We start from the raw sequence: 100,620 nt of genomic DNA, 5'->3' as shown, positions 1-100,620 counted from the left end.
CCGGCGGCGGAGGCGATCGCGATCGATGACAAACTCGACCAGATCGCCCGGACCCAGCGTGGCCCCGACGAGTCCCGCAGCCACGCCCAACGCCGGTGTGATGCCGCGATCGCGCTCCTCCTCGACCCCGACGGCGACCTGGCTGCTGCGGGGCGGGGTATTCGCCCGCAGGTGATCCTCACCGTCCCGGCCCTCTCGCTCCTGGGCCACACTGAGCAGCCGGCTGAGTTGCATGGGTATGGTCCGATCGATCCGGTGACGGCTCGCCGACTGACGGCGCAAGCACCAAGCGTGACCCGTTGGTTGACCGACCCCGTCACCGGCCACACCCTCTCAGTCGGGCGGGAAAGCTACCGCATCCCCGCCGATCTGCGGTTGGCGTTGACGATTGAGGATGAGACGTGTCGGTTCCCGGGATGCCGGAGGCGGGCGCAACGTTGCGAACTCGACCACGTCCACGCCTGGGCCCACGGCGGGCGCACCGATCACGGCAACCTCGCGAGCCTGTGCCCGAAGCATCATCACTTCAAACACGAATCCGACTGGAACGTCGAAACCTTACCGGGCCGGGATTTGCGGTGGACGTCCCCGATCGGCCGGGTGCACATCACCGAGCCCGCGAACCCAGCACACCCACCCTGGCCCGTACACCAACCCTCGCCTGACGAATCGCTCCGGCCCGAACACTCACCCTGGCCCGAACACCAACCCCCGCCTGACGAATCGCTCTGGCCCGAACACCCACCCCGGCCAGAACAACAACCGGAGCCCGATAACCCGTCGCCACCGCGACGACCTAGCTTCCAGCCCGTGAGTGACACGCAGCCCTCCTTCGAAGAAGTGCTGTCGTGACCAACCGAACCATGCGTGTCCGCCGGGCACCCGGATACGCTCGGGGGATGGGCGAATCCGAGGTTTCCGAGATCGAACGGCTGCTGGTGGCGGCCGCGAACGACCCCGCGGCAGCGCCGGAGTTCGTCCGGGCGCTGCTCGAGAGCACCGTGATCGTGCCGGGCACGGCATCCGGGGACCGCACTGCGAACCTCGCCGACCTGCTCGGGCCGGGCGGCGCCTCGGTGCAGCCGTTCTACACGTCCGAGGAGCGTCTTCGCGAGACCCTCGAGGTGATCCCGGGCTTCGAGCGCAGCTTTCTCGCCCTGCCCTGCCGCGTGCTCTGGCAGATGACCCGCGGCGCGACACTCGTGCTGAACCCGCACTCCGCCCACGGCAAGGAGTTCCTCCCGGGAGAGATCGCGCAGCTACTAGACGGCGCCGCCACCCTCACCCCACGGGTCGTAGAGACCGAGACCCGCGTGCTCGTGGGGGAGCCGGCCCGCGTTCCGCCCGGCATGACCGACGCTCTTGCCACCCTGTTCGCCCGGCATCCGGAGGTCGACGAAGCCGTGCTCGGCTGGAAGGTCACACCCCAGGAGGACTCGATGGACGAGAGCTACCTGCTCGTCATCGTGGGCGACCCGACGATCCGCGACAGCCTCGCACCAGAACTCGGGCAGGCCCTCGTGACCTACTCGGTCAGCAGCCCCATCGACGTGATGTACGCCGAACCGGGCGCCGGCCATCTGCTCCGCGACGTTCGACCGTTCTACCGGCGCAAGCGTGGACTCTTCCGCCGACGATGAGCGGGCGCGGCCTAGGCCGCCGGCGACGGCGACGGCGACGGGACGAGCTTGCCGCTGCGCGAGAGCTCCGGATCGGTGCACGAGGAGAGATCGAAGCAGCACGGCCGACGAGATCCCCGATCCAGCTTCGAGATCCCGACCTCGACCCGGCGCGAGCGCGTGGCGGGGCTCCGGGTCGACGTGATCCACCGCACCCACTCCCACCGGGCCATCGGCGTGATGTCGGCCCAGGTCTCCGCCGAGGCCGGCGCGTCATCGAGGGCTGCCCGCAGATCATCCGGAACCTCGGGCTCCGGCCACGACTCCGACGGTGCGAGCTCGATCGTCACGACGCCGCCGGCATCCGCATCCGGCACGGTTTCCGCATCCGGCCCTGCCTCCGCATCCGGCCCGGCCTTCCCGGCCGGAACCCGGCCGAGCAGCCGGTCTACGTCGACCCAGTGGCCCCGCAGGCCGTCGGGCTCGACCACATCGGCGAACCGATGCCCGTCGATGAAGCCCTCGACCGCCACCTGACCGCGCGAGGGCAACGCCGTGCTCGCCTCCACCGGCAGCCGCACGATGGTGCGACCGCCCAGGGAGACCGGCTCGGCCTCGAAGCGGATGACGGACGAACGGCCCTCTGCTGCGGATGCCATGACCGGAACTCTACTCCGCCGTACCGGCCGCTCTCGTGGGCACCGCCGACTCCGCCGCCCAGGCCACCCCGAGCGCGAACAGCGTCGACACGCCGTAGTGCTCCATCGCGGCCGCGATCCGGCGCCGCCCCGTCCGCGGGTTGATGCCGACCGTGCGCGAGGCCGAGTCCAGCGTGATGCCCTGGCGCATGAGCACCAACAGGGAGGTCCACGGATAGCCCGCGTCCTCGACGGGCGTTGCCAGCTGCCAGAGCTTCTCGAAGTAGTCCAGGGCCATGCCCGCCAACGAGGCGTGGCGAACACCGAGCACGCTGGTCGGGCGCCCCTCACCCCACTCGAACGGCACGCAGAGCTGGTCCCCGTCGACCCAGAACCAGCTCGGCGGACTGTCGAGGAGGCGGTACTGCACGCCCGCCGCCCGGTAGTGCGCCATCCGCTGGATGGCGATCGTGTCGCCGACCGCCCAGGTGGGCATGATCACACGCACCTTCTCCTTGCCGGCGAGGGCGCGGCCGAAGCGCACGGCGCGATCCGGCTCGTCCGTGAGAAAGCGGTCGACCTCGGGGAGCACGGCGTGCAGCGTGCCGGAGTCGTGGCTCGCGCTGTCGTACCAGAGGTCTTCCGAGGCATGGAGCCCGTGTCGGGTGACCACGGGCACCAGCTCCGGCGAGGCCTCTCCGACCGACCAGTGCCGCAGCAGACCGGGCAGCTCGGAGACCATCCGCGCCAGGTCGGTGAGCGCGTCGTCGGCGTTCCGGCGCAGCGCGGCCGAGCGCTCGGCGACCGTGTCGGCGACCCAGGATGCGGGGTGCGCATAGCTGAGCGCCTCGCCCTCACCGCCGATCAGGCCACGCCGACGCAGTCGCTGCACCGCGGCATCCGCCTCGCCGGCACCGAGGTGCGTCAGGGCCGCCATCTCGCCGATCGTGGTGGGACGGCCGCGATAGATCGCCGCGAGCAGTGCTTCGTCATTCACGGCGGCTCCCGGATGCGCGCCCACGTCGGTCGGAGCGATCTGCTCATCGTGCCCTGAAGAGGACAAGCCCGCAAGCCGGGATCAGTGTCCCCGGGCGATCCACTCCTGCAGATGCGGGGCCTCGGCACCGATCGTGGTGGAGTCGCCGTGGCCGGTGCGCACCACCGTGTCGGCGGGAAGGGTGAGCAGCTTCGCGGTGATCGACTCGATGATCGTGGGGAAGTCGCTGAACGACCGGCCGGTCGCACCCGGGCCGCCGTTGAACAGGGTGTCACCGGTGAACACGGTTCCCAGGGCGGGGGCGCTGAAGGAGACCGCACCGGGGGAGTGCCCGGGCGTGTGCAGCACCTCGAGCTCGACGCCGGCGATCGGGATCACCTGGCCGTCGACCAGGGCGGCACTCGGCGCGATGCCCGGGTAGACGGCGTCCCAGAGCATCCGGTCGCCGTCGTGCAGGTGCACGGGAGCGCCCGTCGCCTCCTGTACCGCCGCGGCGGCGTCGATGTGGTCGTCGTGCGCGTGGGTGAGCAGGACGGCGCGCAGAGCGCGGCCACCGACCGCCGCGAGGATGGCGGAGGCGTCGTGGGCGGCGTCGATGACGACGCACTCGTGGTCGTCGCCGACGATCCAGACGTTGTTGTCGACGTCCCAGGTTCCGCCGTCGAGGCTGAACGTGCCGCTGGTGACGAGGTTCTCGATCCGGGCCGCCATCAGAGCACCACCACCGAGCGCAGCACGTCGCCGCTCGCCATGCTGTCGAAGGCCCGCTCGATGTCCCGGATGCCGATCCGTTCGCTCACGAACTCGTCGAGGGGGAGGCGGCCCTGCAGGAACAGGTCGGTGAGCATCGGGAAGTCGCGTTCGGGCAGGCAGTCGCCGTACCAGCTCGACTTGAGCGAGCCGCCGCGGCCGAAGACGTCGAGCAGCGGCATCGAGAGCGTCATGTCGGGCGTGGGCACGCCGACCAGCACCACGGTGCCGGCGAGGTCGCGGGCGTAGAAGGCCTGGCGCCAGGTCTCGGGGCGGCCGACCGCGTCGATCACGACGTCGGCGCCGAAGGTGTTCGTGAGCGCCTGCACGGCGGCGACGACACCGGCCTCGTCGAGCCCGCTGGAGTCGATCGTGTGGGTGGCGCCGAGCTTCTGGGCGGCGACCAGCTTCTTGGGGTCGCGGTCGATGGCGATGATGGTGCCGGCTCCGGCGAGCTTCGCTCCCACCACGGCGGCCGTACCGACACCGCCGCAGCCGATGACGGCGACCGAGTCGCCCCGACCGACGTTGCCCGTGTTCATCGCGGCGCCCAGACCGGCCATGATCCCGCAGCCGAGCAGGCCGACGGCGGCCGGGTCGGCATCCGGGTTCACCTTGGTGCACTGCTTGGCGTGCACGAGCGTCTTCTCGGCGAACGCGCCGATGCCGAGGGCCGGGCTGAGCTCGGTGCCGTCCTCCAGCGTCATCTTCTGCGTCGCGTTGAAGGTGTTGAAGCAGTACCAGGGCTCGGCGCGCACGCAGGCGCGGCACTCGCCGCAGACCGCGCGCCAGTTCAGCACCACGAAGTCGCCCACGGCGACGTTCGTGACGCCCTCGCCGATGGCGCTCACCCGGCCTGCCGCCTCGTGCCCGAGCAGGAACGGGAAGTCGTCGCTGATGCCGCCTTCGCGGTAGTGGTAGTCGGTGTGGCAGACCCCGCAGGTCTCGATGTCGACCACGGCCTCGCCCGGTCCGGGATCGGGGATGACGATCGAGGTGAGCTCCACGGGCGCACCCTTGGAGCGGGCGATGACGCCGGTCACGGTCGTGGACAAGGAGGACTCCTTCGGTGAGGCGGGCACAGCTGGACCGGTTTCACCCTACCCGCGGACGGTGTCGCCGGCCTCGCTCGTGCGCGCTTCGGTGAGCGCGGCGGCGTACCCGCGGACCGAGCGGTGATAGCGGGGGAGGGACGGCTCGATCGCTTCGATCGCCACCCGGAGCGCCTCGTCGGTGCGGCCCGCACTGTGCAGCGCCAGTGCCAGGAAGACCGCCGGCGCCCGGCCGACGGCCGGATGCGCGGTTGCCGTGCGCAGCATCCCGATCGCCTCCTCGATGCGGCCGAGATTGCGCAGGGTGGAGGCGTGCTGAATGGTGAGCTGGGCGGCCCGCGCCGGGTCGACCGAGGCGAGGCCCGCCGCCGTCGCGGCCGCGTACTGCACGTCGGCTTCCGCCTCGTGCCCCGAGGAATCGAGCGCCCCGCCCAGCTCGAACGCGGCCAGCGCCGGGTGCGGTGCCTGGTTCGCGAGGTCGCGCATCCGTTCGAGGCGGTCGTCGTCGCTCAGCTCGGGGTTCGCCCAGAGGGAGGCGACGAGGTTCTCCCATCCGTCCGCGTCCGGTCGCGGGGTGGTCGTGTCGGCGGTGCTCATGGTTTCAGCGTACGGGGGTCGGGACCACCCGCCCTGTCGGGTCAGCCGGCCTCGTCGCGTTCGTCGAGCTCGGCCAGGGCCGCGCGGGCCCGTTCGATCCGCTCGCCTTCGGGCGCATCCCACCACGCGACGCCCCGTTCACCGAGCCCGTGCTTCGCCAGCCCCACCCGGGCGCGTGCCTCCGCCATCTCGTCGGCGTCGCCCGTGCGTTTGGCCGCGCGCACGGCATTGCGACCTCTCCCGAGGTGTGACTTCAGCGCCTCCACCATCGCAGCAGGCAGCACCGGATCCGTGCGCCGCCACCGCCGCCCGTCGACCACGAGCCACCGCTCGCCGTCCACGTCGTTCTCGCCACTCGAGACCATTCCCCGCCTCACCTTCTCGCTCTTCGCCCGTCAGTGCCGACCGTACGCCGAGTCGGGAGTGGGAGGCGCATCGAGCGTCACGAGCGGGATCGCCATGAATGACGTATGCTCATACGTATCGTTTGCGATACGATCTGAGGGAGGTGACACATGACCACGGTGGATTCGCTGATGCGTGCACGGCGACGGAAGCGGCTCAGCATCGCGGAGGTCGCACGACGGAGTGGGCTCCAGGCGAGCAATCTGTCGGCGATCGAGAATGGCAGCCGCGAGCCGACCGTCCGGAATCTCGAGCGTGCCGCCCGGGGAACGGGTGTCCACCTGGTGGTGGCAGATCTCGGCGGCCGGCATCCGGTGACCGAGGCCGCCGATTCGGTGGCCGCCCTCGACACGGCAGGCGATGAGTGGGGGCAGGCGCGCGTTGTGGTTCAACTCTCCAACGACCTCGTAGCCGCTGATCCCTTCACCAAGCTCCTGCTCGTAGCCGAACCGCCACGCTGCCTCGGGTCCCAGTGGGATGCGGCGCTGGCCGGTCTCGTCGAGTGGCGCCTGCGCGAAGCCGGACTCCCCGTCCCGGATTGGGTCGGCTCGGTCGAGGGCGATCCCGATGGCATTTGGTCGATCTGGCCGGGCGCCGTACACGCCGATGCCGCCGACGTGCCCGAGCCGCTGCTGCGGCGCGGCGTCTGGGTCGGCGCGGATGAGCTGGCATCGGTATGACCGGCGAGGCGCCCCCGCCCGGTTCCGAGCCGTCGAACGCCGTCTCATCGACGGCGCTCACGCGCGACGACGTGGCGGCGGGGTTGAGAGAGCTGGTTGCGGCTCTGAACGAGTCGCCGGAACCCATCACGATGAGGCTGGTCGGAGGGGCCGCGATCAGTCTCGCGTACGATGCCGACCGGCAGACGACGGTCGACATCGACGCGTCGCTGTCGCCGCGCGGTGCCGTCCTCGATGTCGCACGGGCGATTGGTGCGCGACGAGGATGGGCGGACGGGTGGATCAATGACTCCGCCGCGCAGTTCCTGCCTGCCGGGTACGGGGGCCGCGAGCCAGAGTGGGTCACCGTCCATGATGACGGTCGCGTGAAGATCGAGGTCGGATCGGCGCCCATGCTGCTCGCCATGAAGCTCCTGGCAGCACAGCGGCGCGGGATGAGAGAGTTCCGCGACATCGCGGTTCTCACCGCCGCCGCCGGGGTCACCTCCGTCGCCGAAGCAGAGCGCGTCTTCGAAGGCTTCTACCCCGGCGACGCACTGACCGAGCGGGCCGTGAGGATCGCGGACGAAGCGCTGCAGTCGGGGCGAGTCGGTCGCGTCGTCGAGTTTCCCGCGCTCAGGTGACTCCTGCCGATCGGGGCGGGGCGGGGCAGGATGAGGAGATGACCTCCTCGGATCAGACCCCCCTTCGCTCGACCGACCCCCAGGTACTCGTCGTGGGGGCCGGGATTGCGGGGCTCGCGTGTGCGGCCGCACTCCGCGCGGAGGGCGTACCGGTGCGGGTCGTCGAGCGGGGGCGGCGAGCCGGCGGGCGGATGTCGGGACGCACGCTGCACGGGCGACCCGTCGATCTCGGCGCCTCCTACTTCACGGTGCCCGACGGCTCGGCGTTCGGAGCGGTGGTGGCGAGCTGGGAGGAGGACGGCCTCGCGCATCCGTGGACCGACACGTTCACGGTGCTGGACGGCTCGCCGGCGGATGCACGCTCTGCCGCGGATGGAAACTCCGCGGCGGATGAGCCCAGAACCACGACGGGACCCGTGCGATACGCCGCCGATCACGGCCTGCGGTCGCTCCTCGTCGACGCGGCCGAGGCCCTCGACGCCGATCCGGGCGCGGACGTGCTGTTCGAGCACGACGTGACGCAGGTGCACGCCGATGGCACGGTCGATGGCATCCGGTACGACACCGTGGTGCTCGCGATGCCCGAGCCGCAGGCGGTGCGGCTGCTCGATCCGATGTCGCCGCTGGCCGCCCGGCTGCGTCCGGATGCGTGGGAGCCGGTGCTCGCCATCGTTCTCGGCTACGGCGAGCGCGCCTGGCCGGTCGACCTGCACGGGGCGTTCGTCGACGGATCCGCCCTCGTCTCCTTCATCGCCGACGACGGCGACCGTCGCGGTGACGGCGCCCCGGTGCTCGTGGCGCACACGACCTCGGCCTTTGCGCGCGAGCACCTCGAGCATCCGGAGGGCGCTGTCGACGCCGTCACCGCCGAGGTGACCTCGTTGCTCGGCCTCGGCGATCAGCCGCGCCCCGACTGGAGTCACGCGCACCGCTGGACGTACGCCCGCACCACCGCCTCGCATCCGGAGCCTTACGCCCTGTACGACCGCCTCGCGATCTGCGGCGACGCCTGGGGCGGCCGCTCCTCGGTCTCCACCGCCTGGGCCTCGGGCGACGCGCTCGGCCGGGCCCTGGCCGCCCGCGGCTGATCCGCCCTTCCGCAACTCAGCGATCGGCCTTCGACTCAGCGGTCGATCGACGCCATGTTCGCGTCGTCGTGCCGCGCTCCGGCCGCCGGCTCGAGGCGGTCGAGGCGATCCAGCTGCTCCGGGGTGAGTACGACGAAGTCGGCGGCCGTGTTCTCCTCGACCCGCGCGACACGACGGGTGCCGGGGATCGGCGCGATGTCGTCCCCTCGCGTCAGCAGCCAGGCCAGTGCCGTCTGTGCCGCCGTGGCACCGGCCTCGGCGCCGATGGCACGCACCTCGTCGGCCAGCCGGAGGTTGCGGTCGAAGTTCTCGCCGGTGAAGCGCGGGTTGGTCTTGCGCCAGTCGTCGTCGGAGAAGTCCGCGACCGTGCGGATGCGACCGGCCAGTAGTCCGTGCCCCAGCGGCGAGTAGGGCACCAGGCCGATGCCCAGTTCGCGCAGCAGCGGCAGGATGTCGGCTTCGACGTCGCGGGTCCAGAGCGAGTACTCGGTCTGCAGCGCGGCGACGGGGTGCACGGCGTGCGCCCGGCGGATGGTCGCCGGTGCGGCCTCCGAGAGTCCGAAATGCCGCACTTTGCCCTCGGCGACCAGCTCGGCGACGGCGCCGGCGGTCTCTTCGATGGGCGTCACCGGATCCACGCGATGCTGGTAGTAGAGGTCGATGTAGTCGGTGCCGAGCCGACGGAGGGAGCCCTCGACCGCGGCGCGCACGTTCTCCGGGCTGCTGTCGACGGCCGGACCGCCCTCGCCGCGGTGCCCGATCAGCCCGAACTTCGTGGCGATCACGACCTGCTCGCGCCGGCCCCTGACGGCACGGCCCACCACCTCCTCGCTGTGGAAGGGCCCGTAGACCTCGGCGGTGTCGAGGTGGGTGACGCCGAGGTCGAGCGCTCGGTGGATGGCGCGGACCGACTCGTCGTCATCGAGAGCACCCCCGGTCGTGTAGGTGCCGGCCATCGTCATCGCACCCAGGCCCAGGCGCGAGACGTCGAGCGATCCGAGGTGGGCGTTCTTCATGGGGGAAGCCTTTCGAGAGAGGCCGCTGTGGGCGGCGGCCGGATGCTCCGAGTCAAGCGGGCGGGAACCGATCCCGCGTGGCTCGGCTTACGGGTGCACCGGCAGGGACCCCCTCCCGTGCCCGCACCGGCGTATTTTCGAGGGATGGACATCCACGACGAACTCAGCGCGTTCCTCACCTCGCGCCGGGCCAAGCTCAGCCTGGCGCAGGCCGGGCTGCCCGACTACGGAGGCCGCCGCCGGGTCCCGGGGCTCCGCCGTGAGGAGGTCGCCTTGCTCGCGGGGATGAGCGCCGAGTACTACAAGCGGCTCGAGCGCGGAACGGCCACGGGTGTCTCCGAGGCGGTCATCGACGGTGTCAGCCGTGCCCTGCAGCTGGACGAGGCGGAGCACGCCCACCTCTACGACCTCGTGCGGCACGCGAACGAGGGTGCGCATCCGCAGCGCCGCCGGGCGCGGAGCGGAACGCAGCTCACCGCGGGGATGCAGCAGACCATCGACGCCATGTCGACCGTGCCGGTGTTCGTGCAGAACGGCCGGCTCGACGCCATCGCCACCAACGCCCTGGGGCTCGCCCTCTTCGCGCCGATGTTCGACGGAGTGCAGGCCCCGGTGAATGCCGCGCGCTTCGTCTTCCTCGACGCGAGAGCACAGTCGTTCTACCGGGACTGGGAGGGTAACGCCCGCCAGATCGTCGCCCTCCTGCGCGCCGAGGCGGGCCGGTCGCCGCACGATCGGGCACTGGGTGATCTCGTCGGCGAGCTCTCGATGCAGAGCGGTCTCTTCCGAACCCTCTGGGGGTCGCACGACGTGCGTGAGCACCGCACGGGCCTGAAGAGCCTCCATCATCCCGTCGTCGGCGCCCTCGACCTCACTTACCAGAGCATGGATCTCGCGTCCGATCGCGGCCTGCAGATGCTGGTGTTCTCGGCCGAGCCGGCGTCGGTCTCGGCCGAACGCCTGCAGCTCCTGGCCAACTGGGACGGCGCGCCGGTGCCGGCGGACGCCCTGTAGCGGACGTGTCCGCCGACGGCGCTCGTCGTCCGGCCCCACGCGTCACCAGCGGTCGCGGTGGCGCTCCTGGTCGACGACGGCGGCCCGGTCGCTGAGGCCGCGAAGCCCCGCCAGCGGCTGCGCCATCCGGTGATTGCCCCGGATGCGCGGCTCGACCCGGTCGAGGAAGGCCCAGTACCCGGCCGTGAACGGGCACGCGTTCTCGCCCAGACGCACCTTCGGGTCGAAGACGCAGCCCGAGCAGTAGTCCGACATCCGTTTGATGTAGGCCCCGCCCGAGGCATACGGCTTGGTGGCCACCAGGCCGCCGTCGGCGTGCTGCGACATACCGATCACGTTCGCCGGCATCACCCAGGGCGTGCCGTCGACGAACATGTCGACGAACCAGTCGTTCAGCGCGACCGGGTCGTAGCCGTGCTGCAGCGCCCAGTTGCCGAGCACCATCAGGCGCTGGATGTGGTGCGCCCAGCCGTGCCGGCGCATCCCGTCGATCGTCTCGTGCAGGCAGTTCGACTCGATGGCCGCGGCATCCAGGGTGCGGAAGGCCGGCGGCAGCGGTTCGTGGGCGCCGAGTGCGTTGTGGTCGCTCGGGTAGGACTCGCCGAGGTGCCAGTACAGGTGCCACACGTAGTCGCGCCAGCCCATGATCTGGCGCACGAAGCCCTCGACCCCGGGCAGCGGGGCCCGGCCGGCGTGGTACTCGGCCACGACCGCGTCGATGACCTCCAGCGGATCGAGCAGACCGAGGTTCAGGGGAGCGCTCAACAACGAGTGCGCCATGGTCCAATCGCCGCCGAGCATGGCGTCCTCGAAGGGGCCGAAGTCGTTCAGCCGCGACTCGATGAAGTCGGCCAAGGCGCCGACGGCCTCCTTCCGGGTGGCGGCGAACCGGCGCGGTCCGTCGTCGCCGACCAGGTCGACCGCGCCCTCGCGCTGCCAGCGGTCGAGGTCGGCGCGCACCTCCTCGTCGATCTCGTCCTCCCCGGGCCACTCGGGATCGGGGAGTCCGAGCCGGGCCGCGTTCTTCGGAGGCGGCTGGCGGTTGTCGTGGTCGTAGTTCCAGCGGCCGCCCTCGGGCTGATCGCCCCGCATCAGGATGCCCGTGTGCTCGCGCACCGTGCGGTAGAAGTCCTCCATCAGCAGTCGGGCGCCTCCGCGACCCGCGGCCCAGGCGGCGAAGTCGGCCTCCGAGGTGACGAAGCCGCGACTGGGCAGCACCGCGACGCCGTGCCGGCGCACGAAACGGCGGGCCGACCAGGAGGTGGGATCGATCACCTCGAGGTCGTCACGCCCGCGGATGGCCTCGGAGTAATGCTCGACCTGGCGGAACTCGGCCCGGTCGCCGAGCTCGGCGGCCCGGTGCCGGAGCGCCGAGAGCAGGAGGTGTGCCTTGGCCCGGTGCATGGGGCGGCGGCCGAACACCGAGCGCGCCTCGACGAGGAGCATCGGGCCGCCGTCGTCGAACGACGGGCCGAGCTGGCCGGCGAAGATCCAGCGGGTGCGGATGCGCCCGGCCCCGGGCCCGGCGCCGGAGTCGGCGGCGTCGGCGTCGGCGTCGGCGTCGGCGTCGGCGGGACCATGGCCTACCGGCTCGGAGTGCGGCATCTGCTCAGCGTGGCACGCTCGGGCGCCCGCCGCCCGCCCGGGCGATGCCGAACAGCACGAGCGCCGCCGAGAGGGCGGTGAGCGCGAGGCCGGCCACCGTCACCGCCGTGTCGAACTGCGCGAGCTGCGAGGGGGTCCAGGATGCCCCGGTGAGCGATCCGGCGAACAGTGCGGCCAGGATGGTGCCCGTCGCCGCGATCCCGACCGCGGTGGCGAGCTCGCTCGAAGTGTCGACCAGGGCCGCGCCGATCGACGTGCGGGTCGGCGGCAGGCCGTTCAGCACGTTCGTGCCGGCGACGACGCCGACCACGCGCATCCCGGCCGCGACGAGCACCAGGGCGACCAGCACACCGGCGTACCCGAAGCGGCCGGTGAGCGCGAAGACGGCCAGCCCGAGCACGACCGCCGCTGCGCTCGCCCAGGCCGCCCGCCCGAGGCCGATCCGGCGCACGAGCGGTGCCACGAAGCGGCCGCTCGCGAGCAGCACCGCGACCTGAGGGAGCATCCCGATCGCCGCCAGCACCGGTGGCCACCCCCAGGCGACCTGTAGTTGGAGCGTCACCAGGAAGCCGAGCCCCGAGACCGCCAGTCCCGCCGCCGCTTTGAAGGCGAGCCCGCTCGACACCAGCGGCACGGCCAGCAGCCGCAGCTCGAGCAGCGGGAACCGCGCCGACCGCTCCCGCAGCACGAAGGCGGCCGCCGCAGCGACGGCTCCCACCAGGGCGCACCAGGGCCACCACGATCCGGGCCCTGCGTTCACGAACAGTGTCGGCGTCACCAGCGCCAGCACGATCGTCGCGGTGCCGAGCACCGCGCCCGCCGCATCGACCGGATCGTGATGCAGCCCGCTCTTCTCGTCGGCCGCGATCCCCAGACGGATGCCGGCGAAGGCCAGGACGGCGATCGGTGCGTTCGCGATCAGCAGCACCTGCCACGGTGCCACCGCGAGCACGAGACCGCCGAGGGTCGGGCCCATCGCGAGCCCCACCAGGCCGGCGGTCGAGATCACGGTGAGGGCGCGCACCCGCAGGTCCTCGGTGTCGAACAGGCGGAAGGCCAGGGCCATCGAGCCCGGTGTGGTCATCGCGGCAGCCACCCCCATCGCGGCACGCACGGCGATCAGCTCCTCCGTGGTCGACACAAGGACCGTGGCGAGGCTGGCGACGCCCAGCAGCACCAGGCCGACGAGCATGACCCGCCGGCGCCCGACCCGGTCGGCCACAGCGCCGAACAGCAGCATCAAGCCGCCGAAGGTCACCGAGTAGGCACCGGTCACCCACTGCAGCCCGGCGGTGGACGCGTTCAGATCGCGCCCGATCGTCGGCAGGGCGACGTTGAGGAGGGAGTTGTCGAGCATCTCGAACAGGAAGACCGCCGACAGTCCGGCCAGCGCGATCCAGGCCTGGCCGAGCGACCGGGGAGGGGACGCCGTCGCGGCGGGGGAGCCGAGGGCTCGCGAGCGATCGTGGTTCATCAGGGCACACTCCTTCGAGAGAAGAAGTGGCGGACCGTCCGGAACCGCGTGTACTCGTCCACCTCCGCCGATTCGGCCGGGTGGGCGTTTTTACCTCAGATGCTCCGAGGATACACCGGCCGTGAGCAGCAACGGGCCGCCGTCTTCGGCCGCGGCCGGCCCGGCGCTGACGAGCGGTCGAACGCCGCCCTCGTCGGCGGCCTGCTCAGCGTAGCGCTCCGCCGGTCAGTCCTGCACGAAGAGCAGCGGCTTGCCGTCGTAGTAGTCGTACGGGTTCACGTCGGAGTAGCCGCCGTCGTAGTACACGCCCGCAGGGGCCGCTCCACCGGCCGGGGCCGCGGCGATGTAGCACTGCGTGATCGGCTCACCGGCGTCGAACTCGGGGGTGAACGACTCGGTGGTGCACTCGTCCCAGCCGATGAGGGTGACGTCTTGCACCCGCTGGCCCTCGGCATCCGAGGGCTTGAACGAGGTGTAGTCGGATTGGAACTCGATCGTGTCGCCCGAGACCTTGCTCATCTCCACGTGGATGAACGAGATCTCGAAGCCCTTGAGCTCGTCCTTGTCGAACTGCTGGTTCAAGAAGGCGACCTGCTCCGCCGTGGCCGGCGTCACGTCGACGAGCTTGGCGGCGATGAGCGCCTTCTGGTCGTCGGTGCCGGTGAACTCGTAGACGAGCTCCTCGCCCACGCCGGCCTTGGTGCCGGGCTCGGCGACGTCTCCGGATGCGGCGGCGCCGCCGGAGGAGTCCGTGTCCGTGGGCGAGGCGCTGGCCGTGGGCTCGGCGGCTCCGCTCGGGGCTTCCGACGCGGGGGCCGGCGCGGGCGACGGGCTTCCGAAGCAGCCCGTCAGCGCGAACACGGCGGCGATCGGGACGATGGTCAGCGGAAGGGTGCGGCGGAGTTTCACGGTGTGCCTTTCGGAGTGGTTCGTGGGACGGCCCCATGCTCTCCGACATCTGTAGAGCGCGCGATGGGGAGAGCTCCCCATCGCGCGCGCCCTGAACTGCTGCATTCGCGACGCGTTCGGTCGCAGAAATACGTCTTCTCGACGGATCATGGACGCATTTCTGCGACCAATCGGGATCGACGGCGTAGAACTGAGGGATGAGCGATGCGATTTCCCCGAGGGCGTTCCGCGCCGCGGGCGGTACCGAGGACTGGCGGGTGGTGGGCGATGGGGCCCGCGCGTATTTCGTGACGGGGTCGTTCGCGGCCGGTGCCGCCTTCGTGACGGCGATCCAAAAGCTGGCGGATGCTGCGGGGCACCATCCCGAGGTCGACCTGCGGTACGCGGGGGTCGGCATCCGGCTGCTCAGCCACGACATCGGCGACCTCAGCGAGCGGGACGTCGCACTGGCGCGGGGCATCTCGCAGAAGGCGCGCGAGCTCGGCCTCCGTCCGGAACCCGCCGCGGTGCAGAGCCTCCAGATCGCGATCGACGCTGTGGACCGGCCGGCCGTGTTGCGGTTCTGGCAAGCCGTCCTGGCCTACGAGCCGTGGGGAGACGGCGAGGAAGACCTCAGCGACCCGCACCGGCTGGGGCCGAACATCTGGATCCAGCAGATCGACGCGCACCGGGCGGAGCGCAACACCATCCACGTCGATCTCTACGTTCCCCGCGATCAGGTCGAGAGCCGACTCGCCGCTGCCCTCGCCGCGGGCGGCCGCATCGCGAGCGACGCCGGCGCCCCCGACTGGTGGACGCTGGCCGACCCCGAGGGCAACGAGGTCGACCTCGCACCCTGGCGCGACGACAGCGACTGGCCGGCCTGAGGCGGCGCCGCGCCCGGGACGACGGCGGCCGCCGTGCAGCGCGGAATCGCCGTCGAGGTCTCGGGCGAGGCGGCGTTAGCCGAGGGCTCGTCCGCCCTGCTGCAGCAGCTCGCCACCAACCTGGTCCACGACGCGATCGTGCACAACGTGGACGGGTGAGAGGTGCAGCTGGTCACAGCGATAGACCGCGACGGCGCGGTGCTGCGAGTGGAGAACACGGGTGCGATCGTCCCGTCCGCCCTGGCGGCCACGCTCACCGAGCCGTTCCAGCGCGGTGCCGGGCGCATCCGGAGCCGCGAATCCGGTGCGGGGGTGGGCCTCGGGCTCGCGATCGCCGCCAGCATCGTGCGCGCTCACGACGGCACGCTCACCCTCACCCCGCGACCCGAGGGCGGTCTGGTGGTGGTCGTGACGCTGCCGCTCACGGGGGCGGGCGCATAGAAGCTCGGGACGGGGACATAGAAGGGCACCTGGACGGGGACATAATGGAGGCTGTCTTGAGGGGGTCGTAGGTGAACGCGGAGCCGGGTTGGTACGACGCGGGCACGCCGGGCAGGCTGCGCTGGTGGGACGGAGCGCAGTGGACCGCGCACGAGGCGCCGGTTCCCGCGCCGCCCGTGGTGACGGCGTCGCCTGCCGTGACCGCGCCGCCTGCCGCGACCGCGCCTGCATTGGGATCGCCCGCCATGACCGCCCCCGCGCTGTCCGATCCTGCGTCCGCGGCCCGCGCATTCGCCCCCGCCGCCTCGCCTTTTCCCGGCCCCGGGTGGTACCCCACGCCCGCCGGGCCGCTGCGCTGGTGGGAGGGCCGCAAGTGGACGGGCTTCCGCATCAAGCAGGGCCGGCCGGGCACCGACTGGGCCTCCGCAGAGCAGCCCGTTCTCGCCTGGGTGTTCGGCGGCCTCTTCGCCGCACTGGCTGCGCTGCAGTTCGCACTCGGGGCGCTCACCGGTTCGGTCTCCATCGCCGGGATCGCCATGCTGGTGCTCTCAGCGCTGTGGTTCGGTATCGCGGTGCAGTCCCAGGCCGTGCAGCGCATCCCGGTGCCGACGGGCGCGGCGGTCGCTCCCGAGGTGATCCGTCCCCTGCCCGGCGAGCAGGAGGGCGCCGACGCGGGGTGGTACCCCGTCGCGCGGAAGACGACGCGCTGGTGGACCGGCGCCCGCTGGTCGCAGTACGTGGGCACCGCCTACGGCATCCGCCCCACCTTCCACGGCGCCCGCGCGCTGCGCATCCTCCTCGCGATGGCGTGGACGGTGCTCGGAGTCGGCTTACTGAGCACTCTCGCCGGCGTCGTCTTCGTCGCCGCTGACAGCGCCACGGACGGCCACGGGACGGTTCTCCTCATCGGCATCCTGTTCATCGTCGGCGGTGTGCTCGTGGCCGTGCTCGGCCTCGTGCTGCTCCTGCTCTCGCGCCTCCAGCGCCGCATCCTGCTCCCCCCGGCCGACCCGCCGAGAACCTGAGTCGCGACACGCCGACGGGGGCGCGCGGCGGGCGTTTAGACTTGGATCCCACGACGACACAGCCGGAGAATCAGTGCCCTCGAACGACTCCTTCGTGCACCTGCACGTTCACAGCGAATACTCGATGCTGGACGGCGCCGCGAGAGTCAAACCGCTGATCGAAGCGGCCAAGGAGCAGGGGATGCCGGCGGTCGCGGTCACCGACCACGGCAACGTCTTCGGCGCCTACGACTTCTGGAAGACCGCCACCGAAGCCGGCATCAAGCCGATCATCGGCACCGAGGCCTACCTCACGCCGGGTACCCACCGCACCGACAAGACGCGCATCCGCTGGGGCAACGGCGGCGGCGACGACGTCTCCGGCGCGGGTGCGTACACGCACATGACGTTGCTCTCGGAAACCACCGAGGGCATGCACAACCTCTTCCGGCTGAGCAGCAAGGCGAGCATCGAGGGCTACTACTTCAAGCCCCGGATGGACCGCGAGCTGCTGAACGAATACGGCAAGGGCCTGATCGCGACGACCGGATGCCCGTCGGGCGAGATCCAGACCCGGCTGCGTCTGGGGCAGTACGACGAGGCCGTCAAGGCGGCCTCCGATTTCCGCGACATCTTCGGCAAAGAGAACTTCTTCTGCGAGATCATGGACCACGGTCTCGAGATCGAGCGCCGCATCATGGGCGACCTGATCAAGCTCTCCAAGCAGCTCGATCTCAAGCTCGTCGCCACGAACGACCTGCACTACACGCACGCCCACGACGCCACCAGCCACGCCGCCCTCCTGTGCGTGCAGTCGGGCTCAACGCTGAGCGACCCGAACCGCTTCAAGTTCGACGCCGACGAGTTCTACCTCAAGAGCGCGCAAGAGATGCGGCAGCTGTTCCGCGACTACCCCGACGCCTGCGACAACACGCTGCTGATCGCTGAGCGCTGCGAGGTGGCCTTCGACACGAACGCCAACTACATGCCGCGCTATCCGGTTCCGGAGGGCGAGACCGAGGCCACCTGGTTCGAGAAGGAGGTCGAGGCGGGGCTCAAGGAGCGCTACCCCGGCGGCATCTCGCAGGAGGTGCGCGAGCGCGCCGACTACGAGGTCGGCGTCATCAAGAGCATGGGGTTCCCGGGCTACTTCCTGGTCGTGGCCGACTTCATCAACTGGTCCAAGCGCAACGGCATCCGGGTGGGCCCCGGCCGTGGCTCGGGCGCCGGATCGATGGCCGCCTACGCCATGAAGATCACCGACCTCGACCCGCTCGTGCACGGCCTCATCTTCGAGCGGTTCCTCAACCCCGACCGCGTCTCGATGCCCGACTTCGACGTCGACTTCGACGACCGTCGCCGCGGCGAGGTCATCAAGTACGTCACCGAGAAGTACGGCGACGAGCGCGTGGCGCAGATCGTCACCTACGGCACCATCAAGGCCAAGCAGGCGCTGAAGGACTCCGGGCGCGTGCTCGGCTTCCCGTTCAGCATGGGCGACAAGCTCACAAAGGCGATGCCGCCGCCCATCATGGGCAAGGACATCCCGCTCAGCGGCATCTTCGACAAGGCGCACCCGCGCTACAAAGAGGCCGTCGACATCCGCACCGTCATCGAGATGGACCCCGAGGCGCGCACCGTCTTCGACACCGCCCTCGGCATCGAGAACCTCAAGCGCCAGTGGGGCGTGCACGCCGCCGGCGTGATCATGTCCAGCGACCCCCTGATCGACATCATCCCGATCATGAAGCGCGAGCAGGACGGCCAGATCGTCACGCAGTTCGACTACCCCGCGGCCGAGTCGCTGGGCCTGATCAAGATGGACTTCCTGGGGCTCCGCAACCTCACGATCATCGACGACGCGCTCGACAACATCAAGGCCAACCGCGGCGAAGACCTGGTGCTCGAAGACCTCGATCTCGACGACAAGGCCTCCTACGACCTGCTCGCCCGGGGCGACACCCTCGGGGTGTTCCAGCTCGACGGCGGCCCCATGCGCGGGCTGCTGCGGCTGATGAAGCCGGACAACTTCGAAGACATCTCGGCGGTGCTTGCGCTCTACCGGCCGGGCCCGATGGGAGCGGATTCGCACACCAACTACGCGCTTCGCAAGAACGGCATCCAGCCGATCACCCCGATCCACCCCGAGCTGGCCGAGCCGCTGCTCGAGGTGCTCGGCGGCACCTACGGCCTGATCGTGTACCAAGAGCAGGTCATGTCGATCGCGCAGAAGCTCGCCGGCTTCACGCTGGCCCAGGCCGACCTGCTCCGCCGCGCGATGGGCAAGAAGAAGAAGAGCGAGCTCGACAAGCAGTACGAGGGCTTCTCGAAGGGCATGCATGACAACGGCTACTCCGAGGCCGCGGTCAAGACGCTCTGGGACATCCTGCTGCCCTTCTCCGACTACGCCTTCAACAAGGCGCACTCGGCGGCCTACGGCGTCATCTCGTACTGGACCGCCTACCTCAAGGCGCACTACCCGGCCGAGTACATGGCGGCCCTGCTCACGAGCGTCGGCGACTCCAAGGACAAGATGGCGCTCTACCTCAGCGAGTGCCGCCGCATGGGTATCAAGGTGCTGCCGCCGGATGTCAACGAGTCGATCGGCTTCTTCACCGCCGTCGGCACCGACATCCGCTTCGGCATGGGTGCGGTGCGCAACGTCGGCATGAACGTGGTCGAGCTGATCAAGGGCGCCCGCGAGGAGAAGGGCCGGTTCACCTCCTTCGGCGACTTCCTGAAGAAGATCCCGCTCGGTGCCACGAACAAGCGCACCGTCGAGTCGCTGATCAAGGCCGGCGCATTCGACTCCCTCGGGAGCACCCGGCGCGCCCTCATCGAGGTGCACGAGGCGATGATCGACAACGCGGTGTCGCAGAAGCGCAACGAGGCCAACGGCCAGGTCGGCTTCGACTTCGACGCGCTGTGGGACGCACCCGAAGAGGTGCACGACATCCCGGTTCGGCCCGAGTGGGCCAAGCGCGACAAGCTCGCGTTCGAACGCGACATGCTCGGCCTCTACGTGTCGGATCACCCGCTGGCCGGTCTCGAGATCCCGCTGGCCAAGGTGGCGTCGACGAGCATCCTGGACCTGCTGGAGAGCGAGCACACGCAAGACGGCGACCAGGTCACCGTGGCGGGCCTGATCACGAGCGTGCAGCACCGCGTGGCCAAGAACTCGGGCAACCAGTACGGCATGATCACGGTCGAGGACTTCAACGGCGAGATCACCGCGATGTTCATGGGCAAGACCTACCAGGAGTTCGGGCCCGCCCTCACGAACGACGCGATCGTCGTGGTGCGCGGCCGGGTGTCGCTGCGCGACGACGGCATGAACCTGCACGCGTTCAGCCTGTTCCAGCCCGACCTGGGGCAGGCGGCCGGCGAATCCGGGCCCCTGCAGATCTCGCTCGCCGAGTTCAAGGCGACGACCGACACGGTGCAGGCGCTGAACGACGTGCTGATCCGGCACTCGGGCGACACCGAAGTGCGGCTGAAGCTGGTGAAGACCGACAACGTGCGCATCTTCGAGGTGCCGTTCGGGGTGAACGTGACGGCCGATCTGTTCGGCGAGCTCAAGTCGCTGCTCGGGCCGAACTGCCTGGCGTAACCGACGGGGCCATGGGGAGTTCTCCCCACAGACATTCCATTCGGAGCATGCGAGGCTTCGGATAGGCTCGATGGACGAACCATTCGAGGGGAAGGGTTTGCGCGCATGGCTGCTGGCTACTGGGGTGCGGATGTCGGAGAACTGCGGGCACTGGCGAAGGACTTCGACCAGAAGGCCGCCCAGCTCACGACGATCGCCGGAACGCTGAACGGCTCGATCAATGCGACCACGGCCTGGAAGGGCCCGGATGCGGTCGAGTTCCGTTCCGAGTGGAACGGCACCTACCGGCAGTCACTCACGAACGCGACGAACATCCTCCGCGCCGCATCGACCGCGCTGGTGAAGAACGCCGACGAGCAGGAGACCGCGAGCACCGACGGCGGTGCCTTCGGGGGCGGCGGGCCGGGCGGCCCCGGCGGGAACGGCCCGGGTGGGAACGGCGGCGACGGATCGGGTGGCGACGGATCCGGCGGTGACGGCGGCACGCCCACCGTGCCGGGCCTCACCGACGACGAGAACAACCTGCTGCAAGACCTCCTCGAGGGCGGATACGACCTTGCCACGAATCTCTACGACAGTGCCGCGGTGGTCGACCTGCTCAACCGCCTGCAGCAGTTGCGTCTGCTCGGCTCGTTCAGCTCGCTCGATGCCGCTCTGGACTTCCGCGCGTTCGCCAACGGCTTCAACTCGTTCAACGACTTCCTCGGCGGCCAGAACTGGGGCTCTCTCACCCAGGGCCTCAGCAATCTCCTGGGCGACGGCGCGATGGCCTCCCGGGTCGGATCGGCCGCCGAGTTCCTCGGCGCCGCCGGCAAGTGGGTCGGCCCGGTCGGCGCCGTGCTCGGTGTGGTGACCGTGGGCGTCGACGTCGCCGAGGGCAACTACGGGCGTGCCGGCTACGACGCCGTCTCCACCGGGCTCGGCATCGCGGCCATGGTAACGCCTCCGCCCGCCAACCTCGCGCTCGGCATCGCGGCGGGCGGCATGGCCCTCGGCGGTCTGCTCTACGACAACGTGCCCGCCTTCCACAACGCCGTCGACGCCACGGGCGAGGCCATCGGCGATGCCGCCGAGGCCACGGGCGAGTTCCTCGGCGACGCCGGAGAGGCGATCGCCGACGGCGCCTCCGACTTCGCCGAGGGCGTCGCCGACGTGGCCGAAGACCTGTGGCCGTTCTGATGGGCGCCCGCATCCTTACCACCGTCCGCGTCTGTACCACCGCCCGTATCCATGACCGTGCTCTGACCGACCGACCCACCAGGGAGCAGTAATGACCGACATCAGCGGCTGGAACACCGTCCCCGCGGCGCCGACGGCTCCGCCCGCCGGCTCCGCCCCCCTCGACGGCTCGGGGCGCGAGCGTTCGACGACACCCCCGCCCACCGACACGCCCACCTTCGGCGCGGGCGAGGTGGCCTACGCCCTCTCGCTCACCGACGGGGTGGCGCGGATGCAGGCCGAGAAGTTCCTGCAGGTGGCGCCCGATTTCGTCACCGATCAGATCTCGGCGCTCGGCGCCTCGAGCCTGGTCGCGCGGGGCGAACTGCTGATCGAGGGCGATGTGCTGCAGCCCCGCGGCGCCCTCCGTCTGTTCATCGGGGTGCTGCAGAACGCGGTGCGCTGGACCGAGATCGGGCTCGTGAACGACGACGGCGTCGAGGCGGCCCTCTACCTGCAGTCGCCCGAGCTGTCGATCTTCCTGCAGCCGGCGGCGATGAGCACCTGGGTGATGGTGGTCAAGGCTCCCGAGGTCGCCGACGCCGCGATGCTCGAGCAGATCGTCACGAGCAACGTCGCCCGTCATCCGGGCGGCACCGCCTACTTCGGCACGGAGGTCGCCGGGTCGGAGAAGACGCACTTCTTCGTGCGCCCCTCCGAGTCGGGTGACGGCAGCTGGGACCTCGCCGACGTCGAGGCTCCGGGCGACGGTCTGGCCGAGGGCGTCGACACGGCCGCGCTGCGTGCCCGCCTCCACACCCTCGTCGAACTGCCCGCTGCATGAGCGTCCCTCCGCAGCCGCAGCCCGCACCGCGCCGAGAACTCGTCGAGCCGTTCCCGTGGATGAGCACCAACCGCATGGAGGGCCGGTACAAGTTCACGCTCAGATCGCCCACCAGCGAAGCCGTGTTCGGCGCCTTCCTGCTGATCGCCGGGATCGTCTTCGCCATCGTGCTGTTCGGTCGTGGCGAGGGTGGAGCGGTCGTGCTCGGCGTCTTCCTGCTGATCCTCTTCGCCGGCCTCGGAGTGTTCCTGCTGGTCATGGCCGTGGCCCGGGGGCGCTGGGTGCGGGCGTACCAGGCGGTACACGGCCGCAAGCCCTACTGATCCGACCTCGCACCGCGCCCCCGATATGGCAGGATGTCAGCATCATCGTGCATCAAGGGGGATAGCCATGCCGCAAGGGGAATACACCGCAGATCCGTCGCCATCCGGTCTCAGCCGTCGGACGGTCCTCGCCGGAGCGGCGTGGAGCGTGCCGGTGGTCGCTCTCGCTGCGGCCGCACCCGGGGCGGCTGCGAGCGGGGGCGGCGGCCTCACGGTCGCGTTCGACGCCACACTGATCCAGCTCGACTACCAGCAGACGTTCCTGGCGCTCGTGGTGATCCAGAACACCTCCGGTGCCGACATCGTCGACGAGCAGGCCGAGTTCGTCTTCACGGGGCTCGACACCGAGAGCCCGTACGACTTCGTCACCAGCTATCCCACCGAGATCGACTCCTCACTGGAGGGCTGGAACGACGCCCTTCAGCCGCAGAACGACCTGTTCCGTTCGGCCGGCTCCGCCAACGGCTCGTTCACCGTCGTCTCCAACGGCGGCATCAGCATCCCCGCCGGCGGCACGCTCGTGTTCGGGCTGTACTTCTCCCGCCCGGTCGAGTCGTCCGAGTTCCGCTTCTGGACGGTGGCAGGGATCTTCCACATCGGCCCGTTCGACGGCGTGGTGGGGCAGACCCAGGTGGAGCTCACCCCGCCCGTCTAGCAGCCGTTCAATCCTGCGGCGAGACGCGGATGAGGTTGCCGTCGGGGTCGGCGATCACGAACGTGCGCCCGAACACGTCGTCGTGCGGCTCCTCCCGCACAGTCACGCCTTTGACGTTCCAGCGCTCGAACACCCCGTCGACCCCGCCCTCGTCATCCGACACCATCAGGCCAACCTCCGACGTGCGCGGCGTGCCGGGATGGGCGTGCTCGCTGCGCCCGGTCCAGATCGCGAACAACACGCCGGGGGCCACCGGGAACGCGATGTAGCGCGGGCTCGTGAAGACGGGCTCGATCTCGAACAGATCGCTGTAGAACGCCGTCGAGGCGGCGGCGTCGCTGACGTAGAGGAGGAACAGGTTGGGGGCGGACATCGTGTGGCCTTTCCGGTCGGGGAGCGACGGATGCCGCTGACTCATGCGTCCAGTCAATGCCGGTAACACGACAGAACCTGTCATGTTTCTGGAGCAGGATGGGACGATGAAATCCGCCCGCCTGCTGTCGCTGCTGCTCCTGCTGCAGACCCGTCAGCGCTGGACGACGCCCGAGCTCGCCGAGCGGCTCGAGGTGTCGCGCCGGACGGTGCTGCGTGATGTCGAGGCGCTGTCGCTGGCCGGAGTCCCGGTCTACGCCGAGCGCGGGCGTCACGGCGGCATCCTGCTGCTGCCCGGCGCGCGGCTGAACGCCTCTCAGCTGGACCCCTCCGAACTGGAGGCGCTGTCGCTGGCGGGCCTCGACGGCGCTCAGCAGGAGCAGCTCGGGCTCGCGGCCGCCCATGCGATGGCCGAGCGCAAGATCGCGGCCCGGCGAGCGGCGGTATCCGGGCCGGAGTCGCCGGCCAGGCCCTGGTCCGCCGCGCCCGGCCTCGCCGATCTCGTCCTGGTCGACAACACCGGCTGGCTGGCCGCCGAGTCGAGCACCCCCGACGTCGGCGCTCTGGCCCTGGAGCTTCGGGCCCGAACACGGCTGAGCATCCGGTACCGGGCGAGCGGTGCCGCGCGCGCGAGCCGTCGAAGCGTCGACCCGTACGGTCTCGTCTCGAAAGCGGGCCGCTGGTACCTCGTCGCCGATTCCCGCGGGGAGGCCCGGCTGTTCGCCCTCGATCGCCTCGTCGCTTTCGAGGCCCTGCCGGAGCCGGTGCAGACCCGTGCCGGCGAGACCCTCCGCTCGGTCTGGGTCGCGCTCCGCGACCGCACCGAGACGCCGGGGGAGTTCCTGGTGACCGCGTGGTTGCGCGAGGATCGCATCGACCTGGCCCGCCGCATCCTGGGAGCCCGGCTGGAGGTCGCGCACGCGGACGCGCAGGCACCGCACGGTTGGCGGAGCGTGACCATCCGGTATCCCGAGCTCGAAGCCGTGCGTCAACTGTTGCAGTTCGGCGACCACCTCGAGGTGCGATCACCACCTCAGGCCCGCAGGCGCGTCGCCGAACTGGCGGCCGACCTCCTGCATCGGCACAGCGCATCCTGAGCAGCGCCTGGATGTCGCAGATGGTTAGGCCGCTGTAAAGCTAGACAACCTATAGTTATCTCGGGAACACGACCGGGAGGCGATCGATGGGCATTCAGACTTCGTTGGACGGAGTGCGCGAGTCCGCGAGGATCGTCGAAGCCATGCGGGCGGCGGACGACGTGGCCTTCGAGGCAAGCCGCGAGCCGGGTCTGCGCACGCTGCGCATCCTCACCCGGGCCCTCGAGGGCGACGACGACGTCGTGGCCATCGCGGCCACCCATGCCTTCGGCCAGATCGTCGACGACGACGCCGACCGCGTGCTCACCGGCCTGCTCTCGGACGACCGTGGCTTTCTTCGCGAGCACGCCGCCTGGGTGCTGGGCGCCCGCATCCCGCACTTCGACGCGGTCGGCCGGCTCATCGGCATGGTCGTCGACGGAGGCTTCGGCGGCATGATCGCGCAGCGCTCGCTCGAGCAGTGGGCGCAGACGGCCCCCGAGCACGTCGCGGTCGGACTCGAAGGAGCGCTGCTGGGCATCCACGAGCCCGGGGCGCGCTACCGGCTGATCGAGACGCTGGGGCTCATCCGCGGCGACGAACCGGCGCGCCGCCTCGTGCAGTCGGCGCGCGATACCGGTGAAGACGCACTGGTGCGCGCGGCATCGGTGGCCGGCCTGGGGCAGCGACCGGGTGCGCCGCGCATCGCCGAGGTGCTCGACGACCTCGCGCGCGGCAGCGACGAGCCGCTCGCCCTGCAGGCCCGGCTGGCGCTCATCGACCTCGCCGGCGGATCCATCTGCACCCGGGCGGGCGACGGCCCGCTCACAGTGGCCCAGCTCTTTCTGCACGCCGATATCGACGCGGGCCTCAGCGCGGCCGGCAGCGGCGACAACGGGGGAGTGGCGACCCTGCTGGTGCGGCTCGGCGACGCGCTCGTGCGCGGCGCGGATGCGGATGCTCGGCACGACCTCGGTCTCGACTCCCTGGCGAGCGGCACCGGCGCCGTCACCGCTGCATCCCGCTCCGACGACGTCGCCCGGGTCATCACGATGTCGCGGGGCTCGGTTCCGGATGCCATCGCGAGCGTCGCCGACATCGCCTCGCACTCCGAGGGCCATCACTTCGGGCGCATCCCGGTGCTCACGCCGACGGTGAGCTCGGCGGCGGCCTGGCCGCAGCGGATCGCCGCCCGGCGCGGCATCCGGCGCATCCTGCGGGCCGCCGGCCGGGTCGACGTGCTGCACCTGCGGATGGCGGAGGTGGGCAGCCTGGCCGCCTCCGACGTCGCCCGCGACCTCGACATCCCGGTGGTGTTCACGGTCGCGCCCGATCCGCACGCCGTGATCCAGTCGATGGACTCGGCCGGATCGCTCACCCGCACCACCTTCGGCGCCGCCGACGAGCGCGAGCACTTCTGGTTCCGCGCTCGGCTCGTGCAACGGCTCGCCTCGAACGCCAACCACACGGTGCTCTTCCCTCGTCCCGAGCTGCGCCGCGACATGCGCACCCTCGTCGGCATCGACATCGACTCGCACCCCGAGCGGCACACCATCGTGCCCGAGGGCATCGACCTCGGGGTGGTCGACCGGGCCGTGGGCGAGGCCGAGGCGCATGTGGCCGGGGCCGATCCGACTCCCGGTCTCGCCTCGCTCCGGGCCCTGGTCGCGACGCTGCCGGAACACCGCCGAGCCCTGCCGTTGATCGTGAGCGTCGGCCGGTTCCACCGGGTGAAGGGCATGGCGCAGATCGTCGCGTCCTGGCAGAACAGCTCGGCGGCGCAGACGGCGAACCTGCTGCTGATCGGCGGCGACCTGGCGAACCCCTCGGCCGACGAACGCGAGCAGCTCGACGCGATCGACGCGGTCGTGCCGTCGGCGCAGCACGCCGAACGAGGACTGCTGCTGCCCGGGCACCGCCCCAACGACACCGTGGCCCGCTGGGTCGCCGCCGCACGCACCGGCCTGCCCGGGCTCAACGCCGGGGGCGGGGTCTACGTCTGCGGCAGCCTGAAGGAGGAGTTCGGCATCGCCCTGCTCGAGGCGATGGCCACGGGCCTGCTCGTGGTCGCGCCCGACGGCGGTGGACCGGCGACCTACGTCGACGACGGTGTCACCGGTTTCCTCACCCGCACCTGGGACAGGGAGGCGCTCTCCGCCTCGATCGAGCGGGCGCTGGATGCGGCCGCTGCCGAGACGACTCCGGATCGGCGGGCGCGCTCGCGTGCCGTGGTCGAGAACGACTTCACCATCCAGGCGATGGCGACCTCGCTCACCGGCGTCTACCGCCAGGTCGTGCGCGAGAGCGCGGATCTCCCCTGGGCGGAGGTGAGCGCGTGACGCTCTTGGTGATCAGCCCCGACTACGCCTCGCACCTGCTACCTCTCGCGACGATCGCCGGCGCCTGGCACGAACGGGGCGAGCGGGTCGTCGTGGCGACCGGAGAGGCGACCGACGGAATCGTGCGGCAGTTCGGCTACGAACGCGTGCCGCTGCAGCTCGGCCGCGGGTCCAACCCCGGTGTCATCCGGGCCGGCGAGCAACCGCGCGAGGAGGGTGACTCGCTCCGCGGCTTCTTCGAGGCCACCCGGCGCGGGATGCTGCCGACCCTGCGTTATCAGGCCGAGGAGCGCCTCACCGATCTCATGTGGCAGCCCGTGCAGAAGGCACGCGAGACGATCGCCGTGGTCGAGGCGGTTCAGCCCGACGCCATCCTGGTCGACCATCTGGCCTTCAGTGCGCGCCTGGGCCTGGCCGCCGCGGGTGTGACCTATGCCGACGTCGTCCTGGGGCACCCCTCGGCCCTGCCTGTCGGGGACGAGCTCTACGGTTTCCCGGCCGCCTGGCCGGCCGCGTTCGCCCCCGACCGCGCCGAGCTGGCCGAACTGCGGGCGATCTGTGCGCGCGTGAGCAATTCCTTCACCGCGGAGTGGAACACCGCCCTGGCCGAGCTGAACCCCTCGGCATCGCCGACCGGTTCGGCCTTCGCCGAGACCGGCGACCTGCTGCTGTTCAACTACCCGGCCGAGCTGGCCGACCCCGAGCGCGCCGGGCTGCTCCCGGAGCACACCTACCTCGGTTCGATGCCGCGCGACGACTCCGGCGACGCCGAGGTCGACGCCTGGCTGGCCGGGTCGCGCGATCCGTACGTCTACGTCAGCTTCGGCAGCTTCCTCTCGGTGCGCGACGACGTGCTCGCGGTCGTGGCGGCCGCCCTGCGCACCCTGGGCGTTCGGGCGGCGATCGCGACCGGATCGGGCGACCCCGCGCGCCTCGGCACCATCCCGCCGGACTGGCTCGTGCGCGAGTACCTGCCGCAGGTCTCGCTGCTGCGCGGAGCCGCCGCGTCGATCACGCACGGCGGGAACAACAGCGTCACCGAGGCCGCCGGTTTCGGCGTCCCGATGCTCGTGCTGCCGTTCTCGACCGACCAGTTCGCCGGGGCCGCCGCTCTCGAGCGGGCCGGGGCCGGGCTGGCGCTGGATCCGAACACGGTGACCCCGGGGGAGATCCGGGATGCCGTCGGTGCCCTCCTCGACGACGGCTTCCCGGGCCGCGCCGAGTTGAACCGGATCGCGGCCGGGCTCGCCCGCACGCCCGGTCCCGAGCGCGCTTTCGACGCGATCGGCGCCCGACTGCCCGCCCGGGCCTGAGGTGCGGCATCCGGTGCGCGTCCGCCTGCGCCGACGCGCCGGTAGGCTTGAACAGCCATGATCCAGACGATTGACCTCCGCGGCCAGACGCCCACCCGAGCCGAACTGATCGCGCTCGTGCCCCGTGCCGACACCGACGTGTCGGTGGCCACCGAGGCCGCCGCCGCGCTGATCGAGGCGGTGCGCGACGACGGTCTCGTCGCCCTGCGCGATCAAGCCGAGCGCTTCGACAAGGTGGTGCCCGAGCACGTGCGCGTGCCGCGGTCGCAGATCGACGAGGCCGTCGCGGGCCTGGATCCCGCGGTGCGCGAGGCCCTCGACGAGGCGATCGTCCGCGTGCGCCAGGCCACGGCCGCCCAGATCCCGGATGCCCGGCTCACCACCCTCGACGACGGCGCCGTGGTCGAACAGCGCTGGCACCCGGTCGAGCGCGTCGGGCTGTACGTTCCCGGCGGCAAGGCCGTCTATCCCTCGAGCGTGGTGATGAACGTCGTGCCCGCGCAGCTCGCGGGCGTCGGCTCCATCGCCATCACCTCGCCTCCGCAGAAGGAGTTCGGCGGCCGTGTGCACCCCACCATCCTGGGAGCGGCGGGCCTGCTCGGTGTCGACGAGGTCTACGCCATCGGGGGAGCGGGTGCGATCGGCGCCCTCGCCTACGGCGTCGAGGAGATCGGCCTCGAGGGCGTGCAGGTCATCACCGGCCCGGGCAACGTGTTCGTCGCCGCCGCCAAGCGCCTAGTGCGCGGGGTCGTCGGCATCGACTCCGAGGCCGGGCCCACCGAGATCCTGATCATCGCCGACGAGTCGGCCGATCCGGAGTTCGTCGCCGCCGACCTGGTGAGCCAGGCCGAGCACGACGAGCTCGCCGCGGCGGTGTTGGTCACCGACTCCGAGGCGCTGGCCTCGAACGTTCAGGCCGCCCTCGAGCGCGTCGCTGGCGAGACCAAGCACGCCGAGCGTGTGGCCGTGGCCCTCGACGGCCCCCAGTCGGCGATCGTGCTGGTCGACTCGATCGAGATCGCCGCCGCCCTGAGCAACGTCTACGGGCCGGAGCACCTCGAGCTGCAGACGGCCGATCCGGATGCCACGCTCGCGCTCATCCACAACGCCGGCGCGATCTTCGTCGGGGCGTATTCGCCGGTGAGCCTCGGCGACTACCTGGCCGGCTCGAACCACGTTCTGCCGACCGGGGGCCAGTCCCGCTTCTCCTCGGGCCTCGGCGCGTACACCTTCCTCCGCCCGCAGCAACTCGTGCGCTACGACCGCCCGGCACTCGAGGCGGTCTCGGCGCGGATCGTCGCCCTCTCCACCGCCGAGAACCTCCCCGCGCACGGCGAGGCCGTCACGGCGCGCTTCGCCGGCTGACCGTGGGCTCCGCATCCGTCGCCGCTTCCGCTCCCGGGGTGGTGACGGCCCTGGCCGTCTATCCCGTCAAGGGGCTGAGCGCCCAGCGGCTGGACTCGGTGCGGCTGAACCGGGGCGAAGGTGTTCCCGGCGACCGGGCCTGGGCGCTCGCCCGAGCCGACGGCGTCTACCGGCCGGGTACCCGTCAGCCGGTCCCGAAGGCCGAGTTCCACGTGCTCGTGCGCGACGAGCGGCTCGCCGGCCTGCAGACGCAGCTCGATGACGGATCGGTGCTCACCGTGTCGGTCGGCGGGCATCCGGTGCTGCGTGCCGATCTCGACACGGGCCGCGGACGCGTGCAGGCCGAGGAGTTCTTCGCCCGTGTGCTCGACCTGCCGCCCGGCGCCGAACCGGTCGTCGCGCGCGAGTCCGGCCGCCGCTTCACCGACGTCTCGGTGGTCTCCGACGCCATGATGAACGCGGTCTCGTTCGTGAACCTCGCCTCGGTGCGGGCCCTGGAAGAGCGGATCGGCGCTCCCGTCGATCCGTTCCGGTTCCGCGCCAACGTGTACGTCGACGGCCTGCCCGCCTGGAGCGAACGCGCGATCGTGGGCGGCCGCATCCGCGTCGGCGAGGTCGCTCTGCAGGCCACGCTGAGCACCGAGCGGTGTGCCGCCACCGAGGTGAACCCCGACGACGCGCGGCGCGATCTGCCGGTGCCGCGACTGCTGCAGCAGCACTTCGGGCATGTGGAGATGGGCGTCTACGGCGAGGTGCGCGAGCCCGGAATCGTGCGGATCGGCGACGCGGTCGCCTGGGGCACCGATGCCTGAGTCGGTGCGCGCGATGGTGCACCGACGGCGGATGCTCACGCCCCGGGTGTGCCGGCTGGAGTTCGTGCGGGCGGATGCGGCGCCGTTCGCGCCGGTTCCGCCCGGCGCGCATGTCACGGTGCAGACCCCGGGAGGGCACAGTCGGAGCTACTCGGTCACCGACGTCACCCCGGAGGGTGCGCTGGCGATCTCGGTGCTGCGCGAGCCCTCGGGCCGTGGCGGCTCGATCAGCCTCGTCGACGAGCTGGCCGAGGGGGATGACGTGTCGCTGGGCGTGCCGGTCGACGCCTTCCCGCTCGCTCCGGCCGACGACTACCTGCTGATCGCCGGGGGCATCGGCATCACGGCGATCCGCTCGCACTACCGGCACTTGGTGGCCACCGGCCACAGCTCGGTCCGGGTTCTGTATCTCGTGCGCACGCTCCAGGAGGCCGCATACGCCGAGGAGTTCCGCGCCGATCCGCGGGTCACCGTGCACGAGAGCGCCGTCTCCGGCCGCTTCGATCTCTGGCCGCTGTTCGAGACCCCCTCCGACCAGACACACGTGTACTGCTGCGCCGGCGAGGCTCTCACCGAACAGGTGCGCCGACTCACCATGCACTGGCGCCCGTCGAGCATCCACTTCGAGTCGTTCCTCGGCGTCGACGCGGTGGGGGCGCTGGCCGCCCCGTTCGAGGCGGTGTGGCAGCCGACCGGGCGGCGGGTGGCGGTGGATGCCGGCACGAGCCTGCTGCGTGCGCTCCGCGGGGCGGGCATCCCGGTCGCGAGTTCCTGCGAGTCCGGCACCTGCGGAACCTGCGTGCTCGCGCTGGTCGCCGGCGAGGCCGAGCACCGCGATCTCGTGCTCACGCCCGCGGAGCGCTCCTCGCGCATCATCTCCTGCACCTCGCGGGCGGCGGGCGCCGAGCTCGTGGTCGGACCACTCGAACCCTGAGCCTGCTCTCACCCCGAGGTCCGGGCGGGGCCGATACGATGGAGGCGCCATGTACTGCCCCTACTGCCGCTACCCCGACTCCCGCGTCGTCGACTCGCGCACCACCGACGACGGCCTCGCCATCCGCCGCCGCCGCCAATGCCCCGACTGCGGTCGCCGCTTCAGCACCACCGAGACCGCCAGCCTCAGCGTCATCAAGCGCTCGGGCGTGGTGGAGCCCTTCTCGCGCGAGAAGATCGTCAGCGGCGTGCGCAAGGCCTGCCAGGGCCGGCCGGTCACCGACAGCGACCTCGCGGTGCTCGCCCAGCGGGTGGAGGAGACCGTGCGGCTCTCCGGCGCCGCCCAGATCGAGGCGAACGACATCGGGCTCGCCATCCTGCTGCCTCTGCGGGAGCTCGACGAGGTGGCCTACCTGCGCTTCGCCAGCGTCTACCAGGGCTTCGACTCGCTCGACGACTTCGAGGCGGCCATCACGCTGCTGCGGGTCGAGCACGAGCAGGCGGCCGAGGGCGCCGACGCCGCGTCCTCCCCGTCCGGCTCCGCCGAGTAACCGCATGTACGACCTGCTGTTCCGGCACGTGCTGTCGAAGATGGATCCCGAGCGCGCGCACCACCTGGCCTTCCGGGTCATCCAGGCCATCCCGCAGCTGAAGCTCGACGGTCTCGCCGCCCGCTTCACCGCGGCGCCCCGCGACACCGACCTCTCGGTGCACGCGCTCGGCCGTCGGTTTCCGACGCCGTTCGGGCTCGCCGCCGGTTTCGACAAAGACGGCAAGGCCATCCGCGGTTTCGGTGCCCTCGGCTTCGGCCACGTCGAGGTGGGCACCATCACGGCCCGCCCCCAGCCCGGCAATCCCACGCCGCGCCTGTTCCGCCTCATCCCGGATCGCGCCGTCGTCAACCGGATGGGCTTCAACAACGGGGGAGCGGCGGCGGCCTCTCTGCGCCTCGCCCGGGTGCGCTCGCTCAAGCACTCCCGGCCGGTGATCGGCGTCAACATCGGCAAGAGCCGTGCGGTCGAGGTCGACGACGCCGTCGAGGACTACCTGCAGAGCGCCCGCGCGCTCGCCCCGATGGCCGACTACCTCGTCGTGAACGTCAGCTCGCCGAACACGCCCGGTCTCCGCGGCCTGCAAGAGCTCGACAAGCTCGCCCCCCTGCTCAGCGCGGTCAAGGCCGAGGCCGGAGCCACCCCGCTGCTGGTGAAGATCGCCCCCGATCTCACCGACGACGAGGTGCGCAAGATCTCCGAACTCGCGGTCTCCCTGGGCCTGGACGGCATCATCGCCACCAACACCACCATCTCCCGGGAGGGCCTCAAGACGGATGCGACCGTGGTCGAGGCGGCCGGCGCCGGCGGGCTGTCCGGCGCTCCGCTGGCCGAGCGTTCGCTCGCGGTGCTGAAGCTCATCCGCGCGGTCGTGCCCGCCGAACTCTGCGTCATCTCGGTCGGCGGCATCGACACCGCGGCCGACGTGCAACAGCGCCTCGACGCCGGAGCCACCCTCGTGCAGGGCTACACCGCGTTCCTCTACCGAGGCCCCCTCTGGGCCCGCCAGATCAACCGAGGCCTAGCCCGCCTCCGCGCCTGACTCCCTCGCGACGAGTTACTTGGGGAACTCGCCGCGCTTGACCTGCGGCTTCGGCAGGCGCAGGCGGCGGAACTGCAGCGCGCGCATGGTGGCGTACCACCGCACCCGCTCGACCTTGTCGGCGCCGAACTTCTCGCGCATCTTCTTGGTGAGGCGGAAGCCCATGAACAGGCAGTCGGCGATCACGATCAGCACGAAGGCGTAGAGCGCGAGCATCACGTACTGCTGCACCAGGGCGTTGGGCACGAGGGTGACGATGATCACCACGAACATCGCCGGGATCAAGAACTCACCCACGGTGAAGCGGGCGTCGACGTAGTCGCGCACGTAGCGCTTCTGCACGCCGCGGTCGCGGGCCGGGAGGTACTTCTCGTCGCCGTTGGCCATGCCGATCCGCGCCTTGTCGCGCAGCTCCTGCTGGCGGCGGCGGGCGTCCTTCGACGCCTCCTTGCGGTCGCTCGGCACCAGAGGGCGCAGGTTCGCGGCCTCACGCTCCTTGCGCGTCGGGGTCGCGTGACCCTTGCCGGCGGTCGTCTCCACCACGGGGGTTTCGACGGGAGCTTCGGGAGTGCTGGATTTCTTCGCCACGGTGTCCTCGTTCGTTCGTCTCTTAAGATTACCTGCATGACCGACCACGCACGTCCTCCGTTCTCCCAGCATCCGGATGCCGAAGCCCGCGAGAAGGCACTCGCCGAGGCGGTCGAGCTCGCGCTGCCGTCGTCGATCGCCGATCTCACCGACCTCGTGCGCATCCCCTCGGTGTCGTGGGCGGCCTTCGATCCGGCCCACGTCGCTCAGAGCGCAGAGGCCGTCGCCGAGCTGTTCCGCGGCACCGGCGTCTTCGACGAGGTGCAGATCAAGCGCGCATCCCTCGGCTCCGCGTCTTCGACGGAGCCGGGCGAGCTCGGCCAGCCCGCGGTGCTGGCCCGCCGCGCCGCGAAGAACGGCCGCCCCACCGTGCTGCTCTACGCGCACCACGACGTGCAGCCGCCCGGTGCCGAGGCCGACTGGGAGTCGCCCGCCTTCGAGCCCACCGTCCGCGGCGACCGCCTCTACGCCCGCGGTGCCGCCGACGACAAGGCGGGGGTCGTCTCGCACCTCGCCGCGATCCGCGCGCTGCAGGAGATCGCCGGGGCCGACTTCGACCTCGGCGTCGTCGTCTTCATCGAGGGGGAGGAGGAGTTCGGGTCCCGCTCCTTCGCCCATTTCCTCGACGACAACCGCGACGCCTTGGCCGCCGACGTCATCGTGGTCGCCGACTCCGACAACTGGGACACGGTGACGCCGTCGCTCACCATCAGCCTGCGCGGCAACGTCACCTTCCGCCTCACCGTGTCCACGCTGGCGCACGCCTCGCACTCGGGCATGTTCGGCGGAGCGGTTCCGGATGCGATGCTCGCCGCCATCCGCCTGCTGTCCACGCTGCACGACGAGAACGGATCGGTCGCCGTCGAGGGCCTCACCTCGCGCCCCGTCGACACGCCGGAGTACACCGATCAGACCCTCCGCGACGAGGCCGGCCTGCTCGAGGGCGTGCAGCCCATCGGCACCGGCTCGATCCTGTCCCGCCTCTGGGCCGGCCCGTCGATCACCGTCACCGGCATCGACGCGCCCAGCGTGGCGAACGCCTCGAACACCCTCATCCCCAGTGTCTCGGTGCGGGTGAGCGCCCGGATCGCTCCGGGGCAGGATGCCTCGGAGGCCTACGAGGCGCTGGTCGCCCACATCCGCTCGCACACCCCCTTCGGCGCTCAGGTCGAGATCGACGACGTCGACACCGGGAGCCCGTTCCTGGTCGACACCTCGGGCTGGGCCGTCACGGCGGCGAAAGACGCCATGCGCGACGCCTGGGGCGCCGAGCCGGTCGAGGCAGGCATCGGCGGCTCCATCCCCTTCATCGCCGATCTGGTGCGGGTGTTCCCCGAGGCGCAGATCCTGGTCACCGGCGTCGAAGACCCGCACACCCGGGCGCACAGCCCGAACGAGTCGCTGCACCTGGGCGTCTTCAAGCGGGCGATCGCCACCGAGGCGCTGCTCTTGCTGAGAATGAACGACCGCGGCGGGAATGAATAAGCAGAACACCCGGTTGGCGGAGTTAGACTTCCGTCATCCTTCCGACTGAAAAGGAGTGCTCATGAGCGACATCACACTCGAGAAGACCGCTGAGGTTCAGGCCCCCGAGGTCGAGTCTCCCGCCCACAAGGTCGGCATCACCCCCGCCGCGGGCGACAAGGTGCGCAGCCTCCTCGAGCAGGAGGGCCGCGACGACCTGCGTCTGCGCGTCGCCGTCCAGCCCGGCGGATGCTCGGGCCTGATCTACCAGCTCTACTTCGACGAGCGGATGCTCGACGGCGACGGCGTGGTCGACTTCGACGGCGTCGAGGTCATCGTCGACAAGATGAGCACCCCCTACCTCGAGGGCGCCACCATCGACTTCGAAGACACCATCCAGAAGCAGGGCTTCACCATCGACAACCCGAACGCGTCCGGCAGCTGCGCCTGCGGAGATTCGTTCCACTGATCGCGATCCGCGAGATCTCGGGCCGCTCCTTCGGGAGCGGCCCTTTTTTCGTCCCTAACACACCCTCATCCGGTGCGCCTGTGGCAGCGACGAGGAATTCCACACAGTAGGCTAGGAGGAGGTCAAATACACTCAGGTGTAGCTTCCCGAAAGGTCTCTGGTGCGCTCTAACCGACGTCTCCGCTGGGCTGCGATCCCTATCGCGCTCGTCATGTCTGTGGTCCTAGCCGGGTGCACCCAGGCCCAGCTCCAGGGCTGGCTGCCGACGGAGCCCGGAACCACCAATAACGTCGACCGGGTCATCGGCCTGTGGGTCACGTCCTGGATCGTGCTGCTGATCGTGGGTGTCATCACCTGGGGTCTCACCATCTGGGCGATCGTGGTGTACCGCCGCCGCAAGGGCCAGACCGGCCTGCCGGCTCAGCTGCGCTACAACATGCCGATCGAGATCTTCTACACGATCGTGCCGCTCATCCTCGTGCTCGGCTTCTTCGCCTTCACCGCGAAAGACCAGAGCGCCATCGAGGCGGCCTACGACGACCCGGATGTCACCATCCAGGTCTTCGGCAAGCAGTGGGCGTGGGACTTCAACTACGTCGACGACGACGTCTACTACGCCGGCGTGCAGGGTCAAGACGACCCCGACGACGCCAACGGCAACCTGGTCGAGTCCGAGCTGCCGGTGCTCTACCTGCCCGTCGGCAAGACCGTGCACATCCAGCTCGAGTCGCGCGACGTCATCCACTCCTTCTGGGTCATCGACTTCCTCTACAAGAAGGACATGCTGCCCGGCAAGACGAACGACATGTACGTCACGCCCGAGCGTGAAGGCACGTTCAGCGGCAAGTGCGCCGAGCTCTGCGGCGAGTACCACTCGATGATGCTGTTCAACGTGAAGGTCGTCTCGCAGCAGGAGTACGACGACTACATCCAGTCCCTGAAAGACGCCGGTCAGACGGGCCAGCTGGGCCACGAGTACGACCGCAACCAGAACCTCCCCGGCATCGGTGAGCCGGCACACGAGGAAGAGTAGGAACTCGACATGACTGCAACCCTCGACGTGGCGCCCGCCGGCGCACCGGCCCCCCTTCCGACACCGTCGAAGACCGTCGGCCGCAAGGGCAACATCCTGGTCAAGTGGATCACCTCCACCGACCACAAGACCATCGGGTACATGTACCTGATCGCCTCGTTCATCTTCTTCTGCCTCGGCGGTGTGATGGCCCTGGTCATCCGTGCCCAGCTGTTCGAGCCCGGTCTCGAGCTGCTGCAGACGAAAGACCAGTACAATCAGCTCTTCACGATGCACGGCACGATCATGTTGCTGATGTTCGCGACGCCGCTGTTCGCGGGCTTCGCCAACGTCATCATGCCGCTGCAGATCGGTGCTCCGGATGTCGCGTTCCCGCGACTGAACGCGTTCGCCTTCTGGCTCTTCCTGTTCGGCTCGCTGATCGCCGTCTCCGGCTTCCTCACCCCGCAGGGTGCCGCCTCGTTCGGCTGGTTCGCCTACGCCCCGTTGTCGTCGACGACGTTCACACCCGGTGACGGCGGAAACCTCTGGGTGTTCGGCCTCGGCCTATCGGGCTTCGGCACCATCCTCGGTGCGGTGAACTTCATCACGACGATCATCACGCTGCGCGCCCCCGGCATGACGATGTTCCGGATGCCGATCTTCACCTGGAACATCCTGGTCACCTCGATCCTCGTGCTGATGGCCTTCCCGGTGCTGGCCGCCGCGCTGTTCGCCCTCGGTGGCGACCGGGTGTTCGGCATGCACATCTACGACGCGGCCAACGGCGGCGTGCTGCTCTGGCAGCACCTGTTCTGGTTCTTCGGGCATCCGGAGGTCTACATCATCGCGCTGCCGTTCTTCGGCATCGTCTCCGAGGTCTTCCCGGTGTTCAGCCGCAAGCCGATCTTCGGCTACAAGACCCTCATCTACGCGACGATCTCGATCGCGGCGCTCTCGGTCACGGTGTGGGCTCACCACATGTACGTCACCGGATCGGTGCTGCTGCCGTTCTTCGCGCTGATGACGATGTTGATCGCCGTCCCCACGGGTGTGAAGATCTTCAACTGGATCGGCACGATGTGGCGGGGATCCGTCACTTTCGAGACGCCCATGATCTGGGCCATCGGCTTCTTGATCACCTTCACCTTCGGTGGTCTCACCGGTGTCATCCTGGCCTCGCCGCCGCTCGACTTCCACGTCTCCGACACTTACTTCGTGGTGGCGCACTTCCATTACGTGGTGTTCGGTACCGTGGTGTTCGCCATGTTCTCGGGCTTCTACTTCTGGTGGCCCAAGTGGACGGGCAAGATGCTCAACGAGCGCCTCGGCCACTGGCACTTCTGGCTGCTGTTCATCGGCTTTCACACCACGTTCCTCATCCAGCACTGGCTGGGCGTGCTGGGTATGCCGCGTCGGTACGCGACCTACCAGCCCGAAGACGGCTTCGCCTGGATGAACCAGCTCTCCACCATCGGTGCCTTCATCCTCGCCGCGTCGCTCATCCCGTTCTTCCTGAACGTGTACATCACGGCCCGCAAGGCGCCGAAGGTCACTGTGAACGACCCGTGGGGCTACGGCCGCTCGCTCGAGTGGGCCACCTCGTGCCCGCCGCCGCGCCACAACTTCACCTCGATCCCGCGCATCCGTTCGGAGTCTCCGGCCTTCGACCTGAACCACCCCGAGGCCGGCATCCCGGTCGGCGTCGGTCCGGCGAAGGATGCTCCGGATGCTCCCACGTACGACGTCTCGCAAGGCAAGGTCAAGTAACCCATGAGAGTCAACACCAACCTCTTCTGGATCCTCTGCGGCTTCATGCTGCTCGCCGACGCGGCGTACATCATCTGGTCACTGATCTGGTACGAAGGCCAGATCGAGTGGGTGGGTGCACTGGGCATCGGCCTGGCCGCCATCCTCTCGGCGTTCCTCGCCTTCTACCTCGGCCGTGTGCACAAGGCACAGGGTGCGGAGCTGCCCGAAGACCGCCTCGACTCGAACATCGACGACGGTGACCCTGAGATGGGCTTCTACAGCCCCTGGAGCTGGTGGCCCATCATCCTCGCCGGTGGTGGCGCCCTGATGGTCCTCGGCCTCGCCGTCGGCTTCTGGATCTCGTTCATCGCCGTGGCCCTCCTCCTGGTGGCCATCGTCGGCTGGGTCTTCGAGTACTACCGCGGCTACTTCGCCCGCTAGCCGCCCGTCGTCCGGCCGGAAGGGCCCTCATCCACACGGATGGGGGCCCTTCCGCCTGTCAGCCCGCTCGCTCCCTCCGACCATGCAAAGTGTGCACCTCGGCCGCTGTAACGACCGAGTTTGCGCGTCGTCGCAGCCAACGACGGACTAACGGCCCGTATCAAGCCCTAGGCTCCGTCGTTACCGGGCTCCGCCGTCGCAGAGAGGCCCGCCACTCCGAAGAGTGACGGGCCTCTTTGCATGACCTCAGGGCAGCGTCAGCAGACGGGGAGGTTCTCGAGGTTGGCGTCGAGGCTGTTCGGGCCGCCGAGCAGCACGATGTGCTTGGGCTTGAGTGCCCGCACCTGGTCAGCGACCTCCTGAGCAACACAGCTCTTCTGCGTCAGCAGGATCGGTGCACCCTTCACTCCAGCCAGCACGCCGCCGGCCAGCGCGTCGGGGTAGGTGGCGCCCGTGGCGAAGTAGATCGTGTCGGCCGGCGACGTGTAGTTCGCCGCGGTGACGTTAGCCGACACGATGAACCGGTCGTCGCCCTCGATCCGGTTGACTGCACCGGTGACCGTCTTGATGGAAGAAGCCACGCCGGCGGAGAGGGTGTCTTCGCCACCGAACACTGTCGCGGACTTGACCCCGCGCCCGGTGAGCAGCGTCTTCTCCGCCGCGCTCAACTCTGTGGCGCCACCGTTGACGAGCAGTACCGGCGTCTTCGCTTTGGCAGCGGCCGGGCTGGCACTCAACGCATCCGGGAACTTCAGGCCCGTGGCGACGTAGAGTTTCGTGGACGGCATCGCCCCGAACCTCGTGTCGCTGATGAGATTTCGAGACACCTCGAAACGGTCCGCCCCAGCAATGCGGGTGATGCTGGCGCCGGACCGCAGCGCTGTGAGCTCCGCTACAACCGAGGCGTTGATGCTGTTCTCGCCGCCGACAACCACGATCTGCGTCGACTCCAGGATGGTGATCATCCGCGACGTCTGCGCGGGGAGGTGGCCGGCTGACGTGAGCAGGAGGGGAGCGTCATGTTGAGCTGCCACCGCCGATGCACTCAGCGCGTCCGAGAAGTTCTCGCCACTCGCCAAGTAGACGATGCCACCCTTCTCGGTGGGGCCGTACGCAAGCATCTGCAGGGCGAGGTTGGCGGCGACGTCATACCGATCATCACCGTCCATGCGTTGCAGAATGGAGTCCGCTGCGACCACGTCCACCCGGCAGGTCTTCGACTGCACGTCGCCATGATTCGTGTCCACGGTCTGGTAGGTGAACTGGTAGCTTCCCTTCTGCGTCGGAGTGCCCTGGTAGCGTCCGGCCCAACCGGGGTTGTAGATCGAGATGCCGGGCGGGAGTGCTCCCCCGATTATGGACACATCGAACGTGCCCTCGTGGCTGTCGAAGAAGTCCTCGGAATAGGCAGTCCCAATCTTCTGCACTGTCGGTGGGCACAGTTGAAGGCCCGGGCTGAGGGCGGATGCCGCCGTGGGCGCGGCGAGAGCAGTGGCGAGGCCGACTGCTGCGGCTGCGATGACGGCCGCGCGGGAGCGCAGCCTGCTGGTTCTGGAGATGGTGATCATGAGGGTCGCTTTCGATGGTGGGTGGGGATCACGATCGATGCTGCCGCATGCAAACGACTAGCCGTTATGAGCAGTTCCTACTCAATGCCGCCGGGAACGCCGAAGGGCCCGGCACTCCGATGAGTGCCGGGCCCTGAGTGGGGGAGCGGGGTGGGCTAGTGGCCCTTACCGCCCTCGATCTCGCCGGGGGGTGGCGTCGTGGCCGTGGCCGAGCTCGCTCTGCTGAGCGGGCGCGATGCGGTCTTCGAAGAACCAATTCGAAATCCGGGCCCGCAGGCGTGCGCCGCCGGTGACCCCTAGGCGCAGATCGGCAAGTTCTCGAGGTTGGCGTCGAGGCTGTTCGGGCCGCCGAGCAGCACGATGTGCTTGGGCTTGAGTGCCCGTACCTGGTCGGCGACTTCCTGCGCAACACAGCTCTTCTGGGTGAGCAGGATGGGTGCGCCGTTGACCCCGGCGAGGACGCCGCCGGCCAGAGCGTCGGGGAAGTTGGCGCCGGTGGCGAAGTAGATCGTGTCCGTGACTGTCGTGAAGAACGCGGCGGACGTGTTCGCCGATACGGCGTAACGATCGGCGCCGTCCACACGGGTGAGAGTTCCAGTAACGGCCTTGATAGACGTCTCCATGCTGGCCGACACGGAGTCGAGACCGCCGAAGAGGGTCGCACCCGTGACTCCCCGGGCTGTGATCAAAGATGTCTCAACCGAGCTGAGAGCCGGGGCGTTGCCGTTCACCAGTAGAAGCGGCGCAGTCGTCTTCGCTGCAGCAGGGCTGGCGCTCAGTGCATCGGGAAACGTGAGGCCGCTGGCGATGAACAGCTTGCTCGATGGGAGGGCACCGAAGGTTGGATTGCTGATCAGGTTTCGGGAGACTTCGAACCGATCTGCTCCTCCGATCCTCGTGACGGTGGGATGACTGCTCAATTCCTTCAGCTCATCGATCACCGACTGGTGCAAAGTCGACTCCCCACCGACTACGACGACGTTGGAGGGTTCGTAGCTCGCCAGGACGTTGTGGACGTAGGCGGAGAATGAGTGCAGGCCATCTCGGGACGAGAGGATGAGAGGCGCTTTGTGCTCGGCTGCGATGGCTGACGCACTGAGGGCGTCGGCGTAGTTTCCACCACTGGCGACGTACACCAGGGGAGCTTTGCCGCTCGGGAAGGTTCGGTTCGCGACGTTCGCCGACACATCGTACCGGTTGGCACCGTCGACCCGATCGACGATGGAGGTGGTCGGCACGATGTCCATCACACAGCTTTGTGATCCGAAAAGGGCTCCGCCTTCGGAGAAGTTCAGGGTGAACGTGAACGTGCCAGTCTTGGTCGGAGTGCCCTCCACGGTCGTGCCGAGTCCAGCGTGAGGTATCAGTGCGAGTCCGTCGGGCAGCTCTCCGTCGATGACAGAGACGTTGAGTGCGGCGGTGCGACCGGGGTCGGCGATGTCGTAGGCGACGGCCGTGCCGACCTTCGTGATTTGGGTGGGACAGAAGGTGAGGCGGCCTGCGACGCTGGTGGCGGCTGACGCTGACAGCGGAGCCGCGAGCGCGGTACTGAGCGCTACTGCACCGAGCGCGACCGACGCGACAAGTGCTGCGCGCCGGCGTCGTTTCGCCGTGGTCATGGGGAGGGTCATGGGTCTGACTTTCTGTAGGTGGATGGGTCCATACTCATGCTGGGTCCGGATCCACCTCGCGCGTTATGAGCAGTTCTTACTCAATGCCGCCGGGAACGACGAAGGGCCCGGCACTCGCATGAGTGTCGGGCCCTGAGTGGGGGAGCGGGGTGGGCTAGTGGCCCTTGCCGCCCTCGATCTCGCCGGGGGTGGCGTCGTGGCCGTGACCGTGGCCGAGCTCGCTCTGCTGAGCGGGCGCGATGCGGTCTTCGAAGAACCAGTTCGACATGCGGGCCCGCAGGCGCGCACTGGCGGTGATCCTGCCCTGGGCGTTCGGGCGCACCATGATCGGCTCGTAGACCTCGTAGTCCACCAGGCGCCAGCGCTCGTAGTCGTCGACCTGTTCGTGCACCTCGATGTACTCGCCGCCGGGCAGACGCACGATCCGGCCGGACTCGTAGCCGTGCAGCACGATCTCGCGGTCCTTCTTCATCAGGGCGATGCAGACACGCTTCGTGACGAAGTAGGCCAGGAACGGGCCGAGCACGACCCACGCCTGCACGACGTGGATGACACCCTCGATCGACAACTGGAAGTGCGTCGCCACGAGGTCGGACGAAGCCGCCGCCCAGAGGCCCGCGTAGAACGTGACACCGGCGGCACCGATGGCGGTGCGGGTGGGCGTGTTGCGCGGACGGTCGAGGATGTGGTGCTCCCGCTTGTCGCCGGTGACCCAGCCCTCGACGAAGGGATAAATCGCGACCAGCAATAGCAACAGCACCAGAGCCACCACGGGGATGATGATGTTGAACGACCAGGTGTGGTTCAGCCAGACGAACTCCAACCCCGGCGGGATCAGACGCAGAGCGCCGTCGGCGAAGCCGATGTACCAGTCGGGCTGGGTACCCGCCGATACCGGGGAGGGGTCGTACGGACCGTAGTTCCAGATCGGGTTGATCGTGAAGAACGAGGCCATCAGCACGATGACACCGAACACCAGGAAGAAGAAGCCACCGGCCTTCGCGGCGTACACCGGGAGGATCGGGTAGCCGATCACGTTCTTCTCGGTGCGGCCGGCCCCTGCGAACTGGGTGTGCTTATGCACGACCACGAACACGAGGTGCAGCGCCAGCGCCGCCACCAGGATCGCCGGCAGCAACAGGATGTGCAGCGTGTAGAACCGCCCCACGATCTGTGTACCGGGGAACTCGCCGCCGAACAGCAGGAACGACGTCCAGGTGCCGATGACGGGGAGGCCCTTGATCAGACCGTCGATGATCCGCAGACCGTTACCAGAGAGCAGGTCGTCGGGGAGCGAGTAGCCGGTGAAGCCCTCGGCCATCGCCAGCACGAACAGCGTGAAGCCGATCAGCCAGTTGAGCTCGCGGGGCTTGCGGAACGCACCCGTGAAGAACACGCGCAGCATGTGCAGACCGATGGCCGCGATGAACAGCAGCGCCGCCCAGTGGTGGATCTGGCGAACGAGCAGACCGCCGCGCACGTCGAAGGAGATGTGCAGGGCCGACTCCATGGCGGCCGACATCTCGACGCCCTTGAGCGGAACCCAAGACCCGTCGTAGTGCGTCTCGACCATCGAGGCCTGGAAGAAGAAGGTCAGGAACGTACCCGAGAGGATGATGACGACGAAGCTGTACAGCGCCACCTCACCGAGCATGAACGACCAGTGGTCGGGGAAGATCTTGCGACCGAACTCCTTGACGACACCCGAGATGCTGGTGCGCTCGTCGAGGTAATTCGCCGCGGCACCGGTGAAGCCGCCGCCCTTGCGAACCGGGGGAGCCGAGGCACCCGTGGTCTCGCTGTGCTCGATGGTGGTGCTCATGTGCGCTCCCAGAAACTAGGGCCGACGGGCTCGTGGAAGTCGCTCTGCGCGACCAGGTATCCCTCGGAATCGACTTCGATGGGCAGCTGCGGCAGCGGCCGCTTGGCCGGGCCGAAGATGACCTCGCACTCGTTCACCACGTCGAAGGTCGACTGGTGGCAGGGGCAGAGCAGGTGGTGCGTCTGCTGCTCGTAGAGTGCCACCGGGCATCCGACGTGCGTGCAGATCTTCGAGTAAGCGACGATGCCGTCGTACGACCAGCCCTCGCGCCCCTCGCTGATGTTGAGGTCTTTGGGGTTCAGGCGCATCAGCAGCACGGCCGCCTTGGCCTTCTGCTCGAGCTTGTCCTCCCGCTCGTTCAGACCCTCGGGGATGATGTGGAAGACCGAGCCGATCGTGACGTCGGAGGCCTTGACCGGGATGCCGGAGGGGTCGAGCGTCAGACGGTCGCCCTTCTTCCACATGGTGTGGCTGAGCAGCTCCACCGGGTCTTGATCCTGCGGCGCGAGACCACGGAAGAGCACCAGGCCGGGCAGCGGGAACGCGATTATCGCGCCGATCAGGCTGTTCCGGATGAGCGTGCGACGCCCGAAGCCCGACTCGCGGTCGGCCTCGTCGAAGATCTCGACGGCACGGGCCCGCGTCTCCGGCGTTCCCTGGACGGGGTGACGCTCGTCGATGCCTTCCTTGTCGTACATGAGGGCCTTGCCCCAGTGCACGGCGCCGAGACCGATACCGAACAGACCGAGGGCCGACCCGACACCGATGAACAGCGTGTTCAGACGGATGGCGTCGATCGAGCCGTCTTCGATCGGGAAGGCCATGTAGGCGGCCAGAGCGAAGATGCTGCCGGCGATCGACAGGTAGAAGAGGGTGTAGACCGAGCGGGCGGCCTTCTTCTCCTCTTTCGGGTCGGTGTCGGTGACGCGGTGACGGTGGGGCGGCTCGCCCGGGTTCGCGACATCGGAAGCAATGACCGCGGTGCCGGTCGAAGTGCCTCGACTCGTCTCGACGGCCGACGAATCTGAAGCGGCTGTATCGTGGCCGCTCACCTCGTCATGTGCCATTGTGTTCCCTTTCGAGCTTGCAGGTGTGCTGTGTCGGAGACAACGCGGATTAGTTCGACTTGGCCGTCAGCCAGACCATCAGACCGATGATCGCGCCGAGTCCGAAGATCCACACGAAGAGGCCCTCGGCCACCGGACCGAGCGAACCGAGCTCGTTTCCACCCGGCGAGGGGTTGTTCTCGATGTACTTCAGGTAAGTGATGATGTCGCGCTTGTCTTCGGGGGTGAGGTTGTCGTCGTTGAAGACCGGCATGTTCTGCGGGCCGGTCAGCATGGCCTCGTAGATGTGCGTGGCCAGCACGCCGGTGAGCTCGGGGGCGAACTTGCCCTCGGTGAGCGCTCCACCGGCACCGGCGACGTTGTGGCACATGGCGCAGTTGATGCGGAACAGCTCGCCACCGTTCGCGGCATCCCCGTCGGCCTGCAGCAGGCTCTCGTCGGGGATCGCGGGACCGGGGGAGATGGAGGCCACGTAGGCGGCCATCGCAGCGGTCTGCTCGTCGGTGAACTGCGGGGGCTTCTGCAGCGCCTGCGGGCCCTGCATGGCCATGGGCATCCGGCCGGTGCCCACCTGGAAGTTCACGGCCGCCGCGCCCACGCCGATCAGGCTCGGGCCGTCGGGCGTGCCCGCGAGGTCCATCCCGTGACAGGTGGCGCAGTTCGAGGCGAAGAGCTTCTCGCCCTCCTCGATCACGCTCTGGCTGGCGGCGCTGCTGGTGTCGGCGGATGCGGTGGTCGTGCTGCTGAAGGCGGCGTATCCGCCTCCGGTGACGACCAGGCCGATAGCAATCAGCACGACGGTCGCCAGGGGGTGGCGTCTGCCTGCTTTCCTGCTCTTGCGGGCCATTCTCTCTACTCTCTGTTCGAACTGGGCGGAACGACGTCGGCGGATGCCGGGTGGCTGCGTGCTACTTGAGCACGTAGATCACCAGGAACAGGCCGATCCAGACCACGTCGACGAAGTGCCAGTAGTACGACACGACGATGATGGACGTCGCCTCTTTGTGACCGAAGTTCTTGACGGCGAAGACGCGGCCGAGCATCAGCAGCATCGCGATGAGGCCGCCGGTGACGTGCAGGGCGTGGAAGCCGGTGGTGAGGTAGAAGGCCGATCCGTAGGCATTGCCGTCGATGGTGATGCCCTCGGAGACGAGGGTGGCGTACTCGAGCACCTGGCCGGAGACGAAGATCGCGCCGAAGGCGTAGGTGAGGAACATCCACTCGGTCACACCCCACTTGACGGGGCTCCAGCCGGTGCGCTTGGCCTGGCCGCGTTCGGCGGCGAACACCGCGAACTGGCACCAGAACGACGAGATCACCAGGATGATCGTGTTGACCAGCGCGAACGGCACGTTGAGGATGGTGGCCTGCTCGGCCCAGGCACCCGGGTTCGTGGAACGCAGGGTGAAGTAGATGGCGAAGAGGCCCGCGAAGAACATGACCTCGCTGCCGAGCCACACGATGGTTCCCACCGCCACGATGTTGGGGCGCTGAACCATGGTGGCACTCTGAGAATGGGTCATTGAGCTGCTCGTCACTGTTCCATTATGTCTGAATTCACAGGCGATTTTTTGCACATACGCGGCTTCGCCCGGGACTACCGGCGTGTCTCGGGTGGTGGTACGGCCCAGGAGGGGATCGAACCGGCCATAGGATCGCTGCTATGGCTGAAACGCACTCCTGGCCCGACACGATCGCCCGTCTGCTGACCGGGGAGGATCTCTCCATCTCCGAGGCCGCCTGGTCGATGGATCAGGTGATGGAGGGCGCCGTCACCGAGGCTCAGCTGGCCGGGTTCCTGGTCGCACTGCGGGCCAAGGGCGAGACCGTCGACGAGATCGTCGGGTTCCGGGACGCGATCCTGGACCACGCCCTGCCGCTGCACGTCGACCCGATGGCGCTGGACATCGTGGGGACCGGGGGCGACCGCTTCGGCACCGTGAACGTGTCGACGATGGCCTCGATCGTGGCCGCGGCGGCCGGCGTACCGGTGATCAAGCACGGGAACAAGGCGGCCTCGTCGAAGTCGGGGGCGTCGGACGTGATGCGCTCGCTCGGCATCGACGTGGATCTGTCGCCCGAGCGGGTGGCCCAGGTGCTCGCCGAGACGGGGATCACCTTCGCCTTCGCGGCGAAGTTCCACCCCGGCTTCAAGAACGCCGCCGGGGTGCGCGGCGAGCTCGGTGTGCCGACCGTTTTCAACTTCCTCGGCCCGCTGTGCAACCCGGCGCGCACCGAGGCCTCCGCGGTGGGCGTGGCGCATCTCGACCGCGTGCCGCTGATCGTGGGCGTCTTCCAGACCCGCGGCGCGACCGCCTTGGTCTTCCGCGGGGACGACGGGCTCGACGAGCTCACCACCACGGGTCACAGCCACATCTGGGAGGTGTCCCGCGGATCGGTGAAGGAGCACGACCTCAACCCGCGCGACCTGGGCATCCCGCGCGCCTCGATCGACCAGCTGCTGGGCGGCGACGGCGACCACAACGCCGAGGTGGTGCACCGAGTGCTCGCCGGAGACCCCGGCCCCGTGCGCGACATCGTCCTCCTGAACGCCGCCGCCGGCCTGGTCTCCTACGACCTCGCCAACGACCCCTCCCAGGTAGACCGCCCCCTCCTGGAGCGCCTCTCCGAGAAGCAGTCCCTCGCAGCCACAGCAATCGACTCCGGTGCCGCATCAGCCAAGCTCTCCGCCTGGGTAGCCGCCACCCAGTCCTGAGAACAGCGCCAACCGCCACAAGATACCAACATCGCAGTCCCCGATCCCAAGTCTCAGGCCGTACTCGACGACCCAAGGTGAGCGTGTGGCCGAGGGATGCGACCGAAGGCCGCGTCCCTCGACCGCGCGCTCACATCTCGCGCTTTGCCGGGCAGGGACCGGCAAAGCCCCGGTGACGCCGAGCGAAGCCCGGCGCCGCCGGCAGCTAAATCAAGCCCGGCAGCTAGCTACTGCACGTCGTCGTCGACCCAGTCCAGCGTCTTCGTGACGGCCTTCTTCCAGTTGCGGTAGAGGCGGTCGCGCTCAGCGGAGTCGAGCTCGGGCGTCCAGCGCGAGTCCTCCTGCCAGTTGGCGCGCAGCTCGTCGAGGTTGGCCCAGAAGCCCACCGCGAGGCCGGCCGCGTAGGCCGCACCGAGGGCGGTCGTCTCCGCCACGACCGGACGGATGACCGGCACGTCGAGGATGTCGGCCTGGAACTGCATCAGCAGGTTGTTGGCGATCATGCCGCCGTCGACCTTCAGTTCGGTCAGGGGAACGCCGGAGTCGGCGTTGACCGCGTCGAGCACCTCTTTCGTCTGGAACGCCGTGGCCTCCAGGGCCGCCCGGGCGATGTGGCCCTTGTTCACATAGCGGGTGAGGCCTACGAGCGCGCCACGGGCATCCGACCGCCAGTAGGGCGCGAAGAGTCCCGAGAACGCCGGTACGAAGTACGCCCCGCCGTTGTCGTCGACCGTCTTGGCCAGCTCCTCCACCTCGGGGGCCGAGGAGATCAGCCCCAGATTGTCGCGCAACCACTGGATGAGCGAGCCGGTGACGGCGATCGAGCCTTCCAGCGCATAGTGCGGCACGTCGTCGCCGAGCTTGTAGCCGAGGGTCGTCAGCAGCCCGTTCTTCGACTTCACGATCTCGGTGCCGGTGTTGAAGATCAGGAAGTTGCCGGTGCCGTAGGTGTTCTTGGCCTCGCCGGCATCGAACGCGGCCTGGCCGAACGTGGCGGCCTGCTGGTCACCGAGGATGCCCGCGACCGGCACCTCGCGCAGCAGCGAGGAGTCGTGCACGGTGCCGTAGACCTCGGAGGACGACTTGATCTCGGGCAGCATCGATTTCGGAACACCGAAGGCCTCGAGGATGTCGTCACGCCACTCGAGCGTCTCGAGATCCATGAAGAGGGTGCGCGAGGCGTTCGTGACATCCGTGATGTGCACGCCGCCGTCGACGCCTCCGGTGAGGTTCCAGGTGACCCAGCTGTCGGTGGTGCCGAACAGCAGGTCGCCGGCTTCGGCCTTCTCGCGGGCGCCCTCGACGTTCTCCAGGATCCAGACGATCTTCGTGCCGGAGAAGTACGTGGCCAGCGGGAGGCCCACGATGTCTTTGAAGCGCTCGGTGCCCAGGTCGCTGTCGGCCGCCAGGCGGTCGACGATCGACTGCGTGCGGGTGTCCTGCCACACGATGGCGTTGTAGACGGGCTCGCCGGTGGTCTTGTCCCACACGACGGCGGTCTCGCGCTGGTTCGTGATGCCCACGGCCTTCACGTTGTGGCGGGTGATGTTGGCCTTCGAGAGGGCCTGCCCGATGACCTCGCGGGTGTTGTCCCAGATCTCCTTGGGATTGTGCTCCACCCAGCCGGCCTTGGGGAAGATCTGCTCGTGCTCCTTCTGGCCCTGCGAGACGATCGTTCCAGCATGGTCGAACACGATGGCCCGGGTCGAGGTGGTTCCTTGGTCGATGGCGATGATGTAATCCGTCATGGCAACTCCTTTGTGGGTAGACGAACAGAGAGCGGATGAGCGCGGCTGAACCGCGCCGAAAGAGAAGCGGGCCGGTCCACTTCACTGTGGACCGGCCCGCTGGGTGTCAGGTGAGGATGGGCAGGAGCGGGATGGCGAGCAGACCTGCCAGTACGCCGCCGATGACCGGGCCCACGACCGGGACCCAGGAGTACGACCAGTCCGAGGTGCCCTTGCCCTTGATCGGCAGGATGAAGTGCGCAATACGCGGGCCGAGGTCACGAGCCGGGTTGATCGCGTACCCGGTCGGGCCACCGAGCGAGGCACCGATACCGATCACCAGCAGCGCCACGGGGAGCGCTCCGAGCGCGGCGAGACCGCCGTCGCCCTGACGGCCGCCGCCGAAGCCGATCACCACGAACACCAGCACGAAGGTGCCGATGATCTCGGTCACCAGGTTCCAGCCGTAGGAACGGATCGCCGGGCCGGTCGAGAACACGCCCAGCTTGTTCGCCGGCTCCGGCTCCTCGTCGAAGTGCTGCTTGTACGCCAGCCACACGAACACCGCACCGATGATCGCACCGATCAGCTGCGCGCCGATGTAGGCGATCACGGAGAGGAAGTTGACATCGACCGGAGTCGCCGCCGAGCCGAACTCCGTCGCACCGTTGGCCAGGAGGCCGAGCGTGACGGCCGGGTTCAGGTGCGCGCCCGAGGCGTAGGAGACGATCACACCGGCGAAGACCGCGAGGCCCCAGCCGATGTTCACCATCAGGAACCCGCCGTTGAATCCCTTCGTCCGCACCAGCGCCACGTTCGCCACGACACCGCAGCCGAGCAGGACCAGCAACGCCGTCCCCACCAGCTCCGACAAGAAATCGATACCGAGATTGTCCACGATGACCTTCCTTCGCACTGTTCGGCCACCCGCTGTGACCTCCGTGGTGAACGGTTGCCCCCACCATAAACCCAGGATGTTGCCAGGTACACGGCTATTTGCGGCGATCCCGTGCGATCTTCGGCACCGTTCCACCGGCGCTACCGCCGCGATTGCGAATCGGCGTAGATTTGCCGTGGATGGCCAGGCGCTGGCTCCCGTCGCGGGCGACGAACGTCCGATCGAAGGGGAATTTCAATGAAGAAGCTCATCAACGATCCGAAGAACGTGGTCGACGAGGCCGTCGTGGGGTTCGAGGCCGCGCACGGCGACATCGTCACCGTGTCGCACGACCCGATCTACATCGTGCGGAAAGACGCCCCGGTCTCCGGCAAGGTCGGCATCGTCAGCGGCGGCGGCAGCGGGCACGAGCCCCTGCACGGCGGATTCGTCGGGTTCGGGATGCTCGACGCCGCCGTTCCCGGTCCGGTCTTCACCTCGCCCACGCCCGATCCGATCCTGGCGGCCACCAAGGCCGTCGACGGGGGAGCGGGTGTGCTGCACATCGTGAAGAACTACACCGGCGACGTGCTCAACTTCGAGACGGCCGCCGATCTGGCCTCCGCCGAGGACATCGAGGTGCGCTCGGTGATCATCGACGACGACGTCGCCGTGAAGGACTCGCTCTATACGGCCGGCCGTCGTGGCGTGGCCGGAACGGTGCTGGTGGAGAAGATCGCGGGGGCGGCCGCCGAGCGCGGCGACGACCTGGATGCCGTGGTGGCGGTGGCCGAGAAGGCCAACGCCCGGGTGCGCACCATGGGCGTGGCGCTGACGCCCTGCGTGGTGCCGCACGCCGGCGAGCCGAGCTTCGTGCTGGCCGACGACGAGATCGAGATCGGCATCGGCATCCACGGCGAACCGGGCCGCGAGCGGATCACGCTCGAACCGGCCGACGCCATCGTCGACCGCCTGCTCGCGCCCATCCTGGAAGATCTGCCCTTCGCCTCGGGCGACGAGGTGCTGCTGCTGGTCAACGGCATGGGCGGCACCCCGCAGGTGGAGCTGTACATCGTGTTCCGCCGGGCGGCCGAGGTGCTCGCCGAGAGGGGGATCACGGTGACGCGCACTCTGGTGGGCAACTTCGTGACCTCGCTGGAGATGCAGGGCGTGTCGATCAGCGTGCTGAAACTGGACGAGGACCTGACAGAGTTGTGGGATGCGCCCGTGCAGACCGCGGCGCTGCGCTGGGGAAGGTAGACGAATGAGCTTGGGCATCGACTGGACCACGGACTGGATCCGCAGGACGGCACAGGTCGTCTCGGAGCACCGGGTCGAACTGGTCACCCTCGACCGTGAGATCGGCGACGGCGACCACGGCGAGAACCTCGACCGCGGGTACACCGCCGTACGGGCGAAGCTCGACGATCTGCCGGCCGACGCGGTTCCGGGTGATGCCCTGAAGCTCGTCGCCACGACGCTCATCTCGACGGTGGGCGGAGCATCCGGCCCTCTGGTGGGCACGGCGTACCTCAAGGCCGCCGCCGCCGTGGGCAAGGAGCCGGAGCTCGACGGCGCCGCGCTGGTCGCCCTGCTGACCGCCGCCCGCGACGGCATCGTGCTGCGCGGCAAGGCGGAGCCCGGCGACAAGACGATGATCGACGCCTGGACTCCGGCGGTCGACGCCGCTGCGGCCGCCCAGGCGGCCGGCAAGACCGAGGCCGAGATCCTGGATGCCGCGGCCACCGCTGCCGAGAAGGGCGCGAAGGCGACCGAGCCCTTGGTGGCCCGGAAGGGTCGCGCGAGCTATCTGGGGGAGCGGGCCATCGGGCACCGCGATCCGGGAGCGCAGTCGTCGTCGCTGATCCTGCGGGCGGCGGCGGATGCTGCGGCCGACGCCGCCGGGAAAGACGCCTGACATGGCGGGTACCGAGGGCACGGTCGGGATCGTCTTCGTCTCGCACAGTTCCAAGATCGCCGAGGGGCTCGTCGAGCTCGCCGCGCAGATGGCGGGCACCGCGACCCTGGTGGCCGCCGGCGGCACCGACGAGGGCGGCATCGGCACCAGCTTCGACAAGGTGACGGCCGCGGTCGAGGCCGCCGACTCCGGTGCGGGCGTGGCCGTGTTCTGCGACCTCGGATCGGCCATCCTCACCGCCGAGACCGCACTGGACTTCCTCGACGACGAGGTGCGTTCGCGCGTACGGATCGTGTCGGCGCCCCTGGTCGAAGGCGGCGTGGCCGCGTCGGTCGCCGCGGAGTCCGGGGCCGATCTGGCCGCGGTGGTCTCCGCGGGCGAGTCGGCCAACGCCATCGGCGAGACGAAGGCGGCGGATGCGGGAGACGGGCACATCGCGGCCGTTCCGGTGTTCGAGGCCGGGCCCGCCGCATCCGGAACCCCGTCGCGCACCGTGACGGTGGTCAACAAGGACGGCCTGCACGCACGGCCCGCCGCGGAGTTCGTGAAGCTCGCGACGACCTTCTCCGCCAAGGTCACCGTGAACGGCAAAGACGCGAAGAGCCTGCTCGGCATCATGTCGCTCGGGCTCACCAAGGGCTCGAGCGTCGAGCTCGCCAGTTCGGACCCCGACGGCGCCGACGCGGTGAATGCGCTGGCCGACCTGATCGAGACCGGTTTCGGCGAGGCCTGAGCCGCAGCGTCAGGCCCCGCCGGCCGCTACTGCTCGGGGTCGAAACGCGTGAGCACGAAGACGGGGATCGACCGATCCGTCTTCTGCTGGTACTCGGCGTAGGGCGGGTAGGCGGCGACGGCGCGCTCCCACCAGAGCGCCTTCTCGTCGTCGAAGACCTCGCGGGCACGGTAGTCGTGCTTCTCGGTGCGATCCTGCAGCTCGACGTGGTCGTCCGCCAGCACGTTGAAGTACCAGACCGGATGCTTCGGGGCGCCGCCGAGCGAGGCCACGATGGCGTACTCGCCGTCGTGCTCGACGCGCATCAGGGGCGTCTTACGCAGTTTGCCGCTCTTGGCGCCGATGGTGCTGAGGATGATGACGCTCATCCCGTTGAGCTCGGTGCCCTCGGTTCCTCCTGAGGTCTCGTAGAGCTCGAGCTGCTTGCGCGCCCAATCGCTGGTTCCGGGTTCGTATTCCGCTGTCAATGGCATGAATTCCACAACGGCGAGGAAGCGGCAGGTATTCCGTGCGAAAATTGATCTTTCGGGCGGCATCTCCGCCCGGAGCATCGGAAGGGTCGTCATCACCACCATGGCAAGCAGTACAGGAACGAAGTGCCCCGTGTGCGGGAAGTCCGTCGCGGTCGGTCTCGTCTCCGGGTCCATGATCCAGCACGACGACAAGAACGCCCAGCGCTGCCGCGGCACGGGTCAGATGCCCGTCGTGCGCGCGCCCCGCGCCGCATCGACCGGCGGCAGCAGCTCGGCGGGAACCCGTCCGGCCGCGAAGAAGGATGCCAGCCCGGCCACGAAGGGCTCGCTCTCGGTGCGCCGCGTCGAGGTCGACCCCGACGTGCTGCGCGAGCGCCAGGAACGCACCGAGCGCCTGCGCCGGGAGCGCGCCGAGGCGGCTCGCGAGCGCAACGAGGTGCACGTGTCGTACTTCGACGAGCCCGGTCGCTGACCGCGGCATCGATGGGGGAGTGCGTCGGCGAGCGGATGCCGTGAGCCGCACCGCGCGACGGCTCGCTCCGCCGTATCTCGACTCGGTGCGCCGGCGCCGGCAGGCCGAGCGGGTGCTCGAGTACGTACCGGCGGCCGCCGGAGGGTACGTCGAACCGCTCCTGGACGGCGGAGCCGTGGCCGTTGCACTGCTGGCGCGGCATCCGGAGTGGTCGTTCGTGCTCGGCAGCCCGAACCGCGACCTGGTGACCGTGTGGGCGACGGTGCGCGCCGAGGCGCGTGCGGTCGTGGAGCGCGTCGCGTTCCACGCCGCGCGGCACAGCCCGGCGTACTTTCTCGCCGAGCGCGAACTCGCTGTGCCCGCCGTGCCCGCCGTGCCCGCCGTGCCCGCCGTGCCCGCCGGCGATCGTGCGGGCGCGACCCACGCGCCGGAGGGCTTGGACCGATCGGGCGTCCCGGACCGGCCGGTCGGCTCTGACGTCGAGCGGGCGGCGCGCTTCATCTACCTGCGCGGAACGGCGGCGCCCGGCCCGGGAGGTCTGCCCCTCCAGCACTTCGGCGACGCGCTCCCCGGGCGTGACGAACCGGCCTTCGACGCCGCAGGGCTGCTCGAACTCGCCTCCGTGTTGCGCGACCGCGATGTCGAGTTCGTGGTGGGGTCGCCGTTCTCGTTCCTGCCTGCGGTTCGGGAGGACGACGTGGTGTTCCTGGATCCGCCCACCGGGGCATCCGCTGGTTCCCCTCCCTCGGCCGGCGAGGCCAGGGAACTGCGGAGCTTCGCCGGTGCCGTCACGGCGAAGGGCGGTGCGCTCCTGGTGACGGGCGGTTCCGCCGGGTCGCCGGACGCGTTCGCGGCCTGGCGCGAGCTCCGCCCGCTCGATGAGGCGGCCACGCGTTCCGGATCGTCGGAGGTCGGAGTCTGGGCCAACCGGCCCCTCCGCCGGCTGCTGCGGGTCGAGGACGACCGCCCGCGTCGTCGCGACTGAGCGCGGGGAGTTCCGCCGCACGGTCGGCTGTTGTAGTCTCCGCCTACAGGTGGAGGGGGCCTAACAGGTGGAGGGGGCCTACAGGTGGAGGGGACGACGATGATCACTCTTCAGGGCGGAGCCGGTTCCGCCCGGGTCGCGGCATGACCGAGACGGAGCGACACGGCATGCCGGAGCGCTCTGCCGAGAGAGCACGTGCGCGCGACGCCTTGCTCAGCGGCACGGGTGTCGTCATCGTGGGCGAGCGCGGTTCGGGTCGCGCCGACTTCCTGCACACGGTCCAGCAGGAACTCGATACGGCCACACGCGGACGCCTGTGGATCGGGCAGGACCTCGAGGTGCTGGACGACGAGCGGCTCGCGCGCTTCGTACAGGCGGTGGGCTCCGGCACGATCCTCCCGCTCGCCACGATGTCGGTGCGCGAGGCACCGCGGCCCGCGATCGACGCACTCCTGCGCCGCGGTGAGGTGATCCGGATCATGCTCGGCCCGCTGTCGTCGAGGGAACTCGTCGGTGTCGCGGAGCGGCTCCTCGACGGGCCGCTCGAGACGGGTTTCCTCCCGAGCTTCATCCCGGCGCGCGGTGGGGCGGACATCGAGGCGCTCGAGGAGTTCCTGCGGCACGCGGCGGGATCGGGCCAGCTCACGCGCACCGAGGGCGGCTGGCGGATCGGCGCAACCGTTCCACCCAGCGAGCCGCTCCGGCGCCTGATCCACTCACGAGCCGCGCGAGGATCGGACATCGGCGAGCTCACGGCGACGCTGCTGGACGTGGTGGCACTCACCCCCGGTGTGTCGCTGACCTCTGCGGAGCGGATCGTCGAGCGCCTGCAGATCGCCGGTGAGGTCGACGAAGCCCTGGAGCGGCTGGAGGAGGCGGGGATGCTGGAGATCGTCGAGACGGCGGTCGAACCGCGGCTTCGCATCCGGGACGGAGTGGTGGAGGTCTTGCTGCCCCAGAGCATCGGGGTGCTCCGGCGTCGGCGGCTCGCGGCGGCGATCGTCGAGGTGCTGGGCGAGCTCCCGGCGACGGAGTTGAGTGCCGGCGAGCTCGTCGCGTTCGCTCGACTGTCGCTGGCTTCAGGGCGCACCGTTCCGACCCGCACCCTCGTCCAGGCCGCCACGACGTCACTGCGTGCGCCGGACTCGGCCGTCTCGCTCCAGCTGGCCACCGCGGCGGTGGAGTCCGGGGGCGGGTTCGAGGCCGAGATGGCCCTTTCCGCGGCGGATGCGCAGGCCGGGAACTCGGCGGCGGCCCGGGCGCGATTGCACCGGCTGGTGGCGGCGGCCGACGGCGACGCCCAGGTGAGCGGCGTGATCACCGCGCTGACGAATCACATCCTCGTGAGCACGGCCGATCACGACGCGCTCGGCGAGCTCTGGTCGAGCGCCGGACCCATCCTGCACGTGTCGAGCCCGCGCGCGAACGCCTCGAAGGGCTTCGTGCTCTTCGCTCTCGGCGACGTGATCGGTGCGGCCGAACTGGTGCGGCCGGCGCTGACGCAGCTCGCCGGCGAGGAGTACGGCGAGGCCTGCTTCGTGCTGGCCAACTCGGCGCTCCTCCAGGGGCGGCTGACGGAGGCGGAGTCGATGCTGGCCGCGTCGGAGGCCGCCCTCTCCCAGGCGGGCGCGGACAGCTCGAAGGTTCAAGTGGTGCGCGCGAACGTGCAGTTCTTCCAGGGCCGTGGCACGGAATCGCTGGTCGTGATCTCGGCTTTCCGCGACGGGGCCGCCGCGGCGGGGATGGCCGCAGCGCAGGCCCTGTGCGGCTGGGCCGTCGGCATCGTGATGATCTCGCAGGGCCGGATCGCGGAGGCGCACGCCGAGCTGCGCACCTCGCTGGCCATCATGGAGCGCCTGGGCCTCACCGGCACGGCACGCGGCGTGCGCAGCGAGCTGGCCACCGTGCTGGGCATCATGGGTGAGAGGGCCACCGCGATGGAGGTGCTGGCTTCCAACGCCGAGGCACCTCCCGGCAACGGATCCGCCGGCAAGATCCTGCAGGCCCGAGGCTGGATCGACGCCGGATCCGGACGGCCGGACGAGGCGGTGACGAATTTCGTCCGGGCGGCTGATGCCTATGCCGCCCAGGGCCTGTATCTCGCTCAGGTCAGTGCCCTGACCGATGCGGCTCGCGCGGGAGGCGCATCCACGGTCCTGGCCAAGACCCACTCACTGGCCGACCTCGTGGAAGGCCCCTACGCGGCCATCGGCGTGCGTCTGGTCAGGGCCCTCGCCGATCGGCAGTCACCGGAGACCGCTGCCGCCGTGCGGGCGGACGACCTCGCGGCGGAGTTCGACCGCATCGGTGAGGAGGCCGCCGCGATCGACACGCACATGATCGCGGCCGAGGCCTTCTCGCACGCGGCCGAACTGCACCATCTCGCCGGAGCGTCGCGCGATGCGGCGGCCTCCGCCCGCCGGCGCGACGAGCAGGCGAGACTGTGCGGATCGGAACGGCTCCCGTTCGTGCGGCTGCAGCGGCCGGCCGTGCTCTCCGAACGGGAGGAGGAGCTGGCCCGCCTCGCCTCGAGCGGGCTGAGCAACCGGGAGATCGCCGAGCAGCTGACCCTGTCGGTGCGGACGGTGGAGACGCACCTGCAGCGGGTCTATCAGAAGCTGGGCATCCGCGGCCGCGCCGAACTGGCCTCGGCCGTCCAGCGCGACACCGCCGGCTGAGGACCGACCCGAACTCTGGCCTCCGTCGAGTCCATGCGATAGCATGAGCATTACTCAGCATGAGAGGGGCCAGGATGAACGGGCTGCGGATGCGGCGGGGCGGCACGTCGACACTGCTGAACGTGGCCGTCGACCAGGGGGAGGGGCCCGTGGTCGTGCTGGTGCACGGGATCAACTCCTCGTCGAAGAGCTGGGCGCATCTGGTGCCGCTGCTCTCGCCGCTGTACCGCGTGATCGCCATCGACCTGCTGGGCTTCGGCGGGTCGGTCGCTCCCGCCACCGCCACCTTCACCCTCGACGAGCACGTCTCGGCACTGCACGCCACCATCCGGTCGCTGCGCCTGCGCGGCCGGTTCACGCTCGTGGGGCACAGCCTCGGCTCGCTGATCGCATCGCGGTACGCGGCGGTGCACACTCGCGAGGTGAGTCAGGTGGTGCTGGTCTCCCCGCCGGTGTACGCCGAGGAGGCGTACCTCACCGACCGGGCCGACCGGCTGGCCGTGAAGACCTACCTGCGGTTCTACCGCTTCCTCCGCACCGACCGGGATCGCACCACGCGCCGGCTCGCCTTTCTCGACCGCATCCTGCCGGGGCCGGGGATCGTGATCGAGGAGCGGTACTGGAGGGCGTTCGCGCAGTCGATGGAACACTGCATCGAAGGGCAGACGACGCTGACGGATGTCGCGCAGATCCGGGTGGGTGTGGATGTGCTCTACGGGGTGCGCGACCGGATCGTGCTGCCCGACAGCATCGAGCGCCTGGCGCGGCTCCAGAATGTGACCGTGCACCCGGTGGCCAAGGGCGAGCACAGCGTTCTGCGGCCGATGGCGCTGCAGATCGCGCGGGTCATCGACTGATCGAGCCGGACACCGTCGGCCTCGGCCGGTCTGTTTCGGAAGCGCTCCGGGTGGCTTCTGCGCCCGCATCCGGCCGGGTCCGAGGCCCGGTGAAGCGAAAGTAGGCCCAGGTCGCCATGCTGATCGCGGAGAAGGCGGCGAAGCCGATCGCCCACGGCGACAGGAGCGACGGCACCTCGACCCAGCTCGAGGGCAGCGGGATGATGACCGCGGCGAAGGCTGCCAGCGCGACCGCGTAGAGCGCCGCCCAGGCGACACGGGACACGGAGAACACCGAACCGCCGTCGAGGAAGGTGAGAGGCAGCAGCGCGATCGCCAGCCCGGCGAGCGTCTCGACCGTGATCCCGGTGAGCACCTCTCCCGCCAGCTGGTTCGCGACATCCGGATGCGCCTGCCAGGCCGGCGCGAGCATCCCGAAGGCGAACCAGCTCGCCAGTCCCAGGCCGAGCAGGGTGACACTCGTCACGACGGTGATGCGCGCCAGGTGGCGGCGGCGCAGTCGCGTGCCGAACTCGACGCCGAGCACGAGTCCGAACAGCAGGCCGGGCTGGATCTCGGCGACGCGTGAGAGCAGCACCGTGGCCACCACCAGCAGGAGGGTGAAGGGGCGGGGCGCGACCACGGTCGCGGCCCGGTGCACGCGCGCGGCGAGCAGACCGCCGGCCAGGATGCCGAGACCGTTCACCACCAGCATCACCAGGGCGAGGGCGAGCACGAGACGCAGAGAGCGGGCGTCGATTCCGGCCGACGGATCGGCGAACGCCGAGACCGCGGCGGTCACCAGCACGATCACCAGCGGGCCGAGCACACGACGCGACCGGCTGCGCACGGCGGCGGCCTGGGCCGCGCGGGCAGGCAGCAGCCGCCGCAGGCGGTTCAGGACCGGTGCGATCCGGTCGTGGTTCTCTCGGACGGTCGACTGGAGCAGTTCGGCCGGCAGCGCCAGGAGCAGCAGGAAGCCGGCGGCGACGAGGAAGACGGAGAGCGCGTAGGCGGGGGAGCTGAAGGGGATGGCCATCGGCGGCCTGAGCGAGGTTCCGAAACCCGTGGGATCGTTCCAGCCGGTGGCCGCGTGATCGGTCGGAGCCGAGGCGGCTGTCGGGCCGGCATCGTGAGCGCTCGGGGTGCCCTGTCCCGAGGGTCGCGGCGAGCCGTCGGCGGCCGCGTCGGCGCCGAGCGTGCGCGAGTCGGGGCGGCCGGCCGTGCTGTCTTCCGGTGCGTCGCCGGCAGAGCTCTGGGCCGTGCTGGGGCGCCCGTTCTCGGACATCCGCACCGGAGGATCGGAGGATGAGTCGGATGAGTCGGATGACGAGGAGCTCGAAGGGTCCGTTCCGGTATCGCCGGGCCATGGTGAGCCTGCCTCGGATGCGGCCGGCGAAGCGGCGTCTCCGGTCGCGGTGCTGGGGGTGCCGGGAACGGGCGTGACCGGATCCGCCGGAACGCCCGGAACGCCCGGACCGCCCGAACCGGCTGGACCGCCTGGACCTCCAGGATCGCCCGGACCGGCGGGATCGATCGGATCCGTCGGGACGACCGGGATCACGACGACGGGCAGCCGGTAGACGAGCGCAGCCGGCGGCGACGGCGCGGAGGCGGTCGTCGCGTATGGCGGAGTCTGGGTCGCGGTGAGGGACGAGCTGCCGACATCCGCGTCGGTCAGGGCCAGTGCGCAGCTCCAGGCGCCGCCCGCATCGGCGACGGTGTCACACGCCGGCGCGCCGTCGAGGAAGACCTCGACCGAGGCGCCCGGAGCCGCCGTGCCCGAGGTCACGAACCCCGCCGCATCGGTCGAGATCCCTCCGGATTGACTCGCATCCAGTCGCGGTGGGTTCACCGCGCCGATCAGGCGGCCGATCACGGTCACCGAATCGCTGACCGTCACCTCGCCGAAGAAGTCGGCCATCGTGATCCCCGTGCACGCCCAGGTGCCGTCGTCGTGCACGAGGCCCTCGCAGATCGGGTCGGCCGCGGGATCGCTGACCGTCACGAGGTCGCCGAACGCGCCGAGCCCGGTGAAGACGGCGGAGAACACTCCGGCCGAATCCGAGACGAAGACCTCGCCGGCGTTCGGCTGCTCCAGGGTCAGGGGCGTGGTGCTCTCGGCGAAGGCGCTCGGTGGCGAGCTGAGACCCGGGCCGCCGAGGGTGGCGAACGCAGCCGACGCCAGGAGCGCGACGGTCGCGCCGAGCCGTCCGAGCATCCGTCGTTCCATGCAGAAGAATATACTGATGAAAGCTCAGCAATGTAAGAGCGGCGGCCGATCCGGCTGCGGCGTCGACGTCAGAGAAGTCGGGGGAGCAGCTCCGCTCCGCCGCCGGCGACGGCGAGACAGAACGCGAGCGCGCACCCGGCGATGAGCAGAGTCGTGACCGCGGTGAGCGCGATCAGCCGGCCGTCGGGCCGCCGATCCGGCTCACTGTGCTCGATCAGTGCCCGGTGCAGGCGTCGATAGCGCCGGTGGGCGAGGACGAGGAGGGTGATCGCCAGAACGAGTCCGGCGCCCGTCGGCAGGTAGGCCCAGGGGCCGACGACCGCGGGCACGATCCGCACGGCGACCAGAGCGCCGCCCGCGAGCGCGAGCGCACTGCGGCGCCAGGCGAGGGCGGTGCGCTCCGGCTGGAGCCCGGCATCGTAGAGCGGGAGCCTTGAGGCCGGGCCCTTCACGCGAGCAGGATGCCGAGCAGCACGAGCACCCCGGCTGCGACGACGGCCACCCCGAGCGGCAGCGACAGGGCGGGCGAGGGCAGCGGCCGGCCGTGCCGCAGGGCACGCTCGGCGAGCATCCAGCCGAGCCAGGCCTGCACCGGGGTGGCGACGCCGGCGGCGATCAGCACGAGCGACGCGGCGAGCCGGAATCCGCTCTGCAGGCCGAGGCCGAGAGCCTCGAGCGCGACGCCGGCGGCGATCAGGGCGAGGGCGGTGCGGATCCAGGCCAGGAAGGTGCGCTCGTTGGCCAGGGTGAACCGCGGATCGGGCTCCTCACCGCTCGCGAAGACCCGGGCCGGGAAGCGGTGGCCGGGTGCAGCGCGGGAGTCGTCGTCGCTCATCGATCCCCATTATGGCAACCGGGGCGACCATTGTGGCCACAGGCGCCGCGACGACCTGACGGATCCGGCCCCCGGTGCTCCGCACGAACGCGAGCGGATGTCGATCCGGTGGCTAGGGTCGAGGTGTGAACCGCACCGATCGCCTCTACGCCCTGGTCGAGGAGCTGCGGGCGGTCGCACCGCGGCCGCGCAGTGCAGCCTGGCTCGCGGGGCGGTTCGAGGTGAGTGCGCGCACCATCGAGCGCGACCTCTCGGCGCTGCAGCAGGCGGGCGTGCCGATCTGGGCACAGAACGGCCGGCGGGGCGGGTACGCCATCGACGCCACCCACACCCTCGCGCCGCTCGGCCTGACGGTCGACGAGGCCCTGGCGGTCACCGTCGGACTCGGCATGCTCTCCGCCAGCCCGTTCCGCCTCGCGGCCGCATCCGCTCTCCGCAAGATGGTGGCCGTGATGGACGAACGCAGCGTGCAGCAGACCGCGGCTCTCACCGAGCGGGTGTACCTGCTCGACGACGCCTCGGCTCCGGATGCGCCGGGTCACCTCGACGGGGTGCTCGTCGCCGGGCGGGTGCTGAGCATGACCTATCGCGACCGGGCGGGGGAGCAGACCGTGCGGGAGGTCGAGCCGCTGGGGTTCGTGGGCAAGGGTCGCGACTGGTACCTCATCGGCTGGTGCCGGCTCCGCCACGGCGTGCGGGCCTTTCGCGGCGACCGCATCGAGCGGGCCGAGCCGACGGGGGAGCGCGCGCCGGCACGCACGCTGAGCCCGGATGACCTCGAGATCGCGGACGGCCGGCTCCGAGCGGTGGGTGCCGAAGGGGCCGAGAGCGGGCATCCGTCCTGAAACACCGACAGGACGGTGTCGCGAACGGGCCGCAGGCTGGTCGGGACGGGCCGGACGGCTCGCGCTCGATCGATCGGCCGGCCGGTGCCGGCCGGATCCCGAAAGGACCCTCATGGACTTCGCCTCCATCCGCATCATCACCGACGACGTCGACCGGCTCGCCGCGTTCTACGAACTCGTCACCGGGCTGACCGCTGTGCGGCCGGCACCGGTGTTCGCCGAGATCCGCACGGCCACGGGGGTGCTCGCCATCGGCAGCACGACGACGGTGGCGATGCTCGGTGGCCGCGCCCCGCGACCGGGACGCAACGACTCGGTCATCCTCGAGTTCCTCGTCTCCGACGTCGACGCCGAGTTCGACCGACTGCGCAGCGCGGTCACCGAGGTCGTGCTCGAACCCGCCACGATGCCCTGGGGCAATCGCTCCGCCCTCATCCGGGACCCCGACGGGAACCTGGTGAACCTCTTCTCCCGTCCGGCACCGGCGGACGCGATGTGACGCGAGCCGACCTCCGACGCCCGAGCGCGGCGGAGTCAGCCGCAGTCGTCGTCGTCATCGTCCCTGTCGAGGAGCATGCCGACCGATGTGGCGCAGGCGTCGCCCTTCCACGCTTCGATGCCCTCGCGGATCGCGAAGACGACGATCACGAGCGAGGCAATCGGGTCGGCCCACCACCATCCGAAGAGCGTGTTGAGGAGCAGCCCGACGACCACGGCGGCCGACAGGTAGGTGCAGATCAGCGTCTGCTTCGAGTCGGCGACCGCGGTCGCGGAGCCGAGCTCGCGGCCCGTGCGCCGTTCGGTGAGCGAGAGGAACGGCATGACGACGACGCTGAGAGCGGTGAGCACGATCCCGACGGTGCTGTGCTCGACCTCGACCGCGCGTCCGAGGGTCACGACCGCGGTGGTGCCGACATAGAGGGCGAGGGCGAAGAAGGCCAGAGCGATGACGCGCAGGGTGCCCCTCTCCCAGCGCTCGGGCTCTCGACGGGTGAATTGCCAGGCGACCGCCGCGGCGGAGAGTACCTCGATGGTCGAGTCGAGGCCGAAGCCGATCAGCGCCCCCGAGGAGGCGACGGTGCCGGCCGTGATCGCGACGATCGCCTCGATCACGTTGTAGCCGATTGTGATCGCGACGATCAGGCGGATGCGCCTCTGTAGCCGGGCCATCCGTTCCCGGGTCGGGCGTTCGGTCGCGATGGTCACGAGGTGGCCTCGCAGCAGCCAGGGACGGGGCACGCCTCGTCGTTGCATTCCGCGGACGAATCGACGGCGAGTACGACCCCCACCAAGTCGTCGAGCGCCTTCGCGAGATGGGCGTCGGCGATCTCGTAGCGGTGCTGCCGGCCTTCGGGCTCGGCGACGACGATGCCGCAGTCGCGCAGGCAGGTGAGGTGGTTGGAGACGTTCTGGCGCGTGAGTTCGAGCTTCTCGGCGATCTCGGTGGGGTAGGCCGGCCGGTCGAGTAGCAGCATCAGGATGCGTGACCGGCTCGGGTCGGCCATGGCCCGGCCGAGTCTGTTCATGACGTCGAGCCGCGTGCTGAGGGTGATCATGACCCAATTAATACAGCGTCCACTGTACTAATGCGAGCATCCAACCCATGCGATCGGATCACCTTCCGGCCCGGCCGTAGGATGTCGGGAAAGCCGACGTCGACATCAAGCCCCGGGGAGCGACCTGTGGAACGTACCGTGATCTTCACCCCGGATGCGCCGTGGTCCCCTGGGGGTTCCAGCCAGGCGATCGCGCACGACGGTGTCCTGTACGTCTCGGGCCAGCTTCCGATCGACCCGACCAGCGGGCAGATGCCGCCTCGACCGTTCAACCCGTTGTTCGGGGGCGGTGAGCAGGCGGTCGACGCGCAGACGAGGCAGTGCTTGACGAACGTGAACGCCATCTGTCGGGCCGCGGGGGCCGACCTGTCCGATGCGATCAAACTCACCGTCTACACGCCCGTGTTGATCGAATTCGCCTCCGTGATCGATCGGGTGTTCCGTGAGTTCTTCCCCGTGGCCGCTCCCGCGCGCTCGATGATCGGTGTGAACGTGCTGCAGGGCAATGCGCTCGTGCAGGTGGATGCCATCGTGCCGCTCGGCTGACCCTCGGCTGGATCTCCGCTGTATCCACGCTGCGCGGTCGCCCGGTGACGCGACGTCACACGATCGCGAGGTCGCCGATCCGGCGGATGCGCGCCAGCGGCGACAGGGCCACCCAGGCGACCGTGACGAGGCAGAGAGCCGCGCCGAGCCCGAGGGCGTCCCGGGTACCCAGCCATTCCCCGGCGAGCCCGCCGGCCAAGGCGCCGATGGCGATCGTGCCGTAGGTGACCGTGCGCATCGAGGCGTTCACCCGGCCGAGCAGCCACGAGGGGGTGCGGAGCTGACGGACGGTCACGAGCAGCACACTCGAGACCCCGGTGCCCGCGCCGTTCAGCGCCCAGACGGCGGCGAGCACGGCGACGATCGCCGGGGTGCCCCAGCGCTCGTCGACGAGGGGGATGACGGAGAGCGCGGAGCATTCCACCACCGCGCAGCCGATGAGCAGGTGACCCGCCGCGAAACGCCGCGTCAGCCTCGGGGTGAGAGCGGTCGCCGCCAGCGCACCGGCCGCTCCGAGCGAGAACACCAGCCCGATCTGCCCCGCGTCGAGCCCGAGAACACGGATGCCGTGCAGGGTGAAGGGCACGACGATCCACTGGGCGAAGGGGTTGTACAGCGCGGAGAATCCGACGTTCGCGAGCAGGTACCGGTCGTTCCGCACGTAGCGGATGCCCTCGCGCAGGTCGTCGAGAAAGCGCAGGCGACCGCCATCCTCGATGTCCGGCCTGTCCGGTGGGGGCTCGGGGGTGCGGATGCTCGCGGCCGCCATCCCCGAGACGGCGTAGCCGAGGGTGGTCCCGAACAGGGCGACGGGCGCGCCCAGCCACTGGGTCAGGAGTCCGGCGAGGCCCGGCCCGCCCACTTCCGCTCCGGATGCCGTCGCCTGAAGACGCGAGTTCGCCCCTTCCAGCGCCGAAGGTGGCACGAGGGAGGGGACGACCGACTGATAGCAGACCTCATAGAGCACCGCGAAGGTTCCGAGGGCGGCCACGGCGGTCAGGAGGAGGGGGAGGGACAACCCGCCGAGCAGGGCGGCGATGGCCACAGCGAGCATGAGCGCCGCTCTCGACCACTGACTGAGCACGATGAGGCGGCGACGGCGGCGACGGTCGGCGAGCACGCCGAGCGGCAGCGCGAGCACGAGGAACGGGAGCCACTGGGCGAGTCCGATCAGCCCGAGGTCGGCGGCCGTGGCGTCGAGCACGGTGATGGCCACGAGAGGCACCGCGAGTTCCCGCACCTGCTCGCCCGTGAGCGAGGTCGCCTCGGCGAGCCAGAAACGACGGAAGTCTCCGCGCCAGGGCACTGTAATGCGTGATGAGCGTTCCATGAGTTAGAGCCTGTCACGATTCGATAATGCGTGAAAGCGCGGGCACGCATTATGATGACGATATGGATGATTCGTCCCTGCCGACGGTACGGTCGTTCTCGGCGATCGCGGGCCACCTCGCACTCGATCTCGTGAATACCGTGCACTGGCGATTGAGCGGTCCGCGGTGGATCGACACGCTGGAGTCGTACGACGCGGTGGTGGCGTGGGCACGGCAGTTCGACCTCGTCGACGACGAGGCGGCGGGGGAGCTGCGGCGGCTGGCCGGCGAGGATCCCGACCGCGCCGCGCAGGAGCTCGACCGCGTACGAGCACTGCGCGAGGGGCTCTACTCGGCGGTGTATTCCGCGCCTGCCGCCGATCCGTCTCCGCCACGCCGCGCCATGGACGACCGTGATCTCATCGCCGCCGAGTACGCCGACGCGATCACGTCGGGGCGGCTGTCGAGCCCGGGGGAGAAGGCTGCACCCTGGGCCTGGGACGTGCCGGCCGACCTGTCGCTGCCGCGCCACCGCATCGCCTTCGCCGCCGTCGACCTGCTGACCTCGGCCGCGCCCGGCGCTTACGGGCAGTGCGCCGACGACGAGTGCGGCTGGGTCTTCCTCGACTCGTCACCGCGCCACAACCGCCGGTGGTGCGTCTCGGCCGACTGCGGCAACCGCAACCGCGTGCGCCGCTACAACGAGCGCGCCCGCGCGTCGGACCGCTCGGCGCCCTGACCATCCCGCATCCGCTGTCCGCGCGCCAGCCATGATCCACAGATCCATGAACAGCTCCGGGCTGAGGTGGTTCAAACGTCTATACGTTTACATGTTCGAAATCTGGGGCACACAGGTCTGACACATCCTCTTCGTACTGTCGTGAGCAGCTCCTCCGCACCGTCTCATGTCCGTTCGACCAGGAAGCCAGCCCATGCCCTCATTCCTCTCCCGCCGCCGCACCGCGGTAGCCGCCGCCGCGGTGTCCCTGACAGCGTTCGCCCTCGCGGGCTGCTCGTCGCCGAGCGCCGGAAGCTCCTCGGCCGACCAGCTCACCTTCCAGGCCTCCTGGATCAACGACGCCGAGTTCTCCGGCTACTTCACGGCCGTCGACAAGGGCTACTACACCGACGAAGGGCTCGATCTCGAGTACCTCGCCGGCGGCCCGAGCGTCATCCCCGAGAGTTCGCTCATCTCGGGCAAGGCCGACATCGCCCTCACCAGCCCCGACACCACGGTGAGCGCGATCGCCGACCAGGGCGCCGACCTCGTCATCATCGGCACCCAGTACCAGCAGAACCCGCTGGGCATCGTCAGTCTCGAGGAGAACGGCATCGCGAGCCCCGCCGACCTCGTCGGCAAGACCGTGGCCGTGCCCGACGTGAACCGCATCGCCTTCGACGCGATGCTCACGCTGAACGACATCGATCCCGCCTCCGTCACCGTGGTGCCCTACGCCTACGACCCGACCCCGCTGCTCACGGGCGAGGTCGACGCCACGCTCGACTTCGTCACCAATGTTCCGTTCACCATCGAACAGGCCGGCGGGAAACCGACGTCGTTCACGCTCTACGACTACGGCTACAAGATCCCCAACGACACCGTCGTGGTGACCCGCGACACCCTCGAGAACAAGGCCGACCAGATCACCGCCTTTCTCAAGGCGAGCCGGGGAGGCTGGACGGAGAACCTGGCCGACCCCGCCGTGTACCCGCCGACCTTCGAGAAGACCTGGTTCGAGGGCACCGGCCGCACGGTGGAGAACGAGATCTTCTTCAACACCGCGCAGAAGCCGCTGATCGAGTCCGACACCGGCATCCTGTCGATGTCGGAGCAGTCGATCCAGGACACCATCGACACGCTGGCCCTGGTCGGGATCACCGCGACGCCCGACATGTTCGACATGTCGCTGGTGAATGCGATCGGTTGATGGACCGCCGAGCTCCCGCCTACGCCCAAGTGGCCGAGTCGCTGCGCGAGATGGCCCTCGCCACCCGACTGGACATCGACGACCCCTTGCCCCCGGAGCCCCGGCTCACCGAGCTCTTCAACGTGAGCCGGGGAACGCTCCGGCGGGCCACCGAGGAACTCGTGCGCGAGGGTCTGCTGGTCAGTACGCCGGGCCGCGGAACCTTCGTGCGCAAGCACACCCAGATCAGGCTGCTGGTGGCCGACGCCCTGCGCCGGGTGGCCGTGCCCGACAGCCGCTGGAACCTCGACGTGACCTCGTTCGTCCCGGATTTCGCCGGCGCGGCGGAGTGCCACGGGCGGGTGGCGGCGATGAACCACTACGCCACGGCGCAGACCCTCTTCATCACCCCCGACAACAGCCTGCAGGGGCTCATCGTCCGCGCCCTGGCCGACGGCAAGCGCGTGCTCGTGCCCACCTACGCGATGCGGCGGGGGATCGTCCTGCTCGACCCCACCGCCGTCCCCGCGGAGCACCGCGAGTTCGCGGCCACGCTCGACGGGCTGGAGCGCTTCGGCACCACGCTCGACCTCGCGGCCCTGCGCCGGGGCCCGAAGGTCGACCTCCTCGTGACCGGCGCGATGGCCCTCACCCTCAGCGGTGTGCACGTCGGCAGCGGTGACGCCTATCTCGACCTCGAGTGGGGCATCCTGTCGCAGCTCGGGCTGGTCGACGACTCCACTCCCATCGTCGGCGTCGTGCATCCGTGCCAGGTGGTGGAGCAGGAGCTCCCGCCCAAACCCCTCGACATCACCGTCGACGTGATCATCACCACCCTCGCCACGATCACCCCCGAACGCCGGTACGCCCGGCCGCACGGCATCAGCTGGGGTGCGCTGGACACCGAGCGGATGGACTCGATCGCCTACCTGCGGGAGCTGCACCCCGTCTACTCGGAATGGAACGACAACGCATGACCGACACCCGACCGTCCTCCGCCGGAACAGCAGCGGGAACCGGAACCCAGGAACACCGCGACCGCATCTGGGAGGTGCTCTCCCGCGTGGGCAAACCGGACTCCCGCTTCCACTGGGACTTCAGCTCCTTCATCGCCGACTTCGAGGGCAACGACGCCGCAACGGCCCGCGTTCTCGACCTGCCGGTGTGGGCCCGCGCCGATCGTGTCTTCATCACGCCCGACAACTCCACCGAGCGACTGCGTCGCGAGGCCATCCGGGCCGGAAAGGCGCTCCTGGTGACGACCTACGGCATCCGCCGTGGATTCCTGCTCCTGGAGCCCGGGACGGTGCCGGAGGCCGAGATCAGCTACGCCGCCACCCTCGACGGCCTCGACCATTACGCCCGGCCGGTCACCCTCACCGAGTTGCGGGGAGGCGATCCGCTGCCCCTGCTCGTCACCGGCGGCTCGGCCATCAGCACCAACGGCATCCGCTTCGGCAAAGGCCACGGCTACTTCGACCTGGAGTGGGCGATGCTCTCCGAGATCGGGCTGACGGATGCGGCATCGGAGGTCGTGGACATCGTGCACGACGAGCAGGTGGTCGACGAGGTCCTCACCGGCGAACCGCACGACGTGGCCGTGGACTGGATCGCCACTCCCGAACGCCTGCTGCACGTGGCCGAACCGGGCCGAGCACCCGGCCGGGTGTTCTGGGAACTGCTTCCCGGAACCGAGCACGAGACACTTCCGCCCATCCTCGAGCTCGGCCGGGACCGGCGGCCGTGAACGCGGGCGGCACCGACCCGGCGGGCACGGCCTCGGCGGGTACGGCCTCGGCGGGCACGGCCTCGGCGGGCATCGTCCTCGAGGGCGTGACCAAGAGATACGAGACCCGATCCGGTGGCACGCTCGCCGTCGACACCACCGACCTGGTGCTCGAGCCCGGCTCGTTCACCGCGCTGATCGGGGCTTCCGGATGCGGCAAGTCGACCCTGCTGAAGATGCTCGCCGACCTGGAGGAGCCCAGCACGGGGACCATCCGCATCCACGGGGAATCGCCGTCGGCGCTGCGGCGCCAGGGCAAGATCGGGGTCGCGTTCCAAGACCCGTCGCTGCTGCCGTGGCGGAGCGTGCGCAAGAACATCGCGCTCACCGTGCAGGCCTCCGGCCGCCCGGTGGACTGGTCGCGGGTGGACGAACTCATCGAGCTCGTGGGGCTGACGGGCTTCGAGAGCGCCAAGCCGGGCCAGCTCTCGGGCGGGATGCGGCAGCGCGTCTCGATCGCCCGCGCCCTGATGCTCCAGCCCGAGGTGCTGCTGCTCGACGAGCCGTTCGGAGCCCTGGACGAGCTTCTGCGCACCTCGATGAACGTCGAGCTGCAGCGCATCTGGCTGGAACGTCGCAACACCACGGTGATGGTGACGCACTCGATCTCCGAGGCGGTGTTCCTGGCCGACACGATCGTGATCATGGGCGCCCGGCCCGGACGGGTCGCCGACGTGGTCTCGGTCGACGCCGCCCGGCCGCGGGACGCCGCATCGATGCGGTCGCCCGAGTTCCACGCGCTCTGCGATGACATCTCCGAGCGCCTCGCGCAGGCGATCCGCGTGGCGGGGGACAGCCCGGTGCGGGGTGTCGCACCGTGATGACGAGGGTGCGCGGGGTGCTCGCGGTGGTGGTCGTGCTGGCGCTCTGGCAGCTGGTCGGAGCAGCCGGGCTCGTGGCGGGGGGAGCGCTGCCGGCGCCCACCGCGATCGTCACATCGTTCGTGCAGAACGCCGGGGTCTATCCCCAGCACATCTGGGCCACACTGCAGGCCGCCGCCGCGGGATTCGTGATCGGGAACGTGGTGGCCGTTCTGCTCGCCGTGCTCTTCCTGCTCGTTCCGGCGGCGGAGCGGATCAGCCGCATCCTGCTGGTGACGCTGTTCTGTCTGCCGATCGTGGTGATCGCGCCCATCCTCGGCGTCGCGTTCCCGGACGAGTGGCCGAAGATCCTTCTCGCGGCTCTCGCGGTGTTCTTCCCGACGATGATCGCGACCCTCGTCGGGCTGCAGCAGATCCCCTCCGAGGCGGTGGACGTGGTCTGGGTGTCGGGCGGCGGGGCGATCCGAGCGCTGCTCCTGGTGCGGTTGCGCGGCGCGCTGCCGGATCTTCTGGCGGGCCTGCAGGTCGCCGCGCCATCGGCCATCCTCGGCGCGATCCTCGGTGAGTTCCTCGGCGGCACTCGTGGCCTCGGCGTCTACCTGCTCGGCACGATGGGATCGGCGAACGCCGCCGGCCTCTGGGCCATCGGTCTCACCGCGGCCGCGCTCTCCGCGCTCGGCTACCTCGTGTTCGGCGTTCTGCGACGCCTGCTCGGCACGGCGGTCGCCCCCACGGTCACCGACGTCAACGTCGGAGCGGACAGCGCCGTGGCCTCCCGCCGCTTTCGGGGAGCCGCCCGATTCGCACGCGCGCATCCGGTGCTCGCCTCGATCGGCTGGACCGTCGGGGGAGTGGCCTTCGCCTACTTGGCGTGGCGGGCCTTCATCGCCGCCACCGGGCTGCCCACCATCATCATGAACACGCCCGAAGACGTCTGGAACAGCCTCTTCGTGGCGTCGCGGAGCGCCGAGCTGCGCGATCAGCTGCTCGGCGCCCTGGCTCAGAGCCTTCCGCCGATGGCGGTGGGAGCCCTGGCGGGCATCGCGGTGGCCTTCGTGCTGGCACTGGGGTTCAGCCTCTACCCGAGCGTCGCGCGATCGGTGATGCCCTTCGCCTTCCTCAGCCAGACGATGCCGATCGTGGCGCTGACACCGCTGATCGCCCTGATCTTCGGCCGCGGAGACCTCACCATCGTGATCGTGACCGTCTCGGTCACCTTCTTCCCGAGCTTCGTGGCGATCGTGCAGGGCATCTCGCGGGCACCGCAGGGGCCGGTCGATGTGCTCCGTTCCGTCGACGCCGGCCGGTGGCGCATCATGTTCACCGTCATCCTGCCGAACGCCCTGCCCTACCTCTTCGCCTCGGTGCGGTTGGCCGTGCCCCGGGCTCTGACGGGCGTCGTGCTGGCCGAGCAGTTCGTGACGGGAACCGGCCTCGGGGGCCTGCTCGGCGAGGCCCGCGGACACCTGGACTACCGGGCCATGTGGGTGGTGGCGGTCGTGGTGGCGGTCATCTCGGTGGTGCTCTACGCTCTCGCACACCGCGCGGAACGGCTGGCCGAAGCCGTGCTGCGCTGAGCCGAACCCGCGCGATCCGGGCCGGCCCGATCGATCCGGGCCCCTCGGCCCCTCTGAAAGGACACCATGCACGACACCGCCGGCCTCCCGTTGGCCGAACTGCACATCCACATCGAGGGGGCGCTCGAACCCGAGCTCGTATTCGCCCTCGCCGAGCGCAACGGCATCGAGCTGCCCTGGGGGAGTGTGGACCGGTTGCGATCGCTGCACGAGTTCGACGACGTCCCCTCCTTCCTCGACCTCTACTACCGCTGCATGGACGTGCTGCGCACGGCGGACGACTTCCGCGACCTCGCGCTGGCGTATTTCCGGCGCGCGCATCCGGACGGGGTCCGCCACGCCGAGCTCTTCTTCGACCCGCAGGCCCACACCTCGCGCGGTGTCACCATCGACGATGTGCTGGATGGGCTGACCGCCGGGCTCGAGCAGGCGCGCGACGAACTCGGCATCAGCGGTGGACTCATCCTGTGCATCCTGAGGGACCTGCCGGTCGGCGACGCCCTCGAGACGCTCGCCTCGGTCGAGCACCGGATCGGCGACCTCCTCGGTCTGGGGCTCGACTCCGCAGAACTCGGCCACCCACCCGCGCAGTTCGCGCCGGTCTACCAGCGGGCGCGCGAACTGGGGCTCCGGCTCGTCGCGCACGCGGGGGAGGAAGGACCGGCGTCGTATGTGAGCGAGGCGCTCGATGTGCTGGGGGTCGAGCGCATCGATCACGGGGTGCGCTGCCTCGACGACGAGGTGCTGGTGTCGCGGCTGCGGGACGAGGCGATCCCGTTGACGGTGTGCCCGTTCTCGAACGTGCGGCTGAAGGTGGTGGATTCGCTCGCGGAACACCCTCTGAAGCGGATGCTCGATGCCGGGCTCCTGGTGACGGTCAACTCGGACGATCCCGCCTACTTCGGCGGTTACCTGGGGGCGAACCTCGAGGGGGTGGCCGACGCTCTGCAGCTCAGCCGTGAGGAGGTGCGCCGACTCGCGGCGAACTCGGTGGACGCTTCCTTCGCGTCCCCGCAGAGGAAGGCAGAACTGTCGGCGCAGATCGCGATCTGGTGAATCGACGCGGCGTCGTGCAGCCGGAGGCGCTTGATCATCCGAAAGTCGCGGCGACCGGTTCGAGGGTTCCGCTCAGGCGGGCGCCCGCTCGATCTGCAGGACCTTGATCGTGATGGCGACAGGGCCGGGGTGGGCAGCGGCGATGCGGTCGCGGAGCACCGCCGCGACCGTTCGGAGGGTGCCCGGTGAGGGGCACAGGGTGGTCGTGGACAGGTGCACGGTCACCGCTGTGCCGTCGGCGGACGTCTCGACCTGCAGGGTCATCTGCGGTTCGGGGAGGTTGAGGGTCGACGCGACGGTCTGAGTGGCGGCATCCAGCAGAGGCGAGGTGCGGAAGATCGTCCCGACACCGTCGATGGAGCGGATGGCTGCGGTGAGCTCGCGGGCGAGGGCGTCGTCGTCGGGCTGAGGCATTGGTTCAGACATCCGTTGAGGCGTCCCTCCGTCAGGCATCCGTCCGTCAGGCATCGGTGCGGCCCTGGTAGACGTCGTCGAAGGTGACGTCGATGCGGTCGATGACGAGCTCGGTGTGCTCGGTGAGGGCGGTCAGGGTGGCATCGCGCAGCTGGGCGGAGAGCACCTCGATGGGATGCCCGAACTCGGCTGCCGCGGTGATCGCGACCGACACGGGTGCGCCGGGCGAGCTGAGGTCGCCGTCGAACTCGGTGCGGCTGACGAGCACGTGGGGGAGTGCGTCGGCGGTGATGCGGATGAGGCCCCGCACGGCGGCTTCGGTGAGGGTCAGGGTCGTGTTCGGGTCGGGATCGTGCACGGGGATGTCGCGGCCGGGTCTGATCTCGTCCTTGATGGTGTCCAGGAGTTGCGTGATCCAGGCGTCATCGCGGTGCGGGTCCGCCCTGGCTTCGTGCTCGAGGGCGTCCCAGGAGAGGTGCTGGAGGTGTTCCATCGCGTCCAGGGCGAGCCGGCATCCGGCAGAACCCTCGATGCCGGGATTGCGGGGGCTGCGGCCGTGGGCGAGGTAGTCGGCGAGTTCTTCGAGGGTGTGGCCGTCGAGGTCGTCGGGTTCGAGCCGGGCGTCGTCGTCGGAGGGGGTCGTCATCGCCAGGCCTCCATCTCGTGTAGCAGGAACGCCCGGGACCTGGCCAGGAGGCCTCGGACGGTGGAGATGGGAAGCTCGAGAGCGTCGGCGATCTCCTGGTAGCTGTAGCCGGCGGTCTCTCGTAACAGCCAACACCTGCGCTGGTCTGCAGGCAAACGGCCGAGCGCCTCGCTGAGCGCGTCCAGCTGCAGGCGGCGCTCGACCACGACGTCGGGGGAGCGGTGGGCGGGCGCTGCCGGCTCCCAGTCGTCGATGTCGTCGTGCGGGCGGCGCGACCGGATCCGGTCCAGGGCCCGGTTGCTCACGATCCGCATCAGCCAGTGCCGCAGCCGGGCCGGGTCGTCCAGCTCGGGCAGGTGCCGCCAGGCGCTGATGAACGCGTCCTGGACCACATCGTCGGACTCGGCGTCGGAGGACAGCAGCTTCGCCGCGACGACCCGCATCAGCGGTCCGTGGCGGTGCGCGATCACCTCGAACGCGACGATGTCACCCTGCGAGGCCCGCCCGACCAGCACCGCATCCGGAGCGTCACGGAGCGGACCTTCCCTGTCGATGACCACGTCCTCTCCACCCCGACGGTGTGCGGGGGCCTGAGCAATTCCTAGCACCACTCGACCGGTGCCGCACCAACCCGGAGACGCCCGCGACAGCACGTCTTCGGCGATCCACACCCGCCCACGGCCCCGGATGGCCTGCCGGCCCATCGGCTCGCTGTCAGGGGACGCAGGCTTCCAGCTCGGCCTCCGGGGCGGAGCCTGGCCTTCCTCGGGAAGAAGAAGGCCAGCGCGATGAAGGCGATCAGCAGCCCGCCCTGGACGAGCAGGGCGACGCGATAGGCGCTCGACGGCGATCCGGGGGAGATTCTCTGGAAGAACAAGGATCCGAACACGGCGACGCCCACCGCTCCGCCGATCGCGAGGGGGAGGTTGCCGAGACCGGCGTCTCCCGCATGGCACCGGCGAATCCTTGCACCAGACGGAGGGCGATGAGCAGTCCGAGAGAGGGGGCGCAGAAGGGAGGCGAGGGTGCGCAAAGGCTCTCTCGTAAGTCGTGGAGAGCCCAGCTGAGGCGCGGACAGACCTGGGCTAATCTGGCGGACAAGGTGAGGGGGACGCGGGGTGGATCTTGTCGTTGCTTCTGGGGGGATCGCAGCCGGGGTGGCGATCGTCGGCATCGTCGTCCTGGCCCTCTGGCTTCCATCGGGACTGTCCCTACGGGAGGCCCGGAAGAAGTCGCAAGAGCAATTCGTCCTCGCGGTGGGCGACCAATCCGTCGCGGCGGCAGCATCCACATGGTGTTCAACCGATCTGGTGAAGATTCCGAGGCCCTCGACGTTTGTCGCGCTCGAGCTCGCGACTGAGTTCATCGGAATCTGGGCCGGCGGCATGGCGGCGGTGAGGATCGCGACGATTCCCTCTTCGGCGGTTGTGTCAGTGACTTGCGAGTACGGCCCGTTTCACACGACGACGCCGATTCCGTATCTGTCGGTTCAGCTCAGTGGTGAGACCGCGGAGATCCGGTTCGCTGTTTCATCGTTCGGGCCAATCAAGACGATGTCCCGTGATCAGACAGCGGCATTCGGCAAGGCTCTGTCGGACCGCTTCGCTGTTCCTCTCCGTGTATCGGAAGCTCGGCAGACCTACTGACCGATCGGGCGGGCTGCCTGTCATCGGTCGATCTGGGCCGGATGGAGCCTATGACAGGGTGCGGTTGAAGGTCACGGTCGGATTCGCGGGGGATCCCGAGACGGTGCAGAGAGCGACGATGTTGGTCACTGGCGTCGAACCGGTGGGCCAATCCACTGAGACAGTCGCGACCGATGGCCATTCGGATTCGGGGATGCTGTCCTGCGTGTACGGGTCGACCCCGGCTTTCACGCTGTCGTCAGTGAACTCCGCCGCAGTTGGCATGGGATCGAATCCCGCAAATGCTTCCAGGGGCGTGGCGTCGATGCAGGCTTGATAGACCTGCCGAGCATCGAAGCCGTTGACGGTCGGCCCCTCGGGTTCGATCGGGGGCGTGCTCGTCGGAGTGGCCGAAAGTGTAGGAGTAGGGGTTGGAGCCGGTTCCGCCGAGGGGGTAGGGCTGGTGGTTGCGCTTTGCGTTGAAGGGCTCGCGACGGGCGGGGTCGTACTGAGGTTCGGGAGGCCGGCGACGATGATGACGACGGCAGCTGCGGCGATGCCGGTGACCAGTGCGATGCTTCCGGCGGCTGTGATGATCTGACGTGGGGAGTGCCTTCTGTCAGTGCTTTTTCGTGCGTGCGCCAGTATCGTCCGGCGCATGGATGCGGACAGTCGTGGATCCAGGTCGGGGCCGGTCATCGAGCACCTCCGGTGTGTGCTGTTTCGTTGTCGAGTGTTGCTAGCACGTCGGCGGCGAGGCGTTTTTTTGCGCGTGACAGTCTCGATTTGACTGTTCCGGTCGGGATGGAGAGCACCGCTGCAGCCTCCGCAGTGGAGAGTTGCTGGACGATGCAGAGCGTGATGATGTCTTGATCTCGTTTGGGAAGCCGTGAGAGTGCCTCGCGCACTCGGCCGTCCATCGATTGGGCATCGAGCCGGCTGGCCACTTCGTCCGCCGGGTCGATGTCGTGCTCGGGCTCTCGCATCTGTTCGAGAAGGATGCGATAGCGGCGCCGTGAGCGATCGAGGTTTCGTGCGAGGTAGTTGGCGGTCACGAGGAGCCAGCCGATGATGGATCCGTCGACAACGCGGACGGAGTCGCGGCGTCTCCATGCCTCGAGGAAGGTCGCCGCGGTGACGTCTTCGGCGTCATGGATCGTGGGTGCCATGCGTTGTGCCTGATGGAAGACGCGGTTTCGGTGAAGGTCAAAGATCGCGCCGAAGGCGGTGGGATCGCCAGCCCGGGCTGACTCCCAGCTGGCGGCTTCGTCGTCAGGTGTAGTGGTGGTCACGTTAAGAGACTGTCCCGACTTCTCGATTGGTTCCATGAGGAGGGAGTGTCTGTGGGCTGTAGCTGATGAGGTCGGCGAGGGATCGGGCGTCGAATTGGTCGAGCAGCCCTGCAATTCAGCTCAGGCGTGGGGAGTACCCGGACGATTAGTTGTCTCAGTAAGTGAAGATCGGCGGCCCTGTGCTGCCTTGCTCTCGTATTCAGCAGTCGAGTATTCGGGCTGAATGCTGAGATCATGACGCTGTGAACAACGTGATTCAGCGTGAGCCTCCGCAGTGGTCGAGGGTGTCGATCGTGATTATCTCCGAGACGCTTCCTGCTTCCGACTTCTCTCGAATCCTGAGCGTTCCAAGCGTCTCGACGAAGCTTGATCGGTGGGTTGGCGATTTCGAAGGAGATGGGGGTTTGACGGTCATGGCGAAGATTGAGAGCGCGATGGCGTTCTTGACCGACCGCGCTGATGTTCTCCGACCAGTTCTGTCGAAGGGCGATCTGCAACTATTTATAAGTTGGTCTCCCGCCCCATCGCAGGACGGGATCGGGTTCTCGGTAACCGAGGTAGCGGTCCTCGCCGACCTGGGTGGTCGCATCCTGTTGGACACGCATATGGATGAGGTGGACGACGACCTTCCTAGCCTCTCCAACTGAGTGATTTATGCGGGCCGGGTCATTTCGGGTGTGGGCAGTTGAGAGGGTGGTTCATCGGTCATCCAGTAATACTCGAGGCTGCTGATTCTGCCGCCGGTCAACCAGAGCATGACTCCGCCGATGCAATCGTCGTCGTCACAGACCATCCTCTCTGTCGCTGCGAGGATGCCATCCGGCAATTGGACTAGCGGGAGATCTGAATCCACGGCGATATCGAAACTCTGGGACCCGTCGAACCACCAGCCTGAGTGCGACGCTGAGACTACTTGCGCTCGAGCTTGCTCGGCTTGTGGCCAGTCGCCCCGGACGAGGAATGAGAGGAGTTCCCGCTCCGCTGGCGTGAAGGCTCGGGGTGGGGTAGTCATTTGTCGATCTTGGCACCTGCGGGCGGTTCGATGCCGAGATTTCGTTTGTCGATGTAGTCGATGAAGGTGGCGCCGGCGTCGCGGCGGTGTCGGTCGGCGGTGGGGTAGGAGTAGCCGAGGGCGTCGGCGACGACCGGTGCGGGCATGTCGATGACGAGGGCGCGGATGGTGGCGTTCTTCGCTCCTTGGAGAGAATTGCCAGGTCAGAGAACAATCCATGCTCATGACCACCCAGAGTCGCTCTTAGCTCTTAGGCCCAAACAGTGGGTCGGCAGGGCTCTCAACAGGCCATTCTGCGGGCGTCGTGGGGGACTCGATCATTCGCAACAGATGCGAATACCCGATACTTGTATTGACATAATGTGCATTATCAGCGCGATGGACTCAGCTCAGGAAGGGGCCTCGACGGGAGCTACGACGGCCGGAGGACGTTGGCGGCGCGTCACGAGGTAGGAACCCGCGAGCACCAGTGCGAAGCCGACGATCGTCCAGACTGTGACGACCTCGCCGAGCACGAGCACGCCGGCCAGGATGGCGACGGCCGGATTGACGTACGTGATGGCCGTCGCCTTGATCGGGCCGATCTCGCCGACCAGCGCGACCATGAGTAAGAACGCGATCGCACTGCAGACGACGGCGAGGACGATGATCGCAACGAACACCTGCGTCGACGGCACGGCGGTCGGCCACGATCCCTTCACCAAGACGAACGGCACGTACAGCACCGCTGTCGCCGCCAGGGACACGGCGACGACGCCCACACCCGGCAGGTCGGGCATCCAGCGCGACAGGATCGCGGGACCGAGCGCATAGCCGACCACGACGACGGCCATCTCGGCGACCGCGCCCAGGTCGGAGCCGGCGATGTCCAGGCCCACCAGGGCGGCGACGCCGAGCATCCCGAGGGCAATGCCGATCCAGTTGACGCCGGTGAGTCGGGTCGGCCGGCCCATCACGAAGGCCACGGCCACACCGGCCAGCGGCACGGCCGCGAGCAACAGGCCCGCCGTGGAACTCGGCAGACGCTGCTCCGCCGAACTCAGGAAGTACCACGGCAGCACGATCTCCACGATCGTGTACGCCAGCATCGGCCGCCAGCGCCGTAGCACGGGGCCGAGCTCGCGCCGCCACAGCGCCAACGGCAGCAGCAGTACCGCCGCGAGCCCCGCCCGCGCCAGCACCACCATCTCGGGCGAAAGCTCCGTGACGGCGATCTTGATGAAGACGTACGGAATCCCCCAGGCCAGGCCGAGCGCGGCGAACAGCAGGATGCCACGGCGCGTCATCCGGCCCTCCTTCGGCGAGCCCGTTCGAGCGGCCCGCTCATCCGTTCACGTAGGCGGCCAGATGTTCGCCCGTCACCGTCGACCGCGCCGCCACCAGCTCTGCGGGGGTTCCCTCGAAGACGATCCGCCCGCCGTCGTGGCCCGCGCCGGGACCGAGGTCGATGATCCAGTCGGCATGCGCCATCACGGCCTGGTGGTGCTCGATCACGATCACCGACTTGCCGGAGTCCACCAGACGGTCGAGCAGGCCGAGCAGCTGCTCCACGTCGGCCAGGTGCAAGCCTGTGGTGGGCTCGTCGAGCACGTAGATCTCGCCCTTCTCCCCCATGTGCGTCGCCAGCTTGAGACGCTGGCGCTCGCCCCCGGACAGGGTGGTCAGCGGCTGGCCGAGGCTCAGGTAGCCGAGACCCACGTCGTGCAGACGCTCCAGGATGGCGTGCGCCGCCGGGATGCGCGTCTCCCCCGCGGCGAAGAACGTGACGGCCTCGCTGACCGGCATCCCGAGCACCTCGCTGATGTTCTGGCCACCAAGCCGGTACTCCAGCACCGCCGCCTGGAAGCGCTTGCCCTCGCAGTCCTCGCAGGTGGTGGACACGCCGGCCATCATCCCGAGGTCGGTGTAGATCACGCCCGCGCCGTTGCAGGTGGGACAGGCGCCCTCGGAATTGGCGCTGAACAGCGCGGGCTTCACGCCGTTCGCCTTGGCGAAGGCCTTGCGGATCGGCTCCAGCATCCCCGTGTAGGTCGCCGGGTTGCTGCGCCGTGAGCCCCGGATCGCGCCCTGGTCGATCGCCACCACCTCGTCGCGCGGCGATACCGAGCCGTGGATCAGCGAGCTCTTGCCCGAACCCGCCACGCCCGTGACGACCACCAGCGCGCCGAGCGGGATGTCGACGTCGACGTCTCGCAGGTTGTGCGAGGACGCTCCCCTGACCTCGAGCGACCCTCGCGTCGGGCGCACGTCCGGCTTCAGGCCGGACCGGTCGTCGAGGTGCCGCCCGGTGAGGGTGCCGCTTTTCCGCAGGGCCTCCACGGTGCCCTCGAACACCACCTCTCCCCCGGCGGTGCCAGCGCGCGGCCCGAGATCGACCACGTGATCGGCGATCGCGATCGCCTCCGGCTTGTGCTCCACCACGAGCACCGTGTTGCCCTTGTCGCGCAGCTGCAGCAGCAGGCGGTTCATCCGCTGGATATCGTGCGGATGCAGTCCCACCGTCGGCTCGTCGAACACGTAGGTGACATCTGTGAGAGACGACCCGAGGTGCCGGATCATCTTCGTGCGCTGCGCCTCTCCCCCGGACAGTGTGCCGCTCGGCCGGTCGAGCGAGAGGTAGCCCAGCCCGATCTCGACGAAGGAGTCGAGGGTCTCGCCCAACGACGTCAGCAGCGGGGCGACCGAGGGCTCGTCGAGCCCGCGCACCCAGGCGGCGAGGTCGCTGATCTGGAGGGCGCAGGCCTCGGCGATGTTCATCCCTCCGACCCGCGACGAGCGTGCCCCCTCGTTGAGCCTCGTTCCGCCGCATTCGGGACAGACCGTGAACGTGACCGCCCGGTCGACGAACGCCCGGATGTGCGGCTGCATCGCGTCCCGGTCTTTGGAGAGCATCGACTTCTGGATCTTCGGCACCAGACCCTCGTAGGTGAGGTTCATGTTCTCGACCTTCACCTTGACCTGCTCCTTATAGAGGAAGTCGTTCCACTCGGTCTCGGTGTAGTCGCGGATGGGCTTGTCGGCGTCGAGGAAGCCCGACACGGCGTAGATGCGCACCATCCAGCCGTCGGCGGTGTAGCCCGGAACGGTGATGGCGCCCTCGGCGAGCGACTTCGACTCGTCGAAGAGCTGGCTCAGGTCGATGTCGGTGACCTGCCCCCTGCCCTCGCAGCGCGGGCACATGCCGCCGGTGATGGTGAAGTCGCGCACGACACTCGTCGTGCCGTCACCCTTCTCGACCGTCATCGCGCCGCTCGCCTTGGCCGAGGCCACATTGAAGGAGAACGCGTTCGGCGAGCCGATGTGCGGCCGGCCGAGGCGACTGAACACGATGCGCAGCATCGCGTTCGCATCCGTCGCCGTGCCCACCGTGGAGCGCGGATTGGCGCCCATCCGCTCCTGGTCGACTATGATGGCGGCGGTGAGCCCGTCGAGCACATCGACATCGGGCCGCGCCAGGGTCGGCATGAAGCCCTGCACGAAGGCGCTGTAGGTCTCGTTGATCATGCGCTGCGACTCGGCCGCGATGGTGCCGAACACGAGCGAGCTCTTTCCCGACCCCGAGACCCCCGTGAACACGGTCAGCCGGCGCTTGGGCAGCTCGACGCTCACGTTCTTGAGGTTGTTCTCGCGCGCACCGGTGACGCGGATCAGGTCGTGACTGTCGGCGCGGTGCTGCGTCGGTGCTGCGGCGTCGGTGTCGTCCATGGCCGCCATGCTACTGCCCGCCCCCGACGCCCCGGAGGGCGTCGGGGGTCACCGAACAACTGCAGTCGCCGATGCAGCTGTCAATCGTCACTTCCGTCGAGAAGTCACGCCCGACACCGCTCCCCCGGACGTAACATGCTCACGGCGAACTCTCATCCGCGGGCCCACAGGCACTAGATTGGCGCTATCACGAACACCGGCGCCACAGACGGCGCACCAGGGGAACAGGGGATCCACATGAGCACCACGAACACACCCGGCACGACGAGCTTCTGGCTCTTCGACTCCGACATCTCCGCCGCGGCCGGCCGTCTGCTGAAGGCCGGTCTGTGGATCCGCGCGATCCTCTCGCTCGTGCTCGGCGTCGTCATCCTGATCCTGGCGTTCAACAACCCCGACGCCATCGTGTTCACCATCGCGCTGCTGTTCGCGATCTACTTCTGGATCACCGGCCTCGTGCGCGTGGTCACCGGGATCGTGAACAACTCGGTTTCCGGCGGCATCCGGGCCCTCAGCATCATCCTCGGCGTGCTGCTGATCGTCGCGGGCGTCATCGCCATCCGCAACCCGGTCGTGTCGCTGATCGCGCTCGCCCTGGTGATCGGTTTCTCCTGGATCATCGAGGGCGTGCTCGCCGTGATCGAGACGGCGAAGGACTCGTCGCAGTGGTTCGGCACGATCCTCGGCGTCATCTCGGTGGTCGCCGGCATCGTCGTGATCTTCCTGCCGCTGGACTCGATCGGCATCCTGGTGGTCTTCACCGGCATCCTGCTGATCGTCACCGGCATCATGGCCGCGATCACCGCCATCACCCTCGGCAAGGCACCGAAGGCCGTCTCCTGATCTAAGCGGCGCCCAGCGCGTCCCGCAGCAGGTCACTCAGCACGGCCGGCTCCACGGAGTCGGCCGTCTGCTGGATGTCGGCGAGGCTCCACCAGCGCCACTGCTCGATGTCGGTGTGCTCCTCGGGCGTCCAGCCGGAGGACACCGGATCGAAGGCTGGCACCCGCAAGAGGTACCACTCCTCGTGGTAGTCCCGAAGCACTCCCTCGGCGGGCTCGGCCACGAAGTCCCGGCTCCAGAACGGCTCGCCGAACGCCGCGGGTGCGACGACGAGTCCGGTCTCCTCGAACAGCTCGCGCACGGCGGCGTCGAGGTGCGACTCTCCCGCTTCGAGGTGGCCGCCGGGCGTCAGCCACCTGGTCGGGTGGGTGGCCACGTCGGCGCGGGTGTAGAAGAGCAGGGTGCGGCCGGCCTGATCCAGCAGCAGTACCCGGGATTTCAGGATGACGCCGCCTTCCGGCGCCGCCGCATCCGCCGCCCCGCTCATGAGACGGCTACTCGCCCTCGATGGCGCCGAAGTCGGAGATGTCGCCCACGTACCGCGTGTGGTTCTCCGGCACCGGATCGACGGCGGCGGCAGCCACCTCGGCGGCGAACTCGCTCACGTTGTACAGGCGGCCCGCGGCCTCCTTGCGGGCGCCGATCGCGCCGGGGTTGGCCCGCTCGAGCAGCGTCGCGGTGATGGTGCCCTCGATCATGTCGCCCGACACCACGACGAAGCCGATGCCGGCCTCCTCCAGCTGCGGGATCATCGCGCGCAGGGCGTCTTCGCCCGCGCGCTTGCTGAGGGCCACGGCCTCGTACTCGGGCATGGTCTCGGTGGTGCGGATGAAGTGCGCCTGGTGGCTGGTCACGAACACGACCCGGGAACCGGGGGCCAGCAGGGGCAGCGCGGCGGTCAGCAGCTGCACCTGCGCATCGCGGTTGAGGGCCATCGCGTAGTCCTCGGCCATGCCGCTCTCCATGCCGCCCGAGGCGTTCATCACGAGGATGTCGAGCCCGTCGAGGTCGGCCTGCACCTGGTCGAACATCGCGGCGACGGATGCGGGGTCGGTGAGGTCGGCACCCACCACGATCGCGGAGCCGCCGGCCTCGCGGATGCCGTTCGCCAGCTTCGCGGCGCGCGCCTCCTTGTTGCGGTAGTTGATGACGACGGAGGCGCCGGCCTCGGCGAAGTAGCCGACCGTGTCGGCGCCGATGCCGCGCGAGGAGCCGGTGACGAGGGCGCGCTTTCCGGCGAGCGAACCGGGGGCGAGTGGATTGGGCACGGAGAACTCCTCGTAGATCGAAACGACCTCCCGAGACTACCAAGTACCCATTACTCCGGTCGGTCGACACGGATCCCTGCTAGCGTCGAAAAGGTCAGATCACCCTGACGATCAGTGCCGAGAGGAGACCGCCGATGCTCGAATTCCTCGACTCCTACGCCTGGATCTTCTGGCTGGGGCTCATCCTGCTCTTCGTCGTCGTGGAGATGCTCACGCTCGAGTTCACCTTCCTGATGATCGCCATCGGCAGCCTCGGCGGGCTCATCGCCGGCGCGTTCGGCGCCCCGTGGTACATCCAGATCGTGGTCGCCGCGGTGGTGTCCCTCCTGCTCCTGCTGACGCTGCGGCCTCCGCTGCTCCGGCTGCTCAAGCGCGGGGGCGATCCAGCCCGGAGCAACGTCGACGCCCTGCTCGGTCTCGAGGGCCTCGTGCTCGACGGGGTCACCGCGTCGGCCGGCCACGTGAAGCTCTCCAACGGCGACACCTGGACCGCTCGTGTCAGCACGCTCACCGAGCCCCGGGAACTGCAGCGTGGTGAGCGCGTGCTCGTCACGGCCATCGACGGGGCGACGGCGATCGTGGTTCCCGCCGAGCGGGCCCCGCTCACCGGTGAACCGCAGATCCCGGTCGAACGAAAGGACTCCCCCGCATGAACGACAACGTCGTGGGCCAGGTGATCTTGGTCGTCGTCATCGTCATCATCGTCGTCTTCGTGCTGGTGGTGGTGGCCCGCGCGGTGCGGATCATCCCGCAGGCCCGCGCCGGTGTGGTCGAGCGGCTCGGCCGTTACCACAAGACGCTGATGCCGGGCCTCAACATCCTGGTGCCGTTCATCGACCGCCTCCGGCCGCTGATCGACCTCCGCGAGCAGGTCGTCTCCTTCCCGCCGCAGCCGGTGATCACCGAAGACAACCTGGTGGTCTCCATCGACACGGTGGTGTTCTTCCAGGTGACGGATGCTCGCGCCGCGACCTACGAGATCGCCAACTACCTCGGGGCGGTCGAGCAGCTCGCCACCACCACCCTCCGCAACGTGGTGGGTGGGCTGAACCTCGAAGAGGCGCTCACCAGCCGCGACGAGATCAACGGCCAGCTGCGGATCGTGCTCGACGAGGCCACCGGCAAGTGGGGCATCCGCGTGTCGCGCGTGGAACTGAAGGCGATCGATCCGCCCGTGTCCATCCAGGACTCGATGGAGAAGCAGATGCGCGCCGAACGGGAGCGCCGCGCGGTCATCCTCACCGCGGAGGGCACCAAGCAGTCCGCCATCCTCGAGGCCGAAGGCCACCGGCAGGGCGAGATCCTGCGGGCCGAGGGTGACGCGAAGGCCGCCGTGCTGCGTGCTCAGGGTGAGGCCGAGGCCATCACCACCGTGTTCAGCGCCATCCACAAGGGCGAGCCCGATAACCTGCTGCTCGCCTACCAGTACCTGCAGACGCTGCCGAAGTTGGCTGAAGGCAGCGCGAACAAACTCTGGGTCATCCCCAGCGAGCTCACCGAAGCGCTTAAGGGCATCGGCCAGGCGTTCGGCGATCGAGGAGCCGCAGCGGTGCCGAAGCCTGGAACGGGCGACGGTGGAACGCGCCAGGGCGAATAGCGCTTCCGTCAAGCCGTACTTCGCCTCCCCCACTCCCCGCGTGCTCGCGCACCGGGGCCTGGCGGTCGATGTGCCGGAGAACACCCTCGCCTCCTTCGAACGGGCCGTGGCGGCCGGCGCGGCCTACGTCGAGACCGACGTCAACGCCTCGGCCGACGGTGTGGCCGTCGTCGTGCACGATCCCACCCTCGAGCGCATCGCGTCGCGTCCGGACCGCGTCGCCGATCTCACCCTCGAGCAGCTGCGCGCCCTCGACCTCGGAGGCGGCGTGCGTTTCGTCACCCTGCAGGAGGCCCTCGAGGCTCTGCCGGAGACCCGCTTCAACATCGACATCAAGTCGGAAGACGTCGCAGCCCCCGCAGCGGCCGCCATCGTGGCCGCCGGGGCGCGCGACCGGGTGCTCATCACCTCGTTCTCCCGACGGCGGCGACGCGCGGCGGTCGACGCCCTGGGTGACCGCGTGGCGGCCTCTGCCTCGGCCTCCGAGTTCGTGCCCGCCCTGCTGCTCGCCAAGCTCGGTGCGACCCCTCTGGTGCGGTTCCTGCTGCGTCGGGTGGATGCGGTGCAGATCCCGATGAGCATCTTCGGCATCGCCACGACCACCCCGCGCACCATCGCGCGTCTGCACGCCGCCGGGGTCGAGGTGCACGTCTGGACCATCAACGACGTGGAGGTGGCGAGGGGACTGCTCGAGCGCGGTGTCGACGGCATCGTCAGCGATCGGGCCGATCTGATGCTGGCGCTCACGACCCCCGAAGGGGGAATTGCCGAGCGGGGCTGATGGCGTCCCGTTTTCGCTGAGAGAGTACTGGCAAAAGGCGGCTTTGGAAAGGATTGGCCGTGCTCTGAGGTTTATAAAGTTCGAAGCAACGCGAGAGGAGACCACACAATGGCAGATCGCAGTTTGCGCGGAATGCGTCTGGGCGCACAAAGCCTGCAGAGCGAAGAGGGCGTCGTATTTTCGCCCCGATCCAGCTACACGTATCGCTGTGCCACCTGCGGCCGCGACACCGACATGGTGTTCTCGGCCGAAGCCGAAGCCCCCGAGACCTGGGAGTGCAAGTACTGCTCCCACGAGGCGGTTCTGATGGTGGGCTCCGAGCCCATGACCATCGATCACGCCGACGCGAAGACTCCGCGGAGTCACTGGGACATGCTGCTCGAGCGCCGCACGCGCGCCGAGCTCGAAGAGCTGCTCGAAGAGCGCCTGCAGTTCCTGCGCGCCCGTCGAGGCACTCAGAAGATCGGCGCCTAGCCGCCGATCGGCATCACACGAAGGCCGTGCCGCCCGTCAGGGTCGGCGCGGCCTTTTCTTCGTGCGGGCGCTGGCGCCGGCGCCTGCGGTCAGCGCGACCAGCAGGCCGATGATCCCGAACCCGGCGAACAGCCACTCGAGCTGGAACCCGGCCACGGATGCGGGGGTCGCCGCGGTCGCCAGCGGCACGTCCGCCACCATCGACCCCGCCTCGTAGGCCGGGATGCTCGCGATGGTGCTGCCGTCGGGGGCGATGATCTCGCTGTGCCCCACGGTCGAGATGTTCACCACGCTCTTGCCGAACTCCACGGCACGCAGGCGGGCGATCGCGAGCTGCTGCAGGTTCTCGTCGGTCTGACCGAAGTCGGCGTTGTTCGTCTGGGCCAGCACCACCTGGGCACCCTCGGAGGCCATGGCGCGCATCACCGCGTCATCCGTGATGTCGAAGCAGATCGAGATGCCGGCGATCAGCCCGTTGATGTCGAACGTGAGGTCGGTGTCGCCGAACTCGTAGTCGCGGGTGACCAGGTCGACGAGGTCGGGCGCCAGAGAGCGGAAGAACTCACGATTGGGCATCCATTCGGCGAACGGTACCGGATGCCGCTTGTCGTAGAAATCGGCGACGGCGCCGTTCTGCCACAGCAGCGAGGTGTTGTAGACCTTGTCTCCCCGCGCCTGGATCGTGCCGACCACCAGCGGAACGTCGCCCAGCTCGGCGCTCACGGCGTCGAGGGTTCGCGCCGCCACGGTGAACTGCGTCGGATCGATGTCGGAGGCGTTCTCGGGCCAGACCACCACGTCCATGTCCTGTCCGATCAGTCCCGCGGAGGCCGAGACGTGGTCGCTCAGGATGTCGCCGCGCTCGTGCACGGCGAACAGGCCGGCGTTCGAGTTGCCCTGCACGGCACCGATCCGGGTGGTTCCGGATGTGGCGGCCGGCCAGGCGGGAACGGCCAGCGTGGCGGCGATCGCCACTCCGGCTGCGAGCATCCGCGTCGACGACCGCAGGCCGTGCTCGCGCACCAGCTGGAGCAGGAAGGCCACCAGCCACACCAGCACGAAGCTCAGCCCGGCCATCCCGACCCAGGCGATCAGACCGGTGTAGGGGCTCTCGGACTGCGACATCGCCACGCGGCCCCAGGAGAAGCCGCCGTACGGCGCGACGGAGTTGACTCCCTCGCGCAGCACCCAGAGCCCCGACACGATCAGCGGCAGGACCGTCAGACGCAGCGCGCGCGAGGGCCACGCCGCCTCCGCCCGCCGGTACACCAGCGCGATCAGCACCGAGCCGAGCGCGAAATAGCCCCCCTCGAAGATCGCGAGGCCGAGCCACGGCACCGGCCCGAGGTAGAGCGTGAGCCAGAAGATGTGTACGCCCCAGAAGCTGACCCCGGCGACGAAGCCGATCAGCAGGGCACTCCCCCAGCGCCGGCCGATCAGCGCGGCGAGAACGATGGCCACCCCCACCAGGGTGAGCGGCCACCAGCCCTTGTCGGGGAATCCGGCGTCGAGGGCGATGCCGGCGCCGACCGCGCCGAGGAGGGCGAGCCAGAGCGGCATGACCGGCCTGGTGAAGCCGGGCGCTTCGAGAGCAGGCGGATCGCGCCGGAGGGCGGCATCGGCCGGGCGGACCGGCGCCGACGTCACCGGGGTGCGGGAGACAGCAGTGCTCACGGCGTCACGCCACCGAGGAGTAGGCGACGATGCCGCGGCGCACCGCGTCGATCGCCGAACGGGCGCTCGTGGCGAGCCGCGCATCCGGGGTTCCCTGCAGCTGATCGAGCAGGTCGATGGTCTGCTTCGCCCAGCGCACGAAGTCGCCGGCGGCCATGTCGGCCTCGCCCAGCACCTCGTCGAGCGTGGCGCCGCGCGCCCACTTGTGCATGGCCGTGCAGAGGCCGATGGCCACCGGGTCGCTGCCCGGCAGCTTGTGGTCGCGCTCGATGTCGTCGATCGTCGCCCACAGCGTCTGCGTCTTGTCCAGCGCCTCGCGGAACGCACCGCGCGGCAGGTAGCGCTCGGCGTTCTCGCTCTCGTCGCGCCGCGGCTGGTACACCAGGGCGCAGGCGATCGCGGCGAGGGCCGCCGGGTCGAGGTCTTTCCACACGCCCCGCCGGATGCACTCGGCCACGAGGAGGTCGCGTTCGCCATAGATGCGCTTCAGGGTGTGCCCCTGAGCGGTGATCACGGTCTGCCCGTGCTCGTCGGTGGTGAGGTAGTCGAGACCGAGCAGAACATCCGTCACCCGGTCGAAGACCTTGGCGATGACGTTCGTACGCGTCTGGATCTGCTGGGTCAGCCGATCCGTCTCCTTCTTCAGGGTGAAGTAGCGCTCGGCCCAGCGGGCATGCGCCTCACGGTCTTTGCAGCCGTGCACCGGATGCGCGCGCAGCTGTTTGCGCAGCGACGCGATGTGCCGCTGCCGCTTCTCCCGATCGGCGTGTGGGCGGTGCGAGTCGCCTTTGCCGGCGCTGGAGCGCTCGAGGTCGGTGAGCTCGCGGCGGATCTTCGCGTACTCGCGGAAGTCGCCGAGGTGGCAGGTCATCGCCTTGTCGAAGCCGGCCAGCGACTCCTCCTGCTGCCGCACCTTGCGGGCGAGGTCGACCACGGCGCGGTCGGCCTGGAACTGCGCGAACGACGACTCCAGGATCTCGCGGGTGCGCGGCCGGCCGAACTGGTCGATCAGGTTCACGGCCATGTTGTAGGTGGGCCGGAAGCTCGAGTTGAGCGGGTAGGTGCGCCGCGAGGCGAGCGAGGCGACCTCTTGCGGGTCGAGCCCATCGCGCCACTGGATGACCGAGTGGCCCTCCACATCGATGCCGCGACGACCCGCGCGGCCGGTGAGCTGGGTGTACTCCCCCGCCGTGATGGGCACGCGGGCCTCGCCGTTGAACTTCTCGAGCTTCTCGAGCACCACGGTGCGGGCCGGCATGTTGATGCCGAGCGCGAGCGTCTCGGTGGCGAAGACGACCTTGACGAGCTTCTTCTGGTAGAGCTCCTCCACCACCTCCTTGAAGGCGGGCAGCATGCCGGCGTGGTGGGCGGCGACGCCGCGCTGCAGACCCTCGGTCCACTCCCAGTAGCCGAGCACGGCGAGGTCTTCGTCGCGGAGCGTGCGGCAGCGCTCGTCGACGATCTTGCGGATCTCGTCGCGCTCCTCCGTGGTCGTGAGCCGCACGCCGGCGCGCAGCACCTGCTTCACGGCCTGGTCGCAGCCGATCCGGCTGAACACGAAGAAGATGGCCGGCAGCAGCCGGTGCTCGTCGAGCAGTCGCACCACTTCGGGGCGGTCCATCCGCTCGAACCCGCCCCGGTTGTGCGGGTTGCCGTTCTGGTTGCCGTAGCCGCCTCGGCCGCCTCCGCGCCCGTTGCGGTTGTGCCCGCCGCGCCCCCGGCCCCCGCGGTCGGCGGCCAGTGAGGCACCGCCGCGCACGAGCTGCGCGAGCTCGGGATTCACCCGGTTCGTGGCCGCCCGGCCGGTGGAGTCGAACAGGTCGAGCAGCTTGGTCTTCACGAGCGCGTGCTGGTCGAGCGGAACGGGCCGTTCCTCCGACACGATCACCTCGGTGTCGCCGCGCACGGCCTGCAGCCAGTCGCCGAACTCCTCGGCGTTCGACACGGTGGCCGAGAGCGACACCAGCTTCACCGACTGCGGGAGGTGGATGATCACCTCTTCCCAGACCGCGCCGCGGAAGCGGTCGGCCAGGTAGTGCACCTCGTCCATCACCACGAACCGCAGGTTCTTCAGCAGGTTCGAGTCGGCGTAGAGCATGTTGCGCAAGACCTCGGTGGTCATCACCACGATCCGCGCATCCGCGTTGATGTTGGTGTCACCGGTGAGCAGGCCCACCTCGTCGGGCCCGTACTCGGCCACGAACTCGTTGAACTTCTGGTTCGACAGCGCCTTCATCGGCGCCGTGTAGAACACCTTGTCGCGCACCGACTGCATGGCCAGGTGCACCGCGAACTCGGCCACGACCGTCTTGCCGGCACCGGTGGGGGCGGCGACGAGCACGCTGCGCCCGTCTTCGAGGGCTCCGGCCGCCTCGATCTGGAAGGGATCGAGGTCGAAGCCGATGCCGGCCCGGAAGATCTCGACCTGCGGATGCCCGGCCCGCTTGCGGCTGGCGGCGAACCGCTCGGAAGGACTCAGCAGCTCGGCCGGATCCGCGGCCTTCGCCATCAGACGGCCAGCTCGATGTCGAGGTTCGACAGCTGCTTCTTCTTGCGACGATCATGAAGGAACGCGATGCCGGCGGCACCGAAGTACAGCAGCAGCATCGGGATCGCGAGCAGGAACATCGACATCACATCCGCCGCCGGCGTGGCGATGGCGGTGAACAGCGTGATGGCCAGGATGGCGATCCGCCACGACTTCAGGATCGTGACCGCGCTCAGCACGCCGGCGAAGTTCAGGATGACCAGGAACACCGGCAGCACGAAGGCGATGCCGATCGCCAGCACGAGCTTCAGCACGAAGTCGTAGTAGGCACGCGCGGTGAGCAGAGCCGTGGTGCCCTCAGGAGCGAAGCCGGTGAGCAGCACGACCATGTGCGGCAGCACGAACCAGCCGGCGACGGTGCCCGCGAAGAAGAGAGGCACAGCGGCCAGCACGAAACCGATCGCGAAACGCTTCTCCTTGCGCTTGAGTCCCGGCATCACGAAGGCGAAGATCTGGTAGAGCCAGACCGGCGCGGAGAGCACCACACCGACGGTGAAGGCGATCTGGATGCGCAGATCGAAGGCCGAGGAGACATCGGTGAAGTTGAGGCTCGCCACGCGACCCTGCTGCGCCGCGATGTCGGCGATCGGCTGGGTCAGCGCCACCAGCACCCAGTCGGACAGGATGAACCCGACGACCATGCCCACGACGATCGCGAGGGCGGCGATGAACAACCGCTTGCGGAGCTCGACCAGGTGCGAGCCCAGCGACATCCGGCCGTCGCGGTTGCGCTGCCGCGAAGACTTGACGGCCACGGAGCCTACGGCTTCGGGTACTCGGAGGTGCTGCTCTCCGGAGCGGGCGCCGGAGCCGGTGCCGTGGCAGCCGGGGGAACGGGTGCAGCGGCCGGCGGAGCAGGAGCGGCGGCAGCCGGCGGCACCGGAGCGGCGGCGGGCGGAGCGGTCTCGGTGGCGACCGGGGCCGCGGGGGTGACCGGCGTCTCGCCGTTCTCCTCTTTCATGGCCTTCGTCTCACTACGGAAGATGCGCATCGACTGACCGAGGCTCTTCGACAGAGCCGGCAGCCGGGTCGCCCCGAACAGCAGGAGGATGACGACGAGGATGATGACCAGGTGCCACCCGTTGAGGTTTCCGAGCATTGGTCTACTTCCTTAGGGTCGGAACGATTGAAGGATTGACGAGCAGTTTACCCCGAGCCAGCCGGGCCTCCCTGCGCGCCTGCCGCAAGTCATCCCGCAGCCGGTTGTGATCTTCCCGGCGCCGGGCGACCTCGGCATACCCCAGCGTAATGGCCCGCTCGGTGGGTTCGGGGGCGAGTTCCTCCACGACGTCGCTCAGACGTGCCACCTGGTCCGTCAGTTCACCCAGGGCGTCGAGCGCCCCGCGGAACTTGCGGTAGAGGCGGTAGCCGAGGCCTGCGAGGGTCGCGAGCAGACCCAGGACGAGAACCGTCCAGATGATCAGCCATGCCCACCACGCCATGCCGTCAGCCTATTCGAGTTCGCGCCCGGCGGCGGCGCCGTCGGCAACGGGGCCGACATCCGGGCCGTCGTCGAGCCCGTCGTCGAACGGCTCGCGGTACCGGGCCAGGGCCTCCTCGGCCCACTCCACGACCGCCGCGCGCGCCTCGGCGGGCTCGATCACCGTGACCGTCCAGGAGAGGGAGGTGACCAGGCGCTTGAGGCCGTGCAGATGAGCGACCCGGATGCGCACGCGCACGCGTCCGGACGAGCCGGCGGGAGCATCCGGACCGGCATCGAGCCGCCGCGGATCGACGCTGGCCACGAACTCGCCGAGCAGCGACAGGGCGGTCGCGTCCAGCTCCAGCGTCACGACGAGGTCGTCGTCGCCGCCCTGGAAGAGGCTGTCGCCGATCGGCAGCTCGCCGTGCGCGTCGACGGCCTCCTCGGTGACACGCAGCCCCGTCATCCGGTCGAGCCGGAAGGTGCGCACGGCCCCTCGCACGCGGTCCCAGGCGCGTAGGTACCAGTTCTCGTCGTCGGAGTCGATGCGCAGCGGATCGACCAGCCGGCGCTCCTGCGAGCCGCGGGAGGAGAGGTAGTCGAACTCGAGCTGCCGGCCGCGGGCCACCGCGTCGCGCACCTCGGCGAGCGATCCGGTCGTCTCCGAGCGGGCGACGGCCACCTGACTGGGTCGCTCCGAGGCGCCCCGGGCCAGCTTGTCCATGAGGGAGGAGTACACGCCGCCGTCGACGTTCTCGGGCAGCGACTGCAGGTACTGCAGCCCGGCGATCAGCGCGGCGGCCTCGCGCGCCGAGAACCGCGGTGAGTCGTCGAGGGCCACCTTGTGCGTGATCACGATCTCGTCGCGCTCGTCGAAGTCATCCCAGGAGATGTCGAAGAGGTCGCCGTGCTGGTACTGGGTGGTCTCCCCCGGCACGCCCGACACGGCGATCAGACTCACGGCATCGCGGATCTGCTTCTCGGTCACCTGGAAGTGCGCCGCCGCGTCCGTCACCGACACCCGCCCGACGTCGAGCAGGTACGGCACGAGGGCGAGCAAGAAGGTCAGCTTGTCTTGCGCGTAGGTGAACGGCGTCGCCTCGGCGGCCATCAGCGGGCCTCCCCGATCGGGGCGCCGACGGCTCGGGCATGGCGACCGATGGCGGCCTGCAGGCGCTCTACGACGGCGTCGACGAGGGTGTCGGGACCGATCACCCGCACCTCGGGGCCGAAGCCGGCGAGCTCGTCGGCCAGCAGGTTGGCGTCGGTGAAGTGCAGCCGGATGCGGTCGCCGGGCTCCACGCTCGCTCCGCGCCGGCGGGAGAGCCGCACCGCGGCATCCGTTCCCGGGCGCACACGGATCTCGGCGACATTGCCCTCCCAGATGCGGTCGAGCTCTTCGAGGGCGGATGCCGCGTAGCTGCCGGTGTCGGTGGGCAAAGGCTGGCGGCCGAGCTTCACCGGGCCCGTGATGCGCGAGAGCAGGAAGGTGCGCTGCTCCTTCACCGCCTGGTCGACCGCCTTGAGGTGCCAGCGGCCCTGGTGCTGCACGAGCGCGAGCGGCTCGACGGTGCGGTAGCGCGCCGCCGGATCGCCCGGCTTCAGGTACGAGAAGGATGCCGTGACGCGCTTGGAGAGGGCGTCCGACAGCGGGCCGAACGCGGCATCCCGGGTGCGGATGCGGGGGGCGTAGCCGAGCACCGGATCGCTCGTCTCGACACCGATCGAGCGCAGCTTGAGCAGGGCACGCCGCGACTCGCGGGAGAGCGAGCCCTCCTGCCAGGCCATCGCGGCGAGGTTCAGCAGGGCCGTCTCGGCGGGCGAGAAGGCGATGTCGGCGGGCAGCTCGTACGCGGTGCGCGGGATGCGGTACCGCGACGACTGGTTGTTGCCGGGCTCCCCGGGCGTGTCGATCGTCTCCAGCGGCACGCCGAGCTCACGGATGTCGTCTTTGTCGCGCTCGAACTGCCGCTCGAGGGTGGTGTTCTCGCCCGAGGGATCGTAGCGCTGACGGTAGCCCTGGACGGTCGAGAGGATCTCGGCCTTCGTCAGCCCCGCCTCGGTGGCGAGCAGCGCCAGCACGAGGCTGAACAGCCGCTCCTCCACCGGAACCGGCGCGGATGATCGATTCTCGGTGGACACCCCAGAATTCTACTGGGCCGGGCCCGGCTACTGAGCCGGGACGACCCCGAGGATGTCGACCACGTAGGCGGTGGCCGCGGTGCCCGCATCCGTGTCGCCGGGAATCAGCACGATGACCTCGGAACCCACCGTCTGGCCCACCAGTTCGCTCACGATACCGGCCGGCTGCGTGGAGCCGGAGGTGGCGGTGGCGTCGTCGGACATCAGCCAGATGACGGGCTTGCCCTCGGCCCAGGTGTTGCTGGTGACCTTCTTGGTGTCGAACGAGACCGCGGTGGACTGGAGGATGAGCGAGTCGCCCTCGGCGACGGTGGCGCCGTCGCCCTTGATCAGCACGGCGCTCTTCACCTCGTCGGGGGCGGGGGTGGTGCCGATCGAGACGCCGGGGCGGCCGTCGTCGCCGTGCACCACGCCCGGGAAACCGGAGGGGGCGATCTGCGCGGCGCCCTTGGCGGCGGCCGGATAGGCGTCGAGCACGTCGATCACCATCACGAGCGAGCCGGGAGCGCCGGGCACGATCTGGGTCGCGGCGTCGTTCGGGAGCACGATCGACACGCGTCCGCCGGCCGGGGTGCAGGCCAGCACGTCGCCGAGCCCGCCGGGAAGGCTGTCGGAGGCGATGATGAGGCCGGCGCTCGGAGCGCCGCCGGAGGCTCCGGTCGAGCCGTCGTAGAGGGTGTAGCTCGCGTTCACGATGCCGCCGACCCCCGCGGGGGCGCCGTCGCCGGCGATCTCGACCGAGGCCTCGGTGCTGTCGGCCACCAGGGGGTACGGGAAGGTCGAGGTGGTGGTGCCACCGAGGTCGCCCGTGGTGCTCACGAGCGAGCTGGCGTCACCCGAGGAGATGCCCGAGGAGCAGTCGGCCGCCGAGCTCGAGGCGCTGCACGCCGAAAGGGCGAGCAGCAGTCCGGCCGACAGAGTGAGCGCGAGAGACTTGCGCACGGATCCTCTTTTCTTGCATCACAGATTGTGTGGCATCACGAGCAGCATTCGGCGAGCCAGCGGCCCGGTGAGCGAAACTATCCTATTTCATCGCTCAGGAGCTGGGATGCACCTGCTCGGCGGGGGTATCGGAGGCGACATCCGGGGCATCGGGCAGGGCGGCACCCGCCCCCTCCCGGGCCTCGCGCGCCAGGGCCGCGTCGGCGGTCGCGGTGGCGGCACGAACGCGCTTGCGCAGGCTCTTCGCGCTGATGCCGCGTTCGCCGAGGGCTCCGGGGGTCCAGGCCTCCATGTCCTCGTCGCTGAAGTCGCTCTTCGAGGCACGGCGCTTCAGCTCGGGCAGCACGGCTCCGGGGGCGAGGCGGCGGGCGGTCACCAGAAAGCCGGTGTGACCGATCATCCGGTGGTCGGGGCGCACCGCGAGACCCTCCACGTGCCAGCCGCGCACCATCGTCTCGCTCGGTACCGGGTTGGTGAAGCATCCGGAGTCGCGGAAGGCTTCGACCACGCGGGAGAGCTGGGTGACGGTGGCCACGTAGCAGAGCACCACGCCGCCGGGCTTGAGGGCGTCGGCGACGACGTCGACGCACTCCCACGGGGCGAGCATGTCGAGCACCACGCGGTCGACGGTGTGCTCCGGATGCGCGGCCGGCAGCGCCTCGACCAGGTCGCCGACCGTGACGGTCCACGACGCGGGCGTGTGCCCGAAGTAGGCGGCCACGTTCGCGCGGGCGACGTCGGAGAACTCCTCGCGGCGCTCGAAACTGCTGAGACGGCCCTCGGGGCCGATGGCCCGCAGCAGCCAGAGCGAGAGGGCGCCGGATCCGACTCCCGCCTCCACGACGGTGGCGCCGGGGAAGACGTCGGCCTGCGCCAGTATCTGCGCGGCATCCTTCGGGTAGATGATGGCGGCGCCGCGGGGCATCGACATCACGAAGTCGGTGAGCAGCGGGCGGAGTGCGAGGTGCTCGACGCCGACCGAGTTCTGGATGACGGAGCCGTCGGGCAGGCCGATCAGCGAGTCGTGCTCGATCGCCCCGCGGTGGGTGTGGAAGACCTTGCCGGCCTCGAGCGTGATGCTGTTGAGCTTGCCCTTGGGGCCGGTGAGCTGCACGCGGTCGCCCTCGCGGAACGGCCCGCTGAACGCGGCGGTCACGAGCGGGCTCCGGTGGTGGTCTCGGCGGTGCGGGAGGCACGCCCGGCCTGCACCTCGGCGAAAACTGCACTCAGGTCGGCGATCGACCGGCCACCGAGGGTGGGCCAGACTCGGTCGGCCCCGGTGTCGTCGAGGTTCAGCAGGTGCTCGACGCCGATCACCACGGCTCCGGATGCCACGGCGGAGGCGACACCGGTGGGCGAGTCCTCGATGGCGAGGGCCTGCGTGATGTCGACGCCGAGGATGCCGGCCGCCGTGAGGTACGCCTCGGGGTGGGGCTTGCTCTGCGTGACCGTGTCGGCCGACACGATGGTGCCGAACACGCCTTCGGGGCCGAAGCCGGCCACGTGGCGCGCCATCCGGTCGATCGACATCGTCACCAGTGCCTGGGGGACGCCGGCCTGCTGCAGCGCGGTGAGCATCTCCACGGCCCCCGGCCGCCAGGGCACCTTGCGGGTGATCTCGTCCATCACCTGGCTGGTGAGGTGCTCGATGATCTCGCGGATCGGCATCTCGACGCCGAACTCCTGCAGGATGCGGGCGCTGCGGTCCAGGCCCGAGCCGATCAGGGTCATCGCGTCGTCGTGCGTCCAGGTGCCTCCGAACGAGGTCACGAGGTCTTCCTCGGCCTGCATCCAGTAGGGCTCGGTGTCGACGATCGTGCCGTCCATGTCCCAGAGGACGGCGGCGGGAGAGGTTTCGGTCACGGGCGACAAGTCTACGGCCCCCGGCCCGGCCGGTCGGCCGAGCGCCTATCCTTGATGCACGGCAGCCGCAGCTCGCGGAGGTCTTGAAAGGCAGTTGAGGCACTCACGGTGACAGACAACGGATTCCTGAGCGGACGGCTTCTCCTGGTTGCCTTCGAGGGCTGGAACGATGCGGGCGAAGCCGCGACCGGCGCGCTGCAGGTGCTCCGGGGCCAGCTCGACGTCGTGCCGATCAGCGAGGTCGACACCGAGGAGTACTTCGACTTCCAGTTCAACCGGCCGACGGTCGAGGTCGACGAGGAGGGCCGGCGCGTGCTGGTGTGGCCGGGTGCCACCGTCTACGGCCCCGACAGCGATGCCCCCGCCGACGCGATCTCGACGATCGAGGGCCCGGGAACCTCCCTCTACCTGCTGATCGGATCCGAGCCGTCGCGCAACTGGCGCAAGTTCACCGCCGACATCATCGCCACCGCCCTGGCCGAAGACATCAGCGGCATCGTCTTGCTCGGCGCCATGCTGGCGGACGTGCCGCACACCCGGCCGATCTCCATCTTCGCCACGAGCGAGAACCCGCTCGTGCGCAGCGAGTACGAGCTCGAACGCAGCTCCTACGAGGGGCCCGTGGGCATCCTGAGCGTGCTCTCCGACGCGGCGGAGGCCGCCGGCATCCCGAGCGTGGCGATCTGGGCATCCGTGCCCCACTACGTGCACAACGCGCCCTCGCCCAAGGCGACGCTGGCGCTGATCGAGAAGCTCGAGGAGCTGATCGACATCACGGTCGAGCGCGGTGCGCTGGCCGACGAGTCGGCCGCCTGGGAGACCGGAATCGACGCCCTGGCCGGCGACGACGACGACATGGCCGCCTACATCCAGCAGCTGGAGCAGGCCCGCGACACGGTCGACTCCCCCGAGGCCACGGGCGACGCGATCGCCCAGGAGTTCGAGCGCTACCTGCGCAAGCGCGGCCCCGGCGGTTCTGCGGGCCCGGGCGGCCCCGCCGGCCCGGCCGGTTCGGGCGGCCCCGACGAGCCCTGGCGCCGCGACTAACCCGCTTCCCCGCGCCTCCCCCACCCCCCTCGCCGACCCGTCACGTTGTCCCGCTTTCGGGCACGGTAAGCGGTACCCACTGACGGGTCGGGGAAGGAGAGTCTCTGCACCTCCCGTCGACCCGGCACTTCGTCCCGCTTTGGCGGGCGCATAGCGGGACTGAGTGACGGGTCGGCGGGGCGCCGATGGCTAGAGGCGGATGCCGAGGAGGGCGTCGAGGGTTCGGGCGGCGAGGGCCGTGGCCGCGGGAGTGTGCGGGGCGTCGAACCAGGCGTCGAAGAGGTCGAGGGCGCCAGGGGTGTCGAGGTCGTCGTGCAGACGGGTTCGCACCTGCTCGAGCAGGTCGAGTGCCTCGGCCTCTCCCTCCCCGTCGGGCAGGTCGAGCGCGGAGCCGGATGCGTCATCCGTCGACAGCGCGCCGGGCGCCGAGACATCGGCGATCGCGGCACGCCAGGCGGCCAGGCGTTCGGCGGCGCGCTGCTCGTCGCCGCGGTGCCACTCCCAGTCGTCGCGGTAGGGATGCGACAGGATGGCCAGCCGGATGGCCGCGGGCTCGACGCCCGCCGCGCGCAACTGCGACACCAGCACCAGGTTGCCGAGCGACTTGCTCATCTTCTCGCCGTCGAAGGCCACCAGGCCGCCGTGCGCGTTCACCCGGGCGAAGCGCTCTCCCGTGAGGGCGGTCGCGTGCGCGGCACTGAATTCGTGGTGCGGGAAGACCAGGTCTCCCCCGCCGCCCTGCACACAGATCGTGTCGCCCAGGGTGTCGCGGGCGATCACCGCGCACTCGATGTGCCAGCCGGGGCGCCCCCGCCCCATCACCGACTCCCAGGAAGGCTCGCCCGCGCGCTCGGCGCGCCAGAGCAGAGGATCCAGCGGGTCGCGCTTGCCGGCACGCCCCGGGTCGCCGCCGCGCTCGGCGAACAGCGTGCTCATCGTGGCGCGGTCCAGGCCGCTCTCCGAGCCGAGCACCCACGGGGTGGCGGCCTCGGCGGCCGCGATGTCGAAGTACCAGTCCTCGCCGCCGGGCACGGCCGCATCCGGAGTGGGCACCGGATAGGCGATGCCCTTCGTTCGCAGGGCGGCGACGGCGGCGGCGATCTCGTCGATCGTCTCGGTCACACCGAGGTACGAGCTGGGCGGTACGACCCCGAGCGCCGCCATGTCGGTGCGGAACAGCTCGATCTGGCTCGCGGCCAGCTCCCGCCAGTCGACGCCCGTGGCCGTGGCGCGCTCGAGCAGCGGGTCGTCGACGTCGGTGACGTTCTGCGTGTAGGTGACCGCGAGGCCGGCGTCGAGCCAGCTGCGCACCAGCGTGTCGAACGCGAGGTAGGTGGCGGCGTGGCCGATGTGCGTGGCGTCGTACGGCGTGATGCCGCACACGTACAGCGTGGCCTCGGCACCCGCCTCGGCCGACTCGAGGAAGTGCCCGCTGGAGTCGTCGTGCAGCCGTGGAGCACGGCCGCTTCCGGGAAGGGAGGGGATGTCGGGTCGGGGCCAGGATCGCACCGCACAAGCCTAGTTCGCTTCACCGCCGCCGATGCACGCGGCGGGCCCGGCGAGGCGGAGTCAGGCGGCGATGGTGTTCGTGGCCAGCAGCACGATCAGCACACCGCCGAGCGCGATGCGGTAGATCACGAAGGGCAGGAAGCTGCGCTTGGAGATGTAGCTCATGAAGAACGCGATCACCACGAGGCCCACGATGAACGCGATCACGGTCGCCACGATGGTCTCGCCCGCCCCGTAGGCGCCGCCGGTCTCGCCGATGCTCTTGTAGACCTGGTAGAGCCCCGATCCGAACACCGCCGGGATGGCCAGCAGGAAGGAGTAGCGGGCCGCGGCGCGCCGCTCGTAGCCCATGAACAGCCCTGCGGTGATGGTGCCACCCGAGCGCGAGACGCCTGGGATCAGTGCCAGTGCCTGGGCGAATCCGAAGATGATGCCGTGCGGCACGGTGAGGTCTTTCAGCCGCCGGCGCTTGGCGCCAACGTAGTCGGCGACGCCGAGCAGGATGCCGAAGCCGATCAGCGTCGCGGCCACGATCCAGAGCGAGCGGAACGTGGTCTCGATCGCGTCCTGGAACAGCAGGCCCAGGATGATGATCGGGATCGAGCCGATGATGATCAGCCAGCCCATCCGCGCATCCGGATCGTTGCGCGGCACCTTGCCCACGAGCGACTTCGCCCAGCGGCTGACGATCTTCACGATGTCGCGCCAGAAGAACACCACCACGGCGGTCTCGGTGCCGAGCTGGGTGATGGCGGTGAACGCCGCTCCGGGGTCTTTGGCACCGGGCAGCAGCTCGCCGATGATGCGCAGGTGCGCGCTCGAGGAGATCGGCAGGAATTCGGTCAGCCCCTGCACGAAACCGAGGATGACGGCGTTCAGAAAGTCCATGTCTCCCTTTGGAGTGGGTGAGGTGAGAGTGCGCGGCGTCGGCGCGAGGCGATCA

General features: G+C 69.4%; 104 protein-coding genes (1 of these 104 only partly in view). 54 read left to right on the top strand and 50 right to left on the bottom strand.

The features are described 5' to 3' along the window. Positions 1-852 (top strand): HNH endonuclease signature motif containing protein (locus tag ACN4JJ_RS18710; protein ID WP_440711408.1); only part of this gene is annotated, 852 nt, incomplete at its 5' end. 47 nt (positions 853-899) lie between these two features. Beyond that, a complete protein-coding gene (locus tag ACN4JJ_RS18705) occupies positions 900-1,640 on the top strand; it encodes an enhanced serine sensitivity protein SseB C-terminal domain-containing protein (protein ID WP_440711407.1) in 741 nt (246 codons plus the stop codon). An 11-nt stretch (positions 1,641-1,651) separates the two neighbouring features. On the opposite strand, the gene ACN4JJ_RS18700 is transcribed toward ACN4JJ_RS18705, so the two are convergent. From ACN4JJ_RS18700 to ACN4JJ_RS18675, 6 genes are all read right to left on the bottom strand, one after another. After that, positions 1,652-2,278: a YdeI/OmpD-associated family protein gene (locus ACN4JJ_RS18700; protein WP_440711406.1), complete on the bottom strand. Its 627-nt coding sequence runs from the start codon at positions 2,276-2,278 to the stop codon at positions 1,652-1,654. 10 nt (positions 2,279-2,288) lie between these two features. Next, a complete protein-coding gene (locus tag ACN4JJ_RS18695; RefSeq protein ID WP_440711405.1) occupies positions 2,289-3,254 on the bottom strand; it encodes a hypothetical protein in 966 nt (321 codons plus the stop codon). An 81-nt stretch (positions 3,255-3,335) separates the two neighbouring features. Continuing rightward, positions 3,336-3,965, bottom strand: a complete 630-nt coding sequence (locus tag ACN4JJ_RS18690; protein WP_440711404.1) for an MBL fold metallo-hydrolase — start codon at positions 3,963-3,965, stop codon at positions 3,336-3,338. Continuing rightward, positions 3,965-5,059: an S-(hydroxymethyl)mycothiol dehydrogenase gene (locus ACN4JJ_RS18685; RefSeq protein ID WP_440711403.1), complete on the bottom strand. Its 1,095-nt coding sequence runs from the start codon at positions 5,057-5,059 to the stop codon at positions 3,965-3,967. The genes ACN4JJ_RS18690 and ACN4JJ_RS18685 overlap by 1 nt, the downstream gene beginning before the upstream one ends. A 45-nt stretch (positions 5,060-5,104) precedes the next feature. Beyond that, positions 5,105-5,653, bottom strand: a complete 549-nt coding sequence (locus ACN4JJ_RS18680) for a tetratricopeptide repeat protein (protein ID WP_440711402.1) — start codon at positions 5,651-5,653, stop codon at positions 5,105-5,107. A 41-nt stretch (positions 5,654-5,694) separates the two neighbouring features. Next, a complete protein-coding gene (locus ACN4JJ_RS18675; protein WP_440711401.1) occupies positions 5,695-6,018 on the bottom strand; it encodes a biopolymer transporter Tol in 324 nt (107 codons plus the stop codon). Between the two features lie 150 nt (positions 6,019-6,168). Between ACN4JJ_RS18675 and ACN4JJ_RS18670 the strand changes: the two genes are divergently transcribed. The 3 genes from ACN4JJ_RS18670 to ACN4JJ_RS18660 are packed head-to-tail and all read left to right on the top strand — an operon-like array spanning position 6,169 to position 8,449. Next, positions 6,169-6,738 carry a helix-turn-helix domain-containing protein gene (locus tag ACN4JJ_RS18670; RefSeq protein ID WP_440711400.1) on the top strand — a complete coding sequence of 190 codons (570 nt, stop codon included), beginning with the start codon at positions 6,169-6,171 and terminating at the stop codon, positions 6,736-6,738. Further along, positions 6,735-7,361 (top strand): nucleotidyl transferase AbiEii/AbiGii toxin family protein, encoded by a 627-nt coding sequence (locus ACN4JJ_RS18665; protein ID WP_440711399.1) that lies wholly within the window; start codon positions 6,735-6,737, stop codon positions 7,359-7,361. The genes ACN4JJ_RS18670 and ACN4JJ_RS18665 overlap by 4 nt, the downstream gene beginning before the upstream one ends. Before the next feature lie 38 nt (positions 7,362-7,399). Then, the gene (locus ACN4JJ_RS18660; RefSeq protein ID WP_440711398.1) at positions 7,400-8,449 is read left to right on the top strand and encodes an NAD(P)/FAD-dependent oxidoreductase; all 1,050 of its coding nucleotides are present in this window, start codon (positions 7,400-7,402) and stop codon (positions 8,447-8,449) included. A gap of 35 nt (positions 8,450-8,484) precedes the next feature. On the opposite strand, the gene ACN4JJ_RS18655 is transcribed toward ACN4JJ_RS18660, so the two are convergent. Beyond that, positions 8,485-9,465, bottom strand: coding sequence for an aldo/keto reductase (locus ACN4JJ_RS18655; protein ID WP_440711397.1), 981 nt, complete (start codon positions 9,463-9,465; stop codon positions 8,485-8,487). Positions 9,466-9,609: 144 nt separating this feature from the next. On the opposite strand from ACN4JJ_RS18655, the gene ACN4JJ_RS18650 reads away from it, so the two are divergent. After that, positions 9,610-10,479, top strand: a complete 870-nt coding sequence (locus ACN4JJ_RS18650; RefSeq protein WP_440711396.1) for a helix-turn-helix transcriptional regulator — start codon at positions 9,610-9,612, stop codon at positions 10,477-10,479. 42 nt (positions 10,480-10,521) lie between these two features. On the opposite strand, the gene ACN4JJ_RS18645 is transcribed toward ACN4JJ_RS18650, so the two are convergent. The 3 genes from ACN4JJ_RS18645 to ACN4JJ_RS18635 form a co-directional block, all read right to left on the bottom strand. Then, on the bottom strand, positions 10,522-12,084 hold the full coding sequence (locus ACN4JJ_RS18645; RefSeq protein ID WP_440711395.1) for a cryptochrome/photolyase family protein: 1,563 nt from the start codon (positions 12,082-12,084) through the stop codon (positions 10,522-10,524). A 4-nt stretch (positions 12,085-12,088) separates the two neighbouring features. After that, positions 12,089-13,558, bottom strand: coding sequence for an MFS transporter (locus ACN4JJ_RS18640; protein WP_440711394.1), 1,470 nt, complete (start codon positions 13,556-13,558; stop codon positions 12,089-12,091). 225 nt (positions 13,559-13,783) lie between these two features. After that, a complete protein-coding gene (locus ACN4JJ_RS18635) occupies positions 13,784-14,467 on the bottom strand; it encodes a hypothetical protein (RefSeq protein ID WP_440711393.1) in 684 nt (227 codons plus the stop codon). A gap of 197 nt (positions 14,468-14,664) precedes the next feature. On the opposite strand from ACN4JJ_RS18635, the gene ACN4JJ_RS18630 reads away from it, so the two are divergent. The 9 genes from ACN4JJ_RS18630 (at position 14,665) to ACN4JJ_RS18590 (ending at position 23,368) form a co-directional block, all read left to right on the top strand. Beyond that, positions 14,665-15,333: a 4a-hydroxytetrahydrobiopterin dehydratase gene (locus ACN4JJ_RS18630; protein WP_440711392.1), complete on the top strand. Its 669-nt coding sequence runs from the start codon at positions 14,665-14,667 to the stop codon at positions 15,331-15,333. A gap of 33 nt (positions 15,334-15,366) precedes the next feature. Beyond that, positions 15,367-15,492: a hypothetical protein gene (locus tag ACN4JJ_RS18625; RefSeq protein WP_440711391.1), complete on the top strand. Its 126-nt coding sequence runs from the start codon at positions 15,367-15,369 to the stop codon at positions 15,490-15,492. 3 nt (positions 15,493-15,495) lie between these two features. Further along, positions 15,496-15,774, top strand: coding sequence for a sensor histidine kinase (locus ACN4JJ_RS18620; RefSeq protein WP_440711390.1), 279 nt, complete (start codon positions 15,496-15,498; stop codon positions 15,772-15,774). A gap of 71 nt (positions 15,775-15,845) precedes the next feature. Continuing rightward, positions 15,846-16,799 carry a DUF2510 domain-containing protein gene (locus tag ACN4JJ_RS18615; protein WP_440711389.1) on the top strand — a complete coding sequence of 318 codons (954 nt, stop codon included), beginning with the start codon at positions 15,846-15,848 and terminating at the stop codon, positions 16,797-16,799. A 124-nt stretch (positions 16,800-16,923) separates the two neighbouring features. After that, on the top strand, positions 16,924-20,388 hold the full coding sequence (gene dnaE, locus ACN4JJ_RS18610; protein WP_440711413.1) for a DNA polymerase III subunit alpha: 3,465 nt from the start codon (positions 16,924-16,926) through the stop codon (positions 20,386-20,388). A gap of 105 nt (positions 20,389-20,493) precedes the next feature. Beyond that, positions 20,494-21,567 (top strand): WXG100 family type VII secretion target, encoded by a 1,074-nt coding sequence (locus ACN4JJ_RS18605; protein WP_440711388.1) that lies wholly within the window; start codon positions 20,494-20,496, stop codon positions 21,565-21,567. A gap of 91 nt (positions 21,568-21,658) precedes the next feature. Then, the gene (locus ACN4JJ_RS18600) at positions 21,659-22,390 is read left to right on the top strand and encodes a hypothetical protein (protein ID WP_440711387.1); all 732 of its coding nucleotides are present in this window, start codon (positions 21,659-21,661) and stop codon (positions 22,388-22,390) included. After that, positions 22,387-22,713 (top strand): hypothetical protein, encoded by a 327-nt coding sequence (locus tag ACN4JJ_RS18595; RefSeq protein WP_440711386.1) that lies wholly within the window; start codon positions 22,387-22,389, stop codon positions 22,711-22,713. Before ACN4JJ_RS18600 ends, ACN4JJ_RS18595 begins: the two co-directional genes overlap by 4 nt. Before the next feature lie 67 nt (positions 22,714-22,780). Further along, positions 22,781-23,368 (top strand): hypothetical protein, encoded by a 588-nt coding sequence (locus ACN4JJ_RS18590; protein ID WP_440711385.1) that lies wholly within the window; start codon positions 22,781-22,783, stop codon positions 23,366-23,368. A gap of 7 nt (positions 23,369-23,375) precedes the next feature. On the opposite strand, the gene ACN4JJ_RS18585 is transcribed toward ACN4JJ_RS18590, so the two are convergent. After that, entirely contained in the window at positions 23,376-23,786 is a 411-nt protein-coding gene (locus ACN4JJ_RS18585) for a VOC family protein (protein ID WP_440711384.1), read from the bottom strand. A 61-nt stretch (positions 23,787-23,847) separates the two neighbouring features. Between ACN4JJ_RS18585 and ACN4JJ_RS18580 the strand changes: the two genes are divergently transcribed. The 8 genes from ACN4JJ_RS18580 to ACN4JJ_RS18545 all read left to right on the top strand — a co-directional run bounded on the left by ACN4JJ_RS18580 (position 23,848) and on the right by ACN4JJ_RS18545 (position 33,171). After that, positions 23,848-24,837: a helix-turn-helix transcriptional regulator gene (locus ACN4JJ_RS18580; protein ID WP_440711383.1), complete on the top strand. Its 990-nt coding sequence runs from the start codon at positions 23,848-23,850 to the stop codon at positions 24,835-24,837. Positions 24,838-24,923: 86 nt separating this feature from the next. Then, positions 24,924-27,155, top strand: a complete 2,232-nt coding sequence (locus tag ACN4JJ_RS18575; RefSeq protein WP_440711382.1) for a glycosyltransferase — start codon at positions 24,924-24,926, stop codon at positions 27,153-27,155. Then, complete coding sequence (locus ACN4JJ_RS18570; RefSeq protein ID WP_440711381.1) at positions 27,152-28,468, top strand: nucleotide disphospho-sugar-binding domain-containing protein; 1,317 nt, start codon at positions 27,152-27,154, stop codon at positions 28,466-28,468. Before ACN4JJ_RS18575 ends, ACN4JJ_RS18570 begins: the two co-directional genes overlap by 4 nt. 57 nt (positions 28,469-28,525) lie before the next feature. After that, the gene (gene hisD, locus ACN4JJ_RS18565) at positions 28,526-29,833 is read left to right on the top strand and encodes a histidinol dehydrogenase (protein ID WP_440711380.1); all 1,308 of its coding nucleotides are present in this window, start codon (positions 28,526-28,528) and stop codon (positions 29,831-29,833) included. Positions 29,834-29,835: 2 nt separating this feature from the next. Then, positions 29,836-30,645, top strand: coding sequence for an MOSC domain-containing protein (locus ACN4JJ_RS18560; RefSeq protein ID WP_440711379.1), 810 nt, complete (start codon positions 29,836-29,838; stop codon positions 30,643-30,645). Continuing rightward, positions 30,638-31,579, top strand: a complete 942-nt coding sequence (locus tag ACN4JJ_RS18555) for a PDR/VanB family oxidoreductase (RefSeq protein ID WP_440711378.1) — start codon at positions 30,638-30,640, stop codon at positions 31,577-31,579. The genes ACN4JJ_RS18560 and ACN4JJ_RS18555 overlap by 8 nt, the downstream gene beginning before the upstream one ends. 49 nt (positions 31,580-31,628) lie before the next feature. Then, positions 31,629-32,129 carry a transcriptional regulator NrdR gene (nrdR, locus tag ACN4JJ_RS18550; RefSeq protein ID WP_440711377.1) on the top strand — a complete coding sequence of 167 codons (501 nt, stop codon included), beginning with the start codon at positions 31,629-31,631 and terminating at the stop codon, positions 32,127-32,129. Positions 32,130-32,133: 4 nt separating this feature from the next. Continuing rightward, positions 32,134-33,171 carry a quinone-dependent dihydroorotate dehydrogenase gene (locus ACN4JJ_RS18545; protein WP_440711376.1) on the top strand — a complete coding sequence of 346 codons (1,038 nt, stop codon included), beginning with the start codon at positions 32,134-32,136 and terminating at the stop codon, positions 33,169-33,171. A 15-nt stretch (positions 33,172-33,186) separates the two neighbouring features. Here the strand turns inward: ACN4JJ_RS18545 and ACN4JJ_RS18540 are convergent, their stop codons facing one another. Next, positions 33,187-33,759, bottom strand: coding sequence for a DUF3043 domain-containing protein (locus ACN4JJ_RS18540; protein ID WP_440711375.1), 573 nt, complete (start codon positions 33,757-33,759; stop codon positions 33,187-33,189). Between the two features lie 36 nt (positions 33,760-33,795). Here ACN4JJ_RS18540 and ACN4JJ_RS18535 point away from each other — a divergent pair, with 36 nt between their 5' ends. The 5 genes from ACN4JJ_RS18535 to ACN4JJ_RS18515 all read left to right on the top strand — a co-directional run bounded on the left by ACN4JJ_RS18535 (position 33,796) and on the right by ACN4JJ_RS18515 (position 38,897). Further along, positions 33,796-35,244: a dipeptidase gene (locus ACN4JJ_RS18535; protein WP_440711374.1), complete on the top strand. Its 1,449-nt coding sequence runs from the start codon at positions 33,796-33,798 to the stop codon at positions 35,242-35,244. Positions 35,245-35,305: 61 nt separating this feature from the next. Next, positions 35,306-35,692, top strand: coding sequence for a HesB/IscA family protein (locus tag ACN4JJ_RS18530; protein WP_440711373.1), 387 nt, complete (start codon positions 35,306-35,308; stop codon positions 35,690-35,692). A 160-nt stretch (positions 35,693-35,852) separates the two neighbouring features. After that, positions 35,853-36,725, top strand: coding sequence for an aa3-type cytochrome oxidase subunit II (ctaC, locus tag ACN4JJ_RS18525; RefSeq protein WP_440711372.1), 873 nt, complete (start codon positions 35,853-35,855; stop codon positions 36,723-36,725). 9 nt (positions 36,726-36,734) lie between these two features. After that, on the top strand, positions 36,735-38,474 hold the full coding sequence (gene ctaD / locus ACN4JJ_RS18520; protein ID WP_440711371.1) for an aa3-type cytochrome oxidase subunit I: 1,740 nt from the start codon (positions 36,735-36,737) through the stop codon (positions 38,472-38,474). 3 nt (positions 38,475-38,477) lie between these two features. Further along, positions 38,478-38,897, top strand: a complete 420-nt coding sequence (locus ACN4JJ_RS18515; RefSeq protein ID WP_440711370.1) for a cytochrome c oxidase subunit 4 — start codon at positions 38,478-38,480, stop codon at positions 38,895-38,897. A 257-nt stretch (positions 38,898-39,154) separates the two neighbouring features. Here ACN4JJ_RS18515 and ACN4JJ_RS18510 read toward each other — a convergent pair whose 3' ends face one another. From ACN4JJ_RS18510 to ctaE, 6 genes are all read right to left on the bottom strand, one after another. Continuing rightward, entirely contained in the window at positions 39,155-40,465 is a 1,311-nt protein-coding gene (locus ACN4JJ_RS18510; RefSeq protein ID WP_440711369.1) for a cell wall-binding repeat-containing protein, read from the bottom strand. Positions 40,466-40,761: 296 nt separating this feature from the next. Then, positions 40,762-42,096, bottom strand: a complete 1,335-nt coding sequence (locus ACN4JJ_RS18505; RefSeq protein WP_440711368.1) for a cell wall-binding repeat-containing protein — start codon at positions 42,094-42,096, stop codon at positions 40,762-40,764. Positions 42,097-42,250: 154 nt separating this feature from the next. Continuing rightward, complete coding sequence (gene qcrB / locus ACN4JJ_RS18500; RefSeq protein ID WP_440711367.1) at positions 42,251-43,918, bottom strand: cytochrome bc1 complex cytochrome b subunit; 1,668 nt, start codon at positions 43,916-43,918, stop codon at positions 42,251-42,253. Further along, a complete protein-coding gene (gene qcrA / locus ACN4JJ_RS18495; RefSeq protein ID WP_440711366.1) occupies positions 43,915-44,985 on the bottom strand; it encodes a cytochrome bc1 complex Rieske iron-sulfur subunit in 1,071 nt (356 codons plus the stop codon). Before qcrA ends, qcrB begins: the two co-directional genes overlap by 4 nt. 49 nt (positions 44,986-45,034) lie before the next feature. Next, complete coding sequence (gene qcrC / locus ACN4JJ_RS18490; RefSeq protein ID WP_440711365.1) at positions 45,035-45,832, bottom strand: cytochrome bc1 complex diheme cytochrome c subunit; 798 nt, start codon at positions 45,830-45,832, stop codon at positions 45,035-45,037. Positions 45,833-45,893: 61 nt separating this feature from the next. Then, entirely contained in the window at positions 45,894-46,523 is a 630-nt protein-coding gene (gene ctaE / locus ACN4JJ_RS18485) for an aa3-type cytochrome oxidase subunit III (RefSeq protein WP_440711364.1), read from the bottom strand. Between the two features lie 125 nt (positions 46,524-46,648). Between ctaE and trpD the strand changes: the two genes are divergently transcribed. Beyond that, a complete protein-coding gene (trpD, locus tag ACN4JJ_RS18480) occupies positions 46,649-47,701 on the top strand; it encodes an anthranilate phosphoribosyltransferase (RefSeq protein ID WP_440711363.1) in 1,053 nt (350 codons plus the stop codon). Between the two features lie 227 nt (positions 47,702-47,928). On the opposite strand, the gene glpK is transcribed toward trpD, so the two are convergent. Continuing rightward, positions 47,929-49,449 (bottom strand): glycerol kinase GlpK, encoded by a 1,521-nt coding sequence (gene glpK, locus ACN4JJ_RS18475; protein WP_440711362.1) that lies wholly within the window; start codon positions 49,447-49,449, stop codon positions 47,929-47,931. A gap of 106 nt (positions 49,450-49,555) precedes the next feature. Next, entirely contained in the window at positions 49,556-50,326 is a 771-nt protein-coding gene (locus ACN4JJ_RS18470) for an MIP/aquaporin family protein (RefSeq protein ID WP_440711361.1), read from the bottom strand. 237 nt (positions 50,327-50,563) lie between these two features. Here ACN4JJ_RS18470 and dhaK point away from each other — a divergent pair, with 237 nt between their 5' ends. The 3 genes from dhaK to dhaM are packed head-to-tail and all read left to right on the top strand — an operon-like array spanning position 50,564 to position 52,956. Continuing rightward, on the top strand, positions 50,564-51,565 hold the full coding sequence (gene dhaK / locus ACN4JJ_RS18465; protein ID WP_440711360.1) for a dihydroxyacetone kinase subunit DhaK: 1,002 nt from the start codon (positions 50,564-50,566) through the stop codon (positions 51,563-51,565). Positions 51,566-51,569: 4 nt separating this feature from the next. Next, positions 51,570-52,223 carry a dihydroxyacetone kinase subunit DhaL gene (dhaL, locus tag ACN4JJ_RS18460; protein WP_440711359.1) on the top strand — a complete coding sequence of 218 codons (654 nt, stop codon included), beginning with the start codon at positions 51,570-51,572 and terminating at the stop codon, positions 52,221-52,223. A 1-nt stretch (position 52,224) separates the two neighbouring features. After that, positions 52,225-52,956 (top strand): dihydroxyacetone kinase phosphoryl donor subunit DhaM, encoded by a 732-nt coding sequence (gene dhaM, locus ACN4JJ_RS18455; protein ID WP_440711358.1) that lies wholly within the window; start codon positions 52,225-52,227, stop codon positions 52,954-52,956. Positions 52,957-52,982: 26 nt separating this feature from the next. Here dhaM and ACN4JJ_RS18450 read toward each other — a convergent pair whose 3' ends face one another. Next, complete coding sequence (locus ACN4JJ_RS18450; RefSeq protein WP_440711357.1) at positions 52,983-53,429, bottom strand: nitroreductase family deazaflavin-dependent oxidoreductase; 447 nt, start codon at positions 53,427-53,429, stop codon at positions 52,983-52,985. Positions 53,430-53,601: 172 nt separating this feature from the next. On the opposite strand from ACN4JJ_RS18450, the gene ACN4JJ_RS18445 reads away from it, so the two are divergent. From ACN4JJ_RS18445 to ACN4JJ_RS18430, 4 genes are all read left to right on the top strand, one after another. After that, positions 53,602-53,901, top strand: a complete 300-nt coding sequence (locus ACN4JJ_RS18445; protein ID WP_440711356.1) for a hypothetical protein — start codon at positions 53,602-53,604, stop codon at positions 53,899-53,901. Positions 53,902-53,941: 40 nt separating this feature from the next. Beyond that, positions 53,942-54,886 carry a DNA adenine methylase gene (locus ACN4JJ_RS18440; protein WP_440711355.1) on the top strand — a complete coding sequence of 315 codons (945 nt, stop codon included), beginning with the start codon at positions 53,942-53,944 and terminating at the stop codon, positions 54,884-54,886. 167 nt (positions 54,887-55,053) lie between these two features. Next, positions 55,054-57,564, top strand: a complete 2,511-nt coding sequence (locus ACN4JJ_RS18435) for a helix-turn-helix transcriptional regulator (RefSeq protein ID WP_440711354.1) — start codon at positions 55,054-55,056, stop codon at positions 57,562-57,564. A gap of 59 nt (positions 57,565-57,623) precedes the next feature. Continuing rightward, positions 57,624-58,421 carry an alpha/beta fold hydrolase gene (locus tag ACN4JJ_RS18430; RefSeq protein ID WP_440711353.1) on the top strand — a complete coding sequence of 266 codons (798 nt, stop codon included), beginning with the start codon at positions 57,624-57,626 and terminating at the stop codon, positions 58,419-58,421. Here the strand turns inward: ACN4JJ_RS18430 and ACN4JJ_RS18425 are convergent. The 3 genes from ACN4JJ_RS18425 to ACN4JJ_RS18415 form a co-directional block, all read right to left on the bottom strand. After that, complete coding sequence (locus ACN4JJ_RS18425; RefSeq protein WP_440711352.1) at positions 58,411-60,633, bottom strand: hypothetical protein; 2,223 nt, start codon at positions 60,631-60,633, stop codon at positions 58,411-58,413. The two genes, ACN4JJ_RS18430 and ACN4JJ_RS18425, sit on opposite strands and share 11 nt — an antisense overlap. Positions 60,634-60,701: 68 nt before the next feature. Continuing rightward, positions 60,702-61,085, bottom strand: coding sequence for a DUF202 domain-containing protein (locus tag ACN4JJ_RS18420; RefSeq protein WP_440711351.1), 384 nt, complete (start codon positions 61,083-61,085; stop codon positions 60,702-60,704). Next, the gene (locus ACN4JJ_RS18415) at positions 61,082-61,468 is read right to left on the bottom strand and encodes a YidH family protein (RefSeq protein WP_440711350.1); all 387 of its coding nucleotides are present in this window, start codon (positions 61,466-61,468) and stop codon (positions 61,082-61,084) included. Before ACN4JJ_RS18415 ends, ACN4JJ_RS18420 begins: the two co-directional genes overlap by 4 nt. A gap of 125 nt (positions 61,469-61,593) precedes the next feature. On the opposite strand from ACN4JJ_RS18415, the gene ACN4JJ_RS18410 reads away from it, so the two are divergent. Together ACN4JJ_RS18410 and ACN4JJ_RS18405 are read left to right on the top strand one after the other, a co-directional pair. Further along, positions 61,594-62,313, top strand: coding sequence for a helix-turn-helix transcriptional regulator (locus ACN4JJ_RS18410; protein WP_440711349.1), 720 nt, complete (start codon positions 61,594-61,596; stop codon positions 62,311-62,313). A 112-nt stretch (positions 62,314-62,425) separates the two neighbouring features. After that, the gene (locus tag ACN4JJ_RS18405) at positions 62,426-62,812 is read left to right on the top strand and encodes a VOC family protein (RefSeq protein ID WP_440711348.1); all 387 of its coding nucleotides are present in this window, start codon (positions 62,426-62,428) and stop codon (positions 62,810-62,812) included. A 35-nt stretch (positions 62,813-62,847) separates the two neighbouring features. On the opposite strand, the gene ACN4JJ_RS18400 is transcribed toward ACN4JJ_RS18405, so the two are convergent. Next, the gene (locus ACN4JJ_RS18400) at positions 62,848-63,483 is read right to left on the bottom strand and encodes a cation diffusion facilitator family transporter (RefSeq protein ID WP_440711412.1); all 636 of its coding nucleotides are present in this window, start codon (positions 63,481-63,483) and stop codon (positions 62,848-62,850) included. A gap of 32 nt (positions 63,484-63,515) precedes the next feature. Continuing rightward, entirely contained in the window at positions 63,516-63,869 is a 354-nt protein-coding gene (gene cmtR, locus ACN4JJ_RS18395) for a Cd(II)/Pb(II)-sensing metalloregulatory transcriptional regulator CmtR (RefSeq protein WP_440711347.1), read from the bottom strand. A gap of 126 nt (positions 63,870-63,995) precedes the next feature. Between cmtR and ACN4JJ_RS18390 the strand changes: the two genes are divergently transcribed. After that, positions 63,996-64,415 carry a RidA family protein gene (locus tag ACN4JJ_RS18390; RefSeq protein WP_440711346.1) on the top strand — a complete coding sequence of 140 codons (420 nt, stop codon included), beginning with the start codon at positions 63,996-63,998 and terminating at the stop codon, positions 64,413-64,415. Positions 64,416-64,470: 55 nt separating this feature from the next. Here ACN4JJ_RS18390 and ACN4JJ_RS18385 read toward each other — a convergent pair whose 3' ends face one another. Next, positions 64,471-65,745, bottom strand: a complete 1,275-nt coding sequence (locus ACN4JJ_RS18385; RefSeq protein WP_440711345.1) for an MFS transporter — start codon at positions 65,743-65,745, stop codon at positions 64,471-64,473. Between the two features lie 62 nt (positions 65,746-65,807). Between ACN4JJ_RS18385 and ACN4JJ_RS18380 the strand changes: the two genes are divergently transcribed. The 7 genes from ACN4JJ_RS18380 to ACN4JJ_RS18350 all read left to right on the top strand — a co-directional run bounded on the left by ACN4JJ_RS18380 (position 65,808) and on the right by ACN4JJ_RS18350 (position 72,872). Then, the gene (locus ACN4JJ_RS18380) at positions 65,808-66,464 is read left to right on the top strand and encodes a CGNR zinc finger domain-containing protein (protein ID WP_440711344.1); all 657 of its coding nucleotides are present in this window, start codon (positions 65,808-65,810) and stop codon (positions 66,462-66,464) included. 193 nt (positions 66,465-66,657) lie between these two features. Next, a complete protein-coding gene (locus ACN4JJ_RS18375) occupies positions 66,658-67,653 on the top strand; it encodes an ABC transporter substrate-binding protein (protein WP_440711343.1) in 996 nt (331 codons plus the stop codon). Beyond that, on the top strand, positions 67,653-68,609 hold the full coding sequence (locus ACN4JJ_RS18370; RefSeq protein WP_440711342.1) for a 5-formyltetrahydrofolate cyclo-ligase: 957 nt from the start codon (positions 67,653-67,655) through the stop codon (positions 68,607-68,609). Before ACN4JJ_RS18375 ends, ACN4JJ_RS18370 begins: the two co-directional genes overlap by 1 nt. Further along, entirely contained in the window at positions 68,606-69,379 is a 774-nt protein-coding gene (locus ACN4JJ_RS18365; RefSeq protein ID WP_440711341.1) for a 5-formyltetrahydrofolate cyclo-ligase, read from the top strand. The genes ACN4JJ_RS18370 and ACN4JJ_RS18365 overlap by 4 nt, the downstream gene beginning before the upstream one ends. Continuing rightward, positions 69,376-70,239: an ABC transporter ATP-binding protein gene (locus ACN4JJ_RS18360; protein WP_440711340.1), complete on the top strand. Its 864-nt coding sequence runs from the start codon at positions 69,376-69,378 to the stop codon at positions 70,237-70,239. The genes ACN4JJ_RS18365 and ACN4JJ_RS18360 overlap by 4 nt, the downstream gene beginning before the upstream one ends. Then, positions 70,239-71,816, top strand: coding sequence for an ABC transporter permease (locus ACN4JJ_RS18355; RefSeq protein ID WP_440711411.1), 1,578 nt, complete (start codon positions 70,239-70,241; stop codon positions 71,814-71,816). Before ACN4JJ_RS18360 ends, ACN4JJ_RS18355 begins: the two co-directional genes overlap by 1 nt. 66 nt (positions 71,817-71,882) lie before the next feature. Next, positions 71,883-72,872: an adenosine deaminase gene (locus tag ACN4JJ_RS18350; RefSeq protein ID WP_440711339.1), complete on the top strand. Its 990-nt coding sequence runs from the start codon at positions 71,883-71,885 to the stop codon at positions 72,870-72,872. A gap of 72 nt (positions 72,873-72,944) precedes the next feature. Here ACN4JJ_RS18350 and ACN4JJ_RS18345 read toward each other — a convergent pair whose 3' ends face one another. The 3 genes from ACN4JJ_RS18345 to ACN4JJ_RS18335 are packed head-to-tail and all read right to left on the bottom strand — an operon-like array spanning position 72,945 to position 74,492. Further along, positions 72,945-73,298 carry a hypothetical protein gene (locus ACN4JJ_RS18345; RefSeq protein ID WP_440711338.1) on the bottom strand — a complete coding sequence of 118 codons (354 nt, stop codon included), beginning with the start codon at positions 73,296-73,298 and terminating at the stop codon, positions 72,945-72,947. A gap of 34 nt (positions 73,299-73,332) precedes the next feature. Next, positions 73,333-73,932 (bottom strand): Asp23/Gls24 family envelope stress response protein, encoded by a 600-nt coding sequence (locus tag ACN4JJ_RS18340; RefSeq protein WP_440711337.1) that lies wholly within the window; start codon positions 73,930-73,932, stop codon positions 73,333-73,335. Continuing rightward, entirely contained in the window at positions 73,929-74,492 is a 564-nt protein-coding gene (locus ACN4JJ_RS18335; RefSeq protein ID WP_440711336.1) for an RNA polymerase sigma factor, read from the bottom strand. Before ACN4JJ_RS18335 ends, ACN4JJ_RS18340 begins: the two co-directional genes overlap by 4 nt. 558 nt (positions 74,493-75,050) lie before the next feature. On the opposite strand from ACN4JJ_RS18335, the gene ACN4JJ_RS18330 reads away from it, so the two are divergent. Further along, positions 75,051-75,578, top strand: a complete 528-nt coding sequence (locus tag ACN4JJ_RS18330; RefSeq protein WP_440711335.1) for a hypothetical protein — start codon at positions 75,051-75,053, stop codon at positions 75,576-75,578. A gap of 48 nt (positions 75,579-75,626) precedes the next feature. Here the strand turns inward: ACN4JJ_RS18330 and ACN4JJ_RS18325 are convergent, their stop codons facing one another. Continuing rightward, positions 75,627-76,256 (bottom strand): hypothetical protein, encoded by a 630-nt coding sequence (locus ACN4JJ_RS18325; RefSeq protein ID WP_440711334.1) that lies wholly within the window; start codon positions 76,254-76,256, stop codon positions 75,627-75,629. After that, the gene (locus tag ACN4JJ_RS18320) at positions 76,253-76,849 is read right to left on the bottom strand and encodes an RNA polymerase sigma factor (protein ID WP_440711333.1); all 597 of its coding nucleotides are present in this window, start codon (positions 76,847-76,849) and stop codon (positions 76,253-76,255) included. Before ACN4JJ_RS18320 ends, ACN4JJ_RS18325 begins: the two co-directional genes overlap by 4 nt. Positions 76,850-77,091: 242 nt before the next feature. On the opposite strand from ACN4JJ_RS18320, the gene ACN4JJ_RS18315 reads away from it, so the two are divergent. Then, positions 77,092-77,496 carry a hypothetical protein gene (locus ACN4JJ_RS18315; protein ID WP_440711332.1) on the top strand — a complete coding sequence of 135 codons (405 nt, stop codon included), beginning with the start codon at positions 77,092-77,094 and terminating at the stop codon, positions 77,494-77,496. A gap of 361 nt (positions 77,497-77,857) precedes the next feature. Here ACN4JJ_RS18315 and ACN4JJ_RS18310 read toward each other — a convergent pair whose 3' ends face one another. The 3 genes from ACN4JJ_RS18310 to ACN4JJ_RS18300 all read right to left on the bottom strand — a co-directional run bounded on the left by ACN4JJ_RS18310 (position 77,858) and on the right by ACN4JJ_RS18300 (position 81,566). Next, entirely contained in the window at positions 77,858-78,007 is a 150-nt protein-coding gene (locus ACN4JJ_RS18310; RefSeq protein ID WP_440711331.1) for a hypothetical protein, read from the bottom strand. 243 nt (positions 78,008-78,250) lie between these two features. Beyond that, the gene (locus ACN4JJ_RS18305) at positions 78,251-79,147 is read right to left on the bottom strand and encodes a DMT family transporter (RefSeq protein ID WP_440711330.1); all 897 of its coding nucleotides are present in this window, start codon (positions 79,145-79,147) and stop codon (positions 78,251-78,253) included. 37 nt (positions 79,148-79,184) lie between these two features. Beyond that, the gene (locus ACN4JJ_RS18300; RefSeq protein ID WP_440711329.1) at positions 79,185-81,566 is read right to left on the bottom strand and encodes an ATP-binding cassette domain-containing protein; all 2,382 of its coding nucleotides are present in this window, start codon (positions 81,564-81,566) and stop codon (positions 79,185-79,187) included. Positions 81,567-81,803: 237 nt separating this feature from the next. On the opposite strand from ACN4JJ_RS18300, the gene ACN4JJ_RS18295 reads away from it, so the two are divergent. Beyond that, positions 81,804-82,409: an HdeD family acid-resistance protein gene (locus ACN4JJ_RS18295; RefSeq protein ID WP_440711328.1), complete on the top strand. Its 606-nt coding sequence runs from the start codon at positions 81,804-81,806 to the stop codon at positions 82,407-82,409. A gap of 1 nt (position 82,410) precedes the next feature. On the opposite strand, the gene ACN4JJ_RS18290 is transcribed toward ACN4JJ_RS18295, so the two are convergent. After that, a complete protein-coding gene (locus ACN4JJ_RS18290; protein WP_440711327.1) occupies positions 82,411-82,896 on the bottom strand; it encodes an NUDIX hydrolase in 486 nt (161 codons plus the stop codon). Positions 82,897-82,903: 7 nt separating this feature from the next. Continuing rightward, entirely contained in the window at positions 82,904-83,677 is a 774-nt protein-coding gene (locus ACN4JJ_RS18285) for an SDR family oxidoreductase (RefSeq protein WP_440711326.1), read from the bottom strand. A 134-nt stretch (positions 83,678-83,811) separates the two neighbouring features. On the opposite strand from ACN4JJ_RS18285, the gene ACN4JJ_RS18280 reads away from it, so the two are divergent. From ACN4JJ_RS18280 to ACN4JJ_RS18265, 4 genes are all read left to right on the top strand, one after another. After that, positions 83,812-84,330: an NfeD family protein gene (locus ACN4JJ_RS18280; protein WP_440711325.1), complete on the top strand. Its 519-nt coding sequence runs from the start codon at positions 83,812-83,814 to the stop codon at positions 84,328-84,330. Beyond that, complete coding sequence (locus ACN4JJ_RS18275; RefSeq protein ID WP_440711324.1) at positions 84,327-85,274, top strand: SPFH domain-containing protein; 948 nt, start codon at positions 84,327-84,329, stop codon at positions 85,272-85,274. Before ACN4JJ_RS18280 ends, ACN4JJ_RS18275 begins: the two co-directional genes overlap by 4 nt. Further along, entirely contained in the window at positions 85,252-86,055 is an 804-nt protein-coding gene (locus tag ACN4JJ_RS18270; protein ID WP_440711323.1) for a glycerophosphodiester phosphodiesterase family protein, read from the top strand. The genes ACN4JJ_RS18275 and ACN4JJ_RS18270 overlap by 23 nt, the downstream gene beginning before the upstream one ends. Positions 86,056-86,163: 108 nt before the next feature. Further along, the gene (locus ACN4JJ_RS18265; RefSeq protein WP_291054175.1) at positions 86,164-86,529 is read left to right on the top strand and encodes an RNA polymerase-binding protein RbpA; all 366 of its coding nucleotides are present in this window, start codon (positions 86,164-86,166) and stop codon (positions 86,527-86,529) included. A 36-nt stretch (positions 86,530-86,565) separates the two neighbouring features. Here ACN4JJ_RS18265 and lnt read toward each other — a convergent pair whose 3' ends face one another. The 10 genes from lnt to ACN4JJ_RS18215 form a co-directional block, all read right to left on the bottom strand. Continuing rightward, entirely contained in the window at positions 86,566-88,203 is a 1,638-nt protein-coding gene (gene lnt, locus ACN4JJ_RS18260; RefSeq protein WP_440711322.1) for an apolipoprotein N-acyltransferase, read from the bottom strand. A gap of 4 nt (positions 88,204-88,207) precedes the next feature. Continuing rightward, positions 88,208-90,712, bottom strand: a complete 2,505-nt coding sequence (locus tag ACN4JJ_RS18255) for a DEAD/DEAH box helicase (protein WP_440711321.1) — start codon at positions 90,710-90,712, stop codon at positions 88,208-88,210. Then, complete coding sequence (gene tatC / locus ACN4JJ_RS18250; RefSeq protein WP_440711410.1) at positions 90,712-91,464, bottom strand: twin-arginine translocase subunit TatC; 753 nt, start codon at positions 91,462-91,464, stop codon at positions 90,712-90,714. The genes ACN4JJ_RS18255 and tatC overlap by 1 nt, the downstream gene beginning before the upstream one ends. A 47-nt stretch (positions 91,465-91,511) precedes the next feature. Beyond that, positions 91,512-91,850 carry a Sec-independent protein translocase subunit TatA gene (tatA, locus tag ACN4JJ_RS18245; protein WP_440711320.1) on the bottom strand — a complete coding sequence of 113 codons (339 nt, stop codon included), beginning with the start codon at positions 91,848-91,850 and terminating at the stop codon, positions 91,512-91,514. A gap of 4 nt (positions 91,851-91,854) precedes the next feature. Further along, entirely contained in the window at positions 91,855-92,193 is a 339-nt protein-coding gene (locus ACN4JJ_RS18240; RefSeq protein ID WP_440711319.1) for a hypothetical protein, read from the bottom strand. Positions 92,194-92,202: 9 nt separating this feature from the next. Next, complete coding sequence (locus tag ACN4JJ_RS18235) at positions 92,203-93,285, bottom strand: helix-turn-helix transcriptional regulator (RefSeq protein WP_440711318.1); 1,083 nt, start codon at positions 93,283-93,285, stop codon at positions 92,203-92,205. Next, positions 93,285-94,316 (bottom strand): helix-turn-helix transcriptional regulator, encoded by a 1,032-nt coding sequence (locus ACN4JJ_RS18230; RefSeq protein WP_440711317.1) that lies wholly within the window; start codon positions 94,314-94,316, stop codon positions 93,285-93,287. The genes ACN4JJ_RS18235 and ACN4JJ_RS18230 overlap by 1 nt, the downstream gene beginning before the upstream one ends. A gap of 27 nt (positions 94,317-94,343) precedes the next feature. Beyond that, positions 94,344-95,258 carry a hypothetical protein gene (locus ACN4JJ_RS18225; protein ID WP_440711316.1) on the bottom strand — a complete coding sequence of 305 codons (915 nt, stop codon included), beginning with the start codon at positions 95,256-95,258 and terminating at the stop codon, positions 94,344-94,346. Positions 95,259-95,352: 94 nt separating this feature from the next. Beyond that, a complete protein-coding gene (locus ACN4JJ_RS18220) occupies positions 95,353-96,414 on the bottom strand; it encodes a tRNA (adenine-N1)-methyltransferase (protein WP_440711315.1) in 1,062 nt (353 codons plus the stop codon). Next, the gene (locus ACN4JJ_RS18215) at positions 96,411-97,121 is read right to left on the bottom strand and encodes an HAD family hydrolase (RefSeq protein ID WP_440711314.1); all 711 of its coding nucleotides are present in this window, start codon (positions 97,119-97,121) and stop codon (positions 96,411-96,413) included. Before ACN4JJ_RS18215 ends, ACN4JJ_RS18220 begins: the two co-directional genes overlap by 4 nt. Before the next feature lie 108 nt (positions 97,122-97,229). Between ACN4JJ_RS18215 and ACN4JJ_RS18210 the strand changes: the two genes are divergently transcribed. After that, positions 97,230-98,168: a PAC2 family protein gene (locus ACN4JJ_RS18210; protein ID WP_440711313.1), complete on the top strand. Its 939-nt coding sequence runs from the start codon at positions 97,230-97,232 to the stop codon at positions 98,166-98,168. Positions 98,169-98,357: 189 nt separating this feature from the next. Here ACN4JJ_RS18210 and mshC read toward each other — a convergent pair whose 3' ends face one another. The 3 genes in view from mshC to ACN4JJ_RS18195 are tightly spaced (at most 60 nt apart) and all read right to left on the bottom strand, a layout consistent with a single transcriptional unit that may run on beyond the window. Then, complete coding sequence (gene mshC / locus ACN4JJ_RS18205) at positions 98,358-99,677, bottom strand: cysteine--1-D-myo-inosityl 2-amino-2-deoxy-alpha-D-glucopyranoside ligase (RefSeq protein ID WP_440711312.1); 1,320 nt, start codon at positions 99,675-99,677, stop codon at positions 98,358-98,360. 60 nt (positions 99,678-99,737) lie between these two features. Then, on the bottom strand, positions 99,738-100,565 hold the full coding sequence (locus tag ACN4JJ_RS18200; protein WP_440711311.1) for an undecaprenyl-diphosphate phosphatase: 828 nt from the start codon (positions 100,563-100,565) through the stop codon (positions 99,738-99,740). A 52-nt stretch (positions 100,566-100,617) separates the two neighbouring features. Beyond that, on the bottom strand, positions 100,618-100,620 hold the 3' end of the coding sequence (locus tag ACN4JJ_RS18195) for a M20/M25/M40 family metallo-hydrolase (RefSeq protein ID WP_440711310.1). 1,311 nt of this gene lie beyond the right edge of the window; the window shows 3 of its 1,314 coding nt (coding positions 1,312-1,314); the start codon falls outside the window, past its right edge; its stop codon occupies positions 100,618-100,620.

It is taken from the genome of Herbiconiux dendrobii (assembly GCF_052048175.1).
In the GTDB taxonomy this organism is placed as follows: Bacteria; Actinomycetota; Actinomycetes; order Actinomycetales; family Microbacteriaceae; genus Herbiconiux.
This window is presented reverse-complemented; position numbering and strand designations above follow the sequence as displayed.

Coding starts and splice junctions, on each gene's coding strand:
- ACN4JJ_RS18705 (WP_440711407.1), top strand. CDS start 900: ATGGGCGAATCCGAGGTTTCCGAGATCGAACGGCTGCTGGTGGCGGCC.
- ACN4JJ_RS18700 (WP_440711406.1), bottom strand. CDS start 2,278: ATGGCATCCGCAGCAGAGGGCCGTTCGTCCGTCATCCGCTTCGAGGCC.
- ACN4JJ_RS18690 (WP_440711404.1), bottom strand. CDS start 3,965: ATGGCGGCCCGGATCGAGAACCTCGTCACCAGCGGCACGTTCAGCCTC.
- ACN4JJ_RS18680 (WP_440711402.1), bottom strand. CDS start 5,653: ATGAGCACCGCCGACACGACCACCCCGCGACCGGACGCGGACGGATGG.
- ACN4JJ_RS18675 (WP_440711401.1), bottom strand. CDS start 6,018: ATGGTCTCGAGTGGCGAGAACGACGTGGACGGCGAGCGGTGGCTCGTG.
- ACN4JJ_RS18670 (WP_440711400.1), top strand. CDS start 6,169: ATGACCACGGTGGATTCGCTGATGCGTGCACGGCGACGGAAGCGGCTC.
- ACN4JJ_RS18665 (WP_440711399.1), top strand. CDS start 6,735: ATGACCGGCGAGGCGCCCCCGCCCGGTTCCGAGCCGTCGAACGCCGTC.
- ACN4JJ_RS18660 (WP_440711398.1), top strand. CDS start 7,400: ATGACCTCCTCGGATCAGACCCCCCTTCGCTCGACCGACCCCCAGGTA.
- ACN4JJ_RS18655 (WP_440711397.1), bottom strand. CDS start 9,465: ATGAAGAACGCCCACCTCGGATCGCTCGACGTCTCGCGCCTGGGCCTG.
- ACN4JJ_RS18650 (WP_440711396.1), top strand. CDS start 9,610: ATGGACATCCACGACGAACTCAGCGCGTTCCTCACCTCGCGCCGGGCC.
- ACN4JJ_RS18645 (WP_440711395.1), bottom strand. CDS start 12,084: ATGCCGCACTCCGAGCCGGTAGGCCATGGTCCCGCCGACGCCGACGCC.
- ACN4JJ_RS18640 (WP_440711394.1), bottom strand. CDS start 13,558: ATGAACCACGATCGCTCGCGAGCCCTCGGCTCCCCCGCCGCGACGGCG.
- ACN4JJ_RS18630 (WP_440711392.1), top strand. CDS start 14,665: ATGAGCGATGCGATTTCCCCGAGGGCGTTCCGCGCCGCGGGCGGTACC.
- dnaE (WP_440711413.1), top strand. CDS start 16,924: ATGCTGGACGGCGCCGCGAGAGTCAAACCGCTGATCGAAGCGGCCAAG.
- ACN4JJ_RS18605 (WP_440711388.1), top strand. CDS start 20,494: ATGGCTGCTGGCTACTGGGGTGCGGATGTCGGAGAACTGCGGGCACTG.
- ACN4JJ_RS18600 (WP_440711387.1), top strand. CDS start 21,659: ATGACCGACATCAGCGGCTGGAACACCGTCCCCGCGGCGCCGACGGCT.
- ACN4JJ_RS18595 (WP_440711386.1), top strand. CDS start 22,387: ATGAGCGTCCCTCCGCAGCCGCAGCCCGCACCGCGCCGAGAACTCGTC.
- ACN4JJ_RS18590 (WP_440711385.1), top strand. CDS start 22,781: ATGCCGCAAGGGGAATACACCGCAGATCCGTCGCCATCCGGTCTCAGC.
- ACN4JJ_RS18585 (WP_440711384.1), bottom strand. CDS start 23,786: ATGAGTCAGCGGCATCCGTCGCTCCCCGACCGGAAAGGCCACACGATG.
- ACN4JJ_RS18580 (WP_440711383.1), top strand. CDS start 23,848: ATGAAATCCGCCCGCCTGCTGTCGCTGCTGCTCCTGCTGCAGACCCGT.
- ACN4JJ_RS18575 (WP_440711382.1), top strand. CDS start 24,924: ATGGGCATTCAGACTTCGTTGGACGGAGTGCGCGAGTCCGCGAGGATC.
- hisD (WP_440711380.1), top strand. CDS start 28,526: ATGATCCAGACGATTGACCTCCGCGGCCAGACGCCCACCCGAGCCGAA.
- ACN4JJ_RS18555 (WP_440711378.1), top strand. CDS start 30,638: ATGCCTGAGTCGGTGCGCGCGATGGTGCACCGACGGCGGATGCTCACG.
- nrdR (WP_440711377.1), top strand. CDS start 31,629: ATGTACTGCCCCTACTGCCGCTACCCCGACTCCCGCGTCGTCGACTCG.
- ACN4JJ_RS18545 (WP_440711376.1), top strand. CDS start 32,134: ATGTACGACCTGCTGTTCCGGCACGTGCTGTCGAAGATGGATCCCGAG.
- ACN4JJ_RS18535 (WP_440711374.1), top strand. CDS start 33,796: ATGACCGACCACGCACGTCCTCCGTTCTCCCAGCATCCGGATGCCGAA.
- ACN4JJ_RS18530 (WP_440711373.1), top strand. CDS start 35,306: ATGAGCGACATCACACTCGAGAAGACCGCTGAGGTTCAGGCCCCCGAG.
- ctaD (WP_440711371.1), top strand. CDS start 36,735: ATGACTGCAACCCTCGACGTGGCGCCCGCCGGCGCACCGGCCCCCCTT.
- ACN4JJ_RS18515 (WP_440711370.1), top strand. CDS start 38,478: ATGAGAGTCAACACCAACCTCTTCTGGATCCTCTGCGGCTTCATGCTG.
- ACN4JJ_RS18510 (WP_440711369.1), bottom strand. CDS start 40,465: ATGATCACCATCTCCAGAACCAGCAGGCTGCGCTCCCGCGCGGCCGTC.
- ACN4JJ_RS18505 (WP_440711368.1), bottom strand. CDS start 42,096: ATGACCCTCCCCATGACCACGGCGAAACGACGCCGGCGCGCAGCACTT.
- qcrB (WP_440711367.1), bottom strand. CDS start 43,918: ATGAGCACCACCATCGAGCACAGCGAGACCACGGGTGCCTCGGCTCCC.
- qcrA (WP_440711366.1), bottom strand. CDS start 44,985: ATGGCACATGACGAGGTGAGCGGCCACGATACAGCCGCTTCAGATTCG.
- qcrC (WP_440711365.1), bottom strand. CDS start 45,832: ATGGCCCGCAAGAGCAGGAAAGCAGGCAGACGCCACCCCCTGGCGACC.
- trpD (WP_440711363.1), top strand. CDS start 46,649: ATGGCTGAAACGCACTCCTGGCCCGACACGATCGCCCGTCTGCTGACC.
- glpK (WP_440711362.1), bottom strand. CDS start 49,449: ATGACGGATTACATCATCGCCATCGACCAAGGAACCACCTCGACCCGG.
- dhaK (WP_440711360.1), top strand. CDS start 50,564: ATGAAGAAGCTCATCAACGATCCGAAGAACGTGGTCGACGAGGCCGTC.
- dhaL (WP_440711359.1), top strand. CDS start 51,570: ATGAGCTTGGGCATCGACTGGACCACGGACTGGATCCGCAGGACGGCA.
- dhaM (WP_440711358.1), top strand. CDS start 52,225: ATGGCGGGTACCGAGGGCACGGTCGGGATCGTCTTCGTCTCGCACAGT.
- ACN4JJ_RS18450 (WP_440711357.1), bottom strand. CDS start 53,429: ATGCCATTGACAGCGGAATACGAACCCGGAACCAGCGATTGGGCGCGC.
- ACN4JJ_RS18445 (WP_440711356.1), top strand. CDS start 53,602: ATGATCCAGCACGACGACAAGAACGCCCAGCGCTGCCGCGGCACGGGT.
- ACN4JJ_RS18435 (WP_440711354.1), top strand. CDS start 55,054: ATGCCGGAGCGCTCTGCCGAGAGAGCACGTGCGCGCGACGCCTTGCTC.
- ACN4JJ_RS18430 (WP_440711353.1), top strand. CDS start 57,624: ATGAGAGGGGCCAGGATGAACGGGCTGCGGATGCGGCGGGGCGGCACG.
- ACN4JJ_RS18425 (WP_440711352.1), bottom strand. CDS start 60,633: ATGGAACGACGGATGCTCGGACGGCTCGGCGCGACCGTCGCGCTCCTG.
- ACN4JJ_RS18415 (WP_440711350.1), bottom strand. CDS start 61,468: ATGAGCGACGACGACTCCCGCGCTGCACCCGGCCACCGCTTCCCGGCC.
- ACN4JJ_RS18405 (WP_440711348.1), top strand. CDS start 62,426: ATGGACTTCGCCTCCATCCGCATCATCACCGACGACGTCGACCGGCTC.
- ACN4JJ_RS18400 (WP_440711412.1), bottom strand. CDS start 63,483: ATGGCCCGGCTACAGAGGCGCATCCGCCTGATCGTCGCGATCACAATC.
- cmtR (WP_440711347.1), bottom strand. CDS start 63,869: ATGATCACCCTCAGCACGCGGCTCGACGTCATGAACAGACTCGGCCGG.
- ACN4JJ_RS18385 (WP_440711345.1), bottom strand. CDS start 65,745: ATGGAACGCTCATCACGCATTACAGTGCCCTGGCGCGGAGACTTCCGT.
- ACN4JJ_RS18380 (WP_440711344.1), top strand. CDS start 65,808: ATGGATGATTCGTCCCTGCCGACGGTACGGTCGTTCTCGGCGATCGCG.
- ACN4JJ_RS18375 (WP_440711343.1), top strand. CDS start 66,658: ATGCCCTCATTCCTCTCCCGCCGCCGCACCGCGGTAGCCGCCGCCGCG.
- ACN4JJ_RS18370 (WP_440711342.1), top strand. CDS start 67,653: ATGGACCGCCGAGCTCCCGCCTACGCCCAAGTGGCCGAGTCGCTGCGC.
- ACN4JJ_RS18365 (WP_440711341.1), top strand. CDS start 68,606: ATGACCGACACCCGACCGTCCTCCGCCGGAACAGCAGCGGGAACCGGA.
- ACN4JJ_RS18355 (WP_440711411.1), top strand. CDS start 70,239: ATGACGAGGGTGCGCGGGGTGCTCGCGGTGGTGGTCGTGCTGGCGCTC.
- ACN4JJ_RS18350 (WP_440711339.1), top strand. CDS start 71,883: ATGCACGACACCGCCGGCCTCCCGTTGGCCGAACTGCACATCCACATC.
- ACN4JJ_RS18345 (WP_440711338.1), bottom strand. CDS start 73,298: ATGTCTGAACCAATGCCTCAGCCCGACGACGACGCCCTCGCCCGCGAG.
- ACN4JJ_RS18340 (WP_440711337.1), bottom strand. CDS start 73,932: ATGACGACCCCCTCCGACGACGACGCCCGGCTCGAACCCGACGACCTC.
- ACN4JJ_RS18325 (WP_440711334.1), bottom strand. CDS start 76,256: ATGACCGGCCCCGACCTGGATCCACGACTGTCCGCATCCATGCGCCGG.
- ACN4JJ_RS18310 (WP_440711331.1), bottom strand. CDS start 78,007: ATGCCCGCACCGGTCGTCGCCGACGCCCTCGGCTACTCCTACCCCACC.
- ACN4JJ_RS18305 (WP_440711330.1), bottom strand. CDS start 79,147: ATGACGCGCCGTGGCATCCTGCTGTTCGCCGCGCTCGGCCTGGCCTGG.
- ACN4JJ_RS18300 (WP_440711329.1), bottom strand. CDS start 81,566: ATGGACGACACCGACGCCGCAGCACCGACGCAGCACCGCGCCGACAGT.
- ACN4JJ_RS18295 (WP_440711328.1), top strand. CDS start 81,804: ATGAGCACCACGAACACACCCGGCACGACGAGCTTCTGGCTCTTCGAC.
- ACN4JJ_RS18290 (WP_440711327.1), bottom strand. CDS start 82,896: ATGAGCGGGGCGGCGGATGCGGCGGCGCCGGAAGGCGGCGTCATCCTG.
- ACN4JJ_RS18280 (WP_440711325.1), top strand. CDS start 83,812: ATGCTCGAATTCCTCGACTCCTACGCCTGGATCTTCTGGCTGGGGCTC.
- ACN4JJ_RS18275 (WP_440711324.1), top strand. CDS start 84,327: ATGAACGACAACGTCGTGGGCCAGGTGATCTTGGTCGTCGTCATCGTC.
- ACN4JJ_RS18265 (WP_291054175.1), top strand. CDS start 86,164: ATGGCAGATCGCAGTTTGCGCGGAATGCGTCTGGGCGCACAAAGCCTG.
- ACN4JJ_RS18255 (WP_440711321.1), bottom strand. CDS start 90,712: ATGGCGAAGGCCGCGGATCCGGCCGAGCTGCTGAGTCCTTCCGAGCGG.
- tatC (WP_440711410.1), bottom strand. CDS start 91,464: ATGTCGCTGGGCTCGCACCTGGTCGAGCTCCGCAAGCGGTTGTTCATC.
- tatA (WP_440711320.1), bottom strand. CDS start 91,850: ATGCTCGGAAACCTCAACGGGTGGCACCTGGTCATCATCCTCGTCGTC.
- ACN4JJ_RS18240 (WP_440711319.1), bottom strand. CDS start 92,193: ATGGCGTGGTGGGCATGGCTGATCATCTGGACGGTTCTCGTCCTGGGT.
- ACN4JJ_RS18235 (WP_440711318.1), bottom strand. CDS start 93,285: ATGGCCGCCGAGGCGACGCCGTTCACCTACGCGCAAGACAAGCTGACC.
- ACN4JJ_RS18200 (WP_440711311.1), bottom strand. CDS start 100,565: ATGGACTTTCTGAACGCCGTCATCCTCGGTTTCGTGCAGGGGCTGACC.